Raw genomic sequence first — 109,761 nt, forward strand, 5'->3', positions numbered from 1 at the left:
CTCTTGCTGCTCTGTTTCTCGCTCTGGAAGAACGACCGGCCCTATGACCCACACTACCATCCGGCCCACATGGCCGAAAAAGAAGTAGCCCCGGCAACGTAAACGCGCCGAGGCTACACAGGATGAACCCGAAGGCCCTCCTTTAAGAGGCCCAAAGGTAAAAATAATTGCCCGATTCCTTGCTTTTCATTACAGTATCTTGCGCAATTACCTGAAGCTACCCCAGAACCAGGGCGGGCTAGCAGCCAGAAAAAGGCTGTCCACCCGCCCCGCGCCAGCAGAACCAGCACCAGACACCCAGCAGCAGCTACCGGCCGCCGTGCCCGAAAAGGCACCGCGCCCTGATATTCCAGCAGCAGCGGCGGCCAGCCTCCCGCCGGTCGGCCCACCGCCGCCGATACTTGCCCAGCGCCGGAGCCAGAAAAAGGCCCCGGCTACCAGGGCAGGCGCGGGGCTCCGGTTTCATCGGGGGACGGCTGGCTGCTGGCAGAAAAAGCCCGCCCCAGCCGTCCCCTCAGCCGCTGCCGATACCCGGAGGCAAGGCGCACAGCCAACGCTCAGGGAGTAGCACGCCGCCAAAAGTTTGTCGCTCTGTTCACCAGCAGCACGGCGGCTTTCATGCCCAGGCTCGCGCCCGGTCATCTTCCTCGCCCCCGAAGCGGCCACAGCGGCCAACAGCAGCCACAGCGGCTCGAAGCAACCGGGCCTCATAAGGTGCCTGCGGCCAGTTGGCGGGCTTCGCGCCGCCCCGAAACAGAAAAAGCAATTAAGGCAGCAGGTCGGCCGCGCCGGCAGGCCCGCGCCTTGCTGTTTGGCATAGCGCAGGCCGCACGTTTGGCGTTCGGGCAGGGCGTTGCAGGGCCGGCGGCTTTGCGTCGCGTGGTGGGCCTGTTTTCGCGTGGGCGCGGCGGGCAGCTCGTGGCCAGCACCGCCGCGCCAGGTGCTACAGGCCCAGGCCACCGGCCACTGGGGCCGCGCCAGGGTCGGGCGCGGCCAGCCACTCCAGGCGCTTGCCCAGCCGCGCCGCCTTGCGGGCCGCGTCCAGGGTGCCCCGGCTTTTCCCGTCCCACACCACCAGCACCAGGTCGGCATCGGCCACCACCAACCCATTGCGCACCAGCGGCGCGCCGGCTCCGTGGGCGCGGTAGTCGGGCCGGTGCACCGTAGCGGGCACGCCATACACATACGCCCACTCAGCCGCCAGCGTGTCAGTACCCCGGTAGCCATCGGCACACGCCAGGCCGGCACCAGTAACCACACGGCGCAACCCGCCAGCCGCATACAGTAGCTCACACAGCCGCTCGCGCAGGGCCGGGCAGCTCGTCACGCTCCGGCTTCCCACCACCGCCACCACCAGCCCACAGGGCACCGCTACCGCAGTAGCTTCATTTTGCATATTTTCCATAGCATAAGTTACCGCTTTCATTTCTATTTTACTACACTTATTTTCTGCTCTGTTTCCTGTTTCATAGTAACATATTGCCTGTTTTGTCGTATATTTGGTTATAGCAAAGGGGGAGAGGCCCCCGGCGCAGCCATGCCTAGCACATACAGGCCCATGCTCACCACTACTTGCCCCCGCACCGCCGCCGCCATCGCCCGCGCTGCCATCATGTACCGCCGCAGCCTTCGCTATGGCCGCATCCACAATCGGGCACAGCGCCGCCGCATCATGGGTTTTATGGCAGTAGAGGAGGCCCGCATTGCCGCCGCCTACCGCAACTGCCGCCCCACGGCTCCGCGCACCACACTGGCCAATATTTTCAAGGCAGCGGGCGCACGTTTCGCCCCCCACGCTCATGCATAGCCAGGTCGCCACCGCCACCGCGCCGGCTTTGGGCGCAGCTGCCCGCCGGGTGCTGGCCGCCTGCCGCCAGCTCCACGGCACCGCCGCCGGCCTTAGCCGCATTGCCAGCGCCGCCCGCCTCCCCCGCGAGGCAACCGCCGAAGCACTCGGCGAGCTTACCCACGCCGGCCTCGTCACCTACCGCACCGCCACCGCCCCGCTACTAGCCCCCGCCGCATGAAAGCCCGCCGCCTCAAAGTCGCCCCCCTTTACCGCAGCTTCCACCCCCAGCAGCGCATCACGTCCCAACTCCGCATTCAGGGCAATTGGCTGGCCGCCGCCGGCTTCCCGCCCGGCACCGTCGCCGCCATCGAGGTGCAGGCCGGCCGCCTCATCATCACCGCCGCCCCCGTCCAGTAGCCACCCGGCCCGCGCCAGCTCACCAGCAGCGTGGGCCACAACCAACCTGCTCCCATGATTGCCACCATCACCTTTCCCCAGCTTGCCGCCGCCTGTTTCCCCGTCGCCGGGTGTAGCGTCCGGGGCAGCGCAAGCCGCCAGGGCTACAGCCTTACCCTATACCCGCCCCAGCCCTTTGCCGGCCCCACTGCCTACACCGGCACCGGTGCCACCTGCTACGAAGCCCTAGCCGCCGCCGTGCGCCTGTTCCACGACAGCGCCCACGCCTACCCCGGAGCCGCCCCGCTGGCCGCCGCCGGCAGCTACTCCCCGCCGCCCCAGCCGCAGGAGTTCCCCCACGACGATGAAGCGCTGAGGTGGCCCCAGACCATCCGCACGGAGCAAACCACCGCCCACACCATGCAGCGGCTCCACGACCTCACCAGCCGCCTCAAATCAGCCTAACCACCGGGGCCGGCCCACCAGCACCGGCCTCACATTCCCTCGCATCATGCCCCGCACCGCTACTACTTACCAGCCCCATTTGCTCGACCCGCACAGCGCCACGCCGCAGCCGGTCAGCCCCGCCAACGGCCGCAGCTTCAAGCTGGCCGAGCTATACGCCATGCTCGATTGCCGCCTAGTCGATGTGGTGCGCCTCACGCCCGAGCTGATTCTGATAATCGACGACGAAGGCAAGTTCCGCAACCCGGCCTACCTGAATCTGCTGGCCACCTACCTCTGGTATCACCACCAGCCCGAAGCGCGGGGCCAGGATTCCATCGTGGGCCGCGCCATCCTCTGCCACGACAAGCAATTCAAATAACCCAACGGCAACGGGGCCGCGCCGCCAAGCGGCCCCACCATTCCAACCCCAACCCCCGCCCCAATGGCAACCACCACCAAAACCGCCGCCAGCGCCGCCGCCGCCGCGCCCGCCGCAACCGAAACCCCCACCGCCACCCGCGCCTACCTCACCGTGAGCGTGGACGAGGAAACCGGCGAAGTAACCGAGGCCAGCCGCTTCAAATACCTGCCCGGCCACCCCCGCCAAATCCGTGCCGACCTGAAAGCGGGCGTGTTCAACGTGAACGGCGAGAAGGTGCTGGGCAAATCCATCAGCTTCATTCCCGTAGCCCTGCGCATTTTCAGCGACAACATTCTGAACATGGGCCGCAAGGTGTGGGCCGAGCTGTTTTTCGTGGATGAGTCGGGCGCGGTCTGCGCCGTGCTGTTCCACGGTTACAGCGTCGAGAACCTGCAAAAGCTGAACGCCAGCCTGTTTTACGACGACCTGAAACTGACCGACGTGGTGCTGACGGTTACGCCCATCAAGAAGCAAACCGAGAAGGACGGCAAGCCCGCCACCTACTTCATTGCCGATTTCAGCTACACCGCCGCCGACCCCGCCGAGGTGCAGGCCCGCCAGGAATTTGCCGAAGACCACGACCTCTACCGCGAGGAAACCCTCACTGGCACCGAGGACCGCCGCATCACCGCCGGCTACCGCACCCCCGAAGGCTACCAGCTGCCCGAGCAGCGCGCCCCCAAGCAGCTGCCCGAATCGACTACCGCCGAATAAGAAAGCCGGCCCGCGCCACCCCCACGGCGCGGGCCACAGCTGCCACCACCAAAACCAACGCCATGACCAGCCCCAGGAAACGCCCCGCCAACCGCACGGCCCCGCGCACGGCCCCCGCCGCCGAAGTTGCCCCAGTTGCCACCGCCGCCCCGCATTGCGCCCGCCTCATCAAGTGCCCTGCCGGCTCCTGCCACTATCCGCAGCCCTGCAACCACCAAACCCTGCAATTCACCCCCTCACGCTGATGGAAACGCCCGAACTCCGCCAGGAGCAGCCCGCCGCCGACGTGGCCGAAGCCACCCGCCTCACCGAGTTGGCCCAGCTGCTGGCCACCACCGCCCCGCTACCCGACCTGCGCGATTTGGCCCCGGCCGTGCGCCAGCTCTTTCCCGAACCCGCTTACTAGGTCGGCTGCGGTGGCTCTCACATCTGGCTGCACCGTGCCGACGAATCCGCCCGCCTGGCCTGCATCCTCGACGCCAACCAATAGCCCCCAACTATTAACTCTTAACTAATCATGTTCCAGAACCTCCAGCACCACCCCGCCATCACCCAGGCCGAGCACCGCGCCCTAACTGCCATCAGCAATACCGACCTCTCGAACCTTGCCGATGAGCTATTGGGCCGCCCGCGCCGCGATTGCACCGCCGCTTTCGCCTTCGGCTCCCACTTCCACACCGCCACCCTGGAACCGCATTTATTTGAGCCCACCAACGCCCACGACCCGGCCGACCAGCGCCAGCGCCAGGCCGCCGCGCAGCTGGCCACCGCCGTGCGCCGCCGACGCTACCCGCGCCACCTCATCTACACCAGCCGCGGCCAGGCCGAACAGTCCTACACCGCCACCCACGAGCCCACCGGCCTACTCGTCAAAGTGCGCCCCGACCTGCTCATCGACAGCCCCAAGGGCCAGCGCCGCACCGTGGTAGATTTCAAAACCACCAGCTGCCGCGACCTTGCCCAATTCCTGACCACCGTCGAGCAGTACGGCTACGACCGCCAGGGCGCTTTCTACGCCGACGTACTACAGGCCCAGCGCGTGGTATTGATTGCCGTGCAAAAGAAGCCGCTTAAAGGCCAGGAGCCGCAGGTATGGGTAGTGGAGCTAACCGCCGGGCAGATGGACAGCGGCCGGAAAAAGTACGGCAAGCTGCTCCGGTGCGCCGCCGAGCAGCACCAGCGCTACCAATCCGGCGGTCAGCTGGCCACCGCGTTGGTCCAGGAGTTCGGCCGGTCCACGCTCCCTCTCAACAACCCCACCCGGCACTTTGGAGCAGCGTAGTTAGAGCCACCCCCGCCCGCCCGAACCCCGCTGCACCAGCGGCAGGCGCGGCGGGGGCAGCCATCGGCGAGTAATATTGAACCCATGATTTTAGGATTTACCCCCGACTTCGTACCCCTGATTACTTCCGGTACCAAAGTGCATACCATCCGTGCCGGCCGCCGGTGGGTAGCCGGCCAACCCATCAGCTTCTGCACCAACCGAGGCCCCGACAACCTAGCCAAATTCCAGCCCGATGGAGTAGCGCAAACCGTCCAGACCAGTCGGGCCGCAGAGATTCACGGCACCTACCTTGTCGAGGTAGATGGCCGCCAGCTCCCAAGTCCCGAACTAGCCGAGTTTGTCCGCCGCGACGGATTCAAGTCGGTCGACCATTTGTTCCACTTCCTGACAGGCTACCACGGGCTGCCTTTCGTGGGCCAGCTCATCAATTGGACGGACTTAGTTTACTAATCCAAAATATCCCGTGGGCTCAAATGGAGGAACTAGCCGCCGCCGTGCGGTTAAAACTTGTTGCATTACAGGAACGGATGGATAAGGGTCGCTGTATGCGTAATCTTATGCCTGCTTGGGTTTGTATCGCAGCAAGGGTCATAAACACTAAGGCCCAGTATGCTCACTTCTTAGTTACTGCAAAGTGCATCGGGGTCGCCAGTAGTGCCATTGCCCACCTCCAATTCTTTGCTGTACCCCATTCTAAGATTGTAGAATTTATCAGCAACAGTAACCGTGTTATTTGTTGTGAGCTTACGAAAGTATCGGCTACTAATTTTTGCTTGTACTTGCTCAAGATTTGGCACAGCACCCTTCTTTAATTTGGCTTCTATAGCACCCTTAATTGACTTTTCTAGTTGTTGATAATTAACGGTTTCGAAGCTAGCCTGTAAAACTGATACTCCGGTTATTACAGCAACATCTTTAAGCCTAAAGTAGTCTCGCAAGTACATCGAAAATTGGTCATTGTATTTGTTGGCCAATCCTTTGTCATATGCGTTTTTCAGAATGTCGCCAGCAAATTTGCGGTAGGAATCCGTATAGTAAACTTTATGATAAATAAATTTGGAGGAACTGTGTCTTTGAATTGAATCCCTAATGGCGGCTGACAAACCGTGCTTTATTGTTGCAAGCTGTTTAACATCGGCTGTAATACTATCAGCGATTGAAATAGTATAGCTACGCTGCAAATCTCGGCTGGCAGTTCCTACAACTGTTCCGCTCATTTCAGTAAACCTGGACTTCTCTAGGTATGGCCGGAATGCCCTAAACCTGCTGTGATACAATAGCTCACGACGCTGTTTGTTGTTGGCTCCTTTAAACCTCAAGTCAAAGACCGCGAAAGCGGTATCGCTTTTAAGCTCCCCTTCTCTTAAAGCAAATAAAGACTTTTCGTCATAATACTTGTAGTCAATGCTATCAAGTATTGGCATAAAAACGTTATAATCACTCTGTACATCAAATAATTCTTGCGGATGCGCAGTACTGCTGGTTCGGTACATTCTTCCTAAAAGAGCATACAGATTAGTTCGTGTAATAGGCAAAGAAAGAGTTGGACTTAAGCATGTCACATCCGGAGCGAGTTTTGCTCCTTTAAATCCATCTATGTCAGACGATTTAAATTTAATTCCATAAGCAGTTGCTTCTGTCTGTCTTTTGTTAAGCTGAGCAGATGCACAGAATGAAATACAAAATACCAAACAAGTAGTCAAGCAAAGTGTGTGAGCTTTCATGGGAACTATTTGGTTGAGAAAATTTGACGAACTGCAAGAAACCAACGCTCTAACGTTTGTACATCAGTGCTAGCACTGAATCTTCACGATTCATCCCGGCGCTGTCATACGGTCAACTCCTGCTCCAAATACCGCGCATTAGGTAAGCAGTTGTATGTTCCCCTCTTTTCGCTGAACACTTTTCACTAAGCAGGCATCAGTGATAGAAAGCTCATACTAGTCTTGCTAGCTTGCCAAAATCATTTACGACCGTTTACGCAATGCTTGAAGGAGATGAGTTTGGTAAACCTTCTTAGAGCGCTAAGTAAGGGCCTGGAAGAAGCATAAGGCTTTCTTTCAGGCAGCAGTCTGCTCGTCGTTCTTGTAAAATAGAAACGAAAACTGGCGGAGTTCATTGTCGCGCAGATGCGCCATCCACCGCGCCGCTGCCTCCGGGCTCTCCATCTCCGATGCCGGCAGTGGAAATATTGGCAATACGTTACTATTAACCCCGTACCGCAGCTGCAGCCCGTACCCGCCCAACTCCGGTAAATGCACTACTTCAAATGTGCATCCGCGCGCCTCGTAGGCTCCGCAATACTCCGTAATCAATTCAGCATCCGGCAAAAAGAGGGACATAACGACAAAGGGAAAAGAGGTGAGGAAAAAGGCCAGCCCTCAGCCAGCCCGAAAAAAAGCTACTTGACTATCATCAAATCTTCCAGCCGGGTAGTGTAGGCCGGCGTACGCCACGCCGCTTGCCCCTGCCAGGGCACCGGCCCGCCGCCCTTCGGCCCCAGCGCCGCCGCCAGCTGCACCGTCCCGCGCCCAAACCGCGCATTGAGCCCATCCAGCGCCGCCATCATCTGTGCGCTTCGGCCCTCCACCGCCGCGCCCGCCGCCAGCGGCGCAGCCTCCCCGAATAGCCCCAGCTGCTGGCCACCCGGCGCTTCCAGCCCCGCCATCACCACGCCCGCCTTCACGTACACCGCCCCCGGCTCCCAGAGCCGGGCCAGCAGCTGCGCGGCCCGCGCCGTCAGTTCCCGCGTGTCGCTGGTGGGCACCGGCAGCGTCAGCACCGCCGAGCGCGAATGCCCGCCGCCCGCCTCGGCCGCCGGCCCGAACCGGTTTTTGCTCACGAACACCGTCAGCACATGGGCTAGGTCCCCTTGCCGCCGCAGCTTCTCCGCCGCCCGCGCCACGAACGCCGACACCGCCCCCAGCACCGAAGCCCGTTCCCGTAACGGCCGCCCGAACGTGCGCGAGCAGCTGATGCTTTGCCGGTGCAGCGTCCCGTCCTCGCTTGGGGCCAGCCCCGCGCAGGGGTAGCCCTGCAGCTCCCGCACCAGCCGCGCCCCCACCACGCCGCCCAGAAACTTGCGGGCCCAGGCCTCCGCCACCCGCGACAGGTCGGCCGCCGAGTCGATGCCCGCCGCCGTGAGCTTCTGCGCGTACTGCCGCCCCACGCCCCACACGTCACCCACCGGCACCTGCCCCAGCGCCCAGGCCCGCCGCGCCCCCGAGTCCAGGTACAGCACCCCGCCCAGCCCGGCATCCTTCTTGGCCAGCCGGTTCGCCAGCTTAGCCAGCGTCTTGGTCGGCGCCACGCCCACACACACCGGAATGCCCGTGCGCGCCTTCACGCCCACACGCAGCCGCTGCGCCAGGTCGGTCAGGTTGCCGAGATAGGGCGTCAAATGCTGCTCCAGGCCACTCAAATCCAAAAAGGCCTCGTCAATCGAGTAGATTTCCACCCCCGGCACCGACGCCCCCAGGTAGTGCATCACGCGCCGCGACATATCCCCGTACAGCGTGTAGTTCGAGCTGAACACCTGCACCGAATCCCGCCGCAGCTGCTCTTTCACCTGAAAATAGGGGTCGCCCATTTTCAGTCCCAGCGCCTTCGCCTCCGCCGAGCGCGAAATGATGCAGCCGTCATTATTGCTCAAAATGACCACCGGCCGCCCTTCCAGCCGCGGCTGAAATACCCGCTCACAACTCACGTAGAAGTTGTTGCAATCCACCAGCCCGAACATCCCTAGTCGCGGCTGTGCAGCAGGGCCGCTAGTCTACCCGGTATCAGCTCATGCACCACATGCGTTACCACGCCCCAGATGTGCAGTTCCTCCCCCGTCCGAATCCGGTAGGGCTGAAACGCCGGATTCGCCGGCACCAGCCACCACGATTCTCCCCGGCGTTCCAATCGTTTCACCGTGCAGTCACCTTCCACCACCGCCACCACAATATGCCCGTGGTCGGCTTCCAGGTGCTTGTCCACCGCCAGCAGGTCGCCGGCATGAATCTCCGCCCCGCTCATGCTCTCGCCCGACACCCGCACCAGGTACGTTGCGTCCGGATGCCGGAACAGCAGCCGGTTCAGGTCGAACAGCCCTTCCAACTCATCGGTAGCAGGGGAGGGGAACCCCGCCGGCACCCGGCAGCTGAACACCGGCAAATAAGCTTCCATCGGTGCTTCCAACACCGGAATGAGCAATACGTCGTGCATAGGGGATAACGATAAGTGGAACCCCCAAATAAACGACTACTAATTTCATTAGTTTATATTTCCGCTAATAAAATTGGTACTGTGTGCTGATGCTCAGCCTTAAAACTTTTCTACCTTCCGTGTAATATCTTGATAATATAGTGGTATTGTAGTTGATAAAAAATGTAATCAATAGGAAGCACAAGTTTGTGTTCGCAAAGGTCACTAGCTAGATTAGCAGTGTTTTTCGCTTGTTACCGCATTGCCTATCCATATGAAAGTATCTAAAAGCGCCACCCGCACCGTGACATTAGACCCCGTGCCAGCTCACGAGCAAGACGGTGATACCGACTCCTATTCCGACGACCTGCGCCCCGACTACGAAGCCGAAACCGACGCTGACCTATGCCCCGTCTGTCACGACCTGCTGGCCTGGCACGAGCAGGCCTGCGCAATAGCCGCCACCCCAACAGCTACCGCCGAGCCCGAATATGAGGCCGCCACCGCACCGCCGCCGGCCCCGACGGCCACTTTTGCCTTTGCCATCGGCCACCGTGTACAGCCTGCTCACAGTGCCCCGGCCGCCATCACTTGGCGCGGCCAGCATAAGGAGCGTCACCCCGCCACCGGCTTGGTGCAGCGCGTCAACGTCTACTACCTCGATAACGGCTATTGGGACTGCTATCGTGAAGAAGAGCTACAAGCCGCCTGAGTTATGACTCTACAAATAAAAAATGAGGCTATCCGTCATGTAGTGACGAATAGCCTCATATCTGCTACAACTAATTTATACGCTTGTGCGCGAGCCTCATTCTGATTTACTGCGGTCCGCGGCTTTATTCATTCGGAACTAAAACCGCTGTTATCTCTTTGAATTTGTCAGCGTAAAAAGCCGCCTCCCGTAGTCTATCTTCAAACAGGTGTTGCCGGGCGGTTTCATCGTTTGCGGCTTGGTAGAGTTCGGCAGGGGTCAGGTTATCAAAATAGCGGTGTTCCATCCACTTCGTACCTAACAGGTTGTTGTCGCGCCGAAATTTAGGAATAGTCAGAACGAGCGCTACCACCGGGCGCAGGGCTTCTTCTTCATTCGCTGATACCTCAACCCCGTTCCTTTCTGCCCGGAACCCGTAGCTATTATTCAGGCGGCGGAAATAAATCGCGTATTCCGGCAGGGGTGATAAATTTTCGCTGAATCGCTGTTGCCATGCCTCACCGAATTTTTCGGCCAGTTCATTAGCATAAGCTGCCTGGCTCTCTTCAAAGGCTTGTTTCAGGGCGTAGGCACTCACAAAATTCTCCTCACTCTGCCGTATAATCTGTTGCATTTCCATCTTAATAAAGTCGTTTGGCGCGTTGCCAGTGAGGTGATTGATTAGGTGCTGGTATTGCACAATAGTTTCCCGCACGAGCGGGTAAGCTGATGCTGCTTGTCGGCATTTTTCCAGCCAGCTGGTAATGTCCTCTTTGTAAGAAAATACCTGATACTGGTCAGTCGTTAATTCGCCTGCGCTCCATTCAGTAGCGGGCTTACCATCCAGTGTCAGGTAAAGCAGACGGGCACTTTTTCGATGCGCCTGGTATCGTCCCAGTTGGTTTTGCTGGTCACCAGCATAAATCTTGTTTTCGATGAAAATATATTCCCCATCCGATTCAAGGTAGATGTCGATACGGCCGCCTGTCTGGTAATCCGCAGCAACCCGGCCAATATCGTGTTCCACTGTGAGGCGGGCGGCGGCCGTGTTGAATTTAGGAAACCCCTCCGTTTCAGGCGAGAGCTTTTGATTCATTGTTTCCAAGAACAGGCCTAGAAAAGTAGCTCCTAAACCGTGGCTGCCAGCTGGGTTCAGCAATTCGCCGAGGAAAGCAGAATGCATCCGTACTTCACTGCTCTCCAGCCCCAGAATGCGAAATACATTGAAGTTCTCCCCGCTTAGAAGCGCTAGCTTCTGTTGCGTCCGGCTCAGGGATGAAGCCTGACCTAACATTCCGATTATTGACATATTTGCTCGACGGGCAGTAGTAGATGAGGCCCGCAGCCGCAAAGATGTCCTAACTCACCGACAAATCCTGTCGCTTTCCGAAATAAAGTCATCCGGGTTTTCTGCTGTCCCTATATTCGAGCCATCATGCGCAAACTAACGTTGACCGTCAATCCCCATACGGGAGTTCCAAAGGAGAGGAAAGCTGGCACTGAGCAGGTCGCCAAGCTTCTTACTCTGTGGTCCGGGCTTGGTGCTGCAGGCCTGAGCGTCGAGGCGCTGGCGCTACAGCCGTTGCTTGCCGATAATGCCCGTTTTGTGGTTTCTCTGGCGCAGCAATACCAGAATCAGGGTGTAAGCCAGGAAGTGTTGGTCAGAGCTGCGCACGAGACATTGATAACCTTGCTGAATCAGTACGCAGGCCGCCCCGGCGCGCTCAACAAGGTGATGACCCTCGGGCTACGAAACGCTATGGTTGCTGTCATTCAGGAACAGGCCGGCAGCCCTGAGATTTCACAAAAAAAGGCCGGCCCCCAATAAAGGGAGCCGGCCACTAAGCCTGAGTATGGCCCCATGAACGCTTCGGGGGTTACGCCTCGTCCGCCTTCTGCAGGCCCGCGATATCGCCCACTGGCACCGTGCCCAGTGGCAGCGGTACAATCGGCGTACCGGTCATAACCTCCCCGAACAGCGGGTTCGCCGGTAGCTCCTGCCCGCCGTTGCCGTCCGGCACCTGGTTGAACAGCACGGCCTCTTCGCCGGGCGTGCTCTGCGCCAGATGGTCGGCCAGCACTTCCTGCCCGCTGTTGGCGTGCAGCGCCTGCGTGAGCAGCGTGTAGGTGCTCACGTCCACGTTATAGAGTTGGTTCAGCGCGTTCATCTGTGTAGCCGCGTCCTCGGCCGCCCCGATGGCATCGGCCAGCAGCTGGACGTAGCGCCGGGCCTTCTGGTCGGCCTTGGCGCGGAGTCGGATGGCGCGTTTCATACGCCGCTTGAATTGGGTTTGATAGGCCGTAAGTGCCATGATACTTGAGAATGAAAGAGGTGAAAAAAAGAGCGGCCGGCCGTCGCTGGCCGGCCGCTCGGTTGCCGAAGCGCCCGCAGCTTAGGCCACGTACTCGATGGCCAGCGGGTTCGTGCTGTTGTTGTTCAGCGGGTAGAACTTGCCGTTAATCTGCTGGTAGAAGTTGATGCCTACCACGCCCACCACCAGGTTGGCATCGGCCGGCGCGGCCGGGAAGCTGGCTACCACCGCCTGGTTCACCAACGGCGCACCATTCAGTGGCAAAATGCCCAGCGGAGCCGCCACCGTAGCGTTAGTGTAGGTCAGCATCTCCATGTCCAGGTCCGACACGGCGAACACCACCTCGAAGTGCGTCGCGCCCTGCGGCGCGGCGATGTCGCTGGCCGGGTTCAGGGCCGGAATGCTCATCGTCACGTCCGCGCCCGCGCCCGTCACCGAGTAGGGGAAGTACATCGTCTGCCCGATGCCCGCGCCAGCGTTGAAGTTGAAGCCGAGCAGCGGAGCCGAGTTGGACGAATCGAACACCCGCAGGCCGCGGTCATTCGCATCATCGAGGCCCACAATCTCGCGCATCTTCTGCGTGAGGCGCGAGGTAACCCGGCTGTCGCTGGCCGAGGCAATAGCCACGCGCAGCGAGTCACGGAGCAGCTTGCTGTACTTGGCCGAGAGGCCGAATTCAGCCGCGTTTTCGCGGGTACGGGCCAGGCTGGCCTTGCTGTTGAAGGCAGCCTTATTGGAGGCGGGTTTTTGACGGACCGAGCCGTCTTTGGCGAATACAAGGCCGCCCACGGTGCCTTGCAGTCCCAGGATGCCAGTTTGAGAGGCCATGAGAAAAGGGGGGATAAAAAGTGAGATAAAAACCCGGCTGCTTTCACTTACGCGGCTTTGTTACCAGGTGCAGCCAACCCGGTAGCGCCGCTTGATTTCTGAATTGAAGGACCGCCACCGCTTCGGGGTCACCGCTTCGCTCACGCCGCATTTCCACAGCCCGCGCCCGGCCCGCTGCGCCGCCAGCTGCTGCTGCGCCCGCCCGGCCACCGTCCGCTTGGGGTCGAAGGCCCAGGCCCACCCGCGCACCACCAGCAGCGAATCCAGCGGCACCGCGCGGCCGGCAGCGGCCCCAGTAGCAATCGGCAGCCGCACCGCGCCCAGCGTCCGGCCGTACCGGTCCCGCCCGGCCCGTACCACCAGCACCACCCGCCCCGGAGCCAGCAACCGCGCCACCGAGTCCGTAGCCTGCGCCCCGAATGGCTGGCCCTGCTCTGGCGCATCCACGCCCAGCAGCCGCAGCCGGTAAGTTGTAGCCCCCGATAGCATGACATAAGTGTCCCCGTCGATGACGCGCACCACTTGGGCAGCCTCAGCAGCAACAGCACCGCGCCCGGTGAGTGAAGCCGCCGGCAACCCGCCTAAACGCGCCCCGACGCACACCGCCGCCACCGCCCCCGCCAGCTTTGCCCACGTCATTACCGAAATGCTGCGATTGCGAATCATACCCGAACCTACGGCCCGGTTTGAACGGTTGTATATTCGCCTAGCCAACTATACCCAGAAAGCCCCACCATGCCCCAGGTCTGCATCTACCCCAAGCAAGCGGCCCAGCTCACCGGCAACCAGTACACCGCCGGCAAGCGCCTGCTCCAGCGCATCCGCACTCAGTTGGGCAAGCCTGCCGGCTCCTACGTCAGCGTGGGCGAGTTCTGCCAGTTCACCGGACTCCCCGAGGCCGAAGTTTCCCGCGCCCTAAATGGAGCACCTGCCGGCACCCTCGCCCGTACTTAAAGTATGGCTGGAGTATGGCTGCCGGCATGCTGCCGTCATAAAAAAAGCCAGCGGCCGACGGACAAACCATCGCCCGCTGGCTCCATATTACATTACCGCCCTACGCCACCTCCACCACGCACACCGGCCCCACAGCTGATACCACAGCTGCCCCCGTCGCCGTCGCCGGCTCCCCCTCCCAAATCCGCCGCATCGTCTGATGCTGAAAATCCTCCACAATCTTCGCGTAGATGAGCGTGGTTTTGATGTTGGCATGCCCCAGCACCTTCTGCAGCACCTCCACCGGCATCCCCCGCATCAAGCTCTGCGTGGCAAACGTGTGTCGCGCCGTGTGCATCGTCACCAGCTCCCACTTCACCACCGGCCGCTTCAGCACCCGCCCGGCCACCGTCTCCACCACCTCCACCATGCGGTCCACGCCCGCCAGCCGCGCAATGCGCTTCAAATACCGATTCATCACCGCATTTTCAAACACCGGCAGCAGCCGCGCCCGCGTCCCGTCGTACTTGTCCAGAATAGCCAGCGCCGGCGCAGTCAGGTAGATGCTCACCACCTTGGTAACCTTCGTTTGCGTGAGCCGCAGCACCTTGCCACCATCCCAGTCATACACGTTGCCCGCGTGCAGGTCGTGCAGGTCCGAGTAACGCAGGCCCGTGTAGCAGCAAAACACGAAAGCGTCCCGCACCAGCGCCAGGTTATTCGGCAGCAGCGCCCGCGCCACCTTGTCCAGCTCATCGGCCGAGAGCCAGCACTTCTCCACATCCTCCCATTCCACATGCAGCTTGGCCGGGTCTACCTTCAGCACCTGCGCCCGCTCATCCCGCGCCCAGGCCAAAAACGGCTTCAATTGCTTCACCACCCCCGCAATGGTATTCTGACTGTGGGCCATTTCTTCCCGCATCCACGCCTGTAGCGCATCGTGGGCCGGCAAGTCGTAGTCAGCCGCTGTCATGCCCGCAGGCAACGTCTCCACCCACTTGGCTATCGTGTTGCGCGTCGTTTTGTAGCCCTTGATGGTGTTGTACCGAAACCCTCGCGCCAGCAGCACCGCCCGGTGCTCGTCGAGCAGTTCCACCAAGCCGGGCGCCACCGCGGCCGGCGCATCAACGTCTGCCACCGCCGCCCGCAACGCGGCGCCAGACACCGGCCCCGCCAACCTCGTGCGCAAATCACTGTAGGCATCCTCAACTTTCGTGCGTAGCGCCCGCAGCCGCACCGTGGCCTTGTCAATGTCGGCAAACGACTTGCGAAACCACCCTTTATCGGTGTTCCACTCGCTGGCCACGCACTTTTCTCCCGTCGCAAACCGCAGCCGCTGGTTATCAAACGTCGCCACCAACCGAATAACGCAGCGCCCGGCCGCGTCTGGGCGTTCCGTACGCCGCTCAAAGCAAATGTTCATACCAGTAGGGGAGGGGGACAGGTGGGGACAGGTCTGGGGGCAGAACCGGGGCCAGAACCAACGCCGTTAAGCGCCGGAACAGCGCCGCGAAGGCAAAAGAAAAGCCCTCAAAAAACAGTGTCAATTGCTTGATTCACGGCTTTTTGAGGGCTTAACTACCCCCTCACGTCGTGAAGGGTCGTACCCGGAGCCGGAGTCGAACCGGCACATCTTGCGATATTGGTGTTTGAGACCAACGCGTCTACCGGTTCCGCCATCCGGGCAGGATGAGCTTGGTTAGAACAATTCCGCTCTGCCGGTATCAGGAGCGGGCCGCAAAGGTAGCAACTTGCTGCTGGATGCGCAACAGATACCGCTTTTTTAGGTAGTAGGTGCGGATTTGCTGGAGCGCGGCCGGGCGATGGTCGGCGGGGAGCTGCTCATAGCCAGCAAGTACGGGCTGAATGCCGGCATCTAAGGTATCGGCCAGGGCGGTCACTTCGGCGGCTACTTTGGCTTGCGCTTCGGCATCAGGTTCCATTTGCAGGTCCACGAGCTGCTCGTTGAGGTCCATCATGTCCATTAGGAAATCGGGCGGAAGCTGCTCCTGCTTGCCTTCTTCGAGCAGGCCGTGCTGGCGCAGGAGGTAGGCCATGCGCTGGTCGGGGTCGGAGAGGGTGCGGTAGGCGTCGGTATTCAAAGTGGCTTGCTGCAGCATCTCGGCCTGGTTTTCGGGCGAGGAGGTGGCGTGGAAATCGGGGTGCGTTTCGCGGCTTTTGGCGTAGTAAAGGCGCTTGAGGGCGGCCTCATCGGGGCGGAAAGACTCGGGCAGGCCGTAGAAGGCAAAGTAGTCGGGCATGGGGCAAAGGTAGGATGGCGCAGCGCTGAGCGGCTTGAAGCACTACCGCCAAAACCGTCCGATGGTTTTGCCCGGTTCGGCGGCAGAATGCGGCCGCCGGGCTAGAATGAAACGGCAAACGCAGCCAACGATTAAGCTTTTTCGTTAGCAGCGGAATATTCCTTCGCTATGACGTTTAGTACCTTATCGATTGCCTTTGCCAGAAACCGGGCGGCCGTGCTGCTGCCACTGCTGTGCTTTTCCGTAGCCTGTGGCAGCAAAAAAGACGGTGCCGACGGGGCCCAGGGTGGTGGTGCGCAGGGTGCCGACGGCAAAGACCCGGGCGGCAAAGACGGCGGCCCGCCCAAAATTCTGCCCTATGCCGTGGTGAAAGTGGCGCCCCGCACCACCGTGCTCTATAATGATTTTCCGGCCACCATCCAGGGGCAGCAAAACGTGGAAATCCGGCCCAAAGTCGACGGCTTTGTGGAAGCTATTTACGTGGACGAGGGCGCGGCCGTGCGCAAGGGCCAGCCGCTGTTCCACATCAGCGCGCCGCAGTATGAGGAAGCCGTGCGCACGGCCCAGGCGGGCATTCAAACGGCGGTGGCCGACGTGAACACGGCCCGTATGGGCGTCGAAAAACTGCGCCATTTGGTTAAAATGACATTACCAGCCCCTACGCGCTGAAGGAAGCGCAGTACACGCTCCAGAGCAAAGAGGCCGCTTTAGCGCAGGCCACGCTGGCCAACGCCCGCACCAACGTGGGCTACACCCGCATCCTGAGCCCGGTGAAGGGCGTGGTGGGCACCATCCCCAACAAAATCGGCAGCCTGGTGAGCAGCACGTCCACCGACCCGCTCACTACCGTGACGGGCATCGCCAACATCTACGCCTACTTCTCGCTCAACGAGAAAAATCTGCTCAATTTCACCCGGGATATCCCCGGCACCACGCTGCAGGACAAGCTGGCGCACTTTCCCGATGTGCAGCTGCTGCTGGCCGATGGCACCGTGTATAAGCACATGGGGCGGGTTGAAACCGCCATTGGCCAAATCAATACTGCAACGGGTTCCAGCGGCTTTCGGGCCTCGTTCATCAACCCCGAAGGCCTGCTGCGCAACGGCAGCAGCGGCACCGTGCGCTCGTCGCGCACCATCAAGGATGCACTGCTGGTGCCGCAAAGACCGGCTCGAACAGATGCAGCGCGAAGAGGCGGAAGACCCCAAGGCTGCGAACTCCCCGGAAAAGATTCCTGAGCCAGTTGCGGGGTAACCTCACCCCCGGCCTCTCTCCCGCGGAGAGGGGAGCCAAGTCGACGCAGTAAAAAATTAATTAACAAGAGGTTAGTGAGGGTTGAATTTAATATAAAAAATCGTCAGCCTCCCCTCTCCGCGGGAGAGGGGCCGGGGGTGAGGTTACCCGGCCGCGCAATATTCAAGACGCTAACGCCATGCTTTTCAAACTAAAAAACAGGTTGATGCGAAGGCTGTGGCTGGTGCTGCCGCTGCTGGCTTCCTGCGCCGTATTGCACCCCTATTCCAAGCCCGAAACTGCCGCGCCCAACCTCTACCGGGGCGTGCGCACCACCGATACCACCAGCGTGGCCCTGTTGCCCTGGCGCACCGTGTCTGCCGATGCCCAGCTGCAAAAGCTGCTCGAAGAAGGCCTGAATCAGAACCTGGACCTGCGCATTGCCGTCGCGCGCATTCAGCGGGCCGAAGCCAACCTGGCGCAGAGCCGGGCCGCGTTCTTTCCCAGCCTCTCGGCGCGGGCCAGCGCGACGGAAGCGCGGGTTTCGAACGGCAACACCGGCGTGGGCACCGTTACTGGCACCAGCACCGGCACCACGGGCACCGGCACCGGTGGAAATGGCACGGGTGGGACTGGAACGGGCACCGGGACTGGAACTGGTACTACCGGCACTTCCGACCCTACTTCCGTGGTCACCAGCCGCTACAGCCAGCAATACCTGCTCACGCTCAGCTCGAGCTGGGAGGCCGATGTGTGGGGCAAATTGCGCAGCACCAAGCGCAGCTACGTGGCCGCCCTGCTGCAAAGAGAAGCGTACCGCCGCGCCGTGCAAACCCAGCTGCTGGCCGACATTGCCAACGACTACTACCTGCTGCTGGCCTACGACGCGCAGCTCGAAATCACGCGCCAAACCGTGCAAAACCGCATCAAAGATGTGGAAGTGACCAAGCTGCTCAAAGACGCGGCCATTGTGACGGGCGCGGCCGTGGCCCAGAGCGAGGCCAACCTCTACGCCGCGCAGGTGTCGATTCCAGACCTGGAGCGCAACGTTCGCGAAACCGAAAATGCCCTGAGCGTCCTGCTCAACCGGGCACCGGGCGCCATCGAGCGCGGCACGCTGGCCGGCCAGACCCAGCCCGCGCTCCTGCAAACCGGCGTGCCCGGCCAGCTCCTGCGCAACCGCCCCGATGTGCAGGAGGCCGAAGCCGCCTACCGCTCTTACTACGAGCTGAGCAACGCGGCGCGGGCCTATTTCTACCCGTCGTTCACCATCACCGCCAACGGCGGCCTCACCAACACTGCCATCCAGGACCTGTTTTCGCCCAGCGCTGTGTTTGGCACACTGGTGGGCGGGCTGGTGCAGCCCATTTTCAGCCAGGGCCTCAACCGCGCCCGGCTGCGCACGGCGTTGAGCTTGCAGGAAGAATACCGCCTCACCTACCAGCAAACCCTGCTCACGGCCGGCCAGGAGGTTTCCAATGCGCTGTTTGCCTACCAGACGGCGGGCGAGAAAGTCGCTATCCGCACCAACCAGCTGGCCTCGCTGCAAAGAGCGGTTGACTTCACCCAGGAACTGCTCAAGTACAGCTCGGCCAACTATACCGACGTGCTGACTTCCCAGCAGAGCCTGCTCGCCGCCCAGCTCAGCAGCATCAACGACCGCCTCCAGCAGCTCCAGGCCACTACCGACCTCTACCACGCGTTGGGCGGCGGCTGGCGCCAGGAGCAAGGGAACCCACGGCTCAACCCCCCGCTGCGACCTGCGATGAAAAAGCCACTGGCGGCGCGGCAAACAGCCGCTTCGTAGCCGGCCAGACTTCGCCGAAAAGGGCCGATTTCCGGTAGGTATTCAGTGCCGTGGCATCGTCCCAATGGCTGTGCGTGCAGTAAACGGTGGGGTTGTCGGCGTCCTGCCACAGCTCCAGATAGCGGCAGCCGGGCTGCTGCCGGATGCGGTGTTCGGTATCCTGAAAAAGCGCGAGAAAGGCCGGCACCTGGGCCGGAACAAAAGTCATGCGGACGATGCGGATGAGCATTAGTATGACGCGGATAGAATTCGACTGGGCTTGTCGAATTCTGTGAAAAAGTATAGTAATTCAGACTGACCGGACCGGCCCACCGTAAAGGTCCGTTGGATAATCTTTCCAGCTTTCATCTTCACCATTCTTATTCATGAAATTTCTCCTTTCTCATTCTGTTGCCACGGCGTGGCTATTGGTCCCGGCCCTGGCCGGAGGTGTCTTCCTAAGCGGCTGCAACAGCAAGCCCACCGCCACCGAAACCGATAAAACTGCCACCGTGGTGTCCAGCGATACCAACGCCGCTTCCGATAGCACCGCCACCACTGTTAAAGCCGATAGCGCGGGCACCACCGGCGCAGTAAAGCCCACCGGCGCCAAGCCCGCCTGGGGCCCCAACCTCAAGCCCGAGATGCAGGCCGTGATTGAGCAGCTGATGAGCTTCAAAAATAAGCCTTTCGGCGAAATCACCGCGGCCCAGGCGCGCAAGCAGCCCAGCGCCGCCGATGCCGCCATGAAGCAGATGCGGGCCAGCAACATCCCCACGCCGCCCCTCAACTGCGACACCGCCACCAAAGCCCTCAGGCCCGGCGTGAAGGCGCGCATTTACACGCCCAAAAGCGGCTCGGCGCCGTATCCGGTCATCGTGCTATTACCACGGCGGCGGCTGGGTGATTGCTACCAATGATACCTACGCCGCTTCGGCCCAGGCCCTGTGCGAGCAGGTGGGCGCCGTGGTGGTGTCGGTGGAGTACCGCAAAGGCCCGGAACACAAGTTTCCGACGGCCCACGACGACTCGTTCGCGGCCTACCAGTACGTGCTTAAAAATGCCGCCAGCATGAAGGGCGACCCTAACAAAGTGGCCGTGGTGGGCGAAAGCGCCGGCGGCAATCTGGCCTGCAACGTGAGCATCATGGCCCGCGATAAGAAAGTGGCCCTGCCCAAATACCAGGTGCTGGTGTACCCCATCGCCGGTTCCGATACGAACACGGCCTCGTACCAGGCCAACGTCGAAACCGCGCCCCTCAACAAGGGTGGCATGGTGTGGTTTTTCAAAAACTACCTGCGCACGCCGGCCGATGGCAAAGACCCGCGCATCAACCTCGTGGCGGCCAACCTGAAAGGCCTGGAGCCCACCACCATCATCGCCGCCGACTACGACCCGCTGACCAGCGAAGGCAAAACCCTGGCGGATAAGCTTTCCGCCGCCGGTGTAAAGGTCAATTACAAAAAATACGATGGCACCACCCACGAGTTTTTCGGCATGGCCGCCGTGGTGCCCGAAGCCAAGGATGCCCAAAGCGTAGCCGTGAGCGACCTGAAAGGCGCGCTGAAGTAAATCGCAATTTTCTGAGGTGAGCCAGAACGTCATGCTCCGGCAAGCTCAGCATGACATTCTTTTTCGTGGCAGCCTTAACTTAATCCACTGCGAACCGCACGTCCACCTGCGAGTCAAAATGCAGCCCCAGCAGCTCTGAGGCATTGCCCTGGCTGATGCCCAGGCACAAGCAGTTCTGGCTGTTGAACATAGCCACGGCCTCGCCGGGAGGAGCGGCCGAAAAATGCGGGTGCACCTCCCGCACCACATCGCGCCCGAAATGCACGGCAAACGCGCGCCCGTGCCCCACGGCCTCGACGGCGGCGCGGGAAATGTTGGTAATCAGGTTGCCGTAGTGGTCGACGTGGGCCACGTGGCCGGTCACGCGGTGGTCCTGGATGCGGAGCTGCCGGTTGTTGAGCTGGTGGAATTCCGTCACGGTGGGCCCCAGGCTGCTGAGCGGTTCGCCCTGGGCGAGGGCCACGGCGGCGGGCAGCAGCACGTCGCGGGTAGGCGAGGGGGTGACGGCGGCCGGCAGGGCCACCAATTCCTCCATTGTGCCGTTGGTGAGCAGGGCCAGAATGCCGTTGTCGGCGGCCACAAAATAATGGCCTTCGAAGAGGGCGGCCTGCCAGCCCGGCTCGGGGCCGGCGCCGTGGTCGTCCACGCCGATGACGTGCGCCGTGCCCACCGGAAAATCCCGGAACACGGCCTGGAGAACGTGAACGGCGTGCGCGATGTTAAACGGTTCGACGCCGTGGCTGATGTCGACCACCGCCGTGGCCGGGGCCAGCTGCAACAGCCGCGCTTTTAGCGCCGCCACGTAATGGTCGCGGTAGCCAAAATCGGTCAGCAGCGTTATCAATCCCATGCCGGGGTTCGGTAGTTTTTCAGTAGTATTGTTCGTTCGCTCGAACCGGGGCAAAAGTAGCCGGTTTAAGCGGAAAGGCCCGTTTATTTTGACACTTCCTTCGCCTTCATTCCCCCACACTTCCCACTTGGTCGAAAAAATCATCACCCTCGAAAACATGTCTCTGGTCGATTTTCTCGGCCCCGACAACCAGAATATCCGGCAGTTAGCTGCCGCTTTTCCGGGCTCCAAAATCATTAGCCGGGGCAACGAAATCAAAATCCAGGGCCAGCCGGCGGTCATTTCCCGCATCAACGATTTGTTGTCGTCGCTCATCGAGCACTACCACCAATACGGCCAGATTACCGACAAAACCGTTAATCAATACCTCTCCGCCACCTCCGAGGAAGCCGAGGGCCGCGTGCTGGCCGCCTCGCCCGACGTCATCCTCTTTGGGGCCAAAGGCGGCGTCATCAAAGCCAAAACGCCCAACCAGCAGAAGCTGGTGGACACCGTGATGACGCACGACCTGACCTTCACCCTCGGGCCCGCCGGCACCGGCAAAACTTACATTTCGGTGGCCCTGGCCGTGCGCGCCCTCAAAAACAAGGAGGTGAAGAAAATCATCATCTCGCGCCCTGTGGTGGAGGCCGGCGAAAGCCTGGGATTCCTGCCCGGCGATATGAAGGACAAGGTGGACCCCTACCTGCGCCCGATTTATGACGCCCTGGAAGACATGATTCCGGCCGAAAAGCTGAAGTTTTACCAGGAGAATAAAATCATCGAAATCGCCCCGCTGGCCTACATGCGCGGCCGCACGCTGAACAACGCCTTCGTGCTGCTCGACGAAGCCCAAAACACCACGCCGAGCCAGATTAAGATGTTTCTGACCCGCATGGGCCCCACCGCCAAGGTGATGGTGAACGGCGACCGCAGCCAGATTGACCTGCCCACCCGCCAGAAATCGGGCCTGATGCAGGCCATGGACATCCTGAAAAACGTGCAAGGCATCGGCTACGTCGAAATGACTTCCGAGGACGTGGTGCGCCACCGTCTGGTGAAGGAAATTGTGGAAGCCTACGACAAATTCGACACCGAGGAAATGACCCGTCAGGGCCAGTCCAACGGCGCCAACGGCCTGCGCCGCGACGAGCGCCACGAGCGCCGTCTGCGCGAGCTACAGCAGGAAGCCGACTTGCCCCTGCAGGAGCTGGAAACGGATTTGCCCGTGAACCACGAGCAGGCCCTGTAACTCTTCCACAATCGGTCATCCTGAGTTTGTGAAGAACCTTACTGCCCCCGGACGATGTGTTCGTCGGAGGACAATAAGGTCCTTCACGAGTTCAGGATGAAATTTTTACACCCCAACCTATGCCCGCCACCGCCTACCGCATCGCCGACCTGCGCGACCTCGACGCCGCCTTCACCATCCGCGAAAAAGTATTCGTGGATGAGCAGGGCGTGCCCGCCACCCTTGAAAACGACGAGCACGACCGCACCGATGCCCGCCACTACCTCGCCCGCGCTGCCGATGGCACGCCCGCCGGAGCCGCCCGCTGGCGCGAAACCGAAAACGGCGTGAAGCTGGAGCGCTTCGCCGTGCTGCCCGGGTTTCGCAATCAGGAAATCGGGGCCGCGCTGCTTCACGCCGTGCTGGCCGACGTGCAAGTCGAACTCCCTGACGCCGAGGTGTACCTCAACGCCCAAATCGGGGCCGTCCGGTTCTACGAGCGGCACGGCTTCAAAAAGGAAGGGGAGGTGTTCGAAGAAGCCAATATTCAGCACTACAAAATGGTGCTGTAAAATGTGAAAAACAGGTCATGCTGAGCGGAGTCGAAGCATCTCTACCACAATAGTAAATGAATTACTTGCGCGGTAAAGATGCTTCGGCTCTGCTCAGCATGACGTTCGGCTACCCCAGCAACGCCGGGCGCTGGGTGATTTCGTGGTAGCAGATGTGGGCCTGGCTGAAATAATGGAACACCATGCTTTTGCGCGTTTGGGCCTTGTCCAGGTGCGGTTCGCCGCCGTGCATCAGGTTGGCGTGCCAGATGAAAACGTCGCCTTTGCGGGCCAGAAAAACTTGCTTTGGAATGCCGGCTTCGGCAATCTTTTGGTTGATATAGGCCTCGTATTCGGTGTATTCCTTATCGCCAATGAGCCAATCGGTCCCTTCATTCTGGTAGTCGGCGTTGAGGTAATAGGGCAGCTTGTGGCTGCCGGGATAGTAGTGCAGCGGGCCGTTGCCGGGCGTAATATCTTCCAGCGCCACCCAGGCCGCCGCCATGCCGCCCAGTGGGAAGGTGCTCATGTGGATGCTGTCGGAATGGGTGCGCTGCTCGCTGCCGGTGAGGAAGTTGATGCTTTGAAACAGCGTGGTTTCGTGGCCCAGCAGGGCGGCTACCAGCTTCCGCAGCGCGCCTTCGCCGGCCGCCCGGATGCGCGCCGACTGCCGAAAAGCAAACATGAACTTGTTGCGGTAGCGCAGGCTGATTTGCTTGGTGGCAATGAGGTTGTCCAGTTCCTGATTAATACCGTCCACGGTTTCGGCGCTGAAAAAGCCGGGCAGCACGGCAAAGCCGTTTTCTTCGAACGCCAGCAAACTGGCCCGGCCGGCGGCCGATAGCGCCTGAAATGCGGGTGTGTTCGCCAGCCGCTCGGCCAGCGGTAACACCGGCGGCAGCCCCGCATCAAGAGGCAGGTGGGCAAAATCGCGGCTGCTGATGGGGGAGAAGTACTGCTTTTTCAGGCCCAGCTTTGCATACAGCGGCAGGTTGTGCACGAGCTTGCGGTGCTGGAACACGTTGTAGGTGGCGTAGCTGAGCTTGAGGCGGCGCAGGAAGGAGAGCATGGACGGGAAACAGTTTTGGAAGCGCCAAGATAGCGCTTCAACCAGCGGCCGGGCCGCAAAGCTGCGCCCGTTTAGGGATAAAGACCTACATTGTCAGCCCTCTGCCTCACTGCTTCTACTGATGATTACCTGGGCCACTTTCCCGTTCGTGCGCTACACCCCCGCGCTTATTCTCGGCATCGTGGCGTACCTCTATTTTGGGGATTTCTGGCTGGAGCTCTGGCCAGTCACCGTGGCGCTGGCTGGCCTAGCCATCGGCCTTGTTTTCTGGAGCGTGCGCCACCGCAACCCGGCCGCCACCGATGCCGCCGGGGCCCTGGCGCTGCTTACCATCGTCGCGCTGGGCGCCACCCTCACCCAGCGCGCCACCGAAAGCCGCCGGGCCGACCACCTGTTCCGCTTCGCCGACACCGTGGACTGCTACCAGGCCGTGGTGGACGAGGCCACCGTGGTGCGGGCCGCCACCTTCGCCACCACCCTGCGCGTGCAGGCCGTGCGCGTGGCGGGCCGCTGGCGCCAGGCCACCGGGGCCGTACGCGTGTCGTTGCCGCGCGTGGCAGGCATCGCGGAGCCGCGCTACGGCGAGGTGTGGCTCATTCGCGGGCACCCCGACCCCAGCAAGCCGCCCCTCAACCCCGGCGAGTTCGACTACCGCTACTACCTGGCCTGCCGGCAAGTCTACCACCAGCAATATATTCACCCCGACCAATACCGGGTGCTGCGCCTGGCCCCGCCCAATATGCTGGTGGCCGTCAGCATGCGGGCGGCGGCGCAGCTCGACGGCATTTTCCATCATTACATCAAGGCTAAGCGGGAATACGCCATCGCGTCGGCCCTGGTGCTGGGCATAAAGGACGACGTGGACCTCGCCACCAAACAGGCCTACACCGCCACCGGCACCACGCACATTATGGCGGTGAGTGGCTTGCAGGTGGGGCTGTTGTTCGCGGCCATGTCGCTGCTGTTGCGTAAGTTGTTTGGGCGGGTGCGTGGGTTCCGGCTGTGGTCGGCCCTGGTGGGGCTGGCCGTGATTTGGAGCTATGCCTTTCTCACCGGGCTGTCGGCGTCGGTGCTGCGGGCCACGGTCATGTTCACGGTTATTATCATTGGGCGGGCCTGGGGGCGGCAGGATTCCATTTTTAACACCCTGGGCGTCGCTGCCTTCGGGCTGCTGGTCTGGAACCCGTTTCTGGTGGTCGATGTGGGGTTTCAGCTCTCGTTTCTGGCGGTGCTCAGCATCGTGTACGTGCAGCCCCGCATTGCCCGCTGGCTCGATGTGGAGGCCTATTTCTACGCCCGGCGCCGGCCCTGGCAGCCCAAAGTGGTGCAGTGGGCCTGGCGGGGCAGCGGCTGGTTTCTTGATTTGACGTGGCAGGCAGTGGCCTTGTCGCTGGCAGCGCAAGTGGCCACGTTTGGCCTGGGGCTGTACTATTTTCATCAATTCCCGCTCAGCTTTCTGGTGTCCAACCTCGTGGCCGTGCCCATTTCGAGCGGGGCCGTGTACGTGGGCCTGGCGCTGCTCGGGGTGAAGGGGATTGTGGCCTTGCCCGGCATTTGGTGGCCGAAGGCCTCAATCTGGTTAGACTGGCTGCCTAAAACCGTGGCCTGGGTATTCGAGAAAATGGTGTGGCTGTTCAACGAATACATCTTCCTGGTGAGCCGCGTTATGGCGAATTGGGTTATCCGCGAAATCCACGTTTCGGCCTTTCAAACGGTGCTCATCTTCGGCCTGATAGGCACGGCGTTGGCGTGGTTCAACACCCGCCGCCTGGGCTGGCTGGCTGGCCTGACGGCGGTGCTGGTGCTCTACGCCGGCAGCCGCGTGGCCGAGGCCCGCGTCGTGGCGCCCACCGAAGAATTTATCGTGTATAGCATTCCGCGCCGTTCGGCGGTGGGGTTCTGGCAGGGCGCGTCGGCCGAGTTCGTCACGCCCGACTCCCTGCCGCTCACCGAAACCGAGCGCACCTACCGCCTGCTGCCGGGCATTATCCGGCGGGCCGCCCGGCGCACGGCCTACCGCGTGGGCTGGCGCGGCAGCACCATTCCCGTGCAGCGCCTCGCCGACCCCGACAGCTCCAACGAGCAGCGGTTTCTGAAGCCCGGCCCCGTGGTGCTGGCCCAGTGGCGCGGCCTGCGCCTCGCGTTTGTCTCGAACCGGATTTCTGCCGCCACCCAGCCCGCACCCGTCGATGTGCTGGTGCTGCGCCGCAACGCCCGCCTCAGGCCCGAAACCGTAGCTGCCGTGTTTGGCCCTAAGGTTCAGGTTGTTTTCGACTCTTCCTGCAAAATCTGGTACGTGGCCCGGCAGGATTCCAGCCTGCGCGCCCACGGATTCCGCACCTGGGACGTGACGGCGCAGGGCGCTTTCCGGTGCCGCCCGCCGCAGCGCTAGCCGGCCAGCAGCCAGCCAGGGCTCTGCCCCAAGGCAACCCCAAGCCCTTGTTGGTTCGAGTTAGGGCCAGTGCACGAATTGGCTAGTACAGAGATGGTTTCGCCGCCTTAGCCCGGTACTTGGTCGAGAAAAGAAGTCCATGTGCGCATTTTTTGCGTTAATTGCCAAAGAGGATGCCACCAAACCACCCACGTTGGGCCTCCTCTTTGTAACCATCCATCCGCGCTGTTCCCCGCTCCCCATGGAAAACCTGCTTACCCCCGAGCTCGAAGCTCTCCGCTATATTCAATACGATGCCGAGGACCGCATCGGCTACATCACCCTCAACCGCCCCGACAAGCGCAACGCGCTGAATGCCAACGTGGTAAGCGAGCTGAAGCAAGCCTTCGAGTTTGCCGAAAACGACGAAACGGTTAAGGTTATCGTGCTGCGGGCGGCCGGCGAAGTGTTCTGCGCCGGGGCCGATTTGGCCTACATTCAGGACCTGCAAGGCTTCGGCTACACCGATAACCTGGAGGACAGCACGCACCTCATGCAGCTGTTTCACCAGATTTATACCCTCAAAAAAGTCGTTATCGGCCAGGTGCAGGGCCACGCCATTGCGGGCGGCTGCGGGCTGGCCGCCATCTGCGACCTCACTTTTGCCGTGCCTGAAGCAAAATTTGGCTATACCGAAGTTAAAATCGGCTTCCTGCCCGCCATTGTGAGCGTGTTTCTGCTGCGCAAAATCGGCGAGGCCCGCACCAAGCAGTTGCTGCTCAGCGGCGACCCCATTGCGGCGCAAACGGCCCTCGACATGGGCCTCATCACCTTTCTGGCCCCCAAAGAAGAGTTGGCCGACCGCGTGCGGACCTACGCCCAGCGCCTGTGCCGCGAAAATTCGGCCCAGAGCATGGAGGTGACCAAGGAAATGCTGGCCCGCCTGCCCGAGCTCGCCCTGGAAGAAGGCCTCCGCTACGCCGCCCAGCGCAACGCCGAAGCCCGCGGCTCGGAGGACTGCCGCAGGGGCATTGCCGCTTTCCTGAGCAAGGAAAAGATTGGCTGGTAGTCCGGAAAATCGTTTCTTCGTGGCCCAATGAACCGGAACGCCGTTCCGCCCCCGGCTTTTAGGGAGGTGGCACGGCGTTTCGATGTGCTCATTCGAACAACCCGTTTCCCGTTCCGGTTACTTCCGCATGACAGTACTGGCCGCCATCGGCATTACCCTCGCCACGTTCGGATTCATGGAATTCTGGGCGTGGTTCATGCACAAATTCGTGCAGCACGGGCCGCTGTGGTTTTTGCACCGCTCGCACCATGTGCGGCACCCGCATCCTGTGGAGCGCAACGACCTGTTTTTTCTGATTTACGGCGGCATTTCGGCGGCGCTATTTATCGCCGGCAACAACGGGGAGCGCTGGTGGTTCTGGGTAGGCGTAGGCATTGCCTGCTACGGCACGGTCTATTTTTTCGTGCACGACGTGCTGATTCACGGCCGCCTGCGCTTCTGGAAAAAGTCACAAAACCCGTACCTGCGGGCCCTCAACATGGCCCATAAAACCCACCACAAAACCACCGGCCGCGATGGTTCGGCCGAGTTTGGCCTGCTGTGGGTGTCGCCAAAATACCTGGCGCTGGCGCGGCAGCAGGCTAAAATGAAGCTGGTAAAAACAGAAAACACCCAGAAATAACCGTTATAATTAGCGTGTTTAATTAGCTCGGCTCTATTTATCCTTACTTACGCTATAACTTTCAATTAATGCAATGGGCCATTTCTCCATCAGCGACTTAGAGCAGCTTTCGGGCATCAAGGCGCACACCATTCGGATGTGGGAACAGCGCTACGGCTTGCTGCGCCCCGTGCGCACGGCCACTAACATTCGGATGTATTGCGAGGACGATTTGCGCCGCTTGCTCAACGTGACCACGCTGTGTGGTCGGGGCCAGCGCATTTCGCAGGTGGCCCGCCTCAGCGACGATGAGATAAAGGCGGCCGTGCTGGCCTGCTGCGACGATTCCCACGATTACCACCGCCAGGTGAACGCCCTGCTGGCCGCCATGCTCAGCTTTGATGAACAGCACCTCAACCAGTTGTTCAGCGAAGCCGCCAGCCGGCTGGGCTTCGAGAAAATGATGCTGTACGTGGCATATCCGCTGTTGCAGCGCATTGGCCTGATGTGGCTGGCCGGCACCGTGAACCCCGCTCAGGAGCACCTGCTGGCCCACCTGCTGCGCCAAAAGATTTTGGCCGCTACGGATGCCCTGCCGGGCGTGCCCACTACGGCGCGCCGGTGGGTGCTGTTTTTGCCTTCTCAGGAGCTGCACGAGCTGGCCTTGCTCTTCATGAACTACGCGCTACGGGCCCGGGGCCAGCACACGCTGTACCTGGGGCAGAACCTGCCCACCGAAGAACTGGCTGCGGTGTGCGAAACTTACCAGCCCGATGTGGTGGTAACGGTGCTGACCTCGCAGCCCGAGCGCAGCCGGGTGGCCGAATTTGCGCGCGATATTTCGGCGCATTGCCCCGATAAATTGGTGGTATTGTATGGCCCGATGGCCCGGCAGGAGGGAATAGTGCTGCCCAAAAACTGCGTTTCACCGGAACTGATGACCGATTTCCTGGCGCTGGTGGCCATGCAGGAAACGGAGCCCGTAGCGGCTTAATAAGCAAACCGACAGGGCCCTCGGACTCGTAGCTGTTCAGCCGGCTTCACACAAGCGTAACGTACAACGGTCAGTGTTTTGTAGGCCATTTCCGGGGCCGGATGTACCTTGCCGCGCCAGCAGGAAGAATACCCGTGGAGAGGCGGTAGGCATGCCGAACAAAATACTTTCGGCGGAAGCTAGTCCAATTTGCGGCTGGTTCGTATATTTGTTTAACAATCGGCCACGAAAAGCTAAACAGCATGACTTCGCTAGAATTCACCTCGCAAGTACAGAAGATTTCGCTCACCCTCCGGCCCGCCGCCATGAATTTGACGCGAGACGCTGATGATGCTAAGGATTTAGTGCAGGAAACCCTTCTGAAGGCCCTGCTCAATAAGGATAAGTTTAAAGCCGGTACCAACCTGAAGGCGTGGTTGTATACCATCATGCGCAACACCTTCATCAACAACTACAACAAGATAACCAAGCGCAGCTCCAACATCGATTCGACGGAGTATTTCCAGTATTTCAACACCGACCAGAACTACATCACCCACAACGGCGCTACGTCGGACTTTGTGGTGCGCGACATCAACGAGGCCATCGCCAGCCTGGGCACCGATTACCGCACGCCGTTCATGATGTACTACATCGGCTACAAGTACATGGAAATTGCCGAGAAGCTGCAAATCCCCATTGGCACCGTTAAAAACCGCATTCACATTGCCCGCAAGGATTTGAAAGCCGCTCTGCAGGTGTATGCTCCGGTAGGAGCCTCGGCCGGCGCCGAGGTGGTTGAGGAGTAGTCATTGGTAAAATTTAAAGCGGAACGTCCGCCGTTTCCAATCTGGAAGCGGCGGACGTTTTTTGTAGCGCGGACTTTGTAGTCCGCGTCCCCGCGCTCGAACGCGGACTACAAAGTCCGCGCTACCTGCTTACGCTCCCTGAATGTAGCGGCGCTTGATGCGAATGTCCTCATTGGTAAAAGGCCCGGTTTTGAAGGCGTGGAACTCTACCTGGGGCTTTTGGCTGGCCGGCACCATGCGCCAGGATTCGCTGAAATCCTGGTTGATGCGGCGCAATTCCTCGAAGAACAGGTCGCTCAGAGCCACGTCGTTGCGGATGCGCAGGGGCTGCCGCTCGGCCAGTTCGAAGCAAACGCGGAGCTGTTTGTCGGCCTGCGGGCCTTCGCTGGTGAAGAGTGTGAAGGATGCTACCCGCTCGGCCAGCTCGGGCACGCCAAGGAGGGCTTCCTGCACATCAGGGGGCGAGATTTTGCAACCGAAATAGGCCACGGTCATGTCGGCGCGGCCGTAGTGGAGGAGAAGGGGGAGGTCGGAATAGGTGAGGGCCAGGTCCTCGGGGCGGAGGCCGCAGCTGCGCAACAGGCGTTTCAGCTCAGGAAAGCGAATGATTTGGGCGCGGTCGTGCAGGTTATAGCGAATTTTGGGGGCCAGGTAGCAGGGGCGGCAGAGGGTGACCAGCAGTTCGCCGCCGCTGGTGGTTTCGAGGTGGAAGTCGGCGGGGTTGAACTGGAACACCACCGGCACCGCGCCGGGAAACTTCAACAGCCTGGCCGCCAGCGCCGGATGCACCAACAGCCGCTTGCGCAGCGCGATGGTGAAGTCATTCTCCGCGGCGATGTTCAGCTCCAAATCGGATGCACCGAGTGAGCCATACACACGCCGCACGCCCTTGGCCAGCAGGTAGTCGCGCATTAGCTCGCTGATGCCTTCGCCGCCGTAAATCATGGCCACGTCGTAATCAGTCCAATTGATGCCGGCCGTATCGACCAGCAGCTTGAGAAACGGCGGGTAGCCGAGGATGAGGTAGCGGTGGCCGGGACCGAAAAACCGGAGCGTATTGGCAATTTTGGATACGTCGGGACCGGTCGATTTCAGCATGGAAACATCGGTAAGGCCCATTGTGATGTTGACCCCCGTGGCCCACGGCCCCATCGCAAAGGCATTGATGACGAAGTGCGGGCCCGGCCCCACCAGGTGCGCCAGCCCGAATTCCAGCATGCGCTTGTTGGCCACGCGTTCGGCCTTGCCGCGCACCCAGTTGGTGGGCACGCCGCTGCTGCCCGACGATTCGTCGACAATCACGCCGTGGGCCGGCACCCGCCCGCCCCGGCAGCGCGCCTCAATGGAAAAGGGCTTCACGTAGTTTTCCTTGTCCATTACCGGCAGCGGGGTGAGGTCGGGCACGAGGCCCCGAAACCGGATGCGGCCGAATGGATGCTCGGCGAGAAACTGCCGGTAAGCAGGCGTGTGGCGGCGGGCGGCTTCAAACACGGCGAGGGCTTTCAGCTTGCCGATGTTCCAGCGCAGGGTTTCCATGTGGGGCAGAAACAGCAGGAGCATCGAGCCGTTGCGTAGCTCTAGCAAGTGGCGCCAGCCGTCGAGCAGCTGCACCACGGCCACCAGGGCGTAGGTTCTGAGGGAAGTTTTCATGCGAGGAAAATGTCGTTAAGGTCCAAACGAAGACTGCGGGGAGGTTCGGTGCTGTAGCCCAGGCGCACCAGCAGCCAGGGCGGGGCGTCGGTGGGGCGGTGGCCGATTTTATCGAGGAATTGCCGGTGCGCGCTGGGGTTGGTCACCACCGAGCCGAACGGGTGCAGGTACACGCCGTGGCGGGTCATTTCGAGCCACAGGCGCTGCATGAGGGTGCCGGCCTGCACCCAATCGGCGCGGGTGGCGAAGGGGCCTTGCAGCCACGCCACCGAGGCCGTGCCGTGCATGGAATGGCGGTAGACGTTGCCCAGCACCGCGCGTTTCCACGGGCTGCGGAACCGCTCGCTGTGGAAGAAGAAATTGTGCATCAGCCGTCCCGAAAAGCCCATGCAGCGACTTCAGAGGCCATCTTTGCGGGTGTGGGCCTGCTCGTCGGTGGTCCGAATCCAGCCGGCCAGCTCCTGACGGGTAGCCGCGTCGTCGAGGTCGGTAAACAGGGTTTGGCGGTTGAGGTCGAGGATGAAATCGACCATGGCCGGGTCGGTGGCGAAGGTGAGCTGATGGCCTTGCGCGGTGGCCCGCGCCGCGAGCTGCTGCTGAATTGGAGCGGCCACGGGCCGGCCGTCGTAGTGCAGGCGCGAGGTGCGCCGCTGCTTCAGTAGCTCCCGGTCGGCCACCGGCGCGGGGCCGGAGCGCGGCACCAGGCGCAAATCGGCGAATGGCTGGGGCGTGGTGGCGCCGTAGTCGAGCCGGGCCTCGGCCGCGTGCCGGGCTTCAATGCAAAAGCCCAGTGGGCCGGCGGCAATGTTGAGGCTCGCGATGAACATGCCCAGCCCGATGATGGTGAAGCAGGAAGTCGGGTCGGTGTGGCGCAGCAGGCGGGTGGGGTCGTAGTAAAGCCGGGCGTTGGTTTCGGACAGCACCTGCAATTTCCAGGGCTGGATGTTGTGCGGCGACGGCGACCAGCGGGCGTAGTCCAGCAGCTCGGCCCAGCGGGCTCGGGCGCCAGCGGCAGTTACGCTGGTCGGCCGGGCCTGCGCCACCTGTCGGCGCGGGCCCAGCGCCGCGAAGCCCGCGCCCAAAGCGGCTTGCCACAGAAATTCTCGTCGTTTCATAAGCCGGTTGGCCGGGCTGAGGAAGATGTTTTGCCGGGGCCATATAATTGTTGGCCAAAGGTGTGGTGCTGGCAGAAGGAAAGTAAAGCGCATTTATAGAATTTGAAGACTTCCCAATGTTCTATTATGCGTACATAAAATATTGATTAACAATATATTAAAACTAAATAAAGGGATTTTTGGAATAATAGTTTTAGGCTTGATTTTGCGTTTCCACACAAGCCCGAAGGCAGCAGCCTGCCGAAACAAAGTATAGGGTAGGATTGTAGTTTGCGGCTTATTCTTCTGTTAAACTGACTATTGAGTTCTACTGCCAATTCCCCATCCGCAATTGTCATTGGTGCTGGCTTCGCGGGCCTGGCCGCCGCCACTACGCTGGCCCAGGCCGGGTGGCGGGTCACCGTTCTCGAAAAAAATGAAGACGCCGGTGGCCGGGCCCGCGTTTTTCGTGCCCAGGGCTTCACCTTCGACATGGGCCCAAGCTGGTACTGGATGCCCGACGTGTTCGAAAAATACTTCGCCCGCTTCGGCAAAAAGGTGTCGGACTATTACGAATTGGAACGGCTTGACCCTTCGTATCAGGTGATTTTCCGGGGGCCGGAAGCGGTAGATATCCCGGCGAAAATGAGCGAGTTGCGGGCGCTGTTTGAGCGCTACGAGCCCGGCAGCGCCGCGCGTCTCGATGAGTTTTTGAAACAGGCAGCCTATAAGTACGAAGTGGGAATTAACCGGCTGGTGTATGCGCCCAGCCGCTCCATCTTCGAATTTGCTGACCCGAAATTGCTGGTTGATATGGTGCGCATGGACGTGCTGCAAAGCATGCACAAGCACGTTCGCCGCTTCTTCAAGGACCCGCGCTTGCTGGAACTGGTCGAGTTTCCCATCCTGTTTCTTGGGGCCACTTCCGAGAACACGCCCGCGCTGTACTCGCTGATGAACTACGCCGATTTGGCGCTGGGCACCTGGTACCCCAAAGGCGGCATGCACAAGATTGTGGACGGCATGGTGCGCCTGGCCGAAGAGCTGGGCGTACGCATCAAATACAACCAGGAAGTAACGGAAATTGTGGTTGAAAACGGTCGTAGTACCGGCGTGCGCACCGCCAGCAGCTTTTTTGCCGCCGATGCCGTGGTGGCCGGGGCCGACTACCACCACATCGAGCAGCAGGTGTTGCAGCCCGAATACCGCCACTACGACGCCAAATATTGGGACTCGCGCACCATGGCGCCGTCTTCGCTGCTGTTTTACCTCGGCGTAAATAAAAAACTGGCCAACCTGCGCCATCACAACCTGTTTTTTGACGAGGACCTGACCCAGCACGCCCGCGAAATTTACGAGCAGCCGCAATGGCCTTCGAAGCCGCTTTATTACGCCTCGGTGCCCAGCAAAACCGACCCCACGGTAGCCCCCGAAGGCCAGGAAAACCTGTTCCTGCTCATCCCCGTGGCCCCCGACCTGACCGATGACGACGCCACCCGGGAGCGGTATTACGACTTGCTGATGGACCGCCTGGAGCGCCACTGCGGCCACAGTATCCGCGACGCGGTGGTCTTCAAGCGCAGCTACGCCCACCGCGACTTCATTGCCGACTACCACAGCTTTAAAGGCAACGCCTACGGCCTGGCCAATACGCTAAAACAAACCGCTATACTGAAGCCTGCGTTGAAGAGTAAAAAGGTCAGTAATTTGTATTTCACGGGTCAGCTCACCGTGCCCGGGCCGGGCGTACCACCGTCACTGATTTCGGGGCAAGTAGTGGCGGGCGAAGTCTTAAAGGAATTTAAAAATTGAAGATTAAAAATTAAAAAATCTGAATCCGGAATAATTAACGCAATGAGTAATTAGGGCAAAATCGGCCTCATTTTTTAATTCATAATTCATAATTACCTCTCGTGGACCACGTCAAACTATTTACCGATACCAGCCTGGCGTGTAGCAAGCTTATCACGGGGCGCTACAGCACCTCGTTCACGCTTGGTATTCGCACGCTCGACAAGGCGCTGCACTTGCCGGTGTATGCAGTGTATGGGTTCGTGCGCTGGGCCGATGAAATAGTAGATACCTTTCACGACCACGACAAGACTGCCCTGCTGGCCGACTTCCGCCGCCAGACCTACGAGGCGCTGGAAACCGGCCTGAGCTTCAACCCGGTACTGCATTCATTTCAGTACGTGGTGCGCCGCTACAGTATTGACCGTGAGTTTATTGAGGCTTTCCTGCGCAGCATGGCCCTGGATTTGGAAGACCAGAGCTACCAGCCCAATTTGTATCAGGAGTACATTTATGGTTCGGCCGAAGTGGTGGGTCTGATGTGCCTGCGCATCTTTTGCGACGGCGACGCGGCCATGTTTGAACGGCTGCGTGAGCCCGCCCGGCGGCTGGGCTCGGCGTTTCAAAAGGTGAATTTCCTGCGCGATATCCGGTCCGACTACGAGGAGCGGGGGCGGGTGTATTTTCCGGGCGTGGTGTACCAGCGGTTTAATGACGCGACCAAGCGCGAAATTGAAGCCGATATTAAAGCCGATTTTGAGGCCGCATACTCGGGCATTGTGCAGCTGCCACGTTCTGCGAAATTAGGCGTTTATCTGGCCTATGTTTATTATTTAAAACTGTTTTACAAAATAAAGAAATTGTCGGCGGCTCAAATTCTGGGCGAGCGTGTGCGGGTGCCGGACAATACTAAGTTGCTGCTGCTATTGGGCTCGTATTTCCGCTACCAGCTGTCGCGGATTTGACCGGAGGCAAGAGCTTCGGGGAGGTGCCGGGCGCCAGTGGCTTCTGCTGAGGCGTGAATTGTTTGGCGATGGACTTAGTTTTGCAGCCATGAATGTTTTTGTTCAGTTGGGCTTTTGCGGGGTGTTGGTTTCGGTGGGGTGTGGCTTTGCGCCAGCCCACGAGCCAGCGGTTCGCCGGGCTTCTGCCGCTTTAGTTACCCATTTTTCCATCCCATCCGTGTCGTCACCCTACCAACCCGCCACCTTGCGCCGCCACTACGAGCTGGCCGCCGCCGACAAAGCCGCCGGCGAGAAATTCTACCAGCTGCTGGCCGACTACAAGGACCGCGACGCGCTGGTGCTGGGCTACAAGGCGGCTGCCGAAGCCATCCGGGCCCGCGATGCCTCGATGTTCAACAAGCTAACCTACGTGCAGGATGCGGCCCGCACCTTCGAGCAAGCCGTGGGCCTCGACCCGCAAAACCCCGAAATCCGCTTCCTGCGCTTTTCAGTGGAGAGCAACCTGCCCGCCTTTCTGGGCCTAAGCAAGCACGTGGACGAGGACAAGGAAATGCTGCTGAATGCCGCGCTCAGCCACCCCAAATCGGGCCTCGACGCGGAGGCGTTTCGCACGGTGCGCAGCTTTCTCGTAGCCCGTGGCCACGTCAGCGATGCGGATGCGGAGCGCCTGAACAAAGTGAAGGAATAGCGCCGCAGGGCGTTTAAATCGGGCCCCGGGCCGTTTGCACCGCTCTGGCCGCGATTTGAAAAATCACGGTGTTCGGCCCAGCGACGCGCTTATCTTCGGCCATGCGTATCCTGTTATTACTACTGCTGAGCGTATTGTCTGCGCAGGCGCAAATCCTGGTTTCGGGCCGGCTGGTGGACGAAAACCAGCAGCCCGTGCCCTACGCCAGCGTGGCCCTGGCCGATGGCCGCACCGGGACGGCCAGCAACGAAGTGGGCGAGTTTAGCCTGAAGCTGCCCGCGCTGCCGCAGCAGCTCGCGGTGCTCAGTATTGGGTATGAGCGTACTACGGTGGCCGTGACCCAGGCCGGCCCGCTGCCCGCCGCTGTGGTGCTGCGGGCCAGTACCGTGCAGCTGCCCGAAGTGACGGTGCGGGCCAATGGGGAAGCCGAAGAGCTGGTGCGCCGCTGCTACGCCAAGCTGCTGCGCCACCAGGCCGATGTGCAGTACGGCCGCGCGTTTTACCGCCAAAAAACCACCCAGAACGGCCGCTGCCGCGAGTTTTTTGATGCTTTTTACGATGTGAAGCTCACGCCCCGCAACATGCCCAGCTGGGTGCTGGGCGAGGCGCGCTACGCCCTCACCAAGGGCGGGATGAATTTTACCAACTTCTCGGCCATCACACGGAGCCTGCCGGTTTTCATGGTGCCCACCGATGGTCCGCATAAAACCACGCTGCCGCTCGGCCCCGATTGCCTGGCACAATTCACCTTCGTGCTGCGCCAAAGCTTGCGCGAGCAGGGGCGCGAACTGGCCGTAGTGGACTTCGCGCCCCGGTCCGGCACCGCGCAGGGCACCCGCGGCAGCCTGTATATCGACCCGCGCACGGCCGCCCTATTCCGCATCGACCAGGAGCTGCCGGCCGAGCAGATGTTCAGCCTGCCCACTACGGCCAGCGTGCAACGCGAGCGGGCCACGGCCCGCATTGTGTCCGACTTTGTAGCCTACCACGACTCGCTTACCCGCTTGGCCAGCACCCGCACCACGGCCACCGTCAACCTGTTGGTGCAGGGCTTCAGCGATGAAACCACGGCCAGCTCCTACTTCTTCTTTTATGAATACGGGCCCGCAACGCCACGCGAGCCCTACCCCGATACCGACCGCTACGCCGTGGACCTGGCCCTCATTCGCAAGCGGCCCTACAACCCCGGGTATTGGCACGATAATGCCGTGATTAAGGCCAGCCCGATTGAGGAAGGCATCATCCGGGATTTTGAAGGGCAAAAAGTCTTTGGGAAACTGAATTAGGCACTATTTACGTATTTTCGATTTTGGCAGGAAACGTGCCAATAAATCGCAACCTTAACAGTGCTTTAGCGGTTTGAGTGGCATATGCCCCTTTTGCACCTCAGCGTTCGAATCGACCCTAACTCCGGCTTTTGCTTTGGCGTAATTTACGCCATCCAAATGGCGGAAGACCTGCTCGACGAGCAAGGCTACCTCTATTGCCTGGGCGACATCGTGCACAACGACGAGGAAGTTCAGCGCCTCGAAGCCCGCGGCCTGCGCATCATCTGCCACGAGCGGCTGGCCGAGTTGCGCGACGAAGCCGTGCTCATCCGGGCACACGGTGAGCCGCCGGCCACCTACCAAATGGCCCTGGAAAACAACCTGACGCTGATTGATGCCAGCTGCCCGGTGGTGCTCAAGCTGCAAAACCGCATCAAAACCAGCTACGACAAGCAGGAAAAAATCTTCATTTACGGCAAGCATGGGCACGCCGAAGTGCTGGGCTTGCTGGGCCAGACCAGCGGCAACGCCGTGGTGTTCGAAAGCCTCGACGAGCTGCTGAGCCACGAGCTGCCCGAAAACATCACGCTCTATAGCCAGACCACCAAGAGCACCAACAGTTTCTACAACATCAAGAACCAGCTGGAAACCCGTGGCTACCAGGTGAATGCCAACGACACCATCTGCCGGCAGGTGAGCAACCGCGATAAGGACCTGCGCCGCTTTGCCGCGCAGTACGACCAGATTGTGTTTGTATCGGGCACCAAAAGCTCGAACGGCAAGGTCCTGTACCAGGTGTGTCTGGAAACCAATTCGCAAACGCATTTCATTTCCAACGTGGGCGAAATCCAGCCCGTTTGGTTTCAGCCGGGGCAGTCGGTGGGCATTTGCGGCGCCACCAGTACCCCCATGTGGCTGATGGAGCAGGTACGGGACCGACTTTTAGCCTTATAATTCGGTGTGAATCCTACAATTTCCAGTCCCATCCGGAAAATTGCCCCTGAGCCGATTGGTGCCACCGGGGTAGCCATTGGGGGGCTGATTGTGCTGGCGTGGGCGGGGCTGCTGGGCTTCCTGCTGGCCTGGTACCAGCCCAATTGGCGCTCGCCGGCACCCTACTTGCTGGTACTGCTGCAAACCCATCTCTACACGGGCCTGTTCATCACGGCGCACGATGCCATGCACGGCGTGGTAAGCCCCAATAAGCGCCTGAATAATGGGCTGGGTACCCTGGCCGCCGGTCTGTTTGCCTATAATTGGTTTCCCGGCCAGCTGCCCAAGCACCACGCCCACCACCGCCACGTTGGCACCGCCGCCGACCCCGACTTTCACGATGGCCGCCATCCGGGTTTTCTGCCGTGGTTCCTGCGCTTCGCCTGGAACTACGTGGCCTGGTGGCAGGTGGTCCTGATGGCGCTGACTTACAATTTGCTGAAGCTGTTCTTTCCGCAGGCCAGTGTCATTGCCTTCTGGATGGTGCCGGCCGTGCTGGCCACGTTTCAGCTGTTCTTTTTTGGTACTTACCTGCCGCACCGGGGCGAGCACGCGGCCGATAACCCGCACAAGTCGCGCAGCCAGTTTCGGCATCACATGTGGGCGTTTGTGAGCTGCTATTTCTTCGGCTACCACTACGAGCACCACGACCAGCCTTACCTGCCGTGGTGGCGGCTGTGGCGCACGAAATAAAAGGGCCTCTTTCCAGCTGGAAAGAGGCCCTTTTATTTCGCCAAGTCAGTCCGGTTAATGGCCGTTCAAAACTACCTGGGTTTTCAGCTGCTCGTTGTTATTTATCAGCCGTCAACTTACTAGCAGCTAAGGCTTAACAACTTAGTGGCCCGCTGCGTCGGTGTGGGCGTTGCTGGTTTTCTTGCAGCAGTCCGGCAGGCGATTGTAGGCGCGGGTATCGGCGGTCAACTCATCGGCGTCGTAGCCGGATTTTTGCACGGCGGTGCGCAGGGCGGCGGGGGTGGTTTTGTCGGCCTTATAAGTCACGGTGAGGACTTTGGTGGGCACGTCGAGTACGGCGCTTTGCACGCCCTTTTCGTAGGCGAGGCTCTTTTCGATGCGCGCCTTGCACATATCGCACACGGCCGAGGTTTTGAATTGAGCCGTAGCCGTGCCGGTTGTGGCTGCCTGTGCAGTGGCCGGAGCCGTTTGGGCCTGAGTGGTGGTGGCGAAACCCAACAGGGCTAACAGGGGAAGGGCGAGGAGGAATTTCATAATTAGGGTTGGGGAAATTTCGAGGGTGGTGACAGCAATAACAAAATCACTGCCGGAAAAAGTTGAAAACTGCGGCCGTTATTCGATGCGGTAGCGCAGGCCCGCGTAGGTGAGGCGGCCATACACCGGCCCCCACACCATGGCCGCATCGAAGGCCGGTCCGAATGGATTTGCCGCCCCTTCAATGGGGTTGGGCTGGCGGTAATTGGTCAGGTTTTCGACGCCGACATACACCTCCAGGCGCTTGAAGGCGCGGGTAAGCTGCGCATTGAGCAGGCCGTAGCGCGGGGCCAGCTCGGGCGAATATTCCTGCCCCGAGCCGTGCGCGTGCGTGCTGGTAACGTGCGCCAGCGGCCGCTGCCCAAACCACTGCACCGTGAAATCGGCCCGCCACTTATCGAAAGCGCTGGCGTAGCCCAGATTCACGAAAGCCCGGTGGCTGGGAGTGAGGGGCTTGGGCAGTAGCACTCCATCGTAAGTAGTGCGCACGTCGAGGTACTTGTAGGCCCCTTTCACTTGCAGTCCTTTCAGCGGCTCAAGCTGCAGCTCGCCCTGCAGGCTGCGGGCAAAGGACCGCCCGCCGGGTTGCAGGTTCTGAATCTCAATAATGCCGGGCGAGGTGTACATGTCGGCCACCACTTGGTTCTGAAATTCGGTGTGGTAATAATCAACCACAAAAGTGGCCGGCCGGCCCAGCGCCGTGAAATACTGCGTGGTGCTGCCCCCCACGTTCCAGGCCCGCTCGGGCCGCAGGCCGGGCCCGATAACGAATTCGCGGGCGCTGGCCAGCATGGCGGCATTGTCGGCAATGGGGTTGGCCACCCGGAAGCCGGTGCCGGCGGCGGCGCGTAGCACCGTGTTCTTGGCCACGTCGTACTTGATATTGAGGCGCGGGGTCACCTGCCAGCCGTACAGGTTGTGGTGGTCGGCGCGCAGGCCGGCTACCACGGTCAGGTTGCGGCTATTTTGGTACGTGTACTCGGCGAAGGCCCCGGGCACCAGCTCGCGGCGGGCGCGGTGTTCGCGGGCATCCACATCGGCCGGGGTTTCGGTGGAGTAGGTGCGGCCATCGCTCAGCCGCTCGTCGTAGTCGTCATACAGGAAGCTCAGGCCGGTGCGGTACACGTGGGCCGTGTTGCCGATGGCACTCTGAAAGAGCAGCGTAGCCAGGCCGGTGCGCTGGGTGCCATCGTAGCTGCGGGCCGTGCGTTGGGTGGTATTGCCGCTCGCGTAGCCGTAGGAGTACCGCGAAGTGAAGTCGTGGTCGGTACCGCTTAGCAGCAGGCCCAGGCTCTGGAAAGGCCGGGAGGGCCAGGTATAGGAAGTTTTGGCGTAGCCCGTGTAGCGGGTGGTGGCCTGCGTAGTGCCATAGTTCTGCAGGAACGCTGCGGCCCCGGTGTCGCGAAAATCCAGTTGGCCGCCCTGCCGGGTTTCGCGCAAGGCGCCCAGGCCCACTTCGCTCACAATGCCGCGGCCGGAAATGTATTTCCATTTATTGAAAGCGTTGAACTGCGTGGCCAGCGGCAAATCCAGAAAGCCGTCCTTGTTGCGGTCCACGCGGGCGCCCAGGTGGTCGGAGTGCAGCAGCAGCACCGTGCTCCATTTGGGGCTGATGCGGGCCGAGGTGTTCAGGTTGACGTCGAATTTGCCGAGGTCGTTGCCGTAGATGTTGAACAGCAGCTGGTCGGTTTTCTCCGGCTCCTTCAGCTTCACGTTCACCTGCCCCGAAATGGCCTCGTAGCCGTTCACTACTGAGCCCGTGCCCTTGATGATTTCGATGTTGTCAATCCACGGCCCGGCCAGGTAGCCCAGGCGGTAGGGGGCAGCGAGGCCGCGCAGAGCCGGCTGGTTGTCCACCGTCAGCAGCGAATAGCTGCCATCCAGCCCCAGCAGCTGAATCTGTTTGGCGCCCGAAACGGCGTCCGACGTCGTTACCTCCACCGAAGCGTTGGTTTCGAAGCTCTCGGCCAGGTTGCAGCAGGCCGATTTGGTCAGGTCGCGGCTGGAAATCACCTGCACGTTGGCCGGCGTGAGGGAGGAATAGGCCGGGCCGCGGGCCGTCACGGTCACCTCGCCCAGTTCCTGGCCGGCACGCAGCGCAACCCGGAGGTAAGGCGCGCCGGTGGCAGGCACCGCCAGCGTATCGGCCCGGTAGCCCAGGGCCTGCACCACCAGCCGCGACGCTGCCCGCGCCGGCCGCGCCAAAGTGAAGCGCCCGGCCTCATCCGAAGTAGTGGTAACCGCCGGCGCGTTGGCCTCGGGCACGTCAAACAGCCAGCGCAGCACCGCGCCGGGTAGGGGAGTGGCCTTGCCGGCCTCGGTCACTTCGCCCCGCACCGGGGCAATGGCCCCCGATTGGGCCAAAATCAGACCCGGCCGCAGCCAGGCCAGCAATAACGCAAAAAAAGCAAGCAGCGGGAATCTCCCGCTTATAGGTTTCATATCGTCTGTAAGTTAGATGTTTCTGAAATATTGCCGTTTCAGGCAACTACTTCCAGCTCCACAGCCGCCAATGCCGCCCGGAGCGTTTCCAGAAAACCTAAACCACCCACGTGCAGACGAAGGCCAGCAGCTTCCGCCCGCCCCGCGGCGGGGGCGACGAGTCGGTCGCGAACCAGCGGGGCGCAACGACGACCAGGGTGCCATCCGTTGCCATCCCCGGCCAAACCATTTCCGCCGTCACAATCGCTGGCATCGGGGCCGGCACCAGGATTTTGGCGGCCAATTCGTGGGCCGGGGCCGACAGCTTGTGCAACTGGCTGCTGTGGTCGCAGCAGTTGTCTTTAGCGATGGGGGCCGTCGGCACCAGCTGCCCATCGCAGCCGCGCCGGGCCACCTGGCCGGCCATGAGCACGTCCACGATGCTGCGCCCGCTCATCCGGCAGGTATTCCGTTGCACCGTGAGGCCCACCGAGGCGGTGAGCACCAACACGGCCAGCAGCATGCTGACGAAGCGACGGAATAGGGAATGGTGCGGCATTGCAAAAGCAAAGGTACAGCCCGGTGGCGCGCCGGCCGTATGGAAAACAGCTCTGGCGGGTGCAACATCTGGTCCGGGGCCTTCCCTCCAAAGGGCCATTCTGCCCGTTTTCCCGAATCTGCCAATTTGGCAATCTTGTTTGTGGGTTTCGGGATTATCAACAAACCAATTTCCTGAATTGCTCCAAAAACCCTGTTTAGAAGCAGTAGTGGCTGTTTTGTATTTGTGGTAGGAAATGGTAAATCGTGGTTGATTTTCGAAGGGCTTCCCGTACATTTGCCATTGCCCGCCCATGTTCTTCCGGGGCGGCTTGTGCCCATGAACTTGTTGTCCGGCGAATATGAATGCAAGCTCGACCCGAAGGGGCGGCTTGTGTTGCCGGCCAAAGTGAAGGGTAACCTACCGGAGCAATCGGGCAACCAACTGGTGCTCGTGCGGGGCTTCGAGCCTTGCCTGGTGCTTTACCCCCGGTCCGCATGGGGCGTCATCCACGAAAAGGTGATGGCACTCGACGAGTTCAACGAGGAATACCGCCAGTTTCAGCGGAATTTCTTTCGGGGCATGACCGAAGTAGAACTCGATAGCATTAGCAGATTCATGCTGCCCCGCAGCATGTTACGTTATGCGGGCATCGAAAAGGAAGCCATTATCGTAGGGCTGGGCAACCGGTGCGAAATCTGGGCCCCGGCACGCTACGATGAGTACCTCATCAAGGACCAGCAAAGCTTTAGCAAACTGGCGCAGAAATTTTTATCCGTTGAAACCCCGCCGCTCGGCGGCCAGGCTGCATGAGCGAATACGACAACGACAGCGCCTACCACCGTCCGGTGATGCTGGCCCAGTGCCTGGCGGGGCTCGACTTGCAGCCCGGTGGCCGCTACGTGGACGTCACCTTTGGCGGCGGCGGCCATTCGGCCCGCATTCTGGAAAAACTCACCACCGGCCACCTCTTCAGCTTCGACCAGGATGCGGATGCGGAGGCCGAAGCCCAGAAGCTGGAACGCCCACAGTTTACATTTGTAAAGGCCAATTTTAGGGATTTAGCAACTGAATTACAGCAGCTTGGCGCATTGCCGGTGGACGGCCTGCTGGCCGACCTGGGCGTGAGCTCGCACCAGTTTGACACGCCGGAGCGGGGGTTTTCTACGCGTTTCGACGGGCCGCTGGACATGCGCATGGACCCGGATGGCCCGCTCACCGCCGCCGATATTCTCAACGATTATAAGGAAGCCGACCTGCACCGCATCTTCGGCATGTACGGGGAGGTGACCAATGCCCGCACCCTGGCGCAGACCGTGGGCGCCGCCCGCCGCGGCCGGCGGCTCGAAACCATCGCGGAGCTAAAGCAGGCCATTCAGCCCTGCACGCCGCGCGGCAAGGAGAACAAGTACCTGGCCCAGGTATTCCAGGCCCTGCGCATCGAAGTGAACCAAGAAATGCAGGCCCTCCAGGAGATGCTGCTGCAAACCGCCGATGTGCTGCGGCCGGGCGGGCGGCTGGTCGTGCTCAGCTACCACTCGCTGGAAGACCGGCTGGTGAAAAATTTTATCGGCAAGGGCAAGTTTTTTGGGTCGGTCGAAAAAGACTTCTTTGGCAATGAAAGCAAGCCCTTTGAGGCCGTGAACCGCAAGCCCGAGGAAGCCGACCCCGCCGAAGTTGCCCTGAACAGCCGCGCCCGTAGTGCTAAATTGCGGGTTGCAATTCGAAACGAGTGAATGTTCCGCCGCGTGGCATGGGGGCGTTTTTGCGCTGCCCCAATCAACTTTGCCATTCAACGTTATCAATTCCCGTTTACTGCAGTTCCCCGTTCGTGTAAAAGCTTTCCCGACCAAGACCAGTGGCCACCAATACGCTCAAACCCTCCGACAGCCCACGCCGGGCCAATGTGCCCCGCGAAGTGCCCGCGCCGGCCCCTGAGGTGCTGCCCGAGGAGGTGGTAACCGTTGCGCCCGCCCCCGAACCGGAGCCCGCGCCGGTGCCCGAAAAGCGCCGCCGCCAGCCCGTGGCAGAGGCCCGGCCTAAAAGCTCCTGGAGCCTGTTTTCGCTGCTGGACCGGGTGACGAGCGTGGACGGCTTGTTCCGGGAAGGCTTGCCGGTGCGCTTTCTGCCGCACATGCTGTTCATTATGCTGCTCACGCTGCTCTATATCGGCAACACGCACTACGGCAACCGCATGAACCGCAATATTCAGCGCCTCAAGCAGGAAACCGAAGACCTGCGCGCTGATTACACTACCCTGAAGTCGGACTACATGGAGGCCAGCAAGCAGAGCGAAGTGGCCCGCAAAGTGGCCGCCTTTGGGCTGGTCGAAAGCTCCTCGCCGCCCTTCCGCATCACCGTGCCGGCCGGCCACCTCGACGCGGCTGAGCTAGAACTGATGCCCGTGCTCACCGCTGATACACTGGCCGCCCGCGCCGCCCGCGATTCGGCCGCTACCCAACAAAACGATGCATTGGCCGGGCGCAAGCGCGCCATGATGAACAACGATGAAGCCGACAGCGGCCCGGAAATCATTGCCCCGCCGCAGGCTTTGGACGGCGACACGGCCGTTGGAAACGCGCCGGTAGCGCGGGCCGGCGCATCGCACCGCCCTGCGTTGCAACCGGCCAAGTCGAAAACGGCCACTGCTCCGGCTCGGATTCGCAAAAGCAAGGCTGCGAATAAGCCCGACAAAAAGAAAGCGGCACAAAAAGGCACAAGCCCGCACACCGCTAAAAAGCCAGCTAAGCAGGTTGTTAGAGCTCATTCACGATGAAAGGCAGCGTTAAGAAGTCGATAGTTACGCGGGTGCGGCTGGCCTTTCTGGGGGTTGCTGTGTTTTCGGGCGCCATTTTTTGGAAAGCCACCAAGATTCAGTTCCAGGAAGGCAACAAGTGGCGGGCGCTGGAGCAGGAACGGCGCATCAGCTATCAGTCGGTGCCCGCCACTCGTGGCAATATATACTCTGACAACGAGAGTATTATGGCGACTTCGCTGCCGTTTTACCGGGTGGCGTGGGACCCGGGCGTGGTGGAAGACGGGGCGTTTAAGACCGGCGTGGACTCGCTGGCGTGGCATCTGTCGCACTTTTTTGGCGACCGCAGCATGCAGGAATACAAGCGCCGGTTGAATAATGCCCACGAATCCAAGGTGCGCTACATCCGGCTCAACTCGCGCCAAATCAACTTCCAGGAGAAGAAGATGCTGGCTGCCTGGCCCATTTTCCGCAAGAACAAGCGGGGCGGGGTCATTTTTGAGAAGGTTGATAAGCGGTTTCGGCCGTTTGGGGGCCTGGCCCAGCGCACCATCGGCTTCGTGAACGAGGACCAGCACGGCGCCGGATTGGAGTACACGTTTCAGCAAAGCCTGGCGGGAAAGTCCGGCGAAGCCCTGTTTGAGCGGGTGCCGGGCGGGGTGAAACCCGTGTACGACGGCACCGAAATCAAGCCTCTGCCCGGCTACGATATTAAAACCACGCTCGACATCAACCTGCAGGATGTAGCCGAGAATGCGTTGTATAAGTCATTGGTAGACAATAACGCCCAGTACGGATGCGTGATTCTGATGGAAGTGGCCACGGGCGAAATCAAGGCGGTGGCCAACCTCGGCAAGGCCTCGGACGACACGTATAAGGAAGACTACAACTACGCTTTTGCCGACCAGGGCCGTACCGAGCCGGGCTCCACGTTCAAGCTGGCCTCGATGATGGCCTTGTTTGAGGCGCGCCCGAACATTAAGCTCGACGACATCGTGGACACTGGCAATGGCCGGATGCTGGTGGGTGGCGCCGTGAAATCGGACTCGCACGCCTACGGCCGCATCACGGTGCAGCAGGTTTTCGAGAAGTCGTCGAACATCGGCGTGGCCCGGCTGGTGAACGAAAACTTCTCGAAAAACCCCACCGAGTACACCGATTACCTCAAAAAATTCGGCCTGGACAAGCCTCTCGGTTTCCAAATGGCCGGCGAGGCGCTGCCGTACGTGAAAGACCCTACCGACCGCAGCTGGAGCCGTACCTCGCTCACCACCATGAGTATTGGCTACGAGCTGAAGCTGGCGCCCCTGCAAACGCTGGCTTTCTACAACGCCGTGGCCAACGGCGGCGTGAAAGTGCAGCCGATGCTGGTGAAGGAGATAAAGCAGGCCGACCAGGTCTTGCAGCACAACGAAACCAAGGTGCTAAACCCCAAAATCTGCTCCGACGCTACCCTGGCCAAGGTAAAATCGATGATGGAAGGCGTGGTGCTGGAAGGCACGGCCCGCAGCATCCGACCCAAAGACTACAGCATTGCCGGCAAAACCGGCACGGCGTGGAAGTTCAAAAACGGCCAGTACACCAAAACGTATTCCACGAGTTTCGTGGGCTATTTTCCCGCCGATAAACCGAAATACAGCTGCATTGTGGTGGTCGATTCGCCCCGCAACGGCCGCATCTACGGCGCCGACGTGGCCGCGCCGGTGTTCCGCGAAGTGGCCGACAAATGCATGGCGCGCGACTTGCTCAGCCAGCGCCCGCTGCTGGCCAAAGCCCGCCTGAACAAAAGCCATGTGCCGCTGGTGCGGGCCGGCATGCAGGACGAGCTGGCTCTTGTCTGCCAGAAGCTGGGCCTGGTTGGCCAGACCCAGGCGACGGGGGGCGAAGAATGGGTGCGGGCTGCTTCTGACACCGCTTTCCACGCCCGTACGGTGGCGCTGGTGGTGAACCCCGTGCGCGCCGGGCGCGTGCCGCAGGTGCGGGGCCTCACGTTGCGCGATGCCTTATTTCTGCTCGAAAACCGGGGCTTGCACGTGCGGGCGCTGGGCACGGGCCGCGTGCGGGAGCAGTCGTTGGAAGTGGGCTCACGCATCCAGCGCGGCGACCTGATTACGCTGACCCTGGTGGAATCCGGCCCTCGCCTGGCTGCGCCCACTGCGCTGCCCGAGCCCGAGCATACCGACCTGGCCGAAAACAAGCTGCTGGTACCGGTTGATATGGAGCCTGCCGCGAAAGACCGCAAGTCGTTTACCAGCAGCGAGAAGGCCCGGGTGCTGCCCAAAGCCCCCGAACGTTCGGCCGGCGTGAAGCCGAATGCCAAAGCCAGTAAGCCGGCCACGGAAGCAGGGGAATCAGCCAAAACTACTGTAGTGAGGGCTGCTAAAGCCCCCGCCAAAGCGAAAGAAGCGGCCCGCCGTGCCGCACCAACTAAGAACTCCAAAAAGCCTGCTTCTGCGAAGCCTGCAGTGCGCCGCGCCTAAAAAAAGTTAAAGGCATAAGTTAAAAGTTGAAAAAGCAAAATGCCCCAACTCATAACTCATGACTTTTAACTCATAACTCACCACATGATTTCCCTGCCGCTCTTTTCTCTGCTGACCGATGTGACCGTGCTGGCCCAGCCCGGCCCCACCGACGTGCCCATCACCGGCCTCACGCTCGACTCGCGCGAGGCGGGGCCGGGCGTGGCTTTCTGCGCCCTGCGGGGCACCGCTACCGATGGCCACAAGTTCATCGAAACCGCCGTGGAAAAGGGCGCAACTGCCGTTATCTGCGAAGAGTTGCCCTCCCCGCTGAACCCAGCCACGGCCTACGTGCTGGTGCCGGACAGCGCCGAGGCGCTCGGCCACATTGCGGCGGCTTTCCATGGGCATCCGTCGCGGCAGCTGCGGCTCATCGGCATCACCGGCACGAATGGCAAAACGACTTGCGCCACGCTCCTGCACAAGCTCCTGCGCGAGCTGGGCTACCACGCCGGCCTGCTCAGCACGGTGCAGAATCAGATTGACGAGGAAGTGATTCCCAGCACCCACACCACGCCCGACGCCATCCGCCTGAATGCGCTGCTGGCCCGCATGGTAGCCGCCGGCTGCACCCACGCCTGCATGGAAGTGAGCAGCCACGCCGTGGCCCAGCACCGCGTCACGGGCCTGCGCTTCGCCGGCGGCGTGTTCACCAACCTCACCCACGACCATCTTGACTACCACGGCACGTTCGACAACTATCTGAAGGCCAAGAAGGCTTTTTTCGATGCCCTGCCTAAAACGGCCTTTGCCCTCACCAACGCCGACGACAAACGCGGCCCGGTGATGCTGCAAAACACCGCCGCCCGCCGCGAAACGTATTCCCTGCGCGGCGCTGCCACTTTCCGGGCCAAGCTGGTAGCCAACGAGGTGCACGGCCTGCACCTCGAAATCGACGGCCGCGAAATCCTGTTCCGTCTCATCGGCGTGTTCAACGCCTACAACCTGCTGGCCGTGTATGGCGCGGCCGTGCTGCTGGGCGAAGACCCCACCGAGGCCCTCACCATCCTCTCGGGCCTGACCACTGCGCCCGGCCGCTTCGAGCCCGTGGTATCGGCCAGGCAGGGCGTGACTGGCATTATCGACTACGCCCACACGCCCGATGCGCTGGAAAACGTGCTCCAGACGCTGCACGAAATCCGCCAGCCCAGCCAGCAAATCATCACCGTGGTGGGCTGCGGCGGCAACCGCGACGCGGCCAAACGCCCCATTATGGCCAACCTGGCCGCCCGCCTGTCCAACAAAGTCATCCTCACTGCCGACAACCCCCGCTTTGAGGACCCGAACGACATTCTGGCCCAGATGCAGGCCGGCGTGACCGCGCCCGACTCGGCCAAAGTCCAGACTGTGCCCGACCGCCGCGAAGCCATCCGTACTGCCGTGGCGCTGGCCGGCCCCCACGACATTGTGCTGGTGGCCGGCAAAGGCCACGAAAATTATCAGGAGATTCGTGGGGTGAAAGCCCCGTTCGATGACAAGGCAGTGCTGAACGAAGTTTTTTTGCAATTGAATAAATAACGCGCCGTCCTCCGGTCTGACCGCCCTAGGCGGTCCGACCGGTTGCCGCAACAACGACACCCGAACAGCGACCGCGCCGTTCGCCCAACAACCGGTCGGACCGCCTAGGGCGGTCGGACCGGCCCCGAAATCCGCCAAGACTGCCCAACCCGAATGCTTTTTTACCTCTTCCGTTACCTGCACGACCATTTTCACCTGCCTGGCACCGGGGTGTTTCAATACACCACGTTCCGGGCCGGGCTGGCCGTGGTTATTTCCCTGTTCATCGCCCAAATCTTTGGCCATCGCCTCATTCGGGTGCTGCAGAAAAAGCAGGTCGGCGAAAGCATCCGCGACCTGGGCCTGCAAGGGCAAAACGAGAAGAAAGGCACGCCTACCATGGGCGGCCTCATCATCATTCTGGCCATTCTGGTGCCGGTGCTGCTGCTGGCCCGACTGCGCAACATCTACATCATCCTCATGCTGCTCAGCACGGTCTGGCTGGGCCTGATTGGTTTTCTGGACGACTACATCAAGGTTTTTCGCAAGAACAAGGAGGGCCTGAGCGGCCGGTTCAAGGTGCTGGGGCAGGTGGGGCTGGGCATCACGGTGGGGTGGGTGCTGTTCTACAGCAACGAAATCACGGTGCGCGAATACCTCCTGCCCAATGGCCAGTTCTCCGCCATTGAGGCCACCAAGGTTTTCAAAGACGTGCACCTGATGATTACCACCGTGCCGTTTATGAAGAACAACGAGCTGAACTACGGCGACTTATTCGCCACGGCTGGCACGTTTTTCAACGGTTTATACGGCCTGCTTTACATCCCCATTGTCATCTTCCTGATAACGGCCGTGAGCAACGGGGCCAACATCACCGACGGCCTCGACGGGTTGGCGGCCGGCACTTCGGCCATCATCGGCATCACGCTGGCCATCTTCGCCTTCGTAAGCGGAAACGCGCTACTGGCTGACTATCTGGATGTTATGTTTATTCCGGATTCGGGCGAGCTGGTCATTTTCTGTACGGCGTTTGTGGGCGCCTGCATCGGTTTTCTGTGGTACAACAGCTACCCGGCGCAGGTTTTCATGGGCGACACGGGCTCGCTGGCGTTGGGCGGCATCATCGCCGTGCTGGCGCTCATCGTGCGCAAAGAGCTGCTGATTCCGATTCTCTGCGGCATCTTCCTGGTTGAAAACCTGTCGGTTATCGTGCAGGTCAGCTATTTTAAGTACACCCGGAGGAAATATGGCGAGGGCCGCCGCCTGCTGCGCATGTCGCCGCTGCACCATCACTACCAGAAGCTGGGCTACCATGAGTCCAAAATCGTGTCGCGCTTCTGGATTGTCGGCATCATGCTGGCGGTCATCACTTTGGTTACCCTGAAACTGCGTTAAACATGAACATCGTAATTCTCGGAGCAGCCGAAAGTGGCGTGGGCGCGGCCCTGTTGGCCCAGGCGAAAGGCCACGCCGTGTTTGTGTCGGACCGCGGCCCGATTCAGGCCGATTACAAGCAGCAGCTCACCCAGGCCGGCATTGCATTCGAAGAAGACGGCCATACGCTGGACAAAATCCTGGCGGCCGACGAAGTGGTGAAAAGCCCCGGCATCCCCGAAAAAGCCCCGGTAATCCAGGCGTTGCGCGAAAAGAACATTCCGATTATCTCCGAGATTGAGTTTGCCGGCCGCTACACCAGGGCCAAGTGCATCTGCATCACGGGCACCAACGGCAAAACCACCACCACGCTGCTCATTCATCATTTGTTGAAGGAAGCGGGCCTGAAGGTGGGGCTGGCCGGCAACGTGGGCTTCAGCCTGGCCGAGCAGGTGATTGCCGACGAGCACGACTACTACGTGGTGGAGCTGAGCAGCTTCCAGCTGGACGACACGTACAATTTCCAGCCGTGGATTGCCATTCTGCTCAACATCACCCCCGACCACCTGGACCGCTACGGCTACTCGCTCGAACAGTACGCAAACGCCAAGCTGCGCATTGTGCGCAACCAGGACAGCGACGGCACTTTCATCTACAACGCCGACGACGAAAATATCCAGCGCTACTTCAAGTCGGCCCTGCGCCCGGTGCACCAGATGCCCTTTAGCCTGCACCACCGCCCCGATTTTCACCTTGCCGGCTACTACAAGGAAGCCGACGAAATCTGCATTGACCTGCTGCCCGGCTACTACAGCAACACCGAAACCATCAGCACGGCCGGTTCACCCCTCATCGGCCAGCACAACCGCCAGAATACCCTGGCCGCCGTGCTCGCCGCCCGCGTGGCCGGCCTCAGCCGTGAGCAAATTGAAGCGGCCCTCGCTACGTTCCAAAACGCCGACCATCGCCTGCAGCTGGTGGGCGAAATCGACGGCGTGAAATTCATCAACGACAGCAAGGCCACCAATGTGGAAGCCGCCTGGTACGCCCTGGACGGCATTCACCAGCCCATCGTCTGGATTGCCGGCGGCACCGACAAAGGCAACGACTACAGCAGCCTGCTCAACCTGGCCGAGCACCGCGTAAAGGCCCTTATCTGCCTCGGCGTGGACAATGCCAAGCTGCGCACGGCGTTCGATAGCCTGGTGCCCCACGTGGAAGAAACCCAAAGCATGGCCGAGGCCGTGGCCCACGCCGCCGCCCTGGCCGAACCCGGCGACGTGGTGCTGCTCTCGCCCTGCTGCGCCAGCTTCGACCTGTTTAAAAACTACGAAGACCGGGGCCAGCAGTTTGCCGCCGCCGTGCAGCAGTTGCGTGAGCAACACGCTTCTGAATCAGTATAATCCTCGAAATCAGTTCAAAATCAGCGATTATGAAAGACTGGCTCCAACGCAACCTCAAGGGCGACCCCATTCTGTGGGCCATCGTGCTGTTGTTTTCCTTCATCAGCATTGCCGTGGTGTATTCGGCCACCGGCACGCTGGCTTACAAGAAGATGAACGGCAACACCGAGGCCTTCCTCTTCAAGCACACCAGCCTGATTCTGGTGGGGCTGGCCTGCATGTGGCTGGCCCACCGCATCGATTACCGGCACTACTCGCGGCTGTCGCTCTACGCGCTGCTGCTGTCGGTGCCGCTGTTGCTGTTCACGTTTTTTATGGGGGGCACCACCATCAACGAGGCGTCGCGCTGGCTCACCATTCCGGTGATTAACCAGACCTTTCAGCCTTCGGATTTGGCCAAGCTGGCCCTGATTTCGCACTTGGCCAGCATGCTCAGTCGGCGGCAGCAGCATTTGCACGACTTCAAATCGACGCTGCTGCCCGTGATGCTGTGGGTGGGCGTTATCTGCGGCCTCATCATTCTGAGTAATGCCTCCACGGCGCTGCTGCTGTTTGCCACCTGCATGCTGCTGATGTTCATCGGGCGCGTGCCGCTCAAGCACATGGCCGTGATGGTGGCCATTGGCATTGTGCTGGGCGGGGCCGGCCTGTGGGCGGGCCAGCGCCTGGGCACGGTGATTTCCCGCGTGTCAAACTTCTCCGATAAGACCAAGAAAACCCCCTTTCAGCTGGAGCACAGCTACATCGCCATTGCCACCGGCGGCATTGCCGGCAAAGGCCCCGGCAAGAGCACGGAGCGCAACATTCTGCCGCACCCGTATTCCGACTTCATTTTCGCCATCATCATCGAGGAATACGGCCTGTTGGGCGGGGCCGTGGTGCTGTTCCTCTACCTGGCCTTTCTCTATCGAGGGCTAAAAACGGTGATGAATAGCTACGGCGCCTTCGGCGGGTTGCTTTCCGCGGGCCTCAGCTTCAGCCTCGTGCTGCAGGCCTTGGTGAATATGGGCGTGGCCGTGGGCCTGGGGCCCATCACGGGCCTGCCGCTGCCGCTGCTGAGCATGGGCGGCACGTCCCTTATTTTTACCGGCATCAGCATCGGCATCATCCTGGCCGTCAGCCGTGGTGAGCGTGAAATTCGCCCCATGACCGGCGAGCCCGACGACACGGCCCGCATCCCCAGCCAGCGCGCGGCGTATGCGTAATGCTTCAACGGTCGTTCTGTTAACATGACATCTCCACTTCGCGTCATCATCAGCGGCGGCGGCACCGGCGGGCACATTTTCCCGGCCGTGGCCATTGCCAACGAATTGCGCCGCCGCTTGCCCGATACTGAAATCCTGTTCGTAGGGGCTAACGGCCGCATGGAAATGACGCGCGTGCCCGACGCCGGCTACAAAATCGTGGGCCTCGACATCAGCGGCCTGCAGCGCCGGCTCACCCCCCAGAACCTGCTGTTTCCGGTGCGCGTGTTCCGGTCGGTGCGCAAGGCCGGAAAACTGATTGAGGAATTCCGGCCCGATGCCGTGGTAGGAGTGGGCGGCTACGCTTCGGCGCCGGTGCTGCTGGCCGCCACGTCGCGGGCCATTCCCACGCTCATTCAGGAGCAGAATTCGTACGCCGGCCTGGTCAATAAGCTGCTGGCGCGCCGCGTGGGCCGCATTTGCGTGGCGTATGAGGGAATGGAAAAGTTTTTTCCCGTCGATAAACTCGTGGTGACCGGCAACCCCGTCCGCACCGAAATTGCTGATGGCGCCCGGGCCGAAGCCCTGCGCTTCTTCGGCCTGGACCCTCACAAGAAAACCTTGCTCGTGGTGGGCGGCAGCCTGGGTGCCCGCACCCTCAACCAGGCCACGGCCGCCGCCCTGCCGCGCCTGCGCGAAGCCGGCGTGCAGCTGCTCTGGCAAACCGGCAAACTCTATTTTCCCGAAGCCCAACAGCAAGCCGAAGCCCACAAGGAAGACAACCTGCACGCCCTGGAATTCATCCAGCGCATGGATTTGGCCTATGCCGCCGCCGATGTGGTCATCAGTCGCGCGGGCGCCCTGTCCGTCTCCGAGCTGTGCCTCACCGGCAAGGCCAGCATCCTGGTGCCCTCGCCCAACGTGGCCGAGGACCACCAAACCAAAAATGCCCTGGCCCTGGCCAGCAAAGGCGCCGCCGTCCTCATTACCGATGCCCACGCCCCCGCGCGCCTCTACGACGAAGCGCTGCGCCTGCTCAATGACCCCGAACGCCAGCAGCAACTCAGCGCCCGCGTGCGCGAGCTGGCCCGGCCCAATGCCACCACCGCCATCGTCGACGAGCTGCTGAGATTAATTCCAACAAAAAATTAAAAAATATTGCAGTAAAAAACGTTGCTCAAACCGCTTTTTTATGAGCCGAATTTTTACTGCAATACTTCTTAATTCGTAATTATTAATTCAAAAATTTGGACCAGTTTCCTTACGTCTTCTTTCTCGGTATTGGTGGCATCGGCATGTCGGCCCTGGCGCGCTGGTTCCAGGCAAACGGCCACCACGTCAGTGGCTACGACAAAACCGAAACGCCCCTGACCAAAGCGTTGGCTGCCGAAGGCATTGCCATTCATTACGCCGACGCAGTTGAGAATATTCCGGCTGAAATCCGCGAAAACCACGAAAAAGCGCTGGTTGTGCTCACGCCCGCCATTCCCGCCGAAAGCCTGGAGTGGGCCTGGCTGCGGGCCCAGGGCTACGACATTCGCAAGCGTAGCCAGGTGCTGGGGGTGCTTACCCAGGGCCGCCACACCATCGCCGTGGCCGGTACCCATGGCAAAACCACCACCAGCAGCATGGTGGCCCATTTGCTGCACCACGCCGGCCTCGACGCGGGCGCCTTTTTAGGTGGAATTGCCGTGAATTTGGGCAGTAATTTATTGCTGCCGAAAACTACCACTGCGCCCATCGTAGTAGAAGCCGATGAGTACGACCGCAGCTTCCTGACCCTGTTTCCGGACGTCGCAATCGTTACCAGCACCGATGCCGACCACCTCGATATCTACGGCGACCAGGCTGCGCTGATTGATTCATTCCGCCAATTCGTGGCCCAGATTAAGCCCGGCGGCACCCTCCTGATTAACCACACCGCCGACCCGAGCGTGGCCGCTGCGGTACCGGCCGGCACCCGCGTCATTCGCTACGGCCTCACTGCCGAGCAGGGCCCGGAATTATTTGCCACAAATATTTCGGCGGAAGGTCATCAATTTCATTTCGACTTGTATGGCCCGCAAGGGACGATAAATAACCTGGAACTGGCCGTGCCGGGCTACCACAACGTGGAAAATATGCTCGCCGCCGCTGCCGTAGCCCAATTGCACGGAATAAGCGAAGCGAAACTACGCGCCGCCGTGGCCGCCTACCAAGGAGTGAAGCGTCGGTTTGAATTCGTGGTTACCACCAGCCAAAACGTTTATTTAGACGATTACGCCCATCATCCACGCGAAATTGAGGCCTTTCTACGTTCGGTGCGCACCTTGTATCCGGGCAAACGGCTGCGTGTTATTTTTCAGCCGCACCTTTTTACCCGCACACGGGACTTCGCGGCTGGCTTTTCGAAAAGCTTAAGTATTGCAGATGAGGTATTTTTGTTGGATATTTACCCCGCCCGCGAGAAGCCAATCCCGGGAATTACCTCCGAAATAATTTTGGCCGGTATCACCGCTTCTACCAAAGCAATTCGAACCAAGGAGCAAGTGCTGAACGCAGCTCAAACCGATAATGCGTTCGATATTTTGGCTACGGTAGGAGCAGGGGATATTGACACGTTGGTGCCGCAATTGAAATTAATTTTGACCGAGCGGTGGAAGTAGCAATTCCGACCATAATTGCCACCATTTCCAGTTCGCTTCGTTACGCCGTTATTTAGTCATTGCATGGACCGCACCGTTAGAAATTTACTTGTTGCAGCTGCTTGCCTCTTGGTGCTGGGCGCGCTGGGCGTGTTTGCCGCCGTGCGCCAGGCCGGCCGGCCAGTGGGCGAAGTCACGGTGAACATCGCCAACGAATTCGATAACTACTTCATCAGTGAGCGCGGCGTGACGGCCTTGCTCACCAAGGGCGGGGCCGAACCCGTGCTGGGCACCCGGCCCGAAGGCCCGCGCCTGCGCGAGCTGGAAGCCCGCCTGAAAGCCCATCCCTTTGTGCGCGACGCCCAGGTGTACCGCGACCTGGCCGGCAACCTCCACGCCGACGTGCGCCAGAACCGCCCCATCGCCCGCCTCACGCACCCCGATACCCGCCTCGATACGTACGTGGACGCCGAAGGCCGCGCCCTGCCACTATCGCCGCTGTTTACGGCCCGCGTAGCCACCGTGGCCCGGCCCGGCGGCTTAAGCCTGCCAACTGCATTTTTCCAGGATAGTACCGGGCGGCGCTACCTCGACTTTTTGCGTTACGTCGATGAGCATCCGTTCTGGAAAGCTCAGGTTTCGGAGGTGTTTATCGAGCCCGGCGGCAAGCTGTCGTTCACCCAACAGGTGGGCGACCAACGTATCGAATTCGGGCTGCCCGAAAATATTTCCGAGAAATTTGCCAAGCTTATGGTATTTTACCGGCAAATTCCGTCAGTTTTGGGGTGGGATACCTACCACCGCGTAAACGTAGAATACCAGAATCAAATCATTTGCGAATGACAATTCGCTGAATAATAGGCCGTAAGGTCAGAGAAACTCAACTCCCAACCCATCGCTTCTTCACTGCTCGCCAGCACCGCTCCTATGCAACAAGACAAAATCGTCGTCGGGCTCGACATTGGTACCACAAAAATCTGTGCCCTGGTAGGCCGCAAAAACGAGTTCGGCAAACTCGAAATTCTGGGCATGGGCAAAGCCGTGTCCGAAGGTGTTTCGCGCGGCATTGTGCTCAATATTGACAAGACCGTTGATGCCATCAAACGGGCCATTCGGCAGGCCGAAGAACAGTCCGGAATTAGCATTGGGGTGGTAAACGTGGGCATTGCCGGCCAGCACATCAAAAGCCTCCAGCACAACGGCAGCATCACGCGCAACTCGGCCGATACCATTGGTCCCGACGACGTGAACCGCCTCACGCAGGACATGTACCGCCTCGTGACCCAGCCCGGCTCGCAAATCATTCATGTGATGCCGCAGGACTACAAAGTGGACTACGAGGAAGGCATCGCCGACCCCGTAGGCTACGAAGGCGTGCGGCTGGAAGGCAATTTCCACATCATCACCGCCCAGAGCACGGCCATCAACAACATCAATAAGTGCGTAACCAAAGCCGGGCTGGAAATTGCCGACCTGATTCTGGAACCGCTGGCCAGTTCCATGTCCATCCTTTCCGAAGAGGAGAAGGAAGCCGGCGTGGCCCTGATTGACATTGGCGGTGGCACTACCGATTTGGCGGTATTCAAGGATGGCATCATCCGGCACGCGGCGGTGCTTCCGTTCGGTGGCAACATCATTACGCAGGATATCAAGGCTGGCTGCAACGTGGCCCCTGGCCAGGCGGAGCAATTGAAGGTTAAATTCGGCAAAGCCATTGCTGCTGAAGCTTCCGACTACGAAATTGTGAGCATTCCAGGCCTGCCCAACCGCGCCCCCAAGGAGGTTTCGCTGAAAAACCTGGCCTACATCATCGAGGCCCGGATGTCGGAAATCATGGAGTTGGTGTACGCCGAAATCTACCGCATGGGCCTGCACGACAAGCTGTCGGCCGGCATCGTGCTCACCGGTGGGGGCTCGCAGCTGCAGTACCTGGAGCAGCTCACGGAGTACATCACCGGCCTGGATACGCGCATTGGCTACCCCAACCAGCACCTTGGCAAGAGCCGCATCGAAGCCGTAAAGTCGCCGATGTACGCCACCACGGTGGGCTTGGTGCTGTCCGGCTACCACTCGCTGGATGAGCGCAACACCTCCCGCGTGCCCTACGAGCAAGAAGTACCGGCCGTTATTCCGGCTTACTATGCCCCGCAGGCCGCTCCCGTCGTTCCGGCTCCCGCCGAAACCCGCGCTGCAACGCCCGTCGCACCGGCCCCCGCATCCGCGCCGGCCAAACCCAAGGAACCCGGTGCTGCCAGCCGTTTCTTCAAGGACATCATCACCCGCACCAAAGGGTTGCTGATTGACGATTACGACGATAAATCCTACTAGGAAACAATTATGAGTTATGAATTATGAGTGATGAATTGATGACCAAAAGGTCTTGTTAGTTTGTAACTCATAATTCGTAACTCATAATTCATAATTAAAAAGTATGAATTACAAATTCGACATTCCTGCCCAAAACAAGTCCATCATCAAGGTGATTGGGGTTGGTGGCGGTGGCTCCAATGCCGTGAAGCACATGCACAAGCAGGGCATCAAGGACGTGGAGTTTATTATCTGCAACACCGACCACCAGGCGCTACAAAGCTCCACGGTGCCCAATAAGCTCCAGATTGGGGTGGACCTGACTGAGGGCCTTGGCGCGGGCGCTAAGCCCGAGCGCGGCCGTCAGGCAGCTATCGAGAGCAAAGAGCAAATCCGGGAGCTGCTGAACCACGGCACCAAAATGCTGTTCATCACGGCGGGCATGGGCGGTGGCACCGGCACCGGCGCGGCCCCGGTAATTGCGCAGGTTGCGCAGGAGCTGGGCATTCTCACGGTGGGTATTGTGACGGCTCCGTTCCTGTTTGAGGGCAAGAAAAAGCGCTTGCAGGCCGAGTTGGGTATCAAGGAGTTGAGCGAGCACTGCGACACCATTTTGGTGATTCTCAACGACAAGCTGCCCCAGATTTACGGCAACCTGACAATGAGCGCCGCCTTCGCCAAAGCTGATACGGTGCTGACCACGGCCGCCAAGTCCATTGCTGAAATTATCACGGTGACCAGCGATGTGAACGTAGACTTTGAAGACGTGAAAACCACGATGAAGGAGTCGGGCGCGGCCGTAATGGGCAGCAGTATCACCGAAGGCGAAAACCGCGCCCGCCGCGCCGCCGAGGAAGCCCTGAACTCGCCGCTACTCAACAATACCGACATCCATGGGGCGCAGAAAATCCTGCTTTCCATCATGTCGGGTGCTGAGCACGAGCTGGAAATGGACGAGCTGACGGAAATCACGGAGTACATCCAGGAAAAAGCGGGTCAGGATGCGGAAATGATTTTCGGCCACGGCGTTGATGATACGTTGGGCCAATGCATCCGCGTGACGGTGATTGCCACGGGTTTTGCCCGCGATGCGCACTCCATCACGACCCCGGCCATGGGCGGTGCCGAACCAGTTGCGACGGCCGCTCCGGCTGCCGAAGCTGACCGTTCGGTAACTACGCCCAATTCGCCCGCTTCGGGTAGCGCCCCGTTCGTGCCCAGCTTTGGTTCTGCCACTGCTGAGCCGGCGCGGGTGACATTTGACTTAAATGGCCCTTCGACGCACAATGCGCCGCCGCTGGCAGGTATTCCAGTGGGCGCACCGGGCGAGCCTGTGCTGGCTTCCAGCGCAGCTACCGCTACTCCCGAAGCCGCCCGGCCCCGCCCCGCTCTGGATGCCCAAGCCCTGGAGCGCCGCCGCCGCCTGCAGGAGCTAAGCAACGGCCTGCCGCCCGAAGCGGTGAGCCAATATGATACGCCCGCATATCTGCGTCGGCAAGTGAAGCTGGAAAATGTGGAGCCGAGCTCAGCGCAGAATATCTCGCGGTTTAACTTGTCAGACGATAATGAGTTACTAGGAGATAACCGCTTTTTGCATGACAATGTAGACTAGGTAATTTCATAATATCAGGCACAAAAAAGCGCCGCGGCTGATATTTTCAGCCGCGGCGCTTTTTTTATAATATTCAACATTGTGTGGCTTTGCGTTGTGTTTGGAATACGGAAACGTCAGCCTAACCCATATAAGGATAAGCCTTTATTCGGCAGTCAATCATAACGCTAAACTTATGCAAGCAACAGCTAATGCTCAGTCCTGGCTTTTAATTGAATGAAGTCGGTTACAAATTTTACGACATTTCCATTTTTGTCATAGCCAACGTAACGTGGATATAAACCGTCGCCGTAACCTGAGCCGAACATGATAATATTTCCATTTGCTTTTAACGGTTTATAATTTATCCAATCTTCACCTCTTGAACTTGTCGGAATATTTCGATTTTCTTTAAAAAGATTTTCTAAAACATCATTATAATAATTGCCTTGTTTATGAAGTTGGTAAAAGTCTTGGATTTCCTGTTCATATATTTTGAAGGTTTCAAAATCGGCAAAACAGCTAAGCCCATTTTCTACTGGATACATGCCATTTGTTTTTCTTTCAAAACTATCTGCAAGCAGCTCTTCAGGAATCAAAGACATTTCCCAATATTTTGGAATTTCAGCCTTAATCACCAATTCAGCATAAGCAACACGACCTGCAAAATCGTCTTCAAGTCCGATGTATAAATAAACAGGATATTGCCCATTATTGATTGCCCACGATTGTGGCCAAGCCAATTCTCTGTGCATCAGGTCTGTACAAACGACTTGCCCTGTTGGTAATTTGATTTGTCCTGCTAAAAACATGTCATAAGACTTATTATGTTTTAAGTCGTGAAAGTCCGAATAGTCAAACTCGGCTATTTCATCAAAAATGGACTGAGTTGCTTTTTTGTTTGCCGTGTCCTGCTTTGATTGAAGTTTAAATATTGCAGGTTTGTCAACCTGCTTATTCTGTTTGTCCTTACAATAAAAAAGTGTCCAAATGGAAGCCATAAGAATTGCGATTATTAGGGCTCTCATAATAGTTGTTCAAAACATTAAGCTTGCCGCCACTCATCGGTGCCACAAGTAGTGACAAGCTAACTGAAAGGTGTGAGATTACGCTACTGGTTTCAAAACTTTGCCGGCGCAGTACTTTGCGAAAACTGGTTGCCGGTTGGCCGTTCGCGATGTACTTTCGGCCGCAGCCACCGACCAGCAGGTTCTTCTACTAACCGATAAACTACATAGGATACCACCTGCACGGCGGCTAACTGCAACGGCCAGAAGCCTGGCAGCCGCTCGTAGACCCAAAAGGCCAGCGGGCCGGCGTGGAGCAGATAAAATGCATAGGAGCTGCGGCCGAGCTGCTGAAACAAACGCCCACTCAGCAACTGGCGAAACCAGGAATCCTCGCTGAGCAGGCCGGCGAAAAGCAGGCCGCCAGCGGCGGGCAGGGCCACCAGGTTCAGGACGAGAGTAAGGGGGTGGTCGGTGGCGTGGAATTGGGCCTGGGTGAGGCCCAGGGCAGCAGTGACGGCAAAGTAGAGCAAAATGCCGCCGGCAGTGCGCCATACTCCGGCCGGGGTACCAAGCCGTCCGGCCTGGTATCGGCCAGCCAGCCACACACCGATAAAAAACTCCAGGCTGTGGCCGAGAAAGGTGTAAGTGAGCATGAACGGGTAAGTCCCGAACAGCCCGTGCCAGTGCAGCGGGCCCAATAGGGCTACCAGGCCGGTGCCGAGCAGCAGCAGCAGCAGTGGCTGAGCCCACAGCCGCAAGCCGCGATGGCGCAGGCCCAGCAAGAGGGGCGCGGCCAGGTAGAAGCATTCGAGCAGGGTGAGGGACCACGCCGGGCCGATGCCCGAGAATTTGTACTCGTCGAAAAAACCGCGCAGCAGGGTGAGGTTCAGCAGCAGCAGGCCGGGAGTGGCCTGGGGGGAATGCCAATGCCAGATGAGTACGAACGTGGCCAGCGTGAGCAGTGCATACAACGGATATATGCGGGCCAAGCGGCTTTGGAGGTAGCGCCGCCAGCCGCCACGGGGCCGGAAAGCGGGCGTGCCGGTGTCGTAGCGCAGGGCAATGAGGAAGCCGCTGAGCAGCAGCAGCATCGGCAGGCCGTGCAGCTCATCGGCGAAATACTGGAGGGCGCGGGCGGGACCCGGAGGGGGCAGTGGGCCGAGTGGGTAGTGGTTGAAAAACACCAGCCAGGCCGCGATGGCGCGCAGGCCGGTGAGCGCGGGCAAGTAGCTGCTTACTGCCGCCGCACCGGGGGCAACCGTGGCGGCTACAAGGGCAGAAGGGTTGGCAGCGGGCATGGGCGAGGGAACTGGGGTTACAACTCCGTTGTGCAAAAAAAGAACGTGATGCGGAGTGCGGCCGAAGTATCAGTACCGCGTAAGTAGTCCTGACGATTGGATTACTACCCCGCGCGAGATGCTTCGGCTGCGCTCAGCATGACGTTCTGTTAATTACTCCTATCCTCAGAGTGGCTAGCCGATGGTGTGGTACACGGCCTGCACGTCCTCGTCGTCCTCGAATTTTTCGATGATGGTCATCACCTCTTCGAGCTCCTCGTCGTTGAGTGAAACGGTGGTGTTGGGCACGCGCTGGAGGTTGACGCTGACAACGTGGCGGCCCTGGGCTTCGAGGGCTTTCTGCATCTGGCCGAAGTCGGTGAAGGCGGTTTCGACCACGATGTACTTGTGCTCGGCGGCGTGCTCGTCCTCCTCGGTGGTTTCGTACACGTCCTCGGCGCCGAAGTCGATGAGCTCCAATTCCAACTCGTCGCGGTCGAGGCCTTCGGCGGCCAGCTTGAACACGCCTTTGCGGGTGAAGGTGTAGTCGCTGCTGCCGGCGGTGCCCAGAGTGCCCTCGTTGCGGTTGAAGATGAGGCGCACGTTGGACACGGTGCGGGTGGGGTTGTCGGTGGCGGTTTCGATGACGACGGCCACGCCGTGGGGCAGGTAGCCTTCGTACACAACTTCCTGGTAGTCTTTCTCTTCCTTGCTGCTGGCGCGTTTGATGGCGGCTTCTACCCGGTCTTTGGGCATGTTCACGCCTTTGGCGTTTTGCATGGCGGCGCGGAGGCGGGCATTGGAGTCGGGGTTGGGGCCGTTTTCCTTCACGGCCATCACGATTTCCTTGCCGATGCGGGTGAAGTCTTTCGACATTTTATCCCACCGCTTCATTTTGCGGCCTTTGCGAAATTCGAATGCGCGTCCCATAGAGGGTCAGTTTTCAGTTAACAGTGAGCAGTAAACCGCTTCGGCGGAGCTGCAACGGGGCAGAACCGGCGAAACGGGCCGCAAGTTAGCCAGAAGGGGCGGGGAGGCCAAAGGGCGGCGAATAAGCGGGCTACCGATGGCGCTTTTTGCCGGGCTTGGCGGGCAGTACCGTAGGCGCAAGGAGCGGCTGAGGCTCAGCCGCTACCAGGTCATACACGCCTTTGTTGCCCACGGGATAGCCCAGAATGGTGAGGGTGAGATGCCGCGTGGCGGGGTCGAATTGGAAGGTGCCGCGCTGCACATCCGGCCCTTTCAGGTCGGTGAAAGCGAAGCGGATGCTGTCGCCGGTGATGATGAAGGCCCCATTCTGCTTGAAGTACATCGGGCCCTGAGGCCCCACAATGCTAAGGCGCTTTTCGTAGGTGCCGGCCGGGCGCAGGGTGAGCGAGCCTCCCACGCCGCGCACCTGGGTGGGCGCATCGGGGCTGGTGGTGTCGTACACGGTGTAGCCCGTGTAGCTGTAGGTGGTGTAGAAGGAGGGCAGCGACGGGGCCACCTGGGCCCGGGCCGTGTGCAGCAGTACCGGGGCCAGCATCAGGCCGGCCAAAAGCCCAAAACGCAGGGAAGAAAATACGGTCACGGGCAGTCGAAATGAGGGTGCAAGTTAAACTGCCAAGAGTCGGGCCAGAGTTCGTGGACTGCCGCCCGTCGATTTTTAAGGCCTTTTGCTAGACTTGGCTCCAATTACGGGCGATGTGCAGCTAGCTTTCGGGCGTTCGTAGGGCTTTGGCTTCTGGCAGCTGAACGGCCGGCAGGTAGTCGAAAGCCTGATAAAAACGCTAAAATGGCACAATTTCTAAAATTCAAACGGGCAAACGGACCGGCGCAGCGGCTGCGGCTGGGCTTGGTGTGGGCCGTGTGCGGGCTGCTGCCGCGGGCTGAGGCCACGCCATTGGCATTGGGGCCGGGGCAGGCGCTTTCCGGCGCGGCGCGGTTCAAAAAGGCCCAGGGCCTGGAAGCAGCGGGCCGACACCAGGCGGCCGAAACGCCTCACAACCAAGCGGTGGCCGCTTATCGGCGGGCCAATGACCTCGACGGCCAGCAGCAGGCCCTGACCCGGCTGGCGGCGATGGATGAAAAAATAGCCGACCAGCTGCTCGCCAGCGTGCCGCCGCCTGCACCAACGGCCGCCGCGCCGGCGGCCCGCCCAGCGGCAGCCCGGCCGCTGGCCGCCCCCGCGCCTGGGCCGGTGGGCGTGGCCACGCCGCCGGCGGGGAAAATGGTGGCGGGCCAGCCCGTGGGCACCGGCAGCAAGGTCACGCTTTTCACTTTCAGCGGCACGGCCTACTCGCGGCAGTAGGCCCGGCAAAATCAGGCGGCCGCACTACTTTTGGCATCATGCCAACGTTCCTCCGCGACCTCATCCGCCCCGCTGCCGGGCTGCCCGAAGCCGACGTGTGCCTCGTGGGCCTGCCCCTTGATTTCGGGACCGTGCTGGAAGGTGGCCGGGCCGGGGCGGCCGGCGCCCCCCACGCCATCCGCCGCGAGCTGCGCCGCTACCACAAAACCTACAACCTGGAGCACGACATCAGCCTCGACCAGCTGCGCATTGCCGACGCCGGCAACCTCGACCTGCGCCACGCCGACCACGCCCGCAACCACGCCCATATCCGGGAGCAACTGGCGAAACTGCTGCGGCAGTACCCGCGCGTGGTGGTGCTGGGTGGCTCGCACGATGGCACCTATTCCACCGTGCGTGGGCTTTTCGACGCCGGCGACGGGCAGGCGGTGGGCGGCATCAACCTCGATGCCCACGCCGATGTGAAGGACAAGCCCGGCATTATCAGCAGCGGCACGCCCTTCGGCAAGCTGCTGCGAGAAGGCTTTCTGGCCGGGCCGCGCTTCACCGAAATCGGCCTGCATTCCAACCTCAACACCAAAGAGGATATTGATTTTCTGAACCGGCAGGAAGCCTACATCGTGCCGCTTGCTCACGTGCAGCAGGATGGCATGGCCCTGTACCTGGGCCGCGCCCTGAGTCGGGCCACCCAGGGCGGCCCAGCCTTCGTGAGCTTCGATATTGATGGCTGCGCCGAAGCATTTGCCCCCGCCGTCTCGGCCCCCAGCGCCGACGGGTTTACGCCCCGGCAGGCGGTGGAAGCGGCCTTTCTGGCGGGCCAAAACGAGGCGGTCCGGCTGTTCGAAGTCGTGGAGCTGAATCCCCATTACGACCGCGACAACCAGACCGCCCGCCTGGCTGCCACCATCGTCACCGCCTTTCTGACGGGAGTGGCGCAGCTGGCCAAATAACCCGTTTAGCTGCCCACGCCGCCGCGGTACAGCGGCGGGGTGGGCGACTGATAACCGGCGGATTTTTTGGCCGCCTTGTAGGCTTTCTTGTGGGCTTTTGACTTTTTGCCCTTGCGCCGGCCACCGGTGAGCAGCCAGGCCGCGCCCGCCGCCAGCAGGCTCCCGCCAATGATGGCGGCCTGCATGGGCAGCTTGTCTTTGGGGGCGGGCGGGAGGTGTTCCACGCCGCTGGCGTCGGTGCGGGCGGCCTCGTGCACGTAGCGGCCGTGGGCGGGCACGGGGTAATTATCGGCTAAGGCGTGCAGGCCGGCCGCCGCTTCCGGGCCGATGATAACCGGGCCGTGGCCGCAGCCAATGGCTTTCGGCTCCAGCGCGGCCAGGAGTTGCACTGAGGCGCGGGCCGCTTCCCAGTCGTAATTGAACGGGGTGCCGGCCCGGCTGATTTTGGGCCGGCCCAGCAGCACGGCCGGCACCGAGTCGTGGTGCGTGGTGGCGAAGGCATCGGCCCCAATCAGCACGCGGTCGGCTTCGCGGAAGAAGGCCAGCTGGCCGGGCGCGTGGCCCGGCACGTGCAGCCAGCGCCAGCTCATGAGGTAGGGCGTGGAGGGGTCATCGGCATCGAGGGCCTGCACCCGGTCTGCGAGATTGGGCAGCTGCGTGGGAAAAAAGCGGCTCATGAAGGCCAGCGAGCCGCCTACGGTGGGGTCGCGCGGCGGGTACAGGGCCTGGCCGGTGAGGTAGGGCATTTCGAGCGGATGCGCGATGATGGGCACGTTCCAGTGGTCGGCCAGCTCGCGGGCCGAGCCGAGGTGGTCGAGGTGGCCGTGGGTGAGGATGATGGCCTCGGGGTGCGAGCCGGGATAAAACAGCTTGTCGGCGGCGGCGAGGATGCTTTTCTTGCTGCCGGGCAGGCCGGCATCAATCAAAACCCACTCGCCGGGCGTGCCGGTTTCGACGAAATAGACATTGACAAAACGTTGAATGCGAAGCTGGGTGACGCCAGCGGCCAGGGTATCCATAAGGCGGGAGAATTGGTGAGGAAAGGGAAAGCAGTGGGAGGGAATACGGGAAAACGGGCCGAGGGTGCACAAAACGGAGCTTTAAAAAAAATGGCGGGGCCTGTAACGAATCCGCCGATGCCCGGTACTCCTTGGGTTCGCTGCCCGTTCAGGCAACCGCCTGGCCGGGGTTGGCATCTATTCTTGACTATTGCCCACCTTTAATTTTTAAGCGTCATGAAAACCCTTTTTTCTGCACTGGCTGTCGTATGCAGCACCTTCGGCGCCACGGCCCAAACGGCGCCCGAACCGTCGTTCAACATCTCCTGCGAGAACAACTCCTGGGGCCACAATAAGCTGCTGAAGAGCTTCTGCGAAACCCGCGACCTGACCCTGGCCGCTCCCGCCGGCCAGCCCCTGACCGTGAACGCCGACCCCAACGGCGGCATCACGGTGCACGGCTGGGATGGCCCCAATATCCGGGTTCGCGCCAAAATCCAGACCTGGTCGACCACCGAGGACAAGGCCGCGGCCCGCGCCAAGCGCATCACCATTGGCACCGCCAACAACACCCTGCGCGCCACCGACCCCGACCAGGACAAGGAATGGAGCGTGAGCTACGAAATTTTCGTGCCCCGCACCACGGCCCTGGCCCTCAATACCGTGAACGGCGGCATCAGCCTCGATAACCTGCGGTCAGCCATCACCTTCGAAACCACCAACGGCGGCGTGAACCTCGCCAACCTGGGCGGCCAGGTGAAGGGCGAAACCACCAACGGCGGCGTCAACATCACCCTCAGCGGCAGCAAGTGGGAAGGCAAGGGCCTCGACGTGGCCACCACCAACGGCGGCATTCACTGGAAACTGCCCGCCGCGTATTCGGCTCAGCTTTACACCAGCACCAACATGGGCGGCATCCACACGGCCCTGCCGGTCACCAAATCGGGCATGTTCCACAAGGAAGTGACGGCCAGCCTGGGCCAGGGCGGGGCCACGGTGAAGGCCGTCACCACCAACGGCGGCATCGATGTGGAGCAGGCGCAGGACTAGGGTTGATTGACCGGTAAAACCAGAACGTCATGCCGAGCGCAGCCGAGGCATGACGTTCTGGTTTTGTTCACAGGCTCAACAGCCACAGCTGAAATCCGGGTAATCGGCATATCCCGGCGCGGGCTTGTCATCGAGCCGAATGAGGTGGTCGAGCCGGATTTCTTCGCCCGATTTCAGGCGCATAAACTCCACTTTGTCGCGGATAAAAAGCGTGTCAATCACGCCCGATTCCATACACAGCTGGCGCAGGTCGTTGAAGTATTGCAGGGCCACGCGGCGGCGCTGGGTGGCGGCAGCTTCCAGCTCGTCATAGAAGCCGCAGTCAATGGGTTTATAGTCGGTGCTCATGGGGAATGATGGGAAAGCAAAACAACCAAGAATGGGGCTTGGGTGATAGAACAGCTTACGGGAAACAACGGGGTCGATGTTGTTCCGGCAGGTGCGTTTGCTACCTTCGGCACCCTTTACCATTCTTGCCACTAAATGCCCAGGATTCTCGATAATAGCCAGCGAATACGTTTTGCCATTCTTTTTCAGTGGATAGTGGTGGGCGTCAGCCTTGTTGCGCTGGCTTCGAGGGTAGTAGAGTACGGCATGCTCCAGAAAATGGCCGCCGGAGTTAAGGTGCCGCATGCGCAGGTGGAGGCCAGCGACTGGCGGCAGCAGGCTATTGGGAGCACCCAGCTGGTGCTGATACTGCTGGCCTTTATCGCCTTGGTTCTGTGGGCTCATCGCGCCTACGGAAACCTCCATCGTCTCCACAAAGCACCCGCGCCGCGCCATTCCGAAGGGGCCGGCGGCTGGGGCTGGTTCGTGCCGATTATAAATTTCTGGTACCCGTATCAGGTAATGAAGGACATCTGGAACCTCACGCAACGGTATGCCCAGCCCGATGGTGCCCCGCGCTTCCAGCGTGACCAGAGCCTAGTAGGCGGCTGGTGGGGACTGCGTCTTTTCACCATCTTCGCCAGCCGCGGGGCTTATGCCCCAACCAGCGGTGCCACCATGGCCCAGATATTCAGTTATGTAGAGTTTGTAATGGGCATGGACGTACTGTATATCTGGTATGCCGTGACTACCATTTACATGCTAAAGAAGCTCCGGGGATTTGAGCAACAGCTGGCGGCCCGGTTTGCCGACGATGAGCCCAGCCCTTTCGCTGAAGAACTGCCGGTGACTCCGGCCCCCTTGTAGTTCCACCGGCTGATTTGGTTGCCGGGCCACAGGATTTGGGTATTGAAAACAAAAGACAGAGAAGAAAAAGGAATACGTCATTCTCTTCTCTGCCCTTTGCATAACTTGCCGCCCCACCCAAACCACCCGCCCAATGCCCCCCACCTCTCCCCAAACCGCCGAGCTTAACCTCGAAGCCAACTCCCTCTCTACCGCCACCGGCGCAGCCCCGCAAAAGCCCGACGGCAAGCGCCCGATGTTCTACGAGTTCAAGCCCGAGGAAACCGTGCGGGCTGCCCACGGCACCACCCTGCGCTGCAAAACCTGGGAAGCCGAAGCCGCTCTGCGGATGCTGGAAAACAACCTTGACCCCGCCGTGAGTCTGGTGTATGATGAGCTGATTGTGTACGGTGGGGCTGGCCGCGCCGCCCGCAACTGGAAGGAATACCAGACCATCGTGCGGACCCTGAAGGAGTTGGGGGTCGACGAAACCATGCTCGTGCAGTCGGGCAAGGCCGTGGGGGTGGTTAAAACCTGGGCCCACGCCCCGCGCGTCCTCATCGCCAATTCCAACCTCGTGCCCGCCTGGAGCACCCAGGAATACTTCGACGAGCTCGACAAAATGGGCCTCATGATGTACGGCCAGATGACGGCCGGCTCCTGGATTTACATCGCCACCCAGGGCATTTTGCAGGGCACGTATGAGACGTTTGCCGCCATGGCCGACCAGCATTTCGGCGGCAGCCTGCGCGGCACCATCACCCTCACGGCCGGCCTTGGTGGCATGAGCGGGGCCCAGCCCCTGGCCGTGACCATGAACGATGGCGTCTGCCTCGTCATCGAGCCGATTGATGAGCGGGTGCAGCAGAAAGTGCGCGAAGGCTACCTCGATGAGCACGCCCGCGACCTCGCCCACGCCCTCAAAATCTGCGAGCAGGCCAAAGCCGACGGCAAGCCCTGGTCCGTGGGCCTCACCGGCAACGCCGCTACCGTGCTGCCGCAGCTGCTGGCCCTGGGTTTCCAGGCCGACATCGTGACCGACCAAACCTCGGCCCACGACCTGATGGACTACCTGCCGGAAGGCGACATCACCGCAGTGCTGGCCCTGCGCGAAGCCAACCCCGAAGAGTTCAAAAAGCAGGCCCTGGCGTCCATCGTGAAGCACGTCGAGGCCATTCTGGAGATGCAGAAGCGCGGCACCATCGCCGTGGACTACGGCAACAACCTGCGCGGCCAGGCCGAAAAAGGCGGCCTGAACGTGCGCGACTCAACCGGCCAGTTCCTGTACCCCGGCTTCGTGCCCGGCTACATCCGCCCGCTGTTTTGCGAGGGCAAGGGGCCGTTCCGCTGGGCGGCCCTCAGCGGCGACCCGGCCGATATTATGCGCATTGACCGCGCCCTGCTCGAAACCTTCCCCGACAACAAGCTCCTGGCCCGCTGGATTGAGAAGGCCCAGGCCAAAGTGCCCTTCATTGGCCTGCCCGCGCGGGTTTGCTGGCTGGGCTACGGCGAGCGCGAGAAGTTCGGCCTCGTCATCAACGACCTCGTGGCGCGGGGCGAAGTCTCGGCCCCCATCGTCATCGGCCGCGACCACCTCGACTGTGGCTCGGTGGCCTCGCCCAACCGCGAAACCGAAGGCATGAAGGACGGCTCCGACGCCGTGGCCGACTGGCCCCTGCTCAACGCCCTGGCCAACTGCGCCAGCGGCGCCGACTGGGTGAGCCTGCACAACGGCGGCGGCGTGGGCATCGGCAACTCCACCCACTCCGGCATGGTGATAGTAGCCACCGGCACACCCGAAAAAGCCGAACGCCTGCGCCGCGTCCTCACCACCGACCCCGGCATGGGCATCTTCCGCCACGCCGATGCCGGCTACGAACTGGCCCAGGACGTGGCCCGCGAGCGCGGGGCGAAGATTCCGGGGCTGAAGTAAACAACGAGTAGGGGCAAAGCCGGACTCCAAGGGCTTGCCCACACCAGCCGTTGCTTAATATCAGTTGAATTGCCAACTGGGGACGTATTCGAAAGGGTACGTCCCCGCGCTTTTTGCTTGCTGGCCACCCGCCTTGGCTGCGCCATCCATTACGGAGGTCGATGTGCTGGCCAACCCAGCAATCTTATGCCGCCCCGCCCGTTGTAGCGCGGCGGCATTCCGCTACGTTGCCCTCCTTTGTTAATTTGGCTCCCATGAAAAAGTATTTAATTGGCCTCCTGTTGCTTGCGCCGGCGCTGGTTCCTGCCCAAACGCCTATTCCGTTCACGGTGAAAGGCAAAATTGGGAACCTGAATGCCCCGGCCAAAATCTACCTTTTTCGCAATGGCCAGGTGGACTCCGCCACGTTGAAAAACGGTACTTTCGAGTTAAAAGGCACCACCGAAATACCCATACCGGCAAGCTTGGTGCTGCAGCGGGACGGCAAGCGGGGCACTGGCCTGTTCGGACCCGGCGACCGCAAGCAGTTGTACCTGGAGCCCGGCCCGGTGGTGGTCACAAGCCCCAACTCCCTGGAAGAGGCCACCGTCACCGGTGGACCCATCGCGGCGGATAATGCAAAGCTGGAAACTTCTTTGAAGCCCACCCTGGCCAAATTGAAAGCGCAGGGTGCCGAATACCAAAAGGCCTCGGAAGCGCAGCGAAACGCTCCTGAATTTAAAGCGCGCATGGGCGCCCAAGGGGCTAATATTCAGCAGGAATACGCCCAGCGGATGCGGGATTTCATTCGGGCTAATCCGAACTCCTGGGTGAGTTTGTACGAGCTAAGCCGGCTCGGCATGCTGGCCACGCCCGAATACGCGGTGGTAGGGCCCTTGTACGAAGCCTTAAGCCCGGCCCTGAAGAATACCCCGCCCGGCCGCTCCTACGGCGAGCTGGTGCAGGGGCTCAAGGCCGTCGCCGTTGGCGCCCAAGCCCCCGCTTTCACCCAAAAAACGCCCGACGGCAAGTCGGTGTCCCTGGCCGACTACCGTGGCAAGTACGTGCTGGTCGATTTCTGGGCCTCTTGGTGTGGCCCGTGCCGCCAGGAAACCCCGGCCTTAACCAAATTCTACAAGCAGTTCAAAGGACCGAAATTTGACGTGCTGGGCGTGTCGCTCGACGACGAAAAGGGCCACGAGAAGTGGCTGAAAGCCATTCAGGACGACAAAATGGCCTGGGTCCAGGTATCCGACCTGCGCGGCTGGAAAAACGAAGCGGCCCAGCGCTACGGCGTCCAGTCCATCCCCCAAAACTTCCTGATTGACCCCAGCGGCAAAATCATAGCCTCCGGCCTGCACGGGGCGGAGTTGGAAGCAGCCTTAGCGCGGTATCTCAAGTAGGCAGCAAAGCCGGCCCATGACGTGGGCCGTGAGCGCGAGGCGAAGATTACGGGGCTGAAAATAGGTAGAGTGAGCGGAGAAAAAAGAGCACGTCATGCTGAGCGCAGTCGAAGCAGCTCTGCCACTTCGATTAACGGCCCATCGGAAGCGGTAGAGATGCTTCGGCAAGCTCAGCACGACGCGCTGACGACTTCCTAAGCAGCTCCTCTTTTTATATTCTCAGCTACCTTATGCACCCGGCAGCTGCTCGCCAAAAAAAGCAACTGGCCGCCGCCGCTGTTTAGCAACCTGCGGCAGCGCATCATCGTCGCGCAAATCTCCTAAACCTTCTCAGTATGAACATTGGAATCATCGGGGCCGGCCACATCGGCAGCGCCCTTGCTGTGCGGCTCACCAGCCTCGGCCACTCGGTCCACATTGCCAACTCCCGCGGCCCCGAAACCCTGAAGGACGTGGCCCGGAAAACCGGCGCTACCCCCGTGACGGCCCAGGAAGCGGCCCGCCACGGCGACATCATCGTGGTCACCATCCCGCTGAAAAACATCCCCGACCTGCCCAAAGACCTGTTCCAGGGCGTGGCCGCCGACGTGCCCGTCATCGACACGAGCAACTACTACCCGCTGCTGCGCGATGGCCACCTGCCGGAGCTGGAAACCGGCAGCCTCACCGAAAGCGAATGGGTGCAGCAGCACCTGGGCCGCCCGGTGGTGAAGGTGTTCAACAACATCTACGCCGACCACCTCGAAAAAAAGGGCCAGCCCGCCGGCACGCCCGGCCGTATCTCCCTGCCCGTGGCCGGCGACGATGCCGCCGCCAAGCAGAAAGTAATGGCCCTGGTCGAGGAGCTGGGCTTCGACGCCGTGGACGACGGCAGCCTGCACGAGTCGTGGCGGCAGCAGCCCGGCACCCCGTCGTACGGCACCGACATGCCCGCCGATAAGCTGCGAGAGCACTTCGCCAGCCTCGGCACCCAGCGCACGGAGGCCCAGCACGCCGAATACCTGGCCAACCACGCCAAGCAGGAACAGGAAATGATGAAGCAGTTCCAGCAGTCGTCGGCGGCTGAGTAGCCTGCTGCCTTGCCTGTAACCGGCACAAAAAAAAACGTCATGCCGAGCGCAGCCGAGGCATGACGTTTTTTTGTGCCCAATGAGGTAGCCCCAGCCGCTGCCAGGCAGCTATAAGCAGCGGCGTTCTGCGACCCCGGCCCGCTTTCCGGCCATTCCCGGCAGCGGCTTCTTGAGAAACTACGTAGCTTGTGCCGCGCTTGCTTCTAAACAGATTTAACATATCCAAACTCCCAACACCATGTTTTTCCTCCCCGCTTTTGCAAAAGGAAGCCCGCTTTAGGTACCAACCTAAAGCCCCATGAAACGAGTTAAGCAACTCCAAAAAGCCTATGGCACGGTAGAGTACGGCACACTTGTCGATTTCCCGGCCAAAACCTCAAACGTGCAGGTGGCCCGCACGCTCCATTGCAAAAAGCAATGCACCTACTGCTTTCCGCATGGCTTGGAAACCCATAATTCGACCATTGCCAACCAGCAAAGAAGCTGGAAGCGCTATCGGCGTACGCAATGGAAGAGCTAAAAAAGCAGTTGGTCGCTCCGATGAAAGTTGGAGCGGCCAACTGCTTTTTTTAGTGCTCCCCACTGGCGCGCGTCTGCGACGCGTTGCCAACTGGATTCGAGCCTGCGGCTCGGGCATCGGAGCGGGTTTGCACACTCAGCCGCGAGTCGTTCGCCTGCGAGCCACCGGCTCGGCCCCTGCTGGCAGCGCGTCGCAGACGCGTGCCAGCAGGGTGCCAGCAATACCGGACCAAGCTGCCCGATGCCATTGTAGCCGCTACCGCGTTGGCCAACGGATTGGTGCTGGTGTCGCGCAACACCGCCGATTTTTAAAAATAGCCGGCTTAGTCGTGCTCAATCCGCATGACATCGTGTAGCCGGTAGCCACACAAAAAACCGCCCCGCCCGGCCGCTACGGCCAGACGGGGCGGTTTTGCTTTCCTTTCGAACCCTACGCTTTCGGCTCCGGCTTCACGCCGCCCGTTGCGTGCTCCTGGCGGATGCGCTTGAGCAGCGTGGCCATCGATAACGTTTTGGCCTTCTTGGGCAGGGTTTCCTTATACATCAGGTTGCCGGTGGCCAGCACGTCCACGATGTACTCCCAGAGGGCGTTGCTGGCTTTGATGTTCTCCTCGGTGAGTTCGAGGGCGGCGTTTTGGTTGGTGTTCTGGGCCGTGTTGAAGTCGCTGAGCCGCTGGCGCGCATCCGTGAAGGCCTTGGTGTCGGCGGCGGTGTGGCCCTGGGTGGTGAGCGCCGCCAGGTTTTGGGGCAGCTGCACCAGTTGCAGCAAGTGGTGCAGCGCCCCGTCGAGGCCTTCCAGGTCGCTAGTCGAAATCTCGGTGCGCACCGGGCCCAGGCCGAAATCCGCCACCGACGCCGAGAGGCCGCCCTTCTTCTCCGCCTTATTCAGCCGGATGCTCAGCCAGTTCAGCGGGTCGCGCAGGCTTTTGGCGAGGCGGTGCTGGGCTATAGCCTGCACCGCAGTAGCGCAAACTCCGTAGCTCGCGTCACCCCGCCGTCAGAATCGTTCTGCCACGCAACTACAGCGTTCGCGCTACGCCACCACCGCGGGTTGCAATTGCTGCACCAGGGCCTGGAGCGACTGGTTTTTGGGCAGGCGGCGGGCCAGCATTTGCAGGCTGGCGAGCTGCTGATTATCGAGCGGGGTGGACTGGCCACCGGCGTAGTAGCGGCTGGTGGCCTCAAAGCGGGCGCGGGCATCGGGGCGGCTGCCGTGGCCTTCGAGGCGGAACTGCGCCGGGGCCAGCAGGCCGAAGAACAGCTCCCGGGCCAGGTCGGGGTAGCGGTCGGGGGTGGGGGCCACGCCGAGGTCGTGCGAAAACATCTCCACCGTTTCGTAGCACATCACCTCGTCCCGAAACTGCTTGAACTGCTCAAATTCGGCCAGACCCTGCTGCATTTCGGCCGCGGTGGGCACGGGGCACTGCTCGCTCCAGCAGGCCGCAATCCAGCGGGCCTGCAGCTCAATGGTGGGGAAATAGGGCCCAACCTGCCCAAAAAGGCCCAAGAAAGCAAAATTGGGCAGGGCCGGGTGGAAGGTGAGGTGGTGCAGGGCCAGGTGGTGGCTGTCGGCGTGCACCGCCTCCCGAATGTCCTCGCTCACAAACGGCAGGCTCAGGTCGTAGCCCGTGGCCAGCACAATGCTGTCAACGGCCACCTCGTGGTCGTCGGTGAACACCGCCCCCTCGGGCGTGAACACGCGCACGCCCGGCACCGCCCGCACCCGGCCAATGGCCAGGTCATGCAGGTAGTCCTGGCACTGCGCAATGCCGGCTTCGAGCAGGTTGTCGGCCGGGCGCAGGCCGCCGTAGTCGGCCGGGTTGCCAAAGCTTTCCTCGATGAACTGCTTCAGGCCCGCCGCTGCTTCCGGGGGCGGCAGCGCCTGGCCGAGGTAGGCCGCGAAGCGCGTGAACAGGGCCTGCTCCACGGGCAGGTTTTTCAGCTGCTTCTGCACGATGTAGCGCGGCTTGCGGCAGGAAGAAGTCACCGTGGTGTCGGGGTTGCGGGCCAGGTCGCTGGCAATTTCCAGCCCGCTGATGCTGTTGCCCACCACCAGCACCCGCTGCCCCCGAAAGTCGTGGCGGCCCCGGTACTGAAACGAGTGCAGCACCCGCCCCCGGAACTCGGCCAGGCCCGGCGTGGCGGGGTAGCGCGGCGTGTTGTAGCGCCCCGAAGCCACAATAACGTGCGAAAACACCTCCGACTGCCGGGCCCCGTCCCCGTCCACAGTCTCCACCGTGTACCGCCCTTCCGGCCCGCGGCTGATGAGCTCCACGCGGGTGTTCAGGCGCAGGTACGGCTCCAGGCCAAAGTGCCGGGCATAGGCCGTGAGGTAGGCCAGCACCTCCTGGTTGGTGGGGTACATCGGGGTCCCGGCCGGGTAGTCGAAATCCGAAAACGACATGCTGACGTGGCACACATTCACGCGCATCTCGGGCCAGATGCCGCTGTGGGCCGCCCCCTGCTGCCACTGCCCGCCAATGCCCCCGCTCTGCTCGATGAGGACCGGCGTCAGCCCCTCTTCCAGTAACGATTTGGCCGCGGCCAGCCCGGCCGGCCCGCCCCCGATGATGGCAACCTTATAGTTTTCCATAACTGAAAAAGTGGGTTGATGAGCAAAAAAAGCCACCCAAGCCTCCTCCGGCCCAGCGCAGCGCCACAGGCAAAGCTCCGGAATGGCCCGGAAGCGGCTTGATAAATTAGAGCACTAAATATAAGAATAAACCTTAGCTAACCGAAGCCGCCCACGGCGTGCATTTACCAACCGGGCGCACCGCTGCAAGACAATGGCCGGCGGCGGCCGGCTCGTTCGGCCCGCTCCAACCGCGGCTTATAGCTTCCCGAGCTACCTTCCGCTGTAGAAACGCCCGTTGGGTCCCGGCCGTATTGCCGCTTCATGCTTCCCCGCTATTCTGATGAAGCCTTGCGCTACGCTTTTTCTCGCCGGCGCCTTGGGGCTGGGCCAGTGCCCCGCCGCCCCCGCGCAGCAGGCGCCTTCGCCCTACAGCACCCGGTTTGCGGTGGATGCGCCCATCACGGTGGGGCTGGCCGGCCTGAGCGCCACCGGCCTGCTGCTGGTGCAGCACAAGCACGCCGCCACCGAAGCCGAGCTGGCCGCGCTAAACCGCCTGGACATCCCCGGAATCGACCGCTTCTCGGCGGGTCGGTACAGCGAGCGCGCCCAAATCGAGAGCGACGGCATCTGCTACGGCACCCTGGCGCTGGTGCCCGCCCTGCTGGCTTTCCAGCCCAATGTGCACGGCCGCTACGGCCAGGTGGCGGGCCTGTACCTCGAAACCATGACCACCACGGCGGCCATTTTTACCCTCACCGTGGGCACCGTGTACCGCTACCGCCCCTACCTCTACGGCCCAGAGGGCGGCAAGCTGCGCAGCGGCCCCGTCGCCACCGACGCCTTTTTCGGCGGCCACACGGCTCACACGGCCACGGCCACGTTCTTCGCGGCCCAGGTTTTTCACGATTTCAACCCCGGCTCCCGCGCCCAGCCCTACGTGTGGGGCGCGGCGGCGGCCGTGCCCGCCGTGGTGGCCTACTTCCGCATCCGGGCCGGCAAGCATTTTCTGACGGATAATCTGGTGGGCTACGCCATCGGGGCCACGGTGGGCGTGGTGGTGCCGCGCCTGCACCGCAGCGCCGTGCCCTACGAGCCGGTGGCGATGCCGAAGCAGGATTTTACCGGCGCGCTGGTGGGCGTTGGAGTAGGGGCGGCGGCGGGCGTGGCGGCCCTGCATTTCTACAAAAGGCTGCACAGCACGGGCGTATCGATGGTGCCGGTGCAGGGCCTGAACGTGAACGGCTATGCCTACGGCGGCGTGCGGTTCGTGCGGGCGCTGTAGCGGCCTGAACCTGTCTGCTTAGGGCAGGGCCCGCAGTGCGGCCAGGGCTTCTTCAGTGTCTTTGCGCGACTTTTCGGCTTTGCGCTCGGTTTTATTGTCGCTGCGTTCTTCCTCCTGGGCGACGGTGGGGACGCCCTGGGCGAAGAACGTAAGCAGGGTTTGGCGCAGGGCGGGGGTGAGGTGCTCGAACTTGCGCTTGTGCAGCTCGCACAGCAGCTCGGCGTAGGTTTGGTCGGCCAGGGCGTAGGCGGCGGGGCGGGTGGGCCGGCCGGTGTCGAGGTTGGTATCGGGCAGGGGCAGGGTGGCGGTGGTATCGGCCGGCTGCTGCCTGGTGAGGGTGCAGAACCGGGCCAGCACGGCGAGGTAGCTGGTGTGGAACCGGGCCTCGCCCGCCGCATCGGGCAAGGTGAAAGCATAGGGTTTCAGCGGGCCGATTTTGGGCAGAATATTCAACGCAAAGGCCAGCACCCGGGCCCCGAAGCCGGGCCGCTCGTAGTCGTGGCCAAACTCCTTCCGGAACCTGCGCGGGCCGGCCTGGTAGACGTAGTCGCGCCGCCGGGCGCGGGGGCTGAGCTGGCGAATTTTTTTACGCTGGCTCTGCCAGGCCGCCCGTGCGGCCGCCGGCAGTAGCTGGTTCACGGCAAAGCGGAAAGTGGCCACGCTCACGTCCACGTTCAAAAAGACCTGCCCCAGCTCCAGCCCATACGTCTGCTGAAAGGCGCGCTCCAGCACCGCCTTGCTCACCCGGAACCCGACCGCCTTGTGGTAGTCCTGGGTGCGGTACAGCCCGGCCGCCACCTGCACCACATCGAAGGAAAATTCCAGCTCGGTGTGCCGCACGGTGGCCTGCTCGTAGGTGACCACGGGGCCGAATTCGGCCTTTAAATCGGGGTACACGGCGGGGATAATCTGGTTGGTGCCCTCGGGGTGGCCGATGTTGTCGGCGGCGTAGTGGGCCAGCGCGCCCAAGGCAAAGGCGTACTCGTTGCGGTCGCGGGCCTGCCGCAGCAGGTTGCGCACGAAGTCGCCGGAGCGCACATAGTGCGTCAGGTTGGTGAAGAGCGACGAGCCCAGCGGGTAGTACCCCATATCCTGCAAAATGGCTCCGCCATAGGCGTAGCTCTTGGCTTCTTCCAGCTGCTCGGCGGTGCCGCCGGGGTAGTGGTGGCGCAGCAGCGGGGCCAGGCAGCCGTTCCAGGTCGAGTCGACTACGGCCTGGTGGGTGAGCACGGAATAGGCGGCGGCCGGCGCGGCGGACGCACCCAGCAGCAGAAACAATAAGAGACGAAACAGCATGAAGGGGAGCAGCGGAACAAGCGTAATCCCGGCAACGTGGAAAGCGGGGCGGCCGTTGCCGCAGGGGCGGGGGCGCATCCGGTAGGGCTGGTCCCGCCCCTCGGTTGCGCCGCCACAGCCGAAGCGGGAAAGTAAGCCGCTGCCCGCCCCGGCTCAGGCGGGAGAATCGATGCCGGGGCCGCGCGCGGCCTGCCTACTTCTGCACGGAATCAGCTATACTTGTTGGCTGTAATTTCAGTGGCTTCGTGGCCGCCCCGTACCCATGTCCAGTCCGCTTGCATTTGAAAAATCGCGCCCGGTGGTGCTCTTGCCGCATCAGGCCGGGTGGGCCGGGGAGTTCGCGGAGATTGCGCGGCGCCTTCGCGCGGCCGTGGGAGCTGCCGGCGTGCGCATCGACCACATCGGGTCTACGGCCGTGCCCGGCCTGTGCGCCAAGGACGTAATCGACGTGCAGCTCATGGTGGCCGATTTAACCTCCGTCGGCGGCCTGACGCACCCGCTCTGGCAGGCCGGTTACCGGCGGGGCGTCCGCTTCGAGCACGATGTTTTTCACCCGCTGCCCGCCCACTCCCCGGAACTACGCAAGCTGTACATGCGCGAGCCGGCGGGGGAGCGGCGCGCGCACATTCACATTCGGGAAGCGGGCCGGCTCAACGCCCGGTATGCCCTATTGTTTCGCGATTACCTCCGCGCCAATGCGCCGGCCCGCACCGAATACGAACTGGTGAAACGCTGCGCCGCCCAGCTTTTCCCGGACAGCATCGCCGGCTATCTATTCCTAAAAGAGCCCGTCTTTCACCTGATTTACCACGCCGCTACCCTCTGGGCCGAAAAAGTCGGTTGGCAAGCCCTGATTTCGCCTGATTATCACGGAGCGGGCACAAATCCGTGAGCAAAAAAGCCGCAGGTTGAAAGGCCGAATTCAGTCTTCGGCTTCTGAATTGACGCTCTGTCCATCAGCTTTTCTAATGCCACAATCCACTACGCTTCCGCCATTGCCCGCCACCGGCCGCGCCGCTTCCGCCCGCGTGCAGGCCATTGATGTAGTGCGGGGCCTGGCCATGGTCATCATGGCCCTCGACCACATCCGGGAATTCTGGAGCCCCACCCCGGTGCGGCCCGAAGACGTGGCCCACGCCTCCGTGCTGCTGTTTTTCACGCGCTGGATAACGCATTTCTGCGCGCCCACCTTCGTGTTTCTGGCCGGCACCAGTGTGTTCCTCCACCAGCAAAAACAGCCCGACCGCGGGCGGGTGAGCCGGTTCCTGCTCACGCGGGGCCTGTGGCTGATGCTGCTGGAAGTGGTGGTCATCAACTTCCTGCTGCAATGGGGCGGCTACAACGTCATTCTGTTTCAGGTAATCTGGGTGCTGGGCTGGAGCATGGTGGTGCTGGCCGGCCTCATCTGGCTGCCGCGCTGGGCCACGGCCGCGTTTGCCTTCGGCGTGATTTTCGGCCAGCACCTGCTGCCTAATATCCAGCCCGTAACCGGGCGCACCCTGGGCCTGGCCATGATTTACGACAGCCCCTTCCTGTTCATGACCCAATGGCATCTGCCCCTGCTGGTAGCCTACGTCATTCTGCCCTGGGCCGCAGTGATGGCCGCCGGCTACGTCATCGGCCCGTGGTTTCTGGCCCCGCTGCCGCAGCGCAAGCGCTGGCTGAGCCGGGCGGGCGGGACCGCGCTGCTGTTCTTCGCGGCCCTGCGCGCCACCAACTGGTACGGCGACCCAGGGCCGTGGAGCGTGCAGCCGCGCGGGCCGTTCTACGGTTTCCTGTCGTTCATCAACATCACCAAATACCCGCCGTCGCTGCTGTTTCTCAGCCTCACGCTGGGCGTGGCGCTGCTGCTGCTCTCGGTGAGCGAGGAATTTCCGGCCCGCCTCAGCCGCTGGCTGGCCACCTACGGCCGGGTGCCGATGTTCTACTACCTCATGCATTTCTGCCTCATCAGCGGCGGCGCTTTGGTATGGACGGTGCTGGCGTTTGGCAAGCCCTACAACTTATCGTTTGCCCCGCCCGGCACCGCCCAGCCGGTGGACTACCATCCCAGTCTGCTGCGGGCCTACATCGTTTGGCTGGTAGTAGTGCTGGCGTTGTACTGGCCGTGCCGCTGGTACTGGGGCTACAAGCAGCGGCATTCGTACTGGTGGCTGGCGTACTTGTAAGCAGGACTGCGTCAGCTGGTTGTCAGGCGGTTGTTGCTTGCGTCTGGCTGAGATTAAACCCTGCTTCGCAAACGCCCGTTTCAGCTTCATTCCAATTTAATTTCAATGGAGCTTTTCTGCTCTTTGGCGCTGTCCGGCGCTTTATTTCCGGCGCCCGGCCCCGCCGTTTTTGCCCAGCAACAAGCCTCCTCGCCCTACCATGCCCGCTTTCTGGTCGATGCGCCCATCACCTTGGGCCTGGGCGCCGTGAGCGGCCTGGGCCTCCACCTGGTGCAGCAAAAACACGGCCTGAGCACCACCGAGCTGGCCGCCCTCAACAAGAACGACGTGCCTGGCTTCGACCGGTTTTCGGTCGGTTACTACAGCGAAACGGCCCAGACCACCAGCGACTTCCTCTGCTACGGCGCCCTGGTGGCCGCCCCGGCGCTGCTCGCCCTGAACCCGGCCGTGCGCGGCCGCTACGGCCAGGTAGCCGTCCTTTATCTGGAAACCTTGCTGGCCACCGATGCCATCTTTACGATGACCGTGGGCAATATTTCCCGCTACCGGCCCTACCTCTACGGTCCCAACGGCGGCGACGGCCGCAACGGCACGAATGCCACCAACTCGTTTTTTGCCGGCCACACGGCGCATACGGCCACGTTCTTTGCGGCCCAGGTATTTCACGATTTCAACCCCGGCTCGCGGGCCCAGCCCTACGTCTGGGGTGCGGCCGCCATCATTCCGGCCGCCGTGGCCTACTGCCGCATCAAAGGCGGTATGCATTTCCTGTCCGATAACATCGTGGGCTATGCCGTGGGCGCCACCATGGGCATTGTGGTGCCGCAGCTGCACAAGAAAGCCGGCCGGGCAGGCGTGTCCATGCTGCCCGTGCAGGGCCTGAACGTGAATGGCTACGCCTACAGCGGCCTGCTGCTGAGCAAGCGGCTGTAGGCGCAGAAAGAGGGTTTTTGAATGCTACTTCACGGTGCCGGTGTTCACGGTGCCGGTGGCTTTGTCCACTTCAAAACGGGCGCGGTTGGGCATGCGCCCGGCCCAGTCGGTGCGCGGTACCAGCACTTGCCAGGTGGCGCCGTTGTCGTTCACGCGGGCCGAATCGGGAATATAAAGGGCGGCGTTGGGCTGGGTTTGGATGTATTGGGCCACGGCGGTCCGGGCTTCGGCCTCGGTTTTGAGGCCCGGCTGGGCGCTGGCGGGTGGCGTTTGGGCCGCTTCGACGGGTGCGCCGGAGGTAGTGTCGGCTTTAGGCGTTGATTGGCAGGCGGCCAGCGCGCTTCCGGCGGCCAGCAGCAGAATGAGGGAGGATTTTGTCATGCCGCAAAGTTAATCCGCTGCCGGTTGTGCCGTACTTTGACGGAACGTTACGTTTTCCTAACCACCACCCCGCCACCCCTGTACACCGCCCGCATGAAAGAACTTTACCTCCGCTACTGGCTGCTGCTGTTGCTGCTGGCCCTGGCCCCGGCCGCCCACGCCCAGATTGAGCCCGCGGCTCAGTACACCACCCTCACCCCGGCCCAGCTCATGGCCTGGACGTCCACGTGGCCCACGGCCCTGCCGGCCAACATCAGCACCGTGCCGCTGGCCAGCCGCCAAAACACGCTGACCACGCAGCTCAACCCCGCCCAAAGCTTCAGCGCCAGGGTGAACTGGTGCCCCGATGGCATGAACAACTTCTCGGGCTACCTCAACGAGCAGCCCCAGTTCAACCTCTACAACTTCACCCACTGGCAGTATGTGGACGTCTTTACCTGGTTTGCCAGCCCGGTGGGCATTCCGTGCCGGCCGTGGGTGGAAACCGCGCACCGCAACGGCGTCAAAATCATCGGCACGGTGTTCACCGACCGGGCGGGCTTCCAGCTGCTCTTGCAGAAGGACGCGGCCGGCAACTACCTCGGGGCCCAGAAACTGGTGGACGTGGCCAATTACTACGGCTTCGACGGCTGGTTTTTCAACGAGGAATCGGCCCTGACCACGGCCGAGGCCACCGAAATGCGCAACCTGCTCAAGCGCCTGCAGGTCATCAAGCCGGCGGCCATGGAAATTCACTGGTACGACGCCATGGTGCCCAGCGGCGCTATTGCCTACCAAAACGCGCTGAATACCAACAACCAGCTGCTGTTTCAGGAAGGGACTACCCGCGTGAGCGACGCCATCTTCACCAACTATTTCTGGGCGGGGGCGGCCAATATCAACACGTCCGTCACGACGGCCACGGCGCTGGGCCGCGACCCGTTCGACGTGTACATGGGGGCCGATTTGTGGCCCGGCCGCTCCAACCAGTCCCTGTTCACCAACACCACCTGGATTGATAACTACTTCAACGCCGGGAGCCTGGCCCAGCCCAAGCTCTCCATCGCCATGTTTGCCCCGAACCTGACGTACAACGGCGGCTTCAGCAACTTCAACACCAACCCGGCCGATTACGCCAGCTTCTACCGGACCGAGCAGCGCCTGTTCTCGGGCGACGACCTGGACGTGACCACCCCCGACGCCACCGGCTGGAAAGGCTTCGGCAACTACCTGCCCGTGCGCAGCGCCATCAACACGCTGCCGTTCAACACGTACTTTTCGGTCGGGCAGGGGCAGATTTTTGCCAACAACGGCGTGCAGGTGGCCAAAAGCTGGACCGACATGGCCAAGCAAAGCCTCCTGCCCTCCTGGCAGTGGGCCAAGAGCGGCGCGGCCCGCGTCACGGCCGGCTTCGACTTCACCCGGGCCTACTACGCCGGCAACTCGGTGAAGCTGGCCGGCAGCCTCAGCGGCCTCAACGAGGCCACCGTGAAGCTCTACCAAACCAAGCTCGCCATCACGGCGCCCACCAGTTTTGACCTGACCTACAAAGTGGCCACCGCCGGCCCCAGCTCCACCAGGATGGCCCTGTATTTCTCCGATAACCTCGCCACGCCCGAGCTTCTCGACCTGCCCGCCGTGACCGATACGCTGTGGCACACCACCACCTTCCCGCTGGCCGCCTACGCCGGCCGCGAGCTGGCCGTTATCGGCGTGCAGGCCACCAGCGCCACCGCCGTGGCCGGCTACCGCGTCAACCTGGGCCGGTTTACCCTCTACAACGGGGCCGCCGTCACCACGCCGCCCACCGTGGGCTTCTCGGCCAATCACACCACCACGACCACGACCCAGCCCGTCACCTTTGCCAATTCCTCGACCAACGCCACCGCCTATGTCTGGACGTTTGCGGGCGGCACGCCGGCTACCAGCACGGCCATTCACCCGGTCGTGACCTATCCCGCGCCCGGCACCTACAGCGTGAAGCTGCGCGCCCAGAACGCCATCGGCCGCGACTCGCTCACCCGAGTGGGCTACGTCACTGTCGTGACCGCGCCGCCCCTCGGCAGCAACACGGCGCTGCTCTTTGATGGGCTGGGCAAATACGTCGATGCCGGCACCATCAACCTGGGCGGCACGGCCCTCAGCCTGGAATGCTGGGTGAAAGCCAACACCTTCAAGACCAGCTCGCCCTTCATTTCCAGCATCATCGGCATGGAAGATGCCGGCAACGTGGCCGAAATCCGCCTCGGCGATGCCGGCATCACCGGCGACCGCCTTCAATTTGCGATGAACACGGGCGCCCTCACGCGGAAAGTGACTTCGGTGTCGACCCTCACGGCCGGCGTCTGGTACCACGTGGCCGCCACCTACGACGGGCTGGCCATGAAGCTCTATCTCAACGGCGTGCTTGAGGCCTCGGCCAACACCTCGGCCACGGCCACGGCCAATGGGGCCTTTTCCTTCGGCCGCAACTACGCCAGCTCGCGCTGCCTCGACGGTTCCATCGACGAAATCCGGGCGTGGACCCGCGCCCTCACCGCCACCGAAATCGCGGCCAACTCCTGCGCCGTGAGCCCCACCGCCCCCGGCCTGGAAGGCTACTGGAAGCTGAACGAAGCCGTCGGCTCCGTGGCGCAGGACCTGAGCGGCCACGGCCACACCGGCACCCTCATTGCCATGGGCCCCAGCGACTGGTCGACCAACGTGCCCACGCAGTGCGGCACGGCCACGGCCACCACGCCCGGCCAGGCCACCACCGAAATGCAGGTGCTGGTGTTCGGCAATCCGGTGCCCGGCGGCCGGGCCGAAATCGAAATCCGGGGTGCCAAAAGCCTGCCCGTTACCCTGCAGGTAAGCAACGCCCTGGGCGCCGTGGTCTGGAAGCAGACGGTGCCGGGCAGCGCCAGTGCCGGCCGCATCAGCGTGCCGCTGCCGGGTGCGGCCGGCCTCTACGTGCTGCGCGCCAGCACGGCGGCCAGCTCCGCCACGGTGAAACTACTGAAGCTTTAAGTAATTGTTCAAAAGCAAACGGGTTGTTAGTTGCTCCTTGTTAGATGTCAGCCAAAATGTTGACTACGTGCTGACAACTAACAACGAGCAACTAACAACTAACAAATTAGCAATTACTTTTTCACGCTTGATGTAAGGAGGAACGGTCGGGCGCGTCAGCCCGGCCGTTCCTCTTTTACCTTTTAGTAGACCCATGAAAAACGTATTACGCGGCGCGGCTTTCGCCCTGCTCACTGCCCTTGTGGCCCCGGCCGTTCAAGCCCAAACGCCGGCTCCGATGCTGACCGCCACCGCATTGGCCGTAGGTGATGCCGCACCAATGTTCAAAGCCAAGGACGCGGCTGGCCACGAAATGGACCTGAAGCAAATGCTCCGGAAAGGCCCGGTGGTGCTGTATTTCTACCGGGGGCAGTGGTGCCCGTTCTGCAACAAGCAGCTGAGCCAGCTGCAGGATTCGCTGCAACAGCTCACCGCCAAAGGCGCGCAAGTGGTAGTCATTTCGCCCGAAACCCAGGAGAATATCGGCAAGACGGTGACCAAGACCAAGGCCAGCTTTCCCATCGTGCACGACCAGGATTTTGCCATCATGAAAGCCTACCACACGGCTTTCACCGTGCAGCCCGACGTGGTGAGCAAGTACAAAGGCTTCGGCGTGGACCTGCTGGCCGCCAACGGCGCCGACGCGGCCGTGCTGCCCGTGCCCGCCACCTACATCATCGGCAAAGACGGCAAAATCAAGTACGCCCATTTCAACCCCGACTACCGGCAGCGCGTGAGCGTGAAAGAAGTAGCGGCCGCGCTGTAGGCGAGGCGCGCTTTTTCCTGAGCGAATGAGGCGAAATGACAGCCTATTTTTTGGCGGTGAATTGCTTGGCTGTCTTTTTTAGCAGCATTCCAACCTGGCCTTTGTAATAGTAAATAAATGTTTCGCTGAAGTCGTCGAAGACGTACTTGTCGCCACTGTTCAGGTCTTGGACGTACAGGTCAACTGATGTAGAATTTATGGACATGCCAGTTCCCGAACCATGGCTGGTAGTGCCGCGAAACGACCCATCGGTTGCCGCGGTAAAAGAGCTTTGCATGAGCATGTACTTGTAGCCCTGCTGGTCGCGGTAGTAGGCAATCGAGTCTGAGGTGGTGATGCGGTGGGCGTAGGGATAGCGCGCTGCCGCCTCCACCAGCTGCTTGTTCGCTTCGGGAATGACGTCGTTGTGGTTCTTCTGCATGAAATACAGCCGCCGCTCAGCACCCCAGCCTTTGGGGCCCGAAGCAGGCAGCTTTACCGGCAAGAATTTGATAAACAGCAGCTTGGCCTGTGGCAGGTCATCCGGCAGCTTCTTTTTAAAGACTTGCCCGGTTACCGGGATGCCTTGCGAAGCAGAGAGGGTAGTGGGTTGTTGGGCAAAGCCCTGCACCGACAGGCAAACACCGGCACAAAGGCTACTGAGCGTAAACGGTTTCTTCATAAAGGATTGTGTGGGGGAATGAATTTGCCGAAAGGTAGGGCAAAATCCAGCGGACGGCCGGGCTTTTTTTGCCGTTAGTGAAGCAACTCTGTGCTCTTGAGAAGCCGGCCGCCGTGCCCCCGCAGGTCGGCCTGCGCCGCCGCCCACCCTTCGGCCGAAATGGCGCGGGTCGCGTCTTCGATAATGGTGGCGGCAAAGCCCTCGGCCAGGGCATCTTTGGCCGAGTAATACACGCAGTAGTCGGCGGCCAGGCCGGCAATGTAAACCTCGGTCACGCCCCGTCCGTGCAGATAGTCGGCCAGGCCGGTGCTTTTGCGGTGGCCGTTGTCGAAAAATGCGCTGTAGCTGTCGATTTCCGGGTTCATGCCTTTGCGGAAAATGGCTTCGATGCGCTCCGGGTGCAGGGCCGGGGCCAGCGCGGCGCCGTCGCTGGCCTGGGTGCAGTGGTCGGGCCAGAGCACCTGCGGCAGGCCGTGCAGGTCAATTTCCTCAAACTGGCTGCGGCCGGCGTGGCTGCTAGCGAAGCTCTGGTGGCCCGCCGGGTGCCAGTCCTGGGTGGCCACCACCAGCGCAAACTGCGGCTGCAACGCGTTGACCAGCGGGATGATGGCATCGCCGTCGGCCACGGCCAGGCGGCCGCCGGGCAGAAAATCGTTTTGAATATCGATGAGCAAAAGGGCTTTCATGGGCCGGCGGGAAAGGGGAGAAGGCGAGAGAATTGGCAAATAAACCAAGCATTGAGTGCGGATGCACGTTTAAGGGGATACGAAATTCACCTTACCCGCTTGCTTTCTCATGCCTGACCTCCACAATCAACTTGTCCTCGTCACCGGTGCCACGTCCGGCATTGGCGAAGTCACGGCCACCGAATTGGCCAAAATGGGTGCCCACGTCATCATTCTGGCCCGCAACGCCAAAAAAGCCGAGGTCACCCAGCAGAAAATCAAGGCCGCCGCCGGCCACGATAAAGTCGACATCCTGCTCGCCGACCTCGCCGACCTGGGCCAGGTGCGCCGGGCCGCGGCCGAGTTCAACGACCGCTACCCGCGCCTCGACGTGCTGGTGAACAACGCCGGAATGGTTTTTGGGGCCGAACGCCAACTTTCCGTCGATGGCAACGAGCTGGGCCTGGCCACCAACCACCTCGGCCCGTTCCTGCTCACCAATCTGCTATTCGATAAACTGAAGGCCAGCCCCGCCGCCCGCGTGGTCAACCTGGCCTCGATGGCCTACAATTTTGCCAAGCCCAGTCTGACCGATTTTCAGTCGGCCAAAGACTACAGCGCCATGCGCGTGTACGGTAACACCAAGCTCTATAACATCATGTTCACGCAAGAGCTGGCCCGCCGCCTGCGCACCCACGGCGTTGCCAACGTCACGACCAACGCCGTGCACCCCGGCGCCGTGGCCAGCAACTTCGGCAGCAATGCGGGTGGTTGGCTGGCCAAGCTCTTGCAGCTGGGCCGCCCGTTCATGATTTCGGTGGAAAAAGGTGCGGAAACCAGCATCTTCCTGGCCTCCGCGCCCGAGGTGGCGGCCACCAGCGGCGGCTATTATTCCAAGAAAAGAGCCGAGCCTGTGAAGCACGCCTTCAACACGCCCGACCACGCCCGCCAGCTCTGGAAGCTGAGCGAGCAGCTGACGGGCACGCAGTTTCTGGACTAGCGCAACGGGGCCCGGCTACCTCGGCGGCGGGGCGTCAACGGTGTTGAGCACGGCCGCCCAATCGGCTTCGGTTTTGGGCTTTTGCGAGTCGGCGGCCTTTTTCAGCTCCGCCGCCAGCGCGGGGGCCGCGCTTTGCAAGGGCTTGAGACCGAGCTTCACGGGCACCAGCGCGGCTTCGGGCGTGCGGAGGTAGTATTCCGTTTTGTCCTCTATTTCGTCGTGCCGGTCGCTGGTGTTGTACGCGCCCTGGAGCGTGGCTTTCTTCAGGGTTTTGAGCGGGCGTTTCAGCAGGGTGTAGCGGCTCTCGTGCAGCACCTCTACGTAGTCGGGGCGCTGCTGCGGCAGCGGGGCTTCCCGGAACCGGCGAAACAGGTGCGGCTGCGCCGGGCGGCCGGCCGTGGCGGGTTCCAGCAGCACGAAGCGCTCCACCAGCCGGTCGTCGAGCTGCAGCGAATCGGTGGAGGGGGCGGGCTTGTGCATCAGCAGGCGGTGGCCCAGCACGTCGTATTTCAGCAGCACGGGGGCCAGCGGCAGCTTGTTGCTCAGCGTGATTTGGGCGGGCAGCCACCGGTTATCGACGTAGGGCGAGCCCACCACGCCTTCGCTGGTGGCACGGGGCAGCATGGTGGGCGCGCCGGAGGTGAGCGTGTTCAGGTTGGCCTGGGCCGCGGCCCCCGTCTGGCCGATGTCGGTTTGCTGGGCCAAGGCCGGGGCTCCGGCGAGCAGCAGGCCCAGGCCGGCCAGGGAGAAAACGCGCGTATTCATCACTAAGGAAGTTGGAAGCAGAATAATCTGGACCAATTTATTCCTTTTTTCGGGATGATGCCCCCGTCAGACGCCGTGCCCGGCCGCCGGGTGCAGCGCCCGCCACTCATCCTCCAGAATGCCCATTTCGATGAGGCTCCAGTAGCCGTCGCCGTGCCGCACCACGTCGCGCATCAGCCCTTCCTGCCGGAAGCCGCACTTGAGGTAGCAGTTCACGGCCGCGTGGTTGAAATCATAGACGCCCAGGCTGATGCGGTGCAGCTTCAACTCCTCGAACCCGATGCGCAGCAAGGCCTTCACCATGCCCTGGCAGATGCCGCGGCGGCGCTCGGTGGTGTTGCCCACCAGCACGCGGGTGATGCGCCCGGCGCGGTCACGCGTGCTGATGCCGCCCAGGGAAATATGCCCCACCGTGACCCCGGTTTTTGAGTCCACTGCCTTGTAAATGAACACGCCCGGGTCGTGCATATCGTTCGAGCCTTCCACGTACCACGTCAGGCCGGCTTCGCTTAGCGGGAACGAAAACATCGAGCCGCTCCACTCTTTCATCAGCCGCTCATCGTCGACCCATTCCATGAGCTGGGTGAAATCGTCGGCGGTGAAGGGTTCCAGTTTAATCATATAATAAGCGCAACGGCGCAGCACCAAGCTCCGCAATAAGCCCGCAAGGTAAGGCCGCTGCCGGCGGTCTGGTCAACCATCCGGCCGACGGGCTTGTTAGCGGCTTGCTTTCTTAAATCAACCCGTTTTTTTCATGAACCTGTCCAACAACACTGTTCTGCTCACCGGCGGCGCTTCGGGCATTGGCCTCGCGCTGGCCGTCCGTTTCCTGCAGGCCGGCAGCGAAGTCATCATCGTGGGCCGCCGGGCCGATAAGCTGGCCGAAGCCCGGCAGCAGCACCCCGGCCTGCACACCCGCGTGGCCGACGTGGCCGATGCCGCCGGGCGCATCGAGCTGGTGCGATGGGCCACCGCCGAGTTTCCCCGCCTCAATGTGCTGGTGAACAACGCCGGCATCCAAAACCGCATCCAGCTGCCCCACGACGCCGAAACCGACTGGGAAATCCGCCGCCAGGAGCTGGTCATCAACGTGGAAGCGCCCATTCATCTGGCCACGCTGCTCGTGCCGCACCTGCGCCAGCAGGCCGACGCGGCCATTATCAACGTCACGTCGGGCCTGTCGTTTGCGCCGGCTGCGTTCGTGCCCATTTACAGCGCCACCAAAGCGGCGCTGCACTCGTTCACGCTCTCGTTGCGCCATCAGCTGGTGCCCACCGGCATCGCGGTGCTCGAAATCGTGCCCCCGGCCGTCGATACCGACCTGGGCGGGCCCGGCCTGCACACCTTCGGCGTGAACGTGAATGATTTTGCCGATTCCGTCATGGCCCGGTTGGCGGCCGGCGAGCAGGAAATGGGCTACGGCTCTTCGGAGAAATCCCGCCTGGCCTCCCGCGCCGAGCTGGACGAGCAATTCCGGGCGATGAATAAGTAGGTTTTGGTGGTTAGTTGCTCGTTTTCAGTTGTTAGGGCAACGTTGGGAAACCGCAAAAACAGCGAAGGCCCACTTGTTTCAAGCGGGCCTTCGCTGTTCAGCAACCAGCACTAACAACTGGCAGCTAAGAACAAACAACTAATTAGTCGTCGTGCTCAGGTTCACCACGATGTTGCCGCGCGTGGCGCGGGAGTAGGGGCACACCTGGTGGGCTTTGGCCACCAGTTCTTCGGCCTGCGCCTGGTCCATGTTGGGGATGTTCACCAGCAGGTCGACTTCGATGCCGTAGTTCTCGCCGTCTTTGCCAAAGCTCACGTCGGCCTCCACGGTGCTGCCGGTGATGGGCGTTTTGCTCAGGCGGGCCACGAGGTTCAGGGCGCTGTCGAAGCAGGCCGAATAACCGGCGGCAAACAGCTGCTCGGGGTTGGTGGCGTTGGGTTTGCCGGGGCCGCCCATTTCCTTGGGCGTGCTCAGGGGCAGGTCAATCACGTTGTCGGAAGAAATAGCGCGACCGTCGCGGCCCCCTGTGGTTCTGGCTTTGGCGGTATACAGACGTTCGATGCTCATCGGGTTGATAAAAAGGGGGTTGGTGTGGGAAAAATGCCGAAATGGCGGTTAGGCAAGGAGGGTAATCAGCTGGCGCAGCTGGGTGCGCAGCGCCTCAATTTCCGGCATGGTCAGCTGCATTTTCTCGGCCAGCTGCACCGGAATCTCGTGGGCCTGCTGCTGAAGCACCCGGCCCGCCGGGGCCAGGGCCACCACCACCGAGCGCTCGTCGCGGGCATCGCGGCGGCGGCTGAGCCACTGGCGCTGCTCCATGCGCTTGAGCAGCGGCGTGAGCGTGCCCGAATCAAGGAGCAGCTTCTCGCCCAGCTGCTTCACGGTCAGTTCCTCATGTTCCCAGAGCAGCAGCAGCACGAGGTACTGCGGGTAGGTCACGTCCAGGCTTTCGAGCAGCGGCTGGTAGGCTTTGGTGATGAGCCGCGAGAGGGCGTACACCGAAAAGCACAGCTGGTTGTCCAGCTTGAGCAAGGGGTTGAAGGCAGAATCCGGTAGTTCTTTCATGGCGTTCAAAAGGGTAAAGCAAATTTAGTAGTACAAAGTTTAATTGTGCACAACTAATTATTTAGCGAGTTGCAAAGAAGCTGACTTTTAGCGTGAAAAGTTTAACAGAACGTCATGCAGAGCGTAGTGAAGCATCTCGCGTGGGGTAGTAGCTCAATCGATGGGTTTAGTTGAGCACGCGAGATGCTTCGGCTCCGCTGGGCATGACGTTCTGATGTTTACCTCAGTTGCTCCTCACGCCTCCAGCCGCAGCGCCTGGTGGCTGCGCTCGCGCACGGCGGCGGTCAGGGCCGGGTCATCAGCCAGGTGCTTGCCAAACGAGGGCGCCAGCTGCCGGAACCGGGCCTGCCACGCGGGCGAGGCGGCGCGCTCCGGAAAGCATTTCTGCACCAAATCGAACATGATGGCCACGGCCGTGCTGGCCCCCGGCGAGGCCCCGAGCAGGGCCGCAATGGAACCATCGGCGGCCGTCACCATCTCGGTGCCGAACTCCAGCACGCCGCCCTCCTTCTTGTCCTTTTTGATGACCTGCACGCGCTGCCCGGCCACGGCCAGCTGCCAGTCGGCGGGGTTGGCTTCGGGGTAATATTCGCGCAGGGCGGCGGTGCGTTCCTGCGGCGTCTGGAGCACCTGGCCGATGAGGTATTTGGTGAGGCCGAGGTTGCGCGCCCCGGCGTAGAGCAGCGGCCGAATGTTGCCCAGCTCAATGGATTTGAACAAATCGGTATACGAGCCCTTCTTCAAAAACTTGGTGCTGAAGCCGGCATACGGCCCGAAAAGCAGCTCTTTTTGCCCGTTTATCTGGCGGGTGTCGAGGTGGGGCATCGACATGGGCGGCGAGCCCACGGCCGGCTTGCCATACACTTTGGCCTCGTGCCGGGCAATCACGGCGGGGTTCCGGCACTTCAGCCACTGCCCGCTCACGGGGAAGCCACCGAAGCCATTGGCTTCCGGAATCCCCGACTTTTCGAGCAGCGGCAGCGAGCCGCCGCCGGCCCCGATGAACACGAAACGGGCGCGGGCAATGAGGGTCTCGTCGGTGGCCAGGTTTCGGATTTTCAAGCGCCAGATGCCGTCGTCCTTGCGCCGGAAGCTCTCGACCTCGTGGCCCAAATGGAAATCGACGCCCGGCAGGGCTTTCAAATAATCGGACAGGCTGCGGGTGAGGGAGCCAAAATTTACATCCGTCCCGATGGGCATGTAAGTGGCCGCCACGGGCGTGGCCGGGTCGCGGCCATCCATCACCAGCGGTATCCAGGCGGCAATCTGGGTTGGGTCGGTGCTGAATTCCATGCCCTGAAACAGGGGCGAATGCAGCAGCGCGGCGTGGCGCTTGCGCAGGTATTCCACGTTCCCGGCGCCCCAGACGAAGCTCATGTGCGGGATGGTGTGGATGAAGGCCGCGGGGTCGGGCAGCTGGCCTTCCAGCACCAGCGTCGACCAGAATTGCTTGCTCAGCTCGAACTGCTCGGCGATTTTATCGGCCTTGCTGATGTCGATGGAGCCGTCGGGCCGCTCGGGCGTGTAGTTCAGCTCGCAAAAGGCGGAGTGGCCGGTGCCGGCGTTGTTCCAGGCGTCGGAGCTTTCGGCGGCCACGGCGTCGAGGCGCTCGTAGCCCGAAATCGTCAGGGTGGGGTCGAGGGCTTTGAGCAGCACGCCGAGCGTGGCGCTCATAATGCCTGCGCCGATGAGCAGCACGTCGGAAACGGGTTTGGTGGGGGAGGAGTCGGTTGGAGTCATGGTAAGTGGAGAAAGCCAGCAGGCAATACGCAGGACAAGCAGCCCGGGCCGTTTGTTGGTAAAGAAAACCGGCCGGCCCCTACCTTGCACCAGCCAATGATACTTCCCCTCCGTGCTAAAAAGGGAAGTGCCGGTTTTATTTCGCCGTTTTCATGCCCGATACCGACCTGCCGCTGCTGCCCCTGCCCACCCGCGCCGACCCCGCCGATGCTGCGGCCCCGCGGCTGCTCATCATCTACACGGGCGGCACGGTGGGCATGGCCCTGAGCGAAGCCGGCGAGCTGGTGCCCATGCAGTTCGGCCGGCTCGACCGCAAGATGCCCGAGCTGGCCCGCCTGCCGTTCCGCCTGGAGTTGGTGAGCCTGCCCGCGCCCATCGACAGCAGCAACGTGACCCCGGCCGACTGGCTGTTTCTGGCCCGGCTCATCGGCCGGCACTACGCCGATTTCGACGGTTTTGTGGTGCTGCACGGCACCGACACCATGGCCTATTCGGCGGCGGCGCTGAGCTACGTGCTCGAGCATTTGGGCAAGCCGGTGGTGTTCACGGGGGCGCAGGTGCCCGTGGGCGCCAGCCGCTCCGATGCCCAGCGCAACCTCGTCACGGCCCTTGAAATTGCGGCCGCCCGCCACCCCCGCGCCCGCACCGTGCGGGTGCCCGAAGTGTGCGTGTTTTTCAACGACATCCTGATTCGGGGCACCCGCGCCAAAAAGGTGGAAAGCCAGCAGTTCGCGGCCTTCAAAAGCGAAAATTACCCGCCGCTGGCCCGCGCCGGCATCAGCCTGGAATTCGCCGATAAAAGCATTCGCCTGCTGCCCGGTGCCCGCCTCAAAGTGCACGCCCACCTCGAAACCGGCGTGGCCGTGCTCCGCCTCTTTCCCGGCATCACGGAAGCGGTGGTGAGCGCCGTGCTGGGCATTGCGGGCCTGCGCGGCTGCGTGCTCGAAACCTACGGCTCGGGCAATGCGCCCACCGCGCCGTGGTTCCTCCAGTGCCTGGCCGACGCCCGCCAGCGCGGCGTGTGGCTCCTGAACGTGAGCCAGTGCGAAGAAGGCCGCGTGGTGCAGGGCAAGTACGAAACCAGCTCGCACTTTGCCGACCTGGGCATCCTGGGCGGCGACGATATCACGACCGAAGCCGCCGTCACCAAGCTCATGTTCGTGCTTGGCCTGGGCCTGCCCGAAGCCCGCACCCGTGAGCTGCTCGGCCAGGACCTGCGAGGTGAGATAACGCCTTGAAAATGAGTTGTGAGTTAAAAGTTGCAAGTTATGAATTGACAGAACGACCACTCATAACTCATAACTTTTAACTCATAACTCATTTCCGCCCCTATCTTTGCGCCACGAACCGCCAACCTTGAGGGGTGTCCGAGTGGTCGAAGGAGCACGCCTGGAAAGTGTGTATAGCCCAAAAGGTTATCGTGGGTTCGAATCCCATCCCCTCAACAAAATACCCCGTTTCCGCCCTGGAAACGGGGTATTTGCTTTTTTGGGGAACGGCTGGCTTCTGCATGCCGCCCGCATCTGCCGGGGTCCGTAACTGCTTTCTTCTGGACACCAACCAGCGACCCACTTTAAAACAAGTTTTTCCGGAGTCAGGGATAGCGCTGGTGCTTAGATTGGGGCCGGAATGCCCCTGCCGCACGGTGGAGCCGGCGGCAGGCATTGCACGGGAAGCGCCTACCGTCTACCTTGCCAACGCGCGCTCTGAATACAAGGCTAAACCCTTCGCGGACAGGCAAGCGCAAGCCGCTGCCAATCGATGATTTTTCGCCCGATTTCCCACCAATCATGACGAGACGAGAACTGACTTTAATGGGCGCGACCGCCCTGGCGATGTGCATTCCGCTGGCGCTGGTTGCCCGCGTGCACGGGCTGGCTGGCACCTTGCCGTCTTCGGCTTTTGAGTGGAATTCACTCACTGCTACCCCCACCAAAGTGGGCGAAAAGCGTCAGGTCTGCGATTCGCCCACGGAAACGCTGGACAACCTGGAAATCCACGTTACCACCCTGAATCCGGGCGAATTTGCGCATCCGCCCCATCAGCATCCGGATGAGGAGTTAACCATTGTTCGGGAAGGCACGGTGGAAGCGTTGGTGAACGGCGAAATGAAGCGCCTCGGCCCCGGCTCGGTCATCTTTCAGGCCCCCAACCGCTTGCACAGCCTCCGCAATGTGGGCACGACGCGGGTGGTGTACCACGTAGTGAAGTGGCGCACGGCCAAAACCGGGGCGGCCGGGGCCGTGCCGGCCAAGCCCTGAGCGCGCCCGCGCACCCGGTCGTTTTTGTTCTCAACTTACCACGCACACAACGTGAGAAAACTCCAATTGATAGCGGCTGGAGGCATGCTGACTGCCCTGGCGCTATTTAGTGCCGGCCCCGTGCGGGCGCAAGCCGCCGATGGCTGGCAAAACCTGTTCGACGGCAAGACCCTGACCGGGTGGAAGCGCCTGGCGGGCACGGCCGACTACCGGGTGGAAAACGGCGCCATCGTCGGGACGACGGTGATGAACTCGGGCAATTCGTTTCTGGTGACGGAGAAGGAGTACGGCAATTTTGTGCTGGAGCTGGATGCCATGGTGGAAAGCCCGGTGAGCAACTCGGGGGTGCAGACGCGGAGCCATTTCGACACCAACGGCCACAAGGGCAGGGTGTACGGCCGGCAGGTGGAGCTCGACCCGTCGGCGCGCAGCTGGTCGGGCGGGATTTACGACGAGGCGCGGCGGCAGTGGCTGTACCCGCTGGACCTGCACCCGGAGGCCAAATCGGCCTTTAAGGTTGGGCAATACAACCACATCAAGGTGGAATGCCTCGGCAACGAGATGAAAACGTGGCTCAACAACGTGCCCGTGGCCTACGTGGTGGACCCCGTGGACCCCAGCGGCTTCATCGGCCTGCAGGTGCACGGCATCACCACCAAAGAGCAGGAAGGCAAGAAGGTCTATTTCAAAAACATCCGCATCAAGACCACGAACCTCAAGCCCGGGGCTTTCCCGGCCGATATCTACGTGGTGAACTTCGTGCCCAACTACCTGAATGCCTACGAAAAGCAGCACGGCTGGCAGTTGCTGTTCGATGGCAAAACCCCGGCCGGCTGGCGCAGCGCAAAAAAACCGGCCTTTCCGGCCCAGGGCTGGCAGATTGCCGATGGGGCCCTGACGGTGTTGTCGTCGGAAGGCAAAGAGGCGGCCAACGGCGGCGACATCGTGACGAACGCGGAGTACGCCGCCTTCGACCTGTCGTTCGAGTTCAAGCTGACGCCGGGAGCCAACAGCGGCGTGAAATACTTTGTGACGCTGGACGAAAAAACGGAAGGCTCCGCCATTGGCCTCGAATACCAGGTGCTGGACGATGCCCTGCACCCCGACGCCAAACTCGGGCGCGACGGCGACCGCACGCTGGCTTCGCTCTACGACCTGATTCGGGGCGACAAGCCCGCCCGCTTCGTTCACCCCATCGGCGAGTGGAACGTGGGCCGCGTGGTGGTGCACCCCAACAACCGGGTGGAGCACTACCTGAACGGGGCTAAAGTGCTGGAGTACACCCGCGGCTCGAAAGAATACCTGGCCCTGGTGGCCGAGAGCAAGTACCACGTCTGGCCCAATTTCGGCATGGCTCCGCAGGGGCACCTTCTGCTGCAGGACCACGGCAACCAGGTGTCCTTTCGCAGCATCAAAATCAAAACCCTTCGCTAATCCCTCTCATCTAAATCCCACCCGCTATGTCTCCCGAATCTTCCAATCCGCGGCGTCTTTTCCTCAAGCAAACGGCACTGGCCAGCGCGGGCGTGCTGCTCTCGCAGGTGTCGTGGTCGGCCAGCAGCTACAAGCGCATTATCGGGGCCAATGACCGGGTGCGGGTGGGCGTGGTAGGGTTTTCCGACCGCCACCGGGGCTCGCATATTCCCTGCTTTATGAACCACTGCAAGGAGCTGAATTTTGAGGTGGTGGGCGTGTCCGACATCTGGAAGAAGCGGCGCGAGGAGGGCGCGGCCATCTGGAAGGAGAAGATGCAGCGCGACGTGACGGCCTACCGCAACAACGAGGAGATGTACGACAAGAAGGTGGTGGACGCCGTGTTTGTGAGCACCGCCGATTTCCAGCACGCGCTGCACGCCACCGAGGCCGTGAAAGCCGGCTGCGACGTGTACTGCGAAAAGCCCTTTGCCGAGACGATGGAGGACAACCGGACGGCTTTCAAAGCCATCAAAGCCTCGAAGCAGATTGTGCAGATTGGCTCGCAGCGCCGCAGCGGGGCCAACTACCACGCCGCCGAAGCCTACATCAAATCCGGCAAATTCGGCGACCTCAAAATGGTGGAGCTGACCTGGAACGTGAACCAGCCCGGCCGCTGGCGCCGCCCCGACCTGGTGCCCCAGCTGCACGAAGCCGACACGGACTGGAAGCGCTACCTGATGAACCGGCCCGCCGAAGCCTTCGACGCACGCAAATACCTGGAATTCCGCCTGTTCTGGCCGTATTCGTCCGGCCTGCCGGGCCAGTGGATGAGCCACCAGATTGACACCGTGCACTGGTTCACGGGCTTGCAGCACCCGCGCAGCGTGGTGGCCAACGGCGGCATTTACATGTGGAAAGACGGCCGCCGGAACTGGGACACGATGACGGCCGTGTTCGACTACGGCCCGGTGAACGACCTGAGCACCGGTTTCCAGGTCACGTTTGGCTCGCGGATGGATAACGGCGACGAGCACCCCGCCGAAATCTATTATTCCAACGGCGGGGAGTTGAACCTGAACACCAACCTGGTGTCGCCCCGCGGCGGCCTCACCCCGAAGTTTGCCGGCGACATGCAGATGAAGCCCTTCCAGCTGCCCGAGTCGACTTTATCGACCGTGGAGCCCGTGATTGCCTCGGCCAACACCGGCGGCGACAGCCTCACCTCCGCCCATATTCGCAACTGGATGGAATGCGTGCGCAGCCGCCAGCCGCCCCGCGCCCCGGTCGAGGCCGGCTACAGCCATTCCATTGCCACCATCATGACCAACGCGGCCGTGCACACGGGCCAGAAAGCCACGTTCGACGAGAAGACCCAGGAGGTGATGGTAGGCGGCAAAGTGTTCAAATATTAAGTTGTTAGTTGCTGGTTGTTAGTTGCTAGCCAGCGGATTCTGCCAGACCTGACAACCAGCAGCTGACAACTGACAACTCAATCGAGCCCCGGCCCTTCCTGCATCCGATGAAAACTGTCCTGCTGCGCCGTGCCGGCGCGTTGCTGCTCGCGCTGGCGGGCTTTGCCGAAGCCCGGGCCCAGAAACCCGAACCCGTGCGCGTGACCAAAGACGCCACCGCCCGGAAAGTGGATGTGTTCGTGGGCGGGCAGCTGTTCACCAGCTTCCTGTATCCGGACTCGCTGGAGAAGCCCGTGCTGTATCCGCTACGCACGGCCGCTGGCACGGTGGTTACGCGCGGCTTTCCGCTGACCCCCCAGCCCGGCGACCCCACCGACCATCCCCACCACATTGGGGTGTGGTTCAACTTCGAGAACGTGAATGGGCTCGATTTCTGGAATAACTCCTATGCCATTCCGAAGGAGAAAAAGGCCGCCTACGGCTGGATTAGAACGGACCGGATTCTGAGCACGACCAGCGGCGCCACCGGCGCGCTGGCCTACCACGCCAACTGGACCAACCAGCAGAACGAGGTGCTGCTGGAAGAAACCACGCGCTTCGAATTCAGCGGCACCGGCCGCGCCCGCATCATCGACCGGGTCACGACGCTCACCGCCGCCCGGGAAGTGACGTTCACCGATGCCAAGGACGGCCTGCTGGGCCTGCGCCTGGCCCACGCCCTGCAAATGCCCACCGACCAGGACCAGAAATTCACCGACAGCAAGGGCATCGTGACGGTGGTGAAGGCCGGCACCGACCACGTAGCCAACGGCAACTACCTCACCAGTGCCGGCCAGCGCGGCAACGACGCCTGGAGCACCCGCGGCGTGTGGTGCAAAGCCTACGGCAAAATGGGCCCCGACTCGGTCAGCGTGGCCATTATCGACCATCCCGGCAACCCTAATTACCCCACCTTCTGGCACGCGCGCGGCTACGGCCTGTTTGCTGCCAATCCCTTGGGCGAGAAGATATTCACCAGCGGGAAATCGGCGAAAAACTTCCAGCTCAAAAAGGGGGAATCGGTCACGTTCCGCTACCGCATCCTGATTGACGAAGGCCGCCAGACCTTGTCGGCGGAGCAGCTAAACGCCGCCGCGGCCAGCTTCGCCAAAAGCAGTGGCGCGGGCGGTAAGTGAGGGAGCAAGGCCGGTTTTTACTGGGGAAGGCGTGAGGATGCCCGGGATTCCCGGAAGTGAAGCAAATTATTTTATGAAGCCCACGTAGCAGCCGCAACTGGTGGGGCGATAATACGCGCGAAGCACTGCTTCAGGCGGTGGAAATTATTGGGCGTATTTTTCGTAAATACCTGATTTTATGATTGTTTATGGCTGTAAATCCCGGCGGGGAAAAGGCTGCCCCGGCGAGTGGCGCCGGGGGCAGCAAGCACTTCTGCCTGCCGTAGCCGCAGGGGGGATTTTTGAAGAAATCTGGTTATTGCTTCATTTTGGCTTCATGCCGTTGTGCTTTGGTTTGTGCCGTCAACCCACGACGCAAGCTGCGCGGCATCGCCACTCCCACCCTCGATGTTGCACTTCCCAGCTTGGATTGGCACCGGCTTTTTTGCTGGCAACCAAGGGCTTTTCGCTACATGAGCAAAGCCTATCGCGAAGCATGAACGAACCCCAATCAGGCAAATGCGGGTAGTCGGTGGATTCTGTGGCTTGGCCACTAGGTCCGTCGGGCGGCCGAATACCGCCCGATTCGCCGATTGGCGGGGTTCTCCAACGCATCGCGGGCTGAACCAGCACGTTACCCGGCCCATTTCGCCGCAACATTACCTCCTATGCCTCACCAAACGCCCGTCATATTATTACCCAAAGTCCTTATGAAAAGAATGTTCATGCTTATGAGCTGCTGCGTGCTGTACTACTGCACCGGCTGCTCGCAAGAAAAAGAGGAAAAGGAAGAGCAAATCAAGCTGGTGGCTACCAGCCCGTTGGCCAAAGACACCACGATTTCCAAAGAGTACGTGGCGCAGATTCACGCCATTCAGCGCATTGAAATACGGGCGTTGGAAAAAGGTTACCTCCAGAAAATCTTTGTGGACGAAGGGCAGTCCGTAAACCGCGGGCAGGCCATGTTTCAGATTACGCCCCTGATATACCAGGCCGACCTGCAAAAATCGCAGGCCGAAGCCAACTACGTGGGGATTGAGTACCGCAACACGAAGAGCCTGGCGGACAGCAATATCGTGTCGAAAAATGAGCTGGCGCTGGCCCAGGCCAAATTCGATAAAGCCCGGGCGGACGTGTCGTTGGCCCAGACCCATTTGCAGTTCACGGCCATTAAAGCGCCGTTTAATGGCATTATGGACCATTTCCAGGCCCGTTTGGGGAGCGTGGTAAATGAAGGGGACTTGCTGACGACGCTGTCGGACAACAGCAAAATGTGGGTCTATTTCAACGTGCCCGAAGCCGAGTACCTGGCTTATAAGGAGCACGCCAAAGCCAGCGACAGCGCCATGAAGGTGAAGCTGCTGATGGCCAACAACGAAGTGTTCAATCAGCCCGGCGTGGTGCAAACCATTGAGGCTGATTTCAATAACGAAACCGGTAACATTGCCTTCCGGGCCACTTTCCCCAACCCCGACGGGCTGTTGCGCAACGGCGAAACCGGCAGCGTCATCATGACGGTGCCGATGAAAAATGCCCTGCTGATTCCGCAGAAAGCTACGTTCGAAGTGCTGGAGAAGCGCTACGTGTACGTGGTGGACAAGAGCAACGTGGTGCACCAGCGGGAAGTGAGCATCGCCTCGGAAATGCCCGACCTCTACGTCATCAAATCCGGCATTACGGCCAACGACCGGATTCTGCTGGAGGGCCTGCGCAAGGTGAAGGATGGCGACAAAGTGAGCTATGACTACAAGGACCCGCAGGCAGTCATCTCGCACCTGAAAGTGTACAGCGAGTAGGAAGCTGGTGGTCAGTTGTTCGTTGCCAGTTGTTTGGCAGCGGATAAACAACTGAATTACAACCAGCAACGAATAACTGACAACTAACTCCAGCAGATATGTTTAGTAAATTCATTCGTAGGCCCGTATTCGCCATTGTTATCTCGGTGGTCATCGTCCTGATGGGCATATTGGCCGTCATGAAGCTGCCCACCTCGCAGTTCCCGGAGATTTCGCCGCCCATGGTAATGGTGAGCGCGGCCTACCCGGGCGCCAGCGCCAAGGTGCTCACCGAATCGGTGCTGATTCCGCTGGAACAGGCCGTGAACGGCGTGCCGGGCATGAAATACATGACCTCCGACGCCGTGAGCGCCGGCGAAGCCAACATCCAGATTGTCTTCAACCTGGGCACCGACCCCGACCAGGCCGTGGTGAACGTGAACACCCGCATTGCGCAGGTGCTCAACCGTTTGCCGGAGCTGGTGCAGCGCGAAGGCGTGGTGGTGAACCGCGTGGTGCCCAACATGCTGATGTACGTGAACTTGTACAGCAAGGACAAGAACACGGACATGAAGTACCTGTTCAACTACGCCGGGGTGAACATGATACCCGAGCTGCAGCGCCTGAGCGGCATTGGCCGGGCCAACATTCTGGGTAGCCGGCAGTACGCCATGCGCGTGTGGCTGAAACCCGACCGCATGCGGGCCTACAACATCTCGGTCGATGACGTGATGAAGGCGCTGGGCGAGCAGAGCGTCATCGGCTCGCCGGGCCGCATCGGCCGTTCCGACGGCGGCCAGACGCAGTCGCTGGAGTACGTGCTGAGCTATCAGGGCCGCTTCAACGACGTGGAGCAGTATAAAAACGTGATTCTCAAGGCCAACCCCAACGGGGAAAGCCTGCACCTGAAGGACGTGGCCAACGTGGAGCTGGGCTCGGAGTTCTACGACATCTACTCCAACCTAAATCAGTACCCGTCGGCGTCCATCGTGCTGAAGCAGACCTACGGCTCGAACGCCAGCGACGTGATTAAAGAGGTGAAAGCCAAGCTGGACGAGCTGAAGAAGACATTCCCGCCGGGCATGGACTACAAAATCACCTACGACGTATCGAACTTCCTCGACGCCTCGATTGAGAACGTGATTCACACCCTGCGCGACGCCTTTATTCTGGTGGCCTTGGTGGTGTTCCTATTCCTGGGCGACTGGCGCTCGACGCTGATTCCGGCCATTGCCGTGCCGGTGTCGCTCATTGGCTCGTTCATGGCCATGCAAGCTTTCGGGCTCACCATCAACATGATTACGCTGTTTGCCCTGGTGCTTTCGATTGGCATCGTGGTCGATAACGCCATTGTGGTGATTGAGGCCGTGCACGCCAAAATGGAGGAAAAGCATTTGTCGCCCTACGGCGCGGTGCGCGAAGTGGTGGGCGAAATCAGCGGCGCAATCATCGCCATCACCATCATGATGACGGCCGTGTTCATCCCGGTATCGTTCATGAGCGGCCCGGTGGGCATTTTCTACCGCCAGTTCTCCATCACCATGGCCACGGCCATCGTGATTTCGGGCCTCGTGGCCCTCACGCTGACGCCGGTGCTCTGCGCTATGATTCTGAAAAACCACAACGGCCAGCCCAAGAAGAAAACGCCCATCCAGCGCTTCTTCGACGCCTTCAACCGCGGGTTTGAGAAGCTGACCAACGCCTACACCGGCCTGCTGGAGAAGATTGTTGCCAATCGGATTATCACCTTCGCCATGCTGGTGGCCTTTAGCCTGGGCATCTGGGCCGTTGCGGCCAGGCTGCCGGCCGGCTTCATTCCCAGCGAAGACCAGGGCCTGATTTACGCCATTGTGCAGACGCCGCCCGGCACCACGCTGGAGCAAACCAATGCGGTTTCGCAGCGCCTCTACCAGCTGGCCAAGGACGTGCCCGGCATCGCCAACATTTCGACCCTGGCGGGCTACGAAGTACTCACCGAAGGCCGGGGCTCCAACGCTGGCACCTGTCTGATTGACCTGAAGCCGTGGTCGGAGCGCAAAGAATCCATTGCCGACATCGTGGGGGCGCTGGAGAAAAAGGCGAAGCTGATTCCGGGAGCCACCATCGAATTCTTCGAGCCGCCGGCAGTGCCGGGCTACGGCGCGGCGGGCGGCTTCCAGCTGCAATTGCTCGACAAAACCAATACCGGCGACTACAAAGCGCTGGAAAAAGTGAACGAGGAGTTCATGGCCAAGCTAAAAAAACGCAAGGAGCTGGCGGGCCTGTTCACCTTCTTCTCGGCCGATTATCCGCAGTATGAGCTGAAGATTGACAACGAGCTGGCCATGCAGAAAGGCGTGAGCATTGGCAACGCCATGAATACGCTGAGCATCATGGTGGGCTCAACCTACGAGCTGGGTTTCATCAAGTACCAGCGCTTTTTCAAGGTGTACGTGCAGGCTTCGCCCGAATACCGGAAGCTGCCGCAAGACATCCTGAACATGTGGGCCAAAAACGACAAGGGCGAAATGGTGCCGTTCTCGGCCTTCATGAAAATCGTGAAGTCGCAGGGGGCCAACGAAATCAACCGCTACAACATGTACACCACGGCCTCCATCCGGGGCGGCGCGGCGGCCGGCTACAGCAGCGGCGAAGCCCTGAAAGCCGTGCAGGAAGTGGCGAAGGAATTGCCCCACGGCTACGACATTGACTGGGGCGGCCTGTCGAAAGACGAAGTATCGCGCGGCAACGAATCCACCATTATTTTCCTGGTGGTCCTGGTGTTCGTGTACCTGGTGCTCGCCGCGCAGTACGAGAGCTTCCTGCTGCCCCTGGCGGTGATATTCTCGCTGGTGGCCGGGGTATTCGGGTCGTTCCTGTTCATCAAAATGATGGGCCTGGCCAACGACATCTACGCCCAGGTCGGCCTCGTGATGCTGGTGGGCCTGCTGGGCAAGAACGCCGTACTGATTGTCGAATTCGCGGCCCAGAAGCACGAAGAAGGCATGTCGGTGCGCGACGCGGCCATTGAAGGCGCCAAGGTGCGTTTCCGCCCGATTCTGATGACGTCGTTCGCCTTCATCGCCGGCCTCATTCCGCTGGTGGTGGCCACGGGCGCCGGGGCCATCGGCAACCGCACCATCGGTACTTCGGCGCTCGGCGGCATGCTGTTCGGCACCGTGTTCGGGGTCATCATCATCCCCGGTTTATATTATTTCTTCGGCACCCTGGCCGGCGACCACAAGCTCATTCGGGACGAAAACGAATACCCCATGCTGGAAGGCATTGAGCCTCGTGTATTAATTGAAGAATCAGAGCCTTATGCTTAAGAGACGCCTTTATCAATGCCTGAGCGCCGCCGTATTTTCGGTAGCGCTGGCGGCTTGTGCCACGCCCCAGCTGGTGCAGCGCGAAGTGAGCCGCAACGTGCCGGCCAGCTTCCCCAACAGCACCCAGGATGTCAACAACACCGCCCCGGTGCGGTGGAAGGAGTTTTTCACCGACCCCAACCTGGTTGCCCTGATTGACACCGCCCTGCACCACAACCAGGAGCTGAACATCACGCTACAGGAAATCCAGATTGCCCGCAACGAGGTGCAGGCCCGCACCGGCGAGTACCTGCCCTCGGTGAGCCTGGGCGGCCGGGCCGAGCTGGAAAAGCCGGGCCGCTACACGCTGCAGGGGGCCACGGAAGAGGCAGTCAACATTCAGCCGGACCGCCGCACGCCCAGCCCGCTGGCCAACTACCAGCTGGGCGCTTTTGCCAGCTGGGAGGTCGATGTGTGGCACAAGCTGCGCAACGCCCGCAAGTCGGCGGCCACCCGGTACCTGGCGTCCGTCGAAGGCAAAAACTTCATGGTGACGAACCTGATTGCCGAGATTGCCAATTCGTATTACGAGCTGCTGGCGCTCGATAATCAGCTGGTTATCCTAAAGCAGAACATTGACATTCAGGAAAATGCCCTGCGAATCGTGCGGCAGGAGAAAGAATCGGCCCGCGTGACGGAGCTGGCGGTGAAGCGCTTTGAGGCCCAGGTGCAAAACACCACCAGCCTGCAATACAAGACACAGCAGCGCATCACCGAAACCGAGAACCGGATTAACTTTCTGCTGGGCCGGTACCCGCAGCCAATTGTCCGCGACGACCAGACGTTCAATGCCCTGGTGCCGCAGCCCATCCAGGCCGGCGTGCCCTCGCAGCTGCTGAGCAACCGCCCCGATATCCGGCAGGCCGAACAGAACCTGATTGCGGCCAAGCTGGACGTGCAGGTGGCCCGTGCCAAATTTTACCCTTCGCTGGGCATCTCCGGCGGGGTAGGCTTTGAGGCGTTCAAGCCCGGCTTCCTGTTCACCACGCCCGAATCGATGCTCTATTCGCTGGCCGGCGATTTATCCGCTCCGCTGATTAACCGGAACGGAATAAAAGCCCTGTACGCCAGCGCCAACGCCCTGCAAATTCAGGCCGTTTACAACTACGAGCGGACCGTGCTGAATGCCTACATTGAGGTAGCCAACCAGCTGTCCAACATCAGCAACCTGGAGAAAAGCTACGATGCGAAAGCCAAGGAAGTGCAGGCCCTGAATCAATCCATCCGGATTTCCAACAGCCTCTTCAAAGCCGTGCGGGCCGACTACACGGAGGTGCTGTTCACGCAGCGCGACGCCCTGGAATCAAAGTTTGACCTGACCGAAACCAAGATGCAGCAGCTGAATGCCACGGTAAACATTTACCGGGCCCTGGGCGGCGGTTGGAATTAAGTTGTTAGTTGTCAGCTGCTCGTTGTTTGGTGTCAGCCAGGATGCCATCTGCGTACTAATAACCAATAACTAACATCAAGCAACTAACAACGAGTAACCCCATCGTGAAAAGTGTAGCCGCCGTCAGGGCGTCGTTGCATCCGCAGCGGCGCGCTGACGGCGTTGCCATTTCCTGCTTTTCCAACTCAGCGCAGCACCATTTCCTTCATCGAAATGATGTATTCGTGCGTGCTGGCGTCGTAGCGAATGGTGTATTTGGTGGGGTAATACTTGCCCGCCACCTCGTACACGGCGGGCTGTTTGACGGGCAAATCCACGTTCACGGCCGGCACCAGAATGGCCTTTGTGAACATCGGTTCCATGAAGGCGACGTGCCCGTCGTAAGTACCGTAGATGAACGTTTGGGTGAACGTGCCGCCCGGGACGTATTCACCGCTGGTGGGGTCTACCCAGTGGCGGCCCATCATGGGCACGGTGCGACCAGGGACTACGTTGGGCGGCGTAATATAGCCGGTGGGCAACTTGGTGGCCGGGGGGAAATTGTCGCCCTTGGGGTCGTCGAGGGTGATGGTGTGCTGCACCGACATGGGAATCATGTAGAAATGCGTGTCGAAGTGCGGCAGGGTGTAGGTGGGGGCGGGCTCGTGGCCGTTGGGATTCCAGTCGAACGAAATGTGGTCGAAGGGCATCTGGGCAGTGGCGCTGCCGCTGCCAGGCAGCGCCAAGTCGTACATGATGCCGGTGGCGGGCGTGGCGGGCAGGTTGGTGAGGGCCGTTTCGGTCAGGGCTACGCCGATTTCGGTGGGCTTGCCGCTGGCATCGGCCGAGACGAAGCTGCGTGCCGAGCCCGAGCCAATCTGGACGGTGGTGCCATACACGGTGGAAGGCTGGCTGGGCGTGTCGTCATCTTTGCTGCATGCCAGGAAAAGCGGCATTCCGAGTGCCAGCAGTGCAAGTGGACGGCACCAGCCGCCCAGAGTGAGGGGAAAGTAGTTGACCATAGCCAAAAGAATAGAAGTGTGAATGTTGTTGTTCTTTGTATTTTAAATATAGTAAAAAATTAATATCAATAAAAGTAGTGCAGCAAAATATTGAAATTATTGTACGATAAAGGAAGAAGCAATTCTTCGAATGAGGTGGTCCCGGTGGGCAGTGGGTTGTCCTTGCCCAACCCAAACCCTAAAAACCCGTTACCTTGCCCGGCGTTACTGCCTCCACCCATTTTCCCCTTTATGGCCCCGACTTCGACAGTGCCCGCCACCACCGCCGTGGAAAAAGACAACAAGCGCATCACCACCGGCTGGACGTTCTACGACTGGGCCAACTCGGTGTACCCGCTCGTAATTACCAGCTCGATTTTCCCGATTTACTGGTCCAGCGTTATCAAGCAGATAACGCACACCGACAGCGGCCAAAGCCCCGTCGATTTCCTGGGCATGAAGGTGCCCGGCAGCTCGCTGCTGAACTACGCCATCTCGGTCTCGTTCCTGCTCATTGCCATCGTGAGCCCGTTTTTGACGTCACTGGCCGACTTTTCGGGGCGCAAAAAGCTGTTTCTGCAAATCTTTTGCTACATCGGGGCGATTTCGTGCGCGGGGCTGTTTTTCTTTTCGCCGGCCACCCTCACGCTCTCCACGTTCATCTTCGTGGCAGCCACGGTGGGCTTTTCGGGCAGCATCGTGTTCTACAACTCCTACCTGCCCGAAATCAGCTCGGAAGAGAAGTTTGACTCCCTCTCGGCCAAAGGCTTCTCGATGGGCTACATTGGCTCGGTGATTCTGCTGGTTACCTGCCTGGTGATAAACCAGTTTCACGACAAGGTTGGCATCACGGCCGAGCGGGCGGCCCAGCTGTCGTTTCTGCTCACGGGCCTGTGGTGGGCCGGCTTCGCCCAGATTCCCTTTGCCACGCTGCCGCCCGACCGGGGCCGCCCGGCCGATGCTCCCGCCGCCGAAGGCGGCTGGCTGCTCAACGGCTTCCGCGAGCTGGGCAAGGTGTGGGACCAGCTCAAGCAGCTGCCCAACGTGAAGAAATTCCTGCTCGCCTACTTTACCTACAATATGGGCGTGCAAACGGTAATGTACGTGGCCACCCTCTTCGGCACCGACGAGCTGCACCTCGAATCGGGCGCGCTCATCCTCACCATTTTGCTGCTGCAGGTGGTGGCCATTGCAGGCGCTTATCTGTTTGCCAAACTCTCCGAGCGCATCGGCAACACGCGGGCCCTGAGCTGGTCGGTGTTCATCTGGATGCTGATTTGCATTGCGGGCTATTTCGTGCAGGCCGGCTGGAGCTTCTACGCGCTGGCTTCCGTCATCGGCCTCACCATGGGCGCCATCCAGAGCCTGAGCCGGAGCACCTATTCCAAGATTATTCCCGAGAATACGCCCAACTCGGCCGCTTTTTTCAGCTTCTTCGACGTGACCGAGAAACTGAGCATCGTCATCGGCACGGCCACGTTTGGCATCATCAACCAGGTCACGGGCTCGATGCGCAACAGCCTGCTGGCCTTGATTGTATTTTTCATTCTGGGGCTGTATTTCCTGCTCCAGCTGCGCGGCAAGAAGCTGCGCGAAGACGTGGCGGCGCCCTCGTTTCCCGGCCCGCCGCCGGCCTCGGCGATTGACAGCACCCCGTCTAGCTTAAAGTAAAGTCGGCCGCCATCCGTCTCAGCCTCGCGGGCGACCCCGGGCCGCCCGTTCATCTTTCTTCCCATCCCATTTTCAACCCAATGAGCGAAACCGCCGCCCTTACCCGCCTCACCCCGCAAGTCGCCCTGGCCCAGGAAGCCCAGCGCGAGCTGGCCCTGACCCGCCGCCTGCTGGAGCGCGTCCCCACCGATAAATTCGACTGGCAGCCCCACCCCAAAAGCACGAAGCTGGGCACCCTGGCCTCGCACATGGCCAACCTGGTGAGCTTCCTGCAAATCAGCCTGCAAGGGCCGGTGACGGACATGGCCGCCGGCCACTTCCCGCCCTCGCCCACTGATACCGATGAGGTGCTGCGCCGCTTCGACCTGAACGGCGAAAACCTGCGCCAGGCCCTGACGGATGTCGACGACGCTACTTTCTGGGAAATGTGGAGCATGAACCGGGGCGAGCAAACCATCATGGCCCTGCCCCGCATCATGGTGGCGCGCGTGCTGGTGCTCAACCACCTCATCCACCACCGGGGCCAGCTCTCGGTGTACCTGCGTCTGCTCGATATCCCCGTCCCTGCCATCTACGGCAACTCGGCCGACGAGGTAGCGCAGCGCTAAGCAGCCTGTCGTGGGGGGGGGGGGGGGGGGG

Annotated in this window: 108 protein-coding genes and 2 tRNA genes; 71 read left to right on the top strand and 39 right to left on the bottom strand. The window is 61.1% G+C overall.

The window, feature by feature from the left end:
• Positions 1-943: 943 nt before the first annotated feature.
• Positions 944-1,396, bottom strand: a complete 453-nt coding sequence (locus J4G38_RS10535; protein ID WP_226163344.1) for a GTP-binding protein — start codon at positions 1,394-1,396, stop codon at positions 944-946.
• Positions 1,397-1,558: 162 nt separating this feature from the next.
• Here J4G38_RS10535 and J4G38_RS10540 point away from each other — a divergent pair, with 162 nt between their 5' ends.
• From J4G38_RS10540 to J4G38_RS10585, 10 genes are all read left to right on the top strand, one after another.
• Positions 1,559-1,807: a hypothetical protein gene (locus tag J4G38_RS10540; RefSeq protein WP_210520778.1), complete on the top strand. Its 249-nt coding sequence runs from the start codon at positions 1,559-1,561 to the stop codon at positions 1,805-1,807.
• Positions 1,800-2,027, top strand: coding sequence for a hypothetical protein (locus tag J4G38_RS10545; protein WP_210520779.1), 228 nt, complete (start codon positions 1,800-1,802; stop codon positions 2,025-2,027). The genes J4G38_RS10540 and J4G38_RS10545 overlap by 8 nt, the downstream gene beginning before the upstream one ends.
• Positions 2,024-2,206: a SymE family type I addiction module toxin gene (locus tag J4G38_RS10550; protein WP_210520781.1), complete on the top strand. Its 183-nt coding sequence runs from the start codon at positions 2,024-2,026 to the stop codon at positions 2,204-2,206. Before J4G38_RS10545 ends, J4G38_RS10550 begins: the two co-directional genes overlap by 4 nt.
• 54 nt (positions 2,207-2,260) lie before the next feature.
• Positions 2,261-2,650 (top strand): hypothetical protein, encoded by a 390-nt coding sequence (locus tag J4G38_RS10555; RefSeq protein ID WP_210520783.1) that lies wholly within the window; start codon positions 2,261-2,263, stop codon positions 2,648-2,650.
• A 46-nt stretch (positions 2,651-2,696) separates the two neighbouring features.
• Positions 2,697-3,011 (top strand): DUF3846 domain-containing protein, encoded by a 315-nt coding sequence (locus J4G38_RS10560; RefSeq protein WP_210520785.1) that lies wholly within the window; start codon positions 2,697-2,699, stop codon positions 3,009-3,011.
• A gap of 63 nt (positions 3,012-3,074) precedes the next feature.
• On the top strand, positions 3,075-3,767 hold the full coding sequence (locus tag J4G38_RS10565; RefSeq protein ID WP_210520787.1) for a hypothetical protein: 693 nt from the start codon (positions 3,075-3,077) through the stop codon (positions 3,765-3,767).
• A gap of 62 nt (positions 3,768-3,829) precedes the next feature.
• A complete protein-coding gene (locus J4G38_RS10570) occupies positions 3,830-4,012 on the top strand; it encodes a hypothetical protein (protein WP_210520789.1) in 183 nt (60 codons plus the stop codon).
• A complete protein-coding gene (locus J4G38_RS10575; protein WP_226163346.1) occupies positions 4,012-4,173 on the top strand; it encodes a hypothetical protein in 162 nt (53 codons plus the stop codon). The genes J4G38_RS10570 and J4G38_RS10575 overlap by 1 nt, the downstream gene beginning before the upstream one ends.
• A gap of 111 nt (positions 4,174-4,284) precedes the next feature.
• Positions 4,285-5,049: a PD-(D/E)XK nuclease-like domain-containing protein gene (locus J4G38_RS10580; RefSeq protein WP_210520790.1), complete on the top strand. Its 765-nt coding sequence runs from the start codon at positions 4,285-4,287 to the stop codon at positions 5,047-5,049.
• An 84-nt stretch (positions 5,050-5,133) separates the two neighbouring features.
• Positions 5,134-5,502 (top strand): hypothetical protein, encoded by a 369-nt coding sequence (locus tag J4G38_RS10585; protein ID WP_210520792.1) that lies wholly within the window; start codon positions 5,134-5,136, stop codon positions 5,500-5,502.
• Positions 5,503-5,672: 170 nt separating this feature from the next.
• Here J4G38_RS10585 and J4G38_RS10590 read toward each other — a convergent pair whose 3' ends face one another.
• The 4 genes from J4G38_RS10590 to J4G38_RS10605 form a co-directional block, all read right to left on the bottom strand.
• A complete protein-coding gene (locus tag J4G38_RS10590; RefSeq protein ID WP_210520793.1) occupies positions 5,673-6,776 on the bottom strand; it encodes a hypothetical protein in 1,104 nt (367 codons plus the stop codon).
• A 336-nt stretch (positions 6,777-7,112) separates the two neighbouring features.
• Positions 7,113-7,394 carry a hypothetical protein gene (locus J4G38_RS10595; protein ID WP_210520795.1) on the bottom strand — a complete coding sequence of 94 codons (282 nt, stop codon included), beginning with the start codon at positions 7,392-7,394 and terminating at the stop codon, positions 7,113-7,115.
• Positions 7,395-7,453: 59 nt separating this feature from the next.
• A complete protein-coding gene (locus J4G38_RS10600) occupies positions 7,454-8,791 on the bottom strand; it encodes a Y-family DNA polymerase (protein WP_210520797.1) in 1,338 nt (445 codons plus the stop codon).
• 2 nt (positions 8,792-8,793) lie between these two features.
• On the bottom strand, positions 8,794-9,261 hold the full coding sequence (locus J4G38_RS10605; protein WP_210520799.1) for a LexA family protein: 468 nt from the start codon (positions 9,259-9,261) through the stop codon (positions 8,794-8,796).
• 253 nt (positions 9,262-9,514) lie between these two features.
• Between J4G38_RS10605 and J4G38_RS10610 the strand changes: the two genes are divergently transcribed.
• The gene (locus J4G38_RS10610; RefSeq protein WP_210520801.1) at positions 9,515-9,952 is read left to right on the top strand and encodes a hypothetical protein; all 438 of its coding nucleotides are present in this window, start codon (positions 9,515-9,517) and stop codon (positions 9,950-9,952) included.
• Positions 9,953-10,076: 124 nt separating this feature from the next.
• Here the strand turns inward: J4G38_RS10610 and J4G38_RS10615 are convergent, their stop codons facing one another.
• Positions 10,077-11,225: a PDDEXK-like family protein gene (locus J4G38_RS10615; protein WP_210520803.1), complete on the bottom strand. Its 1,149-nt coding sequence runs from the start codon at positions 11,223-11,225 to the stop codon at positions 10,077-10,079.
• A 141-nt stretch (positions 11,226-11,366) separates the two neighbouring features.
• Between J4G38_RS10615 and J4G38_RS10620 the strand changes: the two genes are divergently transcribed.
• Entirely contained in the window at positions 11,367-11,759 is a 393-nt protein-coding gene (locus tag J4G38_RS10620; RefSeq protein ID WP_210520805.1) for a hypothetical protein, read from the top strand.
• Between the two features lie 49 nt (positions 11,760-11,808).
• Here the strand turns inward: J4G38_RS10620 and J4G38_RS10625 are convergent, their stop codons facing one another.
• The 3 genes from J4G38_RS10625 to J4G38_RS10635 all read right to left on the bottom strand — a co-directional run bounded on the left by J4G38_RS10625 (position 11,809) and on the right by J4G38_RS10635 (position 13,737).
• Entirely contained in the window at positions 11,809-12,204 is a 396-nt protein-coding gene (locus tag J4G38_RS10625; RefSeq protein ID WP_210520807.1) for a hypothetical protein, read from the bottom strand.
• Positions 12,205-12,324: 120 nt separating this feature from the next.
• Positions 12,325-13,071, bottom strand: a complete 747-nt coding sequence (locus J4G38_RS10630; RefSeq protein ID WP_210520809.1) for a hypothetical protein — start codon at positions 13,069-13,071, stop codon at positions 12,325-12,327.
• A 60-nt stretch (positions 13,072-13,131) separates the two neighbouring features.
• Positions 13,132-13,737: a thermonuclease family protein gene (locus J4G38_RS10635; RefSeq protein WP_226163347.1), complete on the bottom strand. Its 606-nt coding sequence runs from the start codon at positions 13,735-13,737 to the stop codon at positions 13,132-13,134.
• A 69-nt stretch (positions 13,738-13,806) separates the two neighbouring features.
• Between J4G38_RS10635 and J4G38_RS10640 the strand changes: the two genes are divergently transcribed.
• Positions 13,807-14,025 (top strand): hypothetical protein, encoded by a 219-nt coding sequence (locus J4G38_RS10640; RefSeq protein ID WP_210520811.1) that lies wholly within the window; start codon positions 13,807-13,809, stop codon positions 14,023-14,025.
• A gap of 100 nt (positions 14,026-14,125) precedes the next feature.
• Here the strand turns inward: J4G38_RS10640 and J4G38_RS10645 are convergent, their stop codons facing one another.
• The 3 genes from J4G38_RS10645 to J4G38_RS10655 all read right to left on the bottom strand — a co-directional run bounded on the left by J4G38_RS10645 (position 14,126) and on the right by J4G38_RS10655 (position 16,265).
• The gene (locus J4G38_RS10645) at positions 14,126-15,427 is read right to left on the bottom strand and encodes a site-specific integrase (protein WP_226163348.1); all 1,302 of its coding nucleotides are present in this window, start codon (positions 15,425-15,427) and stop codon (positions 14,126-14,128) included.
• Between the two features lie 181 nt (positions 15,428-15,608).
• Positions 15,609-15,690, bottom strand: a tRNA-Leu gene (locus J4G38_RS10650).
• Between the two features lie 38 nt (positions 15,691-15,728).
• A complete protein-coding gene (locus J4G38_RS10655; protein ID WP_210520813.1) occupies positions 15,729-16,265 on the bottom strand; it encodes an iron-sulfur cluster co-chaperone HscB C-terminal domain-containing protein in 537 nt (178 codons plus the stop codon).
• Positions 16,266-16,433: 168 nt separating this feature from the next.
• Here J4G38_RS10655 and J4G38_RS10660 point away from each other — a divergent pair, with 168 nt between their 5' ends.
• The 3 genes from J4G38_RS10660 to J4G38_RS10670 all read left to right on the top strand — a co-directional run bounded on the left by J4G38_RS10660 (position 16,434) and on the right by J4G38_RS10670 (position 19,305).
• Positions 16,434-16,934, top strand: a complete 501-nt coding sequence (locus tag J4G38_RS10660; RefSeq protein ID WP_210520814.1) for an efflux RND transporter periplasmic adaptor subunit — start codon at positions 16,434-16,436, stop codon at positions 16,932-16,934.
• A gap of 74 nt (positions 16,935-17,008) precedes the next feature.
• Positions 17,009-17,503, top strand: a complete 495-nt coding sequence (locus tag J4G38_RS10665; RefSeq protein ID WP_210520815.1) for an efflux RND transporter periplasmic adaptor subunit — start codon at positions 17,009-17,011, stop codon at positions 17,501-17,503.
• A 221-nt stretch (positions 17,504-17,724) separates the two neighbouring features.
• Positions 17,725-19,305, top strand: a complete 1,581-nt coding sequence (locus J4G38_RS10670) for a TolC family protein (protein WP_210520816.1) — start codon at positions 17,725-17,727, stop codon at positions 19,303-19,305.
• Here J4G38_RS10670 and J4G38_RS10675 read toward each other — a convergent pair.
• Entirely contained in the window at positions 19,241-19,534 is a 294-nt protein-coding gene (locus J4G38_RS10675) for a putative quinol monooxygenase (protein WP_210520817.1), read from the bottom strand. The two genes, J4G38_RS10670 and J4G38_RS10675, sit on opposite strands and share 65 nt — an antisense overlap.
• A 136-nt stretch (positions 19,535-19,670) precedes the next feature.
• Here J4G38_RS10675 and J4G38_RS10680 point away from each other — a divergent pair, with 136 nt between their 5' ends.
• A complete protein-coding gene (locus J4G38_RS10680; protein ID WP_210520819.1) occupies positions 19,671-20,204 on the top strand; it encodes a hypothetical protein in 534 nt (177 codons plus the stop codon).
• A complete protein-coding gene (locus J4G38_RS10685) occupies positions 20,188-20,856 on the top strand; it encodes an alpha/beta hydrolase (RefSeq protein WP_210520821.1) in 669 nt (222 codons plus the stop codon). The genes J4G38_RS10680 and J4G38_RS10685 overlap by 17 nt, the downstream gene beginning before the upstream one ends.
• 79 nt (positions 20,857-20,935) lie before the next feature.
• On the opposite strand, the gene J4G38_RS10690 is transcribed toward J4G38_RS10685, so the two are convergent.
• Positions 20,936-21,706 (bottom strand): SAM hydrolase/SAM-dependent halogenase family protein, encoded by a 771-nt coding sequence (locus J4G38_RS10690; RefSeq protein WP_210520824.1) that lies wholly within the window; start codon positions 21,704-21,706, stop codon positions 20,936-20,938.
• A gap of 127 nt (positions 21,707-21,833) precedes the next feature.
• Here J4G38_RS10690 and J4G38_RS10695 point away from each other — a divergent pair, with 127 nt between their 5' ends.
• Both J4G38_RS10695 and J4G38_RS10700 read left to right on the top strand, forming a co-directional pair.
• Positions 21,834-22,937: a PhoH family protein gene (locus J4G38_RS10695; protein ID WP_210520826.1), complete on the top strand. Its 1,104-nt coding sequence runs from the start codon at positions 21,834-21,836 to the stop codon at positions 22,935-22,937.
• Between the two features lie 119 nt (positions 22,938-23,056).
• Positions 23,057-23,488 (top strand): GNAT family N-acetyltransferase, encoded by a 432-nt coding sequence (locus J4G38_RS10700; protein ID WP_210520827.1) that lies wholly within the window; start codon positions 23,057-23,059, stop codon positions 23,486-23,488.
• A 109-nt stretch (positions 23,489-23,597) separates the two neighbouring features.
• Here J4G38_RS10700 and J4G38_RS10705 read toward each other — a convergent pair whose 3' ends face one another.
• Positions 23,598-24,536, bottom strand: coding sequence for a phytanoyl-CoA dioxygenase family protein (locus J4G38_RS10705; protein WP_210520829.1), 939 nt, complete (start codon positions 24,534-24,536; stop codon positions 23,598-23,600).
• 121 nt (positions 24,537-24,657) lie between these two features.
• On the opposite strand from J4G38_RS10705, the gene J4G38_RS10710 reads away from it, so the two are divergent.
• The 5 genes from J4G38_RS10710 (at position 24,658) to J4G38_RS10730 (ending at position 30,359) form a co-directional block, all read left to right on the top strand.
• On the top strand, positions 24,658-26,928 hold the full coding sequence (locus tag J4G38_RS10710) for a ComEC/Rec2 family competence protein (RefSeq protein WP_210520831.1): 2,271 nt from the start codon (positions 24,658-24,660) through the stop codon (positions 26,926-26,928).
• Between the two features lie 241 nt (positions 26,929-27,169).
• Positions 27,170-27,976: an enoyl-CoA hydratase/isomerase family protein gene (locus J4G38_RS10715; protein WP_210520834.1), complete on the top strand. Its 807-nt coding sequence runs from the start codon at positions 27,170-27,172 to the stop codon at positions 27,974-27,976.
• 127 nt (positions 27,977-28,103) lie between these two features.
• Positions 28,104-28,598, top strand: a complete 495-nt coding sequence (locus J4G38_RS10720; RefSeq protein ID WP_210520836.1) for a sterol desaturase family protein — start codon at positions 28,104-28,106, stop codon at positions 28,596-28,598.
• Positions 28,599-28,671: 73 nt separating this feature from the next.
• Positions 28,672-29,571, top strand: a complete 900-nt coding sequence (locus J4G38_RS10725; RefSeq protein WP_210520838.1) for a MerR family transcriptional regulator — start codon at positions 28,672-28,674, stop codon at positions 29,569-29,571.
• Positions 29,572-29,813: 242 nt separating this feature from the next.
• Positions 29,814-30,359, top strand: a complete 546-nt coding sequence (locus J4G38_RS10730) for a sigma-70 family RNA polymerase sigma factor (RefSeq protein WP_210520840.1) — start codon at positions 29,814-29,816, stop codon at positions 30,357-30,359.
• A gap of 129 nt (positions 30,360-30,488) precedes the next feature.
• Here the strand turns inward: J4G38_RS10730 and J4G38_RS10735 are convergent, their stop codons facing one another.
• From J4G38_RS10735 to J4G38_RS10745, 3 genes are read right to left on the bottom strand one after another with little or no spacing between them, the layout of a single operon-like run.
• Positions 30,489-32,009 (bottom strand): phenylacetate--CoA ligase family protein, encoded by a 1,521-nt coding sequence (locus tag J4G38_RS10735; protein ID WP_210520842.1) that lies wholly within the window; start codon positions 32,007-32,009, stop codon positions 30,489-30,491.
• The gene (locus J4G38_RS10740; protein WP_210520844.1) at positions 32,006-32,377 is read right to left on the bottom strand and encodes a hypothetical protein; all 372 of its coding nucleotides are present in this window, start codon (positions 32,375-32,377) and stop codon (positions 32,006-32,008) included. Before J4G38_RS10740 ends, J4G38_RS10735 begins: the two co-directional genes overlap by 4 nt.
• A 30-nt stretch (positions 32,378-32,407) precedes the next feature.
• Positions 32,408-33,124, bottom strand: a complete 717-nt coding sequence (locus J4G38_RS10745) for a hypothetical protein (RefSeq protein WP_210520846.1) — start codon at positions 33,122-33,124, stop codon at positions 32,408-32,410.
• Between the two features lie 300 nt (positions 33,125-33,424).
• On the opposite strand from J4G38_RS10745, the gene J4G38_RS10750 reads away from it, so the two are divergent.
• The 6 genes from J4G38_RS10750 (at position 33,425) to J4G38_RS10775 (ending at position 39,501) form a co-directional block, all read left to right on the top strand.
• On the top strand, positions 33,425-34,915 hold the full coding sequence (locus J4G38_RS10750; RefSeq protein ID WP_226163350.1) for a phytoene desaturase family protein: 1,491 nt from the start codon (positions 33,425-33,427) through the stop codon (positions 34,913-34,915).
• A gap of 101 nt (positions 34,916-35,016) precedes the next feature.
• Complete coding sequence (locus J4G38_RS10755) at positions 35,017-35,859, top strand: phytoene/squalene synthase family protein (RefSeq protein WP_210520848.1); 843 nt, start codon at positions 35,017-35,019, stop codon at positions 35,857-35,859.
• A 217-nt stretch (positions 35,860-36,076) separates the two neighbouring features.
• Positions 36,077-36,547: a hypothetical protein gene (locus tag J4G38_RS10760; protein ID WP_210520850.1), complete on the top strand. Its 471-nt coding sequence runs from the start codon at positions 36,077-36,079 to the stop codon at positions 36,545-36,547.
• Between the two features lie 101 nt (positions 36,548-36,648).
• Complete coding sequence (locus tag J4G38_RS10765) at positions 36,649-37,833, top strand: carboxypeptidase-like regulatory domain-containing protein (RefSeq protein WP_210520852.1); 1,185 nt, start codon at positions 36,649-36,651, stop codon at positions 37,831-37,833.
• A gap of 84 nt (positions 37,834-37,917) precedes the next feature.
• Positions 37,918-38,769, top strand: a complete 852-nt coding sequence (locus J4G38_RS10770; protein WP_210520853.1) for a 4-hydroxy-3-methylbut-2-enyl diphosphate reductase — start codon at positions 37,918-37,920, stop codon at positions 38,767-38,769.
• 6 nt (positions 38,770-38,775) lie between these two features.
• Positions 38,776-39,501: a fatty acid desaturase gene (locus J4G38_RS10775; RefSeq protein ID WP_226163351.1), complete on the top strand. Its 726-nt coding sequence runs from the start codon at positions 38,776-38,778 to the stop codon at positions 39,499-39,501.
• Positions 39,502-39,642: 141 nt separating this feature from the next.
• On the opposite strand, the gene J4G38_RS10780 is transcribed toward J4G38_RS10775, so the two are convergent.
• The 3 genes from J4G38_RS10780 to J4G38_RS10790 all read right to left on the bottom strand — a co-directional run bounded on the left by J4G38_RS10780 (position 39,643) and on the right by J4G38_RS10790 (position 43,015).
• A complete protein-coding gene (locus tag J4G38_RS10780) occupies positions 39,643-40,035 on the bottom strand; it encodes a heavy-metal-associated domain-containing protein (protein ID WP_210520855.1) in 393 nt (130 codons plus the stop codon).
• A 78-nt stretch (positions 40,036-40,113) separates the two neighbouring features.
• Complete coding sequence (locus J4G38_RS10785) at positions 40,114-42,477, bottom strand: TonB-dependent receptor (RefSeq protein ID WP_210520857.1); 2,364 nt, start codon at positions 42,475-42,477, stop codon at positions 40,114-40,116.
• 97 nt (positions 42,478-42,574) lie between these two features.
• On the bottom strand, positions 42,575-43,015 hold the full coding sequence (locus J4G38_RS10790) for a hypothetical protein (protein WP_210520859.1): 441 nt from the start codon (positions 43,013-43,015) through the stop codon (positions 42,575-42,577).
• 318 nt (positions 43,016-43,333) lie between these two features.
• On the opposite strand from J4G38_RS10790, the gene mraZ reads away from it, so the two are divergent.
• The 13 genes from mraZ (at position 43,334) to ftsZ (ending at position 60,269) form a co-directional block, all read left to right on the top strand.
• The gene (gene mraZ / locus J4G38_RS10795) at positions 43,334-43,807 is read left to right on the top strand and encodes a division/cell wall cluster transcriptional repressor MraZ (protein ID WP_210520945.1); all 474 of its coding nucleotides are present in this window, start codon (positions 43,334-43,336) and stop codon (positions 43,805-43,807) included.
• Entirely contained in the window at positions 43,804-44,730 is a 927-nt protein-coding gene (gene rsmH, locus J4G38_RS10800) for a 16S rRNA (cytosine(1402)-N(4))-methyltransferase RsmH (RefSeq protein WP_210520861.1), read from the top strand. The genes mraZ and rsmH overlap by 4 nt, the downstream gene beginning before the upstream one ends.
• Before the next feature lie 122 nt (positions 44,731-44,852).
• The gene (locus tag J4G38_RS10805) at positions 44,853-45,770 is read left to right on the top strand and encodes an FtsL-like putative cell division protein (RefSeq protein WP_210520863.1); all 918 of its coding nucleotides are present in this window, start codon (positions 44,853-44,855) and stop codon (positions 45,768-45,770) included.
• Positions 45,767-48,229, top strand: coding sequence for a penicillin-binding protein (locus J4G38_RS10810; protein WP_210520864.1), 2,463 nt, complete (start codon positions 45,767-45,769; stop codon positions 48,227-48,229). Before J4G38_RS10805 ends, J4G38_RS10810 begins: the two co-directional genes overlap by 4 nt.
• A gap of 84 nt (positions 48,230-48,313) precedes the next feature.
• A complete protein-coding gene (locus J4G38_RS10815; RefSeq protein WP_210520866.1) occupies positions 48,314-49,786 on the top strand; it encodes a UDP-N-acetylmuramoyl-L-alanyl-D-glutamate--2,6-diaminopimelate ligase in 1,473 nt (490 codons plus the stop codon).
• Between the two features lie 153 nt (positions 49,787-49,939).
• Positions 49,940-51,160 carry a phospho-N-acetylmuramoyl-pentapeptide-transferase gene (mraY, locus tag J4G38_RS10820; protein ID WP_210520867.1) on the top strand — a complete coding sequence of 407 codons (1,221 nt, stop codon included), beginning with the start codon at positions 49,940-49,942 and terminating at the stop codon, positions 51,158-51,160.
• 2 nt (positions 51,161-51,162) lie between these two features.
• Positions 51,163-52,542, top strand: coding sequence for a UDP-N-acetylmuramoyl-L-alanine--D-glutamate ligase (murD, locus tag J4G38_RS10825; RefSeq protein WP_210520869.1), 1,380 nt, complete (start codon positions 51,163-51,165; stop codon positions 52,540-52,542).
• A gap of 29 nt (positions 52,543-52,571) precedes the next feature.
• Positions 52,572-53,747: an FtsW/RodA/SpoVE family cell cycle protein gene (locus J4G38_RS10830; protein WP_210520871.1), complete on the top strand. Its 1,176-nt coding sequence runs from the start codon at positions 52,572-52,574 to the stop codon at positions 53,745-53,747.
• Between the two features lie 24 nt (positions 53,748-53,771).
• Positions 53,772-54,878 (top strand): undecaprenyldiphospho-muramoylpentapeptide beta-N-acetylglucosaminyltransferase, encoded by a 1,107-nt coding sequence (gene murG / locus J4G38_RS10835; protein WP_210520873.1) that lies wholly within the window; start codon positions 53,772-53,774, stop codon positions 54,876-54,878.
• Positions 54,879-54,973: 95 nt separating this feature from the next.
• Positions 54,974-56,371, top strand: coding sequence for a UDP-N-acetylmuramate--L-alanine ligase (gene murC / locus J4G38_RS10840; RefSeq protein WP_210520874.1), 1,398 nt, complete (start codon positions 54,974-54,976; stop codon positions 56,369-56,371).
• A gap of 63 nt (positions 56,372-56,434) precedes the next feature.
• Entirely contained in the window at positions 56,435-57,193 is a 759-nt protein-coding gene (locus J4G38_RS10845) for a cell division protein FtsQ/DivIB (protein WP_210520876.1), read from the top strand.
• 84 nt (positions 57,194-57,277) lie between these two features.
• The gene (ftsA, locus tag J4G38_RS10850) at positions 57,278-58,678 is read left to right on the top strand and encodes a cell division protein FtsA (RefSeq protein ID WP_210520878.1); all 1,401 of its coding nucleotides are present in this window, start codon (positions 57,278-57,280) and stop codon (positions 58,676-58,678) included.
• Between the two features lie 103 nt (positions 58,679-58,781).
• Positions 58,782-60,269, top strand: a complete 1,488-nt coding sequence (gene ftsZ / locus J4G38_RS10855) for a cell division protein FtsZ (protein WP_210520880.1) — start codon at positions 58,782-58,784, stop codon at positions 60,267-60,269.
• Positions 60,270-60,457: 188 nt separating this feature from the next.
• Here the strand turns inward: ftsZ and J4G38_RS10860 are convergent, their stop codons facing one another.
• The 4 genes from J4G38_RS10860 to J4G38_RS10875 all read right to left on the bottom strand — a co-directional run bounded on the left by J4G38_RS10860 (position 60,458) and on the right by J4G38_RS10875 (position 64,105).
• Positions 60,458-61,249, bottom strand: coding sequence for a DUF4241 domain-containing protein (locus J4G38_RS10860; protein ID WP_210520882.1), 792 nt, complete (start codon positions 61,247-61,249; stop codon positions 60,458-60,460).
• A gap of 119 nt (positions 61,250-61,368) precedes the next feature.
• A complete protein-coding gene (locus J4G38_RS10865; protein WP_210520884.1) occupies positions 61,369-62,556 on the bottom strand; it encodes an acyltransferase family protein in 1,188 nt (395 codons plus the stop codon).
• A gap of 174 nt (positions 62,557-62,730) precedes the next feature.
• A complete protein-coding gene (locus J4G38_RS10870; protein ID WP_210520887.1) occupies positions 62,731-63,465 on the bottom strand; it encodes a YebC/PmpR family DNA-binding transcriptional regulator in 735 nt (244 codons plus the stop codon).
• A 130-nt stretch (positions 63,466-63,595) separates the two neighbouring features.
• On the bottom strand, positions 63,596-64,105 hold the full coding sequence (locus tag J4G38_RS10875; RefSeq protein ID WP_210520889.1) for a hypothetical protein: 510 nt from the start codon (positions 64,103-64,105) through the stop codon (positions 63,596-63,598).
• 204 nt (positions 64,106-64,309) lie between these two features.
• Between J4G38_RS10875 and J4G38_RS10880 the strand changes: the two genes are divergently transcribed.
• Positions 64,310-64,825 (top strand): hypothetical protein, encoded by a 516-nt coding sequence (locus J4G38_RS10880; RefSeq protein ID WP_210520891.1) that lies wholly within the window; start codon positions 64,310-64,312, stop codon positions 64,823-64,825.
• A 38-nt stretch (positions 64,826-64,863) separates the two neighbouring features.
• Positions 64,864-65,775, top strand: coding sequence for an arginase family protein (locus tag J4G38_RS10885; protein WP_210520893.1), 912 nt, complete (start codon positions 64,864-64,866; stop codon positions 65,773-65,775).
• A 5-nt stretch (positions 65,776-65,780) separates the two neighbouring features.
• On the opposite strand, the gene J4G38_RS10890 is transcribed toward J4G38_RS10885, so the two are convergent.
• Complete coding sequence (locus J4G38_RS10890) at positions 65,781-66,794, bottom strand: MBL fold metallo-hydrolase (protein WP_210520895.1); 1,014 nt, start codon at positions 66,792-66,794, stop codon at positions 65,781-65,783.
• 216 nt (positions 66,795-67,010) lie between these two features.
• Here J4G38_RS10890 and J4G38_RS10895 point away from each other — a divergent pair, with 216 nt between their 5' ends.
• A complete protein-coding gene (locus J4G38_RS10895) occupies positions 67,011-67,823 on the top strand; it encodes a DUF4097 family beta strand repeat-containing protein (protein WP_210520897.1) in 813 nt (270 codons plus the stop codon).
• Positions 67,824-67,898: 75 nt separating this feature from the next.
• Here J4G38_RS10895 and J4G38_RS10900 read toward each other — a convergent pair whose 3' ends face one another.
• Positions 67,899-68,171, bottom strand: a complete 273-nt coding sequence (locus tag J4G38_RS10900) for a hypothetical protein (RefSeq protein ID WP_210520899.1) — start codon at positions 68,169-68,171, stop codon at positions 67,899-67,901.
• Between the two features lie 135 nt (positions 68,172-68,306).
• On the opposite strand from J4G38_RS10900, the gene J4G38_RS10905 reads away from it, so the two are divergent.
• The 5 genes from J4G38_RS10905 to J4G38_RS10925 all read left to right on the top strand — a co-directional run bounded on the left by J4G38_RS10905 (position 68,307) and on the right by J4G38_RS10925 (position 73,901).
• Positions 68,307-69,017 (top strand): DUF4328 domain-containing protein, encoded by a 711-nt coding sequence (locus tag J4G38_RS10905; RefSeq protein WP_210520901.1) that lies wholly within the window; start codon positions 68,307-68,309, stop codon positions 69,015-69,017.
• A gap of 133 nt (positions 69,018-69,150) precedes the next feature.
• Positions 69,151-70,929, top strand: a complete 1,779-nt coding sequence (gene hutU / locus J4G38_RS10910; RefSeq protein WP_210520903.1) for a urocanate hydratase — start codon at positions 69,151-69,153, stop codon at positions 70,927-70,929.
• A 254-nt stretch (positions 70,930-71,183) separates the two neighbouring features.
• A complete protein-coding gene (locus tag J4G38_RS10915; protein ID WP_210520905.1) occupies positions 71,184-72,311 on the top strand; it encodes a TlpA disulfide reductase family protein in 1,128 nt (375 codons plus the stop codon).
• A gap of 335 nt (positions 72,312-72,646) precedes the next feature.
• Positions 72,647-73,381, top strand: a complete 735-nt coding sequence (locus J4G38_RS10920) for an NADPH-dependent F420 reductase (protein WP_210520907.1) — start codon at positions 72,647-72,649, stop codon at positions 73,379-73,381.
• Positions 73,382-73,679: 298 nt separating this feature from the next.
• Complete coding sequence (locus J4G38_RS10925; protein WP_210520909.1) at positions 73,680-73,901, top strand: hypothetical protein; 222 nt, start codon at positions 73,680-73,682, stop codon at positions 73,899-73,901.
• Positions 73,902-74,330: 429 nt separating this feature from the next.
• Here the strand turns inward: J4G38_RS10925 and J4G38_RS10930 are convergent, their stop codons facing one another.
• Entirely contained in the window at positions 74,331-74,858 is a 528-nt protein-coding gene (locus J4G38_RS10930) for a hypothetical protein (RefSeq protein WP_210520911.1), read from the bottom strand.
• A 75-nt stretch (positions 74,859-74,933) separates the two neighbouring features.
• Positions 74,934-76,493: a flavin-containing monooxygenase gene (locus J4G38_RS10935; protein ID WP_210520912.1), complete on the bottom strand. Its 1,560-nt coding sequence runs from the start codon at positions 76,491-76,493 to the stop codon at positions 74,934-74,936.
• Between the two features lie 322 nt (positions 76,494-76,815).
• On the opposite strand from J4G38_RS10935, the gene J4G38_RS10940 reads away from it, so the two are divergent.
• Entirely contained in the window at positions 76,816-77,757 is a 942-nt protein-coding gene (locus J4G38_RS10940; RefSeq protein WP_210520913.1) for a phosphatase PAP2 family protein, read from the top strand.
• Between the two features lie 18 nt (positions 77,758-77,775).
• Here J4G38_RS10940 and J4G38_RS28630 read toward each other — a convergent pair whose 3' ends face one another.
• Entirely contained in the window at positions 77,776-79,053 is a 1,278-nt protein-coding gene (locus J4G38_RS28630) for a zinc dependent phospholipase C family protein (RefSeq protein ID WP_210520914.1), read from the bottom strand.
• Positions 79,054-79,315: 262 nt separating this feature from the next.
• On the opposite strand from J4G38_RS28630, the gene J4G38_RS10955 reads away from it, so the two are divergent.
• The 3 genes from J4G38_RS10955 to J4G38_RS10965 all read left to right on the top strand — a co-directional run bounded on the left by J4G38_RS10955 (position 79,316) and on the right by J4G38_RS10965 (position 82,154).
• Positions 79,316-79,945: a GrpB family protein gene (locus tag J4G38_RS10955; protein ID WP_210520915.1), complete on the top strand. Its 630-nt coding sequence runs from the start codon at positions 79,316-79,318 to the stop codon at positions 79,943-79,945.
• A 76-nt stretch (positions 79,946-80,021) separates the two neighbouring features.
• Positions 80,022-81,221 (top strand): DUF1624 domain-containing protein, encoded by a 1,200-nt coding sequence (locus J4G38_RS10960; RefSeq protein WP_210520916.1) that lies wholly within the window; start codon positions 80,022-80,024, stop codon positions 81,219-81,221.
• 105 nt (positions 81,222-81,326) lie between these two features.
• On the top strand, positions 81,327-82,154 hold the full coding sequence (locus J4G38_RS10965; protein WP_210520917.1) for a phosphatase PAP2 family protein: 828 nt from the start codon (positions 81,327-81,329) through the stop codon (positions 82,152-82,154).
• Between the two features lie 24 nt (positions 82,155-82,178).
• On the opposite strand, the gene J4G38_RS10970 is transcribed toward J4G38_RS10965, so the two are convergent.
• A complete protein-coding gene (locus J4G38_RS10970; protein ID WP_210520918.1) occupies positions 82,179-82,535 on the bottom strand; it encodes a hypothetical protein in 357 nt (118 codons plus the stop codon).
• Between the two features lie 93 nt (positions 82,536-82,628).
• On the opposite strand from J4G38_RS10970, the gene J4G38_RS10975 reads away from it, so the two are divergent.
• Entirely contained in the window at positions 82,629-85,523 is a 2,895-nt protein-coding gene (locus J4G38_RS10975) for an endo-beta-N-acetylglucosaminidase (RefSeq protein WP_210520919.1), read from the top strand.
• A 193-nt stretch (positions 85,524-85,716) separates the two neighbouring features.
• Positions 85,717-86,328: a peroxiredoxin-like family protein gene (locus J4G38_RS10980; protein ID WP_210520920.1), complete on the top strand. Its 612-nt coding sequence runs from the start codon at positions 85,717-85,719 to the stop codon at positions 86,326-86,328.
• Positions 86,329-86,371: 43 nt separating this feature from the next.
• Here J4G38_RS10980 and J4G38_RS10985 read toward each other — a convergent pair whose 3' ends face one another.
• On the bottom strand, positions 86,372-86,989 hold the full coding sequence (locus J4G38_RS10985; RefSeq protein WP_210520921.1) for a hypothetical protein: 618 nt from the start codon (positions 86,987-86,989) through the stop codon (positions 86,372-86,374).
• Positions 86,990-87,063: 74 nt separating this feature from the next.
• Positions 87,064-87,675, bottom strand: coding sequence for a bifunctional nicotinamidase/pyrazinamidase (gene pncA, locus J4G38_RS10990; RefSeq protein WP_210520922.1), 612 nt, complete (start codon positions 87,673-87,675; stop codon positions 87,064-87,066).
• A 109-nt stretch (positions 87,676-87,784) separates the two neighbouring features.
• Between pncA and J4G38_RS10995 the strand changes: the two genes are divergently transcribed.
• The gene (locus tag J4G38_RS10995; protein WP_210520923.1) at positions 87,785-88,654 is read left to right on the top strand and encodes an SDR family oxidoreductase; all 870 of its coding nucleotides are present in this window, start codon (positions 87,785-87,787) and stop codon (positions 88,652-88,654) included.
• A 15-nt stretch (positions 88,655-88,669) separates the two neighbouring features.
• Here the strand turns inward: J4G38_RS10995 and J4G38_RS11000 are convergent, their stop codons facing one another.
• Together J4G38_RS11000 and J4G38_RS11005 are read right to left on the bottom strand one after the other, a co-directional pair.
• Positions 88,670-89,419 carry a hypothetical protein gene (locus tag J4G38_RS11000; protein WP_210520924.1) on the bottom strand — a complete coding sequence of 250 codons (750 nt, stop codon included), beginning with the start codon at positions 89,417-89,419 and terminating at the stop codon, positions 88,670-88,672.
• Positions 89,420-89,485: 66 nt separating this feature from the next.
• Positions 89,486-90,040 (bottom strand): GNAT family N-acetyltransferase, encoded by a 555-nt coding sequence (locus tag J4G38_RS11005; RefSeq protein ID WP_210520925.1) that lies wholly within the window; start codon positions 90,038-90,040, stop codon positions 89,486-89,488.
• Between the two features lie 133 nt (positions 90,041-90,173).
• Here J4G38_RS11005 and J4G38_RS11010 point away from each other — a divergent pair, with 133 nt between their 5' ends.
• Positions 90,174-90,911, top strand: a complete 738-nt coding sequence (locus J4G38_RS11010; RefSeq protein WP_210520926.1) for an SDR family oxidoreductase — start codon at positions 90,174-90,176, stop codon at positions 90,909-90,911.
• Between the two features lie 138 nt (positions 90,912-91,049).
• Here the strand turns inward: J4G38_RS11010 and J4G38_RS11015 are convergent, their stop codons facing one another.
• From J4G38_RS11015 to mqo, 3 genes are all read right to left on the bottom strand, one after another.
• A complete protein-coding gene (locus tag J4G38_RS11015; RefSeq protein WP_210520927.1) occupies positions 91,050-91,478 on the bottom strand; it encodes an organic hydroperoxide resistance protein in 429 nt (142 codons plus the stop codon).
• A gap of 48 nt (positions 91,479-91,526) precedes the next feature.
• A complete protein-coding gene (locus J4G38_RS11020) occupies positions 91,527-91,976 on the bottom strand; it encodes a MarR family winged helix-turn-helix transcriptional regulator (protein WP_210520928.1) in 450 nt (149 codons plus the stop codon).
• Positions 91,977-92,210: 234 nt separating this feature from the next.
• Entirely contained in the window at positions 92,211-93,743 is a 1,533-nt protein-coding gene (gene mqo / locus J4G38_RS11025) for a malate dehydrogenase (quinone) (protein ID WP_226163353.1), read from the bottom strand.
• Between the two features lie 125 nt (positions 93,744-93,868).
• Here mqo and J4G38_RS11030 point away from each other — a divergent pair, with 125 nt between their 5' ends.
• The 9 genes from J4G38_RS11030 to J4G38_RS11070 all read left to right on the top strand — a co-directional run bounded on the left by J4G38_RS11030 (position 93,869) and on the right by J4G38_RS11070 (position 106,471).
• Positions 93,869-94,954 (top strand): asparaginase, encoded by a 1,086-nt coding sequence (locus tag J4G38_RS11030; protein WP_210520930.1) that lies wholly within the window; start codon positions 93,869-93,871, stop codon positions 94,952-94,954.
• Between the two features lie 119 nt (positions 94,955-95,073).
• A tRNA-Ser gene (locus J4G38_RS11035) sits at positions 95,074-95,161 on the top strand.
• A gap of 345 nt (positions 95,162-95,506) precedes the next feature.
• Positions 95,507-95,977 (top strand): cupin domain-containing protein, encoded by a 471-nt coding sequence (locus J4G38_RS11040; protein ID WP_210520931.1) that lies wholly within the window; start codon positions 95,507-95,509, stop codon positions 95,975-95,977.
• Between the two features lie 51 nt (positions 95,978-96,028).
• Positions 96,029-97,411 (top strand): 3-keto-disaccharide hydrolase, encoded by a 1,383-nt coding sequence (locus J4G38_RS11045; protein ID WP_317198191.1) that lies wholly within the window; start codon positions 96,029-96,031, stop codon positions 97,409-97,411.
• 26 nt (positions 97,412-97,437) lie between these two features.
• Positions 97,438-98,805 carry a Gfo/Idh/MocA family protein gene (locus tag J4G38_RS11050; protein ID WP_210520932.1) on the top strand — a complete coding sequence of 456 codons (1,368 nt, stop codon included), beginning with the start codon at positions 97,438-97,440 and terminating at the stop codon, positions 98,803-98,805.
• 107 nt (positions 98,806-98,912) lie between these two features.
• Positions 98,913-99,980: a DUF6807 domain-containing protein gene (locus tag J4G38_RS11055; protein ID WP_210520933.1), complete on the top strand. Its 1,068-nt coding sequence runs from the start codon at positions 98,913-98,915 to the stop codon at positions 99,978-99,980.
• 689 nt (positions 99,981-100,669) lie between these two features.
• Positions 100,670-101,755 (top strand): efflux RND transporter periplasmic adaptor subunit, encoded by a 1,086-nt coding sequence (locus J4G38_RS11060; protein ID WP_210520934.1) that lies wholly within the window; start codon positions 100,670-100,672, stop codon positions 101,753-101,755.
• Between the two features lie 98 nt (positions 101,756-101,853).
• Positions 101,854-105,042 carry an efflux RND transporter permease subunit gene (locus J4G38_RS11065; protein WP_210520935.1) on the top strand — a complete coding sequence of 1,063 codons (3,189 nt, stop codon included), beginning with the start codon at positions 101,854-101,856 and terminating at the stop codon, positions 105,040-105,042.
• Positions 105,035-106,471 (top strand): efflux transporter outer membrane subunit, encoded by a 1,437-nt coding sequence (locus J4G38_RS11070; protein WP_210520936.1) that lies wholly within the window; start codon positions 105,035-105,037, stop codon positions 106,469-106,471. Before J4G38_RS11065 ends, J4G38_RS11070 begins: the two co-directional genes overlap by 8 nt.
• Positions 106,472-106,656: 185 nt before the next feature.
• Here J4G38_RS11070 and J4G38_RS11075 read toward each other — a convergent pair whose 3' ends face one another.
• Positions 106,657-107,406 (bottom strand): DUF5602 domain-containing protein, encoded by a 750-nt coding sequence (locus J4G38_RS11075; RefSeq protein WP_210520937.1) that lies wholly within the window; start codon positions 107,404-107,406, stop codon positions 106,657-106,659.
• A 297-nt stretch (positions 107,407-107,703) separates the two neighbouring features.
• On the opposite strand from J4G38_RS11075, the gene J4G38_RS11080 reads away from it, so the two are divergent.
• The gene (locus tag J4G38_RS11080; protein WP_210520938.1) at positions 107,704-109,122 is read left to right on the top strand and encodes an MFS transporter; all 1,419 of its coding nucleotides are present in this window, start codon (positions 107,704-107,706) and stop codon (positions 109,120-109,122) included.
• Between the two features lie 80 nt (positions 109,123-109,202).
• Positions 109,203-109,730, top strand: a complete 528-nt coding sequence (locus tag J4G38_RS11085; protein WP_210520939.1) for a DinB family protein — start codon at positions 109,203-109,205, stop codon at positions 109,728-109,730.
• Positions 109,731-109,761 lie beyond the last annotated feature (31 nt).

The organism is Hymenobacter terricola, assembly GCF_017921975.2.
Classification (GTDB): domain Bacteria; phylum Bacteroidota; class Bacteroidia; order Cytophagales; family Hymenobacteraceae; genus Hymenobacter; species Hymenobacter terricola.

Bases quoted from the DNA above. Each gene is read 5' to 3' on its own strand.
- J4G38_RS10535 (WP_226163344.1), bottom strand. From the start codon at position 1,396: ATGCAAAATGAAGCTACTGCGGTAGCGGTGCCCTGTGGGCTGGTGGTG.
- J4G38_RS10545 (WP_210520779.1), top strand. From the start codon at position 1,800: ATGCATAGCCAGGTCGCCACCGCCACCGCGCCGGCTTTGGGCGCAGCT.
- mraZ (WP_210520945.1), top strand. From the start codon at position 43,334: ATGAACTTGTTGTCCGGCGAATATGAATGCAAGCTCGACCCGAAGGGG.
- J4G38_RS10955 (WP_210520915.1), top strand. From the start codon at position 79,316: ATGTCCAGTCCGCTTGCATTTGAAAAATCGCGCCCGGTGGTGCTCTTG.
- J4G38_RS11030 (WP_210520930.1), top strand. From the start codon at position 93,869: ATGCCCGATACCGACCTGCCGCTGCTGCCCCTGCCCACCCGCGCCGAC.
- J4G38_RS11080 (WP_210520938.1), top strand. From the start codon at position 107,704: ATGGCCCCGACTTCGACAGTGCCCGCCACCACCGCCGTGGAAAAAGAC.
- J4G38_RS10745 (WP_210520846.1), bottom strand. From the start codon at position 33,124: ATGAAACGACGAGAATTTCTGTGGCAAGCCGCTTTGGGCGCGGGCTTC.
- J4G38_RS10615 (WP_210520803.1), bottom strand. From the start codon at position 11,225: ATGTTAGGTCAGGCTTCATCCCTGAGCCGGACGCAACAGAAGCTAGCG.
- J4G38_RS10555 (WP_210520783.1), top strand. From the start codon at position 2,261: ATGATTGCCACCATCACCTTTCCCCAGCTTGCCGCCGCCTGTTTCCCC.
- J4G38_RS10730 (WP_210520840.1), top strand. From the start codon at position 29,814: ATGACTTCGCTAGAATTCACCTCGCAAGTACAGAAGATTTCGCTCACC.
- J4G38_RS10670 (WP_210520816.1), top strand. From the start codon at position 17,725: ATGCGAAGGCTGTGGCTGGTGCTGCCGCTGCTGGCTTCCTGCGCCGTA.
- J4G38_RS10925 (WP_210520909.1), top strand. From the start codon at position 73,680: ATGAAACGAGTTAAGCAACTCCAAAAAGCCTATGGCACGGTAGAGTAC.
- J4G38_RS10895 (WP_210520897.1), top strand. From the start codon at position 67,011: ATGAAAACCCTTTTTTCTGCACTGGCTGTCGTATGCAGCACCTTCGGC.
- mraY (WP_210520867.1), top strand. From the start codon at position 49,940: ATGCTTTTTTACCTCTTCCGTTACCTGCACGACCATTTTCACCTGCCT.
- J4G38_RS10870 (WP_210520887.1), bottom strand. From the start codon at position 63,465: ATGGGACGCGCATTCGAATTTCGCAAAGGCCGCAAAATGAAGCGGTGG.
- J4G38_RS10785 (WP_210520857.1), bottom strand. From the start codon at position 42,477: ATGAAACCTATAAGCGGGAGATTCCCGCTGCTTGCTTTTTTTGCGTTA.
- J4G38_RS10845 (WP_210520876.1), top strand. From the start codon at position 56,435: ATGGACCGCACCGTTAGAAATTTACTTGTTGCAGCTGCTTGCCTCTTG.
- J4G38_RS10920 (WP_210520907.1), top strand. From the start codon at position 72,647: ATGAACATTGGAATCATCGGGGCCGGCCACATCGGCAGCGCCCTTGCT.
- J4G38_RS11060 (WP_210520934.1), top strand. From the start codon at position 100,670: ATGAAAAGAATGTTCATGCTTATGAGCTGCTGCGTGCTGTACTACTGC.
- J4G38_RS10560 (WP_210520785.1), top strand. From the start codon at position 2,697: ATGCCCCGCACCGCTACTACTTACCAGCCCCATTTGCTCGACCCGCAC.
- J4G38_RS10940 (WP_210520913.1), top strand. From the start codon at position 76,816: ATGAAGCCTTGCGCTACGCTTTTTCTCGCCGGCGCCTTGGGGCTGGGC.
- J4G38_RS10765 (WP_210520852.1), top strand. From the start codon at position 36,649: ATGCGTATCCTGTTATTACTACTGCTGAGCGTATTGTCTGCGCAGGCG.
- J4G38_RS10700 (WP_210520827.1), top strand. From the start codon at position 23,057: ATGCCCGCCACCGCCTACCGCATCGCCGACCTGCGCGACCTCGACGCC.
- J4G38_RS10860 (WP_210520882.1), bottom strand. From the start codon at position 61,249: ATGGCTTCCATTTGGACACTTTTTTATTGTAAGGACAAACAGAATAAG.
- J4G38_RS10770 (WP_210520853.1), top strand. From the start codon at position 37,918: ATGCCCCTTTTGCACCTCAGCGTTCGAATCGACCCTAACTCCGGCTTT.
- J4G38_RS11070 (WP_210520936.1), top strand. From the start codon at position 105,035: ATGCTTAAGAGACGCCTTTATCAATGCCTGAGCGCCGCCGTATTTTCG.
- murG (WP_210520873.1), top strand. From the start codon at position 53,772: ATGACATCTCCACTTCGCGTCATCATCAGCGGCGGCGGCACCGGCGGG.
- J4G38_RS10715 (WP_210520834.1), top strand. From the start codon at position 27,170: ATGGAAAACCTGCTTACCCCCGAGCTCGAAGCTCTCCGCTATATTCAA.
- hutU (WP_210520903.1), top strand. From the start codon at position 69,151: ATGCCCCCCACCTCTCCCCAAACCGCCGAGCTTAACCTCGAAGCCAAC.
- J4G38_RS10680 (WP_210520819.1), top strand. From the start codon at position 19,671: ATGAAATTTCTCCTTTCTCATTCTGTTGCCACGGCGTGGCTATTGGTC.
- J4G38_RS10570 (WP_210520789.1), top strand. From the start codon at position 3,830: ATGACCAGCCCCAGGAAACGCCCCGCCAACCGCACGGCCCCGCGCACG.
- J4G38_RS10540 (WP_210520778.1), top strand. From the start codon at position 1,559: ATGCTCACCACTACTTGCCCCCGCACCGCCGCCGCCATCGCCCGCGCT.
- J4G38_RS10985 (WP_210520921.1), bottom strand. From the start codon at position 86,989: ATGAAGAAACCGTTTACGCTCAGTAGCCTTTGTGCCGGTGTTTGCCTG.
- J4G38_RS10655 (WP_210520813.1), bottom strand. From the start codon at position 16,265: ATGCCCGACTACTTTGCCTTCTACGGCCTGCCCGAGTCTTTCCGCCCC.
- J4G38_RS11000 (WP_210520924.1), bottom strand. From the start codon at position 89,419: ATGAATACGCGCGTTTTCTCCCTGGCCGGCCTGGGCCTGCTGCTCGCC.
- J4G38_RS10610 (WP_210520801.1), top strand. From the start codon at position 9,515: ATGAAAGTATCTAAAAGCGCCACCCGCACCGTGACATTAGACCCCGTG.
- J4G38_RS11010 (WP_210520926.1), top strand. From the start codon at position 90,174: ATGAACCTGTCCAACAACACTGTTCTGCTCACCGGCGGCGCTTCGGGC.
- murD (WP_210520869.1), top strand. From the start codon at position 51,163: ATGAACATCGTAATTCTCGGAGCAGCCGAAAGTGGCGTGGGCGCGGCC.
- J4G38_RS11055 (WP_210520933.1), top strand. From the start codon at position 98,913: ATGAAAACTGTCCTGCTGCGCCGTGCCGGCGCGTTGCTGCTCGCGCTG.
- J4G38_RS10565 (WP_210520787.1), top strand. From the start codon at position 3,075: ATGGCAACCACCACCAAAACCGCCGCCAGCGCCGCCGCCGCCGCGCCC.
- J4G38_RS10810 (WP_210520864.1), top strand. From the start codon at position 45,767: ATGAAAGGCAGCGTTAAGAAGTCGATAGTTACGCGGGTGCGGCTGGCC.
- J4G38_RS11065 (WP_210520935.1), top strand. From the start codon at position 101,854: ATGTTTAGTAAATTCATTCGTAGGCCCGTATTCGCCATTGTTATCTCG.
- J4G38_RS10600 (WP_210520797.1), bottom strand. From the start codon at position 8,791: ATGTTCGGGCTGGTGGATTGCAACAACTTCTACGTGAGTTGTGAGCGG.
- J4G38_RS10595 (WP_210520795.1), bottom strand. From the start codon at position 7,394: ATGTCCCTCTTTTTGCCGGATGCTGAATTGATTACGGAGTATTGCGGA.
- J4G38_RS28630 (WP_210520914.1), bottom strand. From the start codon at position 79,053: ATGCTGTTTCGTCTCTTATTGTTTCTGCTGCTGGGTGCGTCCGCCGCG.
- J4G38_RS10960 (WP_210520916.1), top strand. From the start codon at position 80,022: ATGCCACAATCCACTACGCTTCCGCCATTGCCCGCCACCGGCCGCGCC.
- J4G38_RS10625 (WP_210520807.1), bottom strand. From the start codon at position 12,204: ATGAAACGCGCCATCCGACTCCGCGCCAAGGCCGACCAGAAGGCCCGG.
- J4G38_RS10880 (WP_210520891.1), top strand. From the start codon at position 64,310: ATGGCACAATTTCTAAAATTCAAACGGGCAAACGGACCGGCGCAGCGG.
- ftsA (WP_210520878.1), top strand. From the start codon at position 57,278: ATGCAACAAGACAAAATCGTCGTCGGGCTCGACATTGGTACCACAAAA.
- J4G38_RS10710 (WP_210520831.1), top strand. From the start codon at position 24,658: ATGATTACCTGGGCCACTTTCCCGTTCGTGCGCTACACCCCCGCGCTT.
- J4G38_RS10865 (WP_210520884.1), bottom strand. From the start codon at position 62,556: ATGCCCGCTGCCAACCCTTCTGCCCTTGTAGCCGCCACGGTTGCCCCC.
- J4G38_RS11040 (WP_210520931.1), top strand. From the start codon at position 95,507: ATGACGAGACGAGAACTGACTTTAATGGGCGCGACCGCCCTGGCGATG.
- J4G38_RS10705 (WP_210520829.1), bottom strand. From the start codon at position 24,536: ATGCTCTCCTTCCTGCGCCGCCTCAAGCTCAGCTACGCCACCTACAAC.
- J4G38_RS10720 (WP_210520836.1), top strand. From the start codon at position 28,104: ATGACAGTACTGGCCGCCATCGGCATTACCCTCGCCACGTTCGGATTC.
- J4G38_RS11085 (WP_210520939.1), top strand. From the start codon at position 109,203: ATGAGCGAAACCGCCGCCCTTACCCGCCTCACCCCGCAAGTCGCCCTG.
- J4G38_RS10690 (WP_210520824.1), bottom strand. From the start codon at position 21,706: ATGGGATTGATAACGCTGCTGACCGATTTTGGCTACCGCGACCATTAC.
- J4G38_RS10725 (WP_210520838.1), top strand. From the start codon at position 28,672: ATGGGCCATTTCTCCATCAGCGACTTAGAGCAGCTTTCGGGCATCAAG.
- J4G38_RS10905 (WP_210520901.1), top strand. From the start codon at position 68,307: ATGCCCAGGATTCTCGATAATAGCCAGCGAATACGTTTTGCCATTCTT.
- J4G38_RS10640 (WP_210520811.1), top strand. From the start codon at position 13,807: ATGCCCCAGGTCTGCATCTACCCCAAGCAAGCGGCCCAGCTCACCGGC.
- J4G38_RS10605 (WP_210520799.1), bottom strand. From the start codon at position 9,261: ATGCACGACGTATTGCTCATTCCGGTGTTGGAAGCACCGATGGAAGCT.
- J4G38_RS11020 (WP_210520928.1), bottom strand. From the start codon at position 91,976: ATGAAAGAACTACCGGATTCTGCCTTCAACCCCTTGCTCAAGCTGGAC.
- J4G38_RS11015 (WP_210520927.1), bottom strand. From the start codon at position 91,478: ATGAGCATCGAACGTCTGTATACCGCCAAAGCCAGAACCACAGGGGGC.
- J4G38_RS10995 (WP_210520923.1), top strand. From the start codon at position 87,785: ATGCCTGACCTCCACAATCAACTTGTCCTCGTCACCGGTGCCACGTCC.
- J4G38_RS11050 (WP_210520932.1), top strand. From the start codon at position 97,438: ATGTCTCCCGAATCTTCCAATCCGCGGCGTCTTTTCCTCAAGCAAACG.
- J4G38_RS10735 (WP_210520842.1), bottom strand. From the start codon at position 32,009: ATGAAAACTTCCCTCAGAACCTACGCCCTGGTGGCCGTGGTGCAGCTG.
- J4G38_RS10645 (WP_226163348.1), bottom strand. From the start codon at position 15,427: ATGAACATTTGCTTTGAGCGGCGTACGGAACGCCCAGACGCGGCCGGG.
- J4G38_RS11005 (WP_210520925.1), bottom strand. From the start codon at position 90,040: ATGATTAAACTGGAACCCTTCACCGCCGACGATTTCACCCAGCTCATG.
- J4G38_RS10620 (WP_210520805.1), top strand. From the start codon at position 11,367: ATGCGCAAACTAACGTTGACCGTCAATCCCCATACGGGAGTTCCAAAG.
- J4G38_RS10550 (WP_210520781.1), top strand. From the start codon at position 2,024: ATGAAAGCCCGCCGCCTCAAAGTCGCCCCCCTTTACCGCAGCTTCCAC.
- J4G38_RS10970 (WP_210520918.1), bottom strand. From the start codon at position 82,535: ATGACAAAATCCTCCCTCATTCTGCTGCTGGCCGCCGGAAGCGCGCTG.
- J4G38_RS10740 (WP_210520844.1), bottom strand. From the start codon at position 32,377: ATGCACAATTTCTTCTTCCACAGCGAGCGGTTCCGCAGCCCGTGGAAA.
- J4G38_RS10890 (WP_210520895.1), bottom strand. From the start codon at position 66,794: ATGGATACCCTGGCCGCTGGCGTCACCCAGCTTCGCATTCAACGTTTT.
- J4G38_RS10830 (WP_210520871.1), top strand. From the start codon at position 52,572: ATGAAAGACTGGCTCCAACGCAACCTCAAGGGCGACCCCATTCTGTGG.
- J4G38_RS10900 (WP_210520899.1), bottom strand. From the start codon at position 68,171: ATGAGCACCGACTATAAACCCATTGACTGCGGCTTCTATGACGAGCTG.
- J4G38_RS10580 (WP_210520790.1), top strand. From the start codon at position 4,285: ATGTTCCAGAACCTCCAGCACCACCCCGCCATCACCCAGGCCGAGCAC.
- J4G38_RS10630 (WP_210520809.1), bottom strand. From the start codon at position 13,071: ATGGCCTCTCAAACTGGCATCCTGGGACTGCAAGGCACCGTGGGCGGC.
- J4G38_RS10915 (WP_210520905.1), top strand. From the start codon at position 71,184: ATGAAAAAGTATTTAATTGGCCTCCTGTTGCTTGCGCCGGCGCTGGTT.
- J4G38_RS10965 (WP_210520917.1), top strand. From the start codon at position 81,327: ATGGAGCTTTTCTGCTCTTTGGCGCTGTCCGGCGCTTTATTTCCGGCG.
- J4G38_RS11075 (WP_210520937.1), bottom strand. From the start codon at position 107,406: ATGCCGCTTTTCCTGGCATGCAGCAAAGATGACGACACGCCCAGCCAG.
- J4G38_RS10585 (WP_210520792.1), top strand. From the start codon at position 5,134: ATGATTTTAGGATTTACCCCCGACTTCGTACCCCTGATTACTTCCGGT.
- J4G38_RS10590 (WP_210520793.1), bottom strand. From the start codon at position 6,776: ATGAAAGCTCACACACTTTGCTTGACTACTTGTTTGGTATTTTGTATT.
- J4G38_RS10885 (WP_210520893.1), top strand. From the start codon at position 64,864: ATGCCAACGTTCCTCCGCGACCTCATCCGCCCCGCTGCCGGGCTGCCC.
- J4G38_RS10975 (WP_210520919.1), top strand. From the start codon at position 82,629: ATGAAAGAACTTTACCTCCGCTACTGGCTGCTGCTGTTGCTGCTGGCC.
- J4G38_RS10575 (WP_226163346.1), top strand. From the start codon at position 4,012: ATGGAAACGCCCGAACTCCGCCAGGAGCAGCCCGCCGCCGACGTGGCC.
- J4G38_RS10815 (WP_210520866.1), top strand. From the start codon at position 48,314: ATGATTTCCCTGCCGCTCTTTTCTCTGCTGACCGATGTGACCGTGCTG.
- J4G38_RS10790 (WP_210520859.1), bottom strand. From the start codon at position 43,015: ATGCCGCACCATTCCCTATTCCGTCGCTTCGTCAGCATGCTGCTGGCC.
- J4G38_RS10635 (WP_226163347.1), bottom strand. From the start codon at position 13,737: ATGATTCGCAATCGCAGCATTTCGGTAATGACGTGGGCAAAGCTGGCG.
- J4G38_RS10935 (WP_210520912.1), bottom strand. From the start codon at position 76,493: ATGGAAAACTATAAGGTTGCCATCATCGGGGGCGGGCCGGCCGGGCTG.
- pncA (WP_210520922.1), bottom strand. From the start codon at position 87,675: ATGAAAGCCCTTTTGCTCATCGATATTCAAAACGATTTTCTGCCCGGC.
- J4G38_RS10675 (WP_210520817.1), bottom strand. From the start codon at position 19,534: ATGCTCATCCGCATCGTCCGCATGACTTTTGTTCCGGCCCAGGTGCCG.
- J4G38_RS10780 (WP_210520855.1), bottom strand. From the start codon at position 40,035: ATGAAATTCCTCCTCGCCCTTCCCCTGTTAGCCCTGTTGGGTTTCGCC.
- J4G38_RS10980 (WP_210520920.1), top strand. From the start codon at position 85,717: ATGAAAAACGTATTACGCGGCGCGGCTTTCGCCCTGCTCACTGCCCTT.
- rsmH (WP_210520861.1), top strand. From the start codon at position 43,804: ATGAGCGAATACGACAACGACAGCGCCTACCACCGTCCGGTGATGCTG.
- J4G38_RS10660 (WP_210520814.1), top strand. From the start codon at position 16,434: ATGACGTTTAGTACCTTATCGATTGCCTTTGCCAGAAACCGGGCGGCC.
- ftsZ (WP_210520880.1), top strand. From the start codon at position 58,782: ATGAATTACAAATTCGACATTCCTGCCCAAAACAAGTCCATCATCAAG.